This window comes from Staphylococcus caeli, assembly GCF_051413795.1.
GTDB classification, from domain to species: domain Bacteria; phylum Bacillota; class Bacilli; order Staphylococcales; family Staphylococcaceae; genus Staphylococcus; species Staphylococcus caeli_A.
On the sequence record NZ_JBOIRQ010000007.1, the window covers coordinates 1 to 108,429 of the forward strand.

At 33.4% G+C, this 108,429-nt stretch carries 109 protein-coding genes and 1 rRNA gene; 39 read left to right on the plus strand and 71 right to left on the minus strand.

The genetic code is table 11. The annotated features are described in order from the left end of the window. Positions 1-129: 129 nt before the first annotated feature. The 3 genes from ACSULM_RS05195 to mutY form a co-directional block, all read right to left on the minus strand. Positions 130-1,866: an ABC transporter ATP-binding protein gene (locus tag ACSULM_RS05195; RefSeq protein ID WP_436855663.1), complete on the minus strand. Its 1,737-nt coding sequence runs from the start codon at positions 1,864-1,866 to the stop codon at positions 130-132. Between the two features lie 193 nt (positions 1,867-2,059). Next, positions 2,060-2,602, minus strand: coding sequence for a nucleoside tri-diphosphate phosphatase (gene ntdP, locus ACSULM_RS05200; protein WP_436861096.1), 543 nt, complete (start codon positions 2,600-2,602; stop codon positions 2,060-2,062). A 67-nt stretch (positions 2,603-2,669) separates the two neighbouring features. After that, on the minus strand, positions 2,670-3,716 hold the full coding sequence (gene mutY / locus ACSULM_RS05205; RefSeq protein WP_436861099.1) for an A/G-specific adenine glycosylase: 1,047 nt from the start codon (positions 3,714-3,716) through the stop codon (positions 2,670-2,672). A gap of 121 nt (positions 3,717-3,837) precedes the next feature. Here mutY and ACSULM_RS05210 point away from each other — a divergent pair, with 121 nt between their 5' ends. Beyond that, positions 3,838-4,815 (plus strand): metal-dependent hydrolase, encoded by a 978-nt coding sequence (locus ACSULM_RS05210; RefSeq protein ID WP_436861101.1) that lies wholly within the window; start codon positions 3,838-3,840, stop codon positions 4,813-4,815. 47 nt (positions 4,816-4,862) lie between these two features. Here ACSULM_RS05210 and ACSULM_RS05215 read toward each other — a convergent pair whose 3' ends face one another. The 7 genes from ACSULM_RS05215 to ACSULM_RS05245 form a co-directional block, all read right to left on the minus strand. Further along, positions 4,863-5,696, minus strand: a complete 834-nt coding sequence (locus ACSULM_RS05215; RefSeq protein WP_436861102.1) for a sugar ABC transporter permease — start codon at positions 5,694-5,696, stop codon at positions 4,863-4,865. 8 nt (positions 5,697-5,704) lie between these two features. Then, a complete protein-coding gene (locus ACSULM_RS05220) occupies positions 5,705-7,237 on the minus strand; it encodes an ATP-binding cassette domain-containing protein (RefSeq protein ID WP_436861105.1) in 1,533 nt (510 codons plus the stop codon). Positions 7,238-7,252: 15 nt separating this feature from the next. Continuing rightward, a complete protein-coding gene (locus tag ACSULM_RS05225; RefSeq protein ID WP_436855670.1) occupies positions 7,253-7,567 on the minus strand; it encodes a YfhH family protein in 315 nt (104 codons plus the stop codon). Beyond that, on the minus strand, positions 7,545-8,363 hold the full coding sequence (recX, locus tag ACSULM_RS05230) for a recombination regulator RecX (RefSeq protein WP_436861107.1): 819 nt from the start codon (positions 8,361-8,363) through the stop codon (positions 7,545-7,547). Before recX ends, ACSULM_RS05225 begins: the two co-directional genes overlap by 23 nt. A gap of 182 nt (positions 8,364-8,545) precedes the next feature. Further along, complete coding sequence (sgtB, locus tag ACSULM_RS05235) at positions 8,546-9,358, minus strand: monofunctional peptidoglycan glycosyltransferase SgtB (RefSeq protein WP_436861110.1); 813 nt, start codon at positions 9,356-9,358, stop codon at positions 8,546-8,548. Positions 9,359-9,681: 323 nt separating this feature from the next. Next, a complete protein-coding gene (locus tag ACSULM_RS05240; protein WP_436861112.1) occupies positions 9,682-10,200 on the minus strand; it encodes a type 1 glutamine amidotransferase domain-containing protein in 519 nt (172 codons plus the stop codon). Between the two features lie 92 nt (positions 10,201-10,292). Then, positions 10,293-10,466 (minus strand): SE1561 family protein, encoded by a 174-nt coding sequence (locus ACSULM_RS05245; protein WP_142351588.1) that lies wholly within the window; start codon positions 10,464-10,466, stop codon positions 10,293-10,295. Positions 10,467-10,717: 251 nt separating this feature from the next. Here ACSULM_RS05245 and yfkAB point away from each other — a divergent pair, with 251 nt between their 5' ends. Further along, on the plus strand, positions 10,718-11,872 hold the full coding sequence (gene yfkAB / locus ACSULM_RS05250) for a radical SAM/CxCxxxxC motif protein YfkAB (protein ID WP_436861114.1): 1,155 nt from the start codon (positions 10,718-10,720) through the stop codon (positions 11,870-11,872). A 66-nt stretch (positions 11,873-11,938) separates the two neighbouring features. Here the strand turns inward: yfkAB and ACSULM_RS05255 are convergent, their stop codons facing one another. The 3 genes from ACSULM_RS05255 to ACSULM_RS05265 form a co-directional block, all read right to left on the minus strand. Continuing rightward, positions 11,939-12,460 carry an acyl-CoA thioesterase gene (locus ACSULM_RS05255; RefSeq protein WP_436855676.1) on the minus strand — a complete coding sequence of 174 codons (522 nt, stop codon included), beginning with the start codon at positions 12,458-12,460 and terminating at the stop codon, positions 11,939-11,941. 90 nt (positions 12,461-12,550) lie between these two features. Next, a complete protein-coding gene (locus tag ACSULM_RS05260) occupies positions 12,551-13,789 on the minus strand; it encodes an aminopeptidase (RefSeq protein WP_436861115.1) in 1,239 nt (412 codons plus the stop codon). A gap of 15 nt (positions 13,790-13,804) precedes the next feature. Next, positions 13,805-14,008, minus strand: coding sequence for a DUF1128 family protein (locus ACSULM_RS05265; RefSeq protein WP_069996120.1), 204 nt, complete (start codon positions 14,006-14,008; stop codon positions 13,805-13,807). 134 nt (positions 14,009-14,142) lie between these two features. Here ACSULM_RS05265 and ACSULM_RS05270 point away from each other — a divergent pair, with 134 nt between their 5' ends. From ACSULM_RS05270 to ACSULM_RS05280, 3 genes are all read left to right on the plus strand, one after another. Continuing rightward, positions 14,143-14,607, plus strand: a complete 465-nt coding sequence (locus tag ACSULM_RS05270; RefSeq protein WP_436861116.1) for a low molecular weight protein-tyrosine-phosphatase — start codon at positions 14,143-14,145, stop codon at positions 14,605-14,607. 6 nt (positions 14,608-14,613) lie between these two features. After that, a complete protein-coding gene (locus ACSULM_RS05275) occupies positions 14,614-14,898 on the plus strand; it encodes a YtxH domain-containing protein (protein WP_436855680.1) in 285 nt (94 codons plus the stop codon). A 253-nt stretch (positions 14,899-15,151) separates the two neighbouring features. Further along, a complete protein-coding gene (locus tag ACSULM_RS05280; RefSeq protein WP_436861118.1) occupies positions 15,152-16,300 on the plus strand; it encodes a YihY/virulence factor BrkB family protein in 1,149 nt (382 codons plus the stop codon). Between the two features lie 73 nt (positions 16,301-16,373). Here ACSULM_RS05280 and vraR read toward each other — a convergent pair whose 3' ends face one another. The 5 genes from vraR to map form a co-directional block, all read right to left on the minus strand. Next, positions 16,374-17,003, minus strand: a complete 630-nt coding sequence (vraR, locus tag ACSULM_RS05285) for a response regulator transcription factor VraR (RefSeq protein WP_069996116.1) — start codon at positions 17,001-17,003, stop codon at positions 16,374-16,376. Beyond that, entirely contained in the window at positions 16,993-18,036 is a 1,044-nt protein-coding gene (gene vraS, locus ACSULM_RS05290) for a sensor histidine kinase VraS (RefSeq protein ID WP_436855684.1), read from the minus strand. The genes vraR and vraS overlap by 11 nt, the downstream gene beginning before the upstream one ends. Continuing rightward, the gene (gene vraT / locus ACSULM_RS05295) at positions 18,033-18,734 is read right to left on the minus strand and encodes a cell wall-active antibiotics response protein VraT (RefSeq protein WP_436855685.1); all 702 of its coding nucleotides are present in this window, start codon (positions 18,732-18,734) and stop codon (positions 18,033-18,035) included. Before vraT ends, vraS begins: the two co-directional genes overlap by 4 nt. A 16-nt stretch (positions 18,735-18,750) precedes the next feature. Continuing rightward, entirely contained in the window at positions 18,751-19,137 is a 387-nt protein-coding gene (locus ACSULM_RS05300) for a hypothetical protein (RefSeq protein ID WP_069996113.1), read from the minus strand. A 104-nt stretch (positions 19,138-19,241) separates the two neighbouring features. Next, on the minus strand, positions 19,242-19,994 hold the full coding sequence (gene map, locus ACSULM_RS05305; RefSeq protein ID WP_436855688.1) for a type I methionyl aminopeptidase: 753 nt from the start codon (positions 19,992-19,994) through the stop codon (positions 19,242-19,244). A gap of 173 nt (positions 19,995-20,167) precedes the next feature. Here map and ACSULM_RS05310 point away from each other — a divergent pair, with 173 nt between their 5' ends. After that, a complete protein-coding gene (locus ACSULM_RS05310) occupies positions 20,168-21,154 on the plus strand; it encodes an FUSC family protein (protein WP_436861120.1) in 987 nt (328 codons plus the stop codon). An 80-nt stretch (positions 21,155-21,234) separates the two neighbouring features. Here the strand turns inward: ACSULM_RS05310 and ACSULM_RS05315 are convergent, their stop codons facing one another. Both ACSULM_RS05315 and ACSULM_RS05320 read right to left on the minus strand, forming a co-directional pair. After that, positions 21,235-21,960 (minus strand): type 1 glutamine amidotransferase, encoded by a 726-nt coding sequence (locus tag ACSULM_RS05315; RefSeq protein ID WP_436861122.1) that lies wholly within the window; start codon positions 21,958-21,960, stop codon positions 21,235-21,237. Continuing rightward, the gene (locus ACSULM_RS05320; protein ID WP_436855691.1) at positions 21,957-23,276 is read right to left on the minus strand and encodes a MurT ligase domain-containing protein; all 1,320 of its coding nucleotides are present in this window, start codon (positions 23,274-23,276) and stop codon (positions 21,957-21,959) included. Before ACSULM_RS05320 ends, ACSULM_RS05315 begins: the two co-directional genes overlap by 4 nt. A 168-nt stretch (positions 23,277-23,444) precedes the next feature. On the opposite strand from ACSULM_RS05320, the gene ACSULM_RS05325 reads away from it, so the two are divergent. Together ACSULM_RS05325 and ACSULM_RS05330 are read left to right on the plus strand one after the other, a co-directional pair. Beyond that, the gene (locus ACSULM_RS05325) at positions 23,445-23,948 is read left to right on the plus strand and encodes a ferritin (protein WP_069996108.1); all 504 of its coding nucleotides are present in this window, start codon (positions 23,445-23,447) and stop codon (positions 23,946-23,948) included. A gap of 203 nt (positions 23,949-24,151) precedes the next feature. Then, a complete protein-coding gene (locus ACSULM_RS05330; protein WP_436861124.1) occupies positions 24,152-24,706 on the plus strand; it encodes a 3'-5' exonuclease in 555 nt (184 codons plus the stop codon). Between the two features lie 35 nt (positions 24,707-24,741). On the opposite strand, the gene dinB is transcribed toward ACSULM_RS05330, so the two are convergent. The 7 genes from dinB to gatC form a co-directional block, all read right to left on the minus strand. Next, a complete protein-coding gene (gene dinB, locus ACSULM_RS05335) occupies positions 24,742-25,812 on the minus strand; it encodes a DNA polymerase IV (RefSeq protein ID WP_436861126.1) in 1,071 nt (356 codons plus the stop codon). Positions 25,813-26,016: 204 nt separating this feature from the next. Next, positions 26,017-26,568: a DUF3267 domain-containing protein gene (locus tag ACSULM_RS05340; protein WP_436861128.1), complete on the minus strand. Its 552-nt coding sequence runs from the start codon at positions 26,566-26,568 to the stop codon at positions 26,017-26,019. Between the two features lie 223 nt (positions 26,569-26,791). Continuing rightward, positions 26,792-28,153, minus strand: coding sequence for a 23S rRNA (uracil(1939)-C(5))-methyltransferase RlmD (gene rlmD / locus ACSULM_RS05345; protein WP_436861129.1), 1,362 nt, complete (start codon positions 28,151-28,153; stop codon positions 26,792-26,794). A gap of 68 nt (positions 28,154-28,221) precedes the next feature. Next, positions 28,222-29,139 carry a diacylglycerol kinase gene (locus ACSULM_RS05350; RefSeq protein ID WP_069996103.1) on the minus strand — a complete coding sequence of 306 codons (918 nt, stop codon included), beginning with the start codon at positions 29,137-29,139 and terminating at the stop codon, positions 28,222-28,224. Between the two features lie 235 nt (positions 29,140-29,374). Further along, positions 29,375-30,802: an Asp-tRNA(Asn)/Glu-tRNA(Gln) amidotransferase subunit GatB gene (gatB, locus tag ACSULM_RS05355; protein WP_436861131.1), complete on the minus strand. Its 1,428-nt coding sequence runs from the start codon at positions 30,800-30,802 to the stop codon at positions 29,375-29,377. A gap of 12 nt (positions 30,803-30,814) precedes the next feature. Then, positions 30,815-32,272: an Asp-tRNA(Asn)/Glu-tRNA(Gln) amidotransferase subunit GatA gene (gatA, locus tag ACSULM_RS05360; RefSeq protein WP_436861133.1), complete on the minus strand. Its 1,458-nt coding sequence runs from the start codon at positions 32,270-32,272 to the stop codon at positions 30,815-30,817. Position 32,273: 1 nt separating this feature from the next. After that, positions 32,274-32,576, minus strand: a complete 303-nt coding sequence (gene gatC / locus ACSULM_RS05365) for an Asp-tRNA(Asn)/Glu-tRNA(Gln) amidotransferase subunit GatC (RefSeq protein WP_436855698.1) — start codon at positions 32,574-32,576, stop codon at positions 32,274-32,276. Between the two features lie 367 nt (positions 32,577-32,943). Between gatC and putP the strand changes: the two genes are divergently transcribed. Continuing rightward, on the plus strand, positions 32,944-34,479 hold the full coding sequence (putP, locus tag ACSULM_RS05370; protein ID WP_436861135.1) for a sodium/proline symporter PutP: 1,536 nt from the start codon (positions 32,944-32,946) through the stop codon (positions 34,477-34,479). 131 nt (positions 34,480-34,610) lie between these two features. Here the strand turns inward: putP and ACSULM_RS05375 are convergent, their stop codons facing one another. The 6 genes from ACSULM_RS05375 to ACSULM_RS05400 all read right to left on the minus strand — a co-directional run bounded on the left by ACSULM_RS05375 (position 34,611) and on the right by ACSULM_RS05400 (position 42,023). Beyond that, positions 34,611-35,819 carry a CamS family sex pheromone protein gene (locus tag ACSULM_RS05375; RefSeq protein ID WP_436861136.1) on the minus strand — a complete coding sequence of 403 codons (1,209 nt, stop codon included), beginning with the start codon at positions 35,817-35,819 and terminating at the stop codon, positions 34,611-34,613. 12 nt (positions 35,820-35,831) lie between these two features. Continuing rightward, entirely contained in the window at positions 35,832-37,835 is a 2,004-nt protein-coding gene (ligA, locus tag ACSULM_RS05380; protein ID WP_436861138.1) for an NAD-dependent DNA ligase LigA, read from the minus strand. A gap of 3 nt (positions 37,836-37,838) precedes the next feature. Continuing rightward, positions 37,839-40,046, minus strand: coding sequence for a DNA helicase PcrA (gene pcrA, locus ACSULM_RS05385; protein WP_436861140.1), 2,208 nt, complete (start codon positions 40,044-40,046; stop codon positions 37,839-37,841). Beyond that, positions 40,043-40,735 carry a heptaprenylglyceryl phosphate synthase gene (locus ACSULM_RS05390; RefSeq protein WP_436861142.1) on the minus strand — a complete coding sequence of 231 codons (693 nt, stop codon included), beginning with the start codon at positions 40,733-40,735 and terminating at the stop codon, positions 40,043-40,045. The genes pcrA and ACSULM_RS05390 overlap by 4 nt, the downstream gene beginning before the upstream one ends. A gap of 118 nt (positions 40,736-40,853) precedes the next feature. Beyond that, positions 40,854-41,528 carry a M15 family metallopeptidase gene (locus tag ACSULM_RS05395; protein WP_436861143.1) on the minus strand — a complete coding sequence of 225 codons (675 nt, stop codon included), beginning with the start codon at positions 41,526-41,528 and terminating at the stop codon, positions 40,854-40,856. An 84-nt stretch (positions 41,529-41,612) separates the two neighbouring features. Beyond that, entirely contained in the window at positions 41,613-42,023 is a 411-nt protein-coding gene (locus tag ACSULM_RS05400; RefSeq protein WP_436861145.1) for an Lrp/AsnC family transcriptional regulator, read from the minus strand. 109 nt (positions 42,024-42,132) lie between these two features. Here ACSULM_RS05400 and ACSULM_RS05405 point away from each other — a divergent pair, with 109 nt between their 5' ends. Together ACSULM_RS05405 and ACSULM_RS05410 are read left to right on the plus strand one after the other, a co-directional pair. Then, entirely contained in the window at positions 42,133-42,540 is a 408-nt protein-coding gene (locus ACSULM_RS05405; protein WP_436861146.1) for a carboxymuconolactone decarboxylase family protein, read from the plus strand. A gap of 10 nt (positions 42,541-42,550) precedes the next feature. Beyond that, the gene (locus tag ACSULM_RS05410) at positions 42,551-43,096 is read left to right on the plus strand and encodes an isochorismatase family protein (RefSeq protein WP_436861259.1); all 546 of its coding nucleotides are present in this window, start codon (positions 42,551-42,553) and stop codon (positions 43,094-43,096) included. 217 nt (positions 43,097-43,313) lie between these two features. Here the strand turns inward: ACSULM_RS05410 and ACSULM_RS05415 are convergent, their stop codons facing one another. From ACSULM_RS05415 to ACSULM_RS05440, 6 genes are all read right to left on the minus strand, one after another. Further along, on the minus strand, positions 43,314-43,619 hold the full coding sequence (locus ACSULM_RS05415; RefSeq protein WP_069996093.1) for a YerC/YecD family TrpR-related protein: 306 nt from the start codon (positions 43,617-43,619) through the stop codon (positions 43,314-43,316). An 86-nt stretch (positions 43,620-43,705) separates the two neighbouring features. Continuing rightward, on the minus strand, positions 43,706-45,001 hold the full coding sequence (purB, locus tag ACSULM_RS05420) for an adenylosuccinate lyase (RefSeq protein ID WP_436861147.1): 1,296 nt from the start codon (positions 44,999-45,001) through the stop codon (positions 43,706-43,708). A gap of 336 nt (positions 45,002-45,337) precedes the next feature. Further along, positions 45,338-45,526, minus strand: a complete 189-nt coding sequence (locus tag ACSULM_RS05425; RefSeq protein WP_436861150.1) for an NETI motif-containing protein — start codon at positions 45,524-45,526, stop codon at positions 45,338-45,340. Further along, positions 45,523-46,101, minus strand: coding sequence for a DUF2179 domain-containing protein (locus ACSULM_RS05430; protein WP_436861152.1), 579 nt, complete (start codon positions 46,099-46,101; stop codon positions 45,523-45,525). The genes ACSULM_RS05425 and ACSULM_RS05430 overlap by 4 nt, the downstream gene beginning before the upstream one ends. Before the next feature lie 84 nt (positions 46,102-46,185). Then, entirely contained in the window at positions 46,186-47,007 is an 822-nt protein-coding gene (nadE, locus tag ACSULM_RS05435) for an ammonia-dependent NAD(+) synthetase (RefSeq protein WP_436861154.1), read from the minus strand. Beyond that, the gene (locus tag ACSULM_RS05440; protein ID WP_436861263.1) at positions 47,000-48,469 is read right to left on the minus strand and encodes a nicotinate phosphoribosyltransferase; all 1,470 of its coding nucleotides are present in this window, start codon (positions 48,467-48,469) and stop codon (positions 47,000-47,002) included. The genes nadE and ACSULM_RS05440 overlap by 8 nt, the downstream gene beginning before the upstream one ends. A gap of 225 nt (positions 48,470-48,694) precedes the next feature. On the opposite strand from ACSULM_RS05440, the gene ACSULM_RS05445 reads away from it, so the two are divergent. The 3 genes from ACSULM_RS05445 to ACSULM_RS05455 all read left to right on the plus strand — a co-directional run bounded on the left by ACSULM_RS05445 (position 48,695) and on the right by ACSULM_RS05455 (position 51,860). Beyond that, on the plus strand, positions 48,695-49,759 hold the full coding sequence (locus tag ACSULM_RS05445) for a nitric oxide synthase oxygenase (RefSeq protein ID WP_436861155.1): 1,065 nt from the start codon (positions 48,695-48,697) through the stop codon (positions 49,757-49,759). Between the two features lie 36 nt (positions 49,760-49,795). Further along, the gene (locus ACSULM_RS05450; RefSeq protein WP_436861157.1) at positions 49,796-50,599 is read left to right on the plus strand and encodes a prephenate dehydratase; all 804 of its coding nucleotides are present in this window, start codon (positions 49,796-49,798) and stop codon (positions 50,597-50,599) included. 119 nt (positions 50,600-50,718) lie between these two features. Next, a protein-coding gene (locus tag ACSULM_RS05455; protein ID WP_436861158.1) for an IS3 family transposase occupies positions 50,719-51,860 on the plus strand; the annotation gives its coding sequence in 2 pieces (ribosomal slippage) (positions 50,719-50,989 and positions 50,989-51,860; 1,143 coding nt in all). 79 nt (positions 51,861-51,939) lie between these two features. On the opposite strand, the gene ACSULM_RS05460 is transcribed toward ACSULM_RS05455, so the two are convergent. Both ACSULM_RS05460 and ACSULM_RS05465 read right to left on the minus strand, forming a co-directional pair. Next, positions 51,940-53,499 (minus strand): SLC13 family permease, encoded by a 1,560-nt coding sequence (locus tag ACSULM_RS05460; protein ID WP_436861160.1) that lies wholly within the window; start codon positions 53,497-53,499, stop codon positions 51,940-51,942. 129 nt (positions 53,500-53,628) lie between these two features. Beyond that, complete coding sequence (locus ACSULM_RS05465) at positions 53,629-54,714, minus strand: glycosyl hydrolase family 28-related protein (protein ID WP_436861162.1); 1,086 nt, start codon at positions 54,712-54,714, stop codon at positions 53,629-53,631. A gap of 136 nt (positions 54,715-54,850) precedes the next feature. On the opposite strand from ACSULM_RS05465, the gene ACSULM_RS05470 reads away from it, so the two are divergent. The 3 genes from ACSULM_RS05470 (at position 54,851) to ACSULM_RS05480 (ending at position 58,046) form a co-directional block, all read left to right on the plus strand. Next, on the plus strand, positions 54,851-55,402 hold the full coding sequence (locus ACSULM_RS05470) for a cysteine hydrolase family protein (RefSeq protein ID WP_436855715.1): 552 nt from the start codon (positions 54,851-54,853) through the stop codon (positions 55,400-55,402). 61 nt (positions 55,403-55,463) lie between these two features. Then, on the plus strand, positions 55,464-56,393 hold the full coding sequence (locus ACSULM_RS05475; RefSeq protein ID WP_436861164.1) for a manganese-dependent inorganic pyrophosphatase: 930 nt from the start codon (positions 55,464-55,466) through the stop codon (positions 56,391-56,393). A gap of 273 nt (positions 56,394-56,666) precedes the next feature. Then, the gene (locus ACSULM_RS05480) at positions 56,667-58,046 is read left to right on the plus strand and encodes an aldehyde dehydrogenase (RefSeq protein ID WP_436861166.1); all 1,380 of its coding nucleotides are present in this window, start codon (positions 56,667-56,669) and stop codon (positions 58,044-58,046) included. Between the two features lie 185 nt (positions 58,047-58,231). On the opposite strand, the gene pglS is transcribed toward ACSULM_RS05480, so the two are convergent. After that, complete coding sequence (pglS, locus tag ACSULM_RS05485) at positions 58,232-59,269, minus strand: 6-phosphogluconolactonase (protein WP_436861168.1); 1,038 nt, start codon at positions 59,267-59,269, stop codon at positions 58,232-58,234. Between the two features lie 130 nt (positions 59,270-59,399). Here pglS and ACSULM_RS05490 point away from each other — a divergent pair, with 130 nt between their 5' ends. Beyond that, entirely contained in the window at positions 59,400-59,810 is a 411-nt protein-coding gene (locus tag ACSULM_RS05490) for a YolD-like family protein (RefSeq protein WP_436861170.1), read from the plus strand. A gap of 125 nt (positions 59,811-59,935) precedes the next feature. Here the strand turns inward: ACSULM_RS05490 and ACSULM_RS05495 are convergent, their stop codons facing one another. After that, the gene (locus ACSULM_RS05495) at positions 59,936-60,106 is read right to left on the minus strand and encodes a hypothetical protein (RefSeq protein WP_002482806.1); all 171 of its coding nucleotides are present in this window, start codon (positions 60,104-60,106) and stop codon (positions 59,936-59,938) included. A gap of 409 nt (positions 60,107-60,515) precedes the next feature. On the opposite strand from ACSULM_RS05495, the gene ACSULM_RS05500 reads away from it, so the two are divergent. Continuing rightward, on the plus strand, positions 60,516-61,556 hold the full coding sequence (locus ACSULM_RS05500) for a C45 family autoproteolytic acyltransferase/hydolase (protein WP_436861172.1): 1,041 nt from the start codon (positions 60,516-60,518) through the stop codon (positions 61,554-61,556). Between the two features lie 49 nt (positions 61,557-61,605). Here ACSULM_RS05500 and ACSULM_RS05505 read toward each other — a convergent pair whose 3' ends face one another. The 3 genes from ACSULM_RS05505 to ACSULM_RS05515 all read right to left on the minus strand — a co-directional run bounded on the left by ACSULM_RS05505 (position 61,606) and on the right by ACSULM_RS05515 (position 63,616). Continuing rightward, complete coding sequence (locus tag ACSULM_RS05505; protein WP_436861174.1) at positions 61,606-62,457, minus strand: DUF4097 family beta strand repeat-containing protein; 852 nt, start codon at positions 62,455-62,457, stop codon at positions 61,606-61,608. Continuing rightward, complete coding sequence (locus ACSULM_RS05510; protein WP_436861177.1) at positions 62,454-63,014, minus strand: HAAS signaling domain-containing protein; 561 nt, start codon at positions 63,012-63,014, stop codon at positions 62,454-62,456. Before ACSULM_RS05510 ends, ACSULM_RS05505 begins: the two co-directional genes overlap by 4 nt. A gap of 101 nt (positions 63,015-63,115) precedes the next feature. After that, positions 63,116-63,616 (minus strand): hypothetical protein, encoded by a 501-nt coding sequence (locus ACSULM_RS05515; protein WP_436861179.1) that lies wholly within the window; start codon positions 63,614-63,616, stop codon positions 63,116-63,118. A 153-nt stretch (positions 63,617-63,769) separates the two neighbouring features. Here ACSULM_RS05515 and ACSULM_RS05520 point away from each other — a divergent pair, with 153 nt between their 5' ends. Then, complete coding sequence (locus ACSULM_RS05520) at positions 63,770-64,330, plus strand: thioredoxin family protein (RefSeq protein WP_436861181.1); 561 nt, start codon at positions 63,770-63,772, stop codon at positions 64,328-64,330. Positions 64,331-64,421: 91 nt separating this feature from the next. On the opposite strand, the gene pmtD is transcribed toward ACSULM_RS05520, so the two are convergent. The 8 genes from pmtD to ACSULM_RS05560 all read right to left on the minus strand — a co-directional run bounded on the left by pmtD (position 64,422) and on the right by ACSULM_RS05560 (position 70,066). Then, complete coding sequence (gene pmtD / locus ACSULM_RS05525) at positions 64,422-65,150, minus strand: phenol-soluble modulin export ABC transporter permease subunit PmtD (protein ID WP_436861183.1); 729 nt, start codon at positions 65,148-65,150, stop codon at positions 64,422-64,424. Continuing rightward, positions 65,150-66,022 carry a phenol-soluble modulin export ABC transporter ATP-binding protein PmtC gene (pmtC, locus tag ACSULM_RS05530; RefSeq protein WP_436861185.1) on the minus strand — a complete coding sequence of 291 codons (873 nt, stop codon included), beginning with the start codon at positions 66,020-66,022 and terminating at the stop codon, positions 65,150-65,152. The genes pmtD and pmtC overlap by 1 nt, the downstream gene beginning before the upstream one ends. 13 nt (positions 66,023-66,035) lie before the next feature. Beyond that, positions 66,036-66,704, minus strand: coding sequence for a phenol-soluble modulin export ABC transporter permease subunit PmtB (pmtB, locus tag ACSULM_RS05535; protein ID WP_436861187.1), 669 nt, complete (start codon positions 66,702-66,704; stop codon positions 66,036-66,038). Then, on the minus strand, positions 66,701-67,594 hold the full coding sequence (pmtA, locus tag ACSULM_RS05540) for a phenol-soluble modulin export ABC transporter ATP-binding protein PmtA (protein WP_436861189.1): 894 nt from the start codon (positions 67,592-67,594) through the stop codon (positions 66,701-66,703). The genes pmtB and pmtA overlap by 4 nt, the downstream gene beginning before the upstream one ends. Further along, positions 67,591-67,971: a PSM export ABC transporter transcriptional regulator PmtR gene (gene pmtR, locus ACSULM_RS05545; RefSeq protein WP_436861191.1), complete on the minus strand. Its 381-nt coding sequence runs from the start codon at positions 67,969-67,971 to the stop codon at positions 67,591-67,593. Before pmtR ends, pmtA begins: the two co-directional genes overlap by 4 nt. 366 nt (positions 67,972-68,337) lie before the next feature. Then, complete coding sequence (locus tag ACSULM_RS05550; RefSeq protein ID WP_436861194.1) at positions 68,338-69,165, minus strand: alpha/beta fold hydrolase; 828 nt, start codon at positions 69,163-69,165, stop codon at positions 68,338-68,340. Between the two features lie 303 nt (positions 69,166-69,468). Then, positions 69,469-69,654, minus strand: coding sequence for an SE1626 family protein (locus tag ACSULM_RS05555; RefSeq protein WP_069996604.1), 186 nt, complete (start codon positions 69,652-69,654; stop codon positions 69,469-69,471). A gap of 316 nt (positions 69,655-69,970) precedes the next feature. Further along, positions 69,971-70,066 carry a Trp-rich small protein gene (locus ACSULM_RS05560; protein WP_436861266.1) on the minus strand — a complete coding sequence of 32 codons (96 nt, stop codon included), beginning with the start codon at positions 70,064-70,066 and terminating at the stop codon, positions 69,971-69,973. Between the two features lie 203 nt (positions 70,067-70,269). Between ACSULM_RS05560 and ACSULM_RS05565 the strand changes: the two genes are divergently transcribed. Beyond that, positions 70,270-71,559 (plus strand): aminotransferase class I/II-fold pyridoxal phosphate-dependent enzyme, encoded by a 1,290-nt coding sequence (locus ACSULM_RS05565; RefSeq protein WP_436861196.1) that lies wholly within the window; start codon positions 70,270-70,272, stop codon positions 71,557-71,559. Between the two features lie 58 nt (positions 71,560-71,617). Here ACSULM_RS05565 and ACSULM_RS05570 read toward each other — a convergent pair whose 3' ends face one another. From ACSULM_RS05570 to groES, 4 genes are all read right to left on the minus strand, one after another. Continuing rightward, complete coding sequence (locus ACSULM_RS05570; protein WP_436861198.1) at positions 71,618-72,085, minus strand: DinB family protein; 468 nt, start codon at positions 72,083-72,085, stop codon at positions 71,618-71,620. Positions 72,086-72,245: 160 nt separating this feature from the next. Further along, complete coding sequence (locus tag ACSULM_RS05575; RefSeq protein WP_436861200.1) at positions 72,246-73,184, minus strand: cation diffusion facilitator family transporter; 939 nt, start codon at positions 73,182-73,184, stop codon at positions 72,246-72,248. Between the two features lie 239 nt (positions 73,185-73,423). Beyond that, positions 73,424-75,046: a chaperonin GroEL gene (groL, locus tag ACSULM_RS05580; RefSeq protein ID WP_436855733.1), complete on the minus strand. Its 1,623-nt coding sequence runs from the start codon at positions 75,044-75,046 to the stop codon at positions 73,424-73,426. A 72-nt stretch (positions 75,047-75,118) separates the two neighbouring features. Next, entirely contained in the window at positions 75,119-75,406 is a 288-nt protein-coding gene (groES, locus tag ACSULM_RS05585) for a co-chaperone GroES (RefSeq protein ID WP_436855734.1), read from the minus strand. Positions 75,407-75,586: 180 nt separating this feature from the next. Here groES and mroQ point away from each other — a divergent pair, with 180 nt between their 5' ends. Beyond that, positions 75,587-76,330, plus strand: a complete 744-nt coding sequence (gene mroQ, locus ACSULM_RS05590) for an intramembrane glutamic endopeptidase MroQ (protein ID WP_436861202.1) — start codon at positions 75,587-75,589, stop codon at positions 76,328-76,330. A 59-nt stretch (positions 76,331-76,389) separates the two neighbouring features. On the opposite strand, the gene ACSULM_RS05595 is transcribed toward mroQ, so the two are convergent. Continuing rightward, positions 76,390-77,979, minus strand: coding sequence for an SdrH family protein (locus ACSULM_RS05595; protein ID WP_436861203.1), 1,590 nt, complete (start codon positions 77,977-77,979; stop codon positions 76,390-76,392). A gap of 191 nt (positions 77,980-78,170) precedes the next feature. On the opposite strand from ACSULM_RS05595, the gene ACSULM_RS05600 reads away from it, so the two are divergent. The 6 genes from ACSULM_RS05600 to agrA all read left to right on the plus strand — a co-directional run bounded on the left by ACSULM_RS05600 (position 78,171) and on the right by agrA (position 83,229). After that, positions 78,171-78,800, plus strand: a complete 630-nt coding sequence (locus ACSULM_RS05600; RefSeq protein WP_436861205.1) for a nitroreductase family protein — start codon at positions 78,171-78,173, stop codon at positions 78,798-78,800. 127 nt (positions 78,801-78,927) lie between these two features. Further along, complete coding sequence (locus ACSULM_RS05605; RefSeq protein WP_436861208.1) at positions 78,928-79,713, plus strand: carbon-nitrogen family hydrolase; 786 nt, start codon at positions 78,928-78,930, stop codon at positions 79,711-79,713. Between the two features lie 755 nt (positions 79,714-80,468). Further along, positions 80,469-81,038 carry an accessory gene regulator AgrB gene (locus ACSULM_RS05610; RefSeq protein ID WP_436861211.1) on the plus strand — a complete coding sequence of 190 codons (570 nt, stop codon included), beginning with the start codon at positions 80,469-80,471 and terminating at the stop codon, positions 81,036-81,038. Between the two features lie 2 nt (positions 81,039-81,040). Next, a complete protein-coding gene (gene agrD / locus ACSULM_RS05615; protein ID WP_436861213.1) occupies positions 81,041-81,178 on the plus strand; it encodes a cyclic lactone autoinducer peptide AgrD in 138 nt (45 codons plus the stop codon). Between the two features lie 26 nt (positions 81,179-81,204). Continuing rightward, the gene (gene agrC, locus ACSULM_RS05620) at positions 81,205-82,500 is read left to right on the plus strand and encodes a quorum-sensing sensor histidine kinase AgrC (protein WP_436861215.1); all 1,296 of its coding nucleotides are present in this window, start codon (positions 81,205-81,207) and stop codon (positions 82,498-82,500) included. Positions 82,501-82,512: 12 nt separating this feature from the next. After that, positions 82,513-83,229, plus strand: a complete 717-nt coding sequence (agrA, locus tag ACSULM_RS05625) for a quorum-sensing response regulator AgrA (RefSeq protein WP_436855743.1) — start codon at positions 82,513-82,515, stop codon at positions 83,227-83,229. 71 nt (positions 83,230-83,300) lie between these two features. On the opposite strand, the gene ACSULM_RS05630 is transcribed toward agrA, so the two are convergent. The 6 genes from ACSULM_RS05630 to ACSULM_RS05655 all read right to left on the minus strand — a co-directional run bounded on the left by ACSULM_RS05630 (position 83,301) and on the right by ACSULM_RS05655 (position 89,090). Then, complete coding sequence (locus tag ACSULM_RS05630; RefSeq protein WP_436861216.1) at positions 83,301-84,266, minus strand: carbohydrate kinase family protein; 966 nt, start codon at positions 84,264-84,266, stop codon at positions 83,301-83,303. Then, on the minus strand, positions 84,263-85,747 hold the full coding sequence (locus ACSULM_RS05635) for a sucrose-6-phosphate hydrolase (protein ID WP_436861220.1): 1,485 nt from the start codon (positions 85,745-85,747) through the stop codon (positions 84,263-84,265). The genes ACSULM_RS05630 and ACSULM_RS05635 overlap by 4 nt, the downstream gene beginning before the upstream one ends. Positions 85,748-85,845: 98 nt before the next feature. Further along, positions 85,846-86,799 (minus strand): LacI family DNA-binding transcriptional regulator, encoded by a 954-nt coding sequence (locus ACSULM_RS05640; protein ID WP_436861223.1) that lies wholly within the window; start codon positions 86,797-86,799, stop codon positions 85,846-85,848. Positions 86,800-86,946: 147 nt separating this feature from the next. After that, entirely contained in the window at positions 86,947-87,171 is a 225-nt protein-coding gene (locus tag ACSULM_RS05645; RefSeq protein ID WP_436861225.1) for a sulfurtransferase TusA family protein, read from the minus strand. Positions 87,172-87,192: 21 nt separating this feature from the next. Then, positions 87,193-88,278: a YeeE/YedE family protein gene (locus ACSULM_RS05650; RefSeq protein WP_436861227.1), complete on the minus strand. Its 1,086-nt coding sequence runs from the start codon at positions 88,276-88,278 to the stop codon at positions 87,193-87,195. Between the two features lie 170 nt (positions 88,279-88,448). After that, positions 88,449-89,090 (minus strand): redox-sensing transcriptional repressor Rex, encoded by a 642-nt coding sequence (locus tag ACSULM_RS05655; protein ID WP_436855749.1) that lies wholly within the window; start codon positions 89,088-89,090, stop codon positions 88,449-88,451. A gap of 150 nt (positions 89,091-89,240) precedes the next feature. Here ACSULM_RS05655 and ACSULM_RS05660 point away from each other — a divergent pair, with 150 nt between their 5' ends. Together ACSULM_RS05660 and ACSULM_RS05665 are read left to right on the plus strand one after the other, a co-directional pair. Next, positions 89,241-91,169, plus strand: a complete 1,929-nt coding sequence (locus ACSULM_RS05660; protein WP_436861229.1) for an ABC-F family ATP-binding cassette domain-containing protein — start codon at positions 89,241-89,243, stop codon at positions 91,167-91,169. A gap of 368 nt (positions 91,170-91,537) precedes the next feature. Continuing rightward, the gene (locus ACSULM_RS05665; RefSeq protein WP_436861231.1) at positions 91,538-93,139 is read left to right on the plus strand and encodes a MutS-related protein; all 1,602 of its coding nucleotides are present in this window, start codon (positions 91,538-91,540) and stop codon (positions 93,137-93,139) included. A gap of 128 nt (positions 93,140-93,267) precedes the next feature. On the opposite strand, the gene ACSULM_RS05670 is transcribed toward ACSULM_RS05665, so the two are convergent. From ACSULM_RS05670 to tsaE, 5 genes are all read right to left on the minus strand, one after another. Further along, positions 93,268-93,690, minus strand: a complete 423-nt coding sequence (locus ACSULM_RS05670; protein WP_069996537.1) for a VOC family protein — start codon at positions 93,688-93,690, stop codon at positions 93,268-93,270. 174 nt (positions 93,691-93,864) lie between these two features. Continuing rightward, positions 93,865-94,893, minus strand: a complete 1,029-nt coding sequence (gene tsaD, locus ACSULM_RS05675; protein WP_436861233.1) for a tRNA (adenosine(37)-N6)-threonylcarbamoyltransferase complex transferase subunit TsaD — start codon at positions 94,891-94,893, stop codon at positions 93,865-93,867. Beyond that, positions 94,886-95,350 carry a ribosomal protein S18-alanine N-acetyltransferase gene (rimI, locus tag ACSULM_RS05680; protein ID WP_436861234.1) on the minus strand — a complete coding sequence of 155 codons (465 nt, stop codon included), beginning with the start codon at positions 95,348-95,350 and terminating at the stop codon, positions 94,886-94,888. The genes tsaD and rimI overlap by 8 nt, the downstream gene beginning before the upstream one ends. Beyond that, positions 95,323-95,985, minus strand: a complete 663-nt coding sequence (gene tsaB, locus ACSULM_RS05685; protein ID WP_436861236.1) for a tRNA (adenosine(37)-N6)-threonylcarbamoyltransferase complex dimerization subunit type 1 TsaB — start codon at positions 95,983-95,985, stop codon at positions 95,323-95,325. The genes rimI and tsaB overlap by 28 nt, the downstream gene beginning before the upstream one ends. Continuing rightward, positions 95,957-96,427, minus strand: a complete 471-nt coding sequence (gene tsaE, locus ACSULM_RS05690) for a tRNA (adenosine(37)-N6)-threonylcarbamoyltransferase complex ATPase subunit type 1 TsaE (protein ID WP_436861238.1) — start codon at positions 96,425-96,427, stop codon at positions 95,957-95,959. The genes tsaB and tsaE overlap by 29 nt, the downstream gene beginning before the upstream one ends. A gap of 599 nt (positions 96,428-97,026) precedes the next feature. Here tsaE and ilvD point away from each other — a divergent pair. The 9 genes from ilvD (at position 97,027) to ilvA (ending at position 107,980) form a co-directional block, all read left to right on the plus strand. After that, positions 97,027-98,715 (plus strand): dihydroxy-acid dehydratase, encoded by a 1,689-nt coding sequence (gene ilvD / locus ACSULM_RS05695; RefSeq protein ID WP_436861239.1) that lies wholly within the window; start codon positions 97,027-97,029, stop codon positions 98,713-98,715. Between the two features lie 12 nt (positions 98,716-98,727). After that, positions 98,728-100,518: a biosynthetic-type acetolactate synthase large subunit gene (ilvB, locus tag ACSULM_RS05700; RefSeq protein WP_436861242.1), complete on the plus strand. Its 1,791-nt coding sequence runs from the start codon at positions 98,728-98,730 to the stop codon at positions 100,516-100,518. Next, positions 100,515-100,988 (plus strand): acetolactate synthase small subunit, encoded by a 474-nt coding sequence (gene ilvN / locus ACSULM_RS05705; protein WP_436861244.1) that lies wholly within the window; start codon positions 100,515-100,517, stop codon positions 100,986-100,988. Before ilvB ends, ilvN begins: the two co-directional genes overlap by 4 nt. Positions 100,989-101,030: 42 nt before the next feature. Beyond that, complete coding sequence (gene ilvC, locus ACSULM_RS05710; protein WP_436861247.1) at positions 101,031-102,035, plus strand: ketol-acid reductoisomerase; 1,005 nt, start codon at positions 101,031-101,033, stop codon at positions 102,033-102,035. A 110-nt stretch (positions 102,036-102,145) separates the two neighbouring features. Further along, entirely contained in the window at positions 102,146-103,681 is a 1,536-nt protein-coding gene (locus tag ACSULM_RS05715; protein WP_436861248.1) for a 2-isopropylmalate synthase, read from the plus strand. After that, entirely contained in the window at positions 103,678-104,718 is a 1,041-nt protein-coding gene (gene leuB, locus ACSULM_RS05720) for a 3-isopropylmalate dehydrogenase (protein WP_436861251.1), read from the plus strand. The genes ACSULM_RS05715 and leuB overlap by 4 nt, the downstream gene beginning before the upstream one ends. A 17-nt stretch (positions 104,719-104,735) precedes the next feature. After that, positions 104,736-106,106 carry a 3-isopropylmalate dehydratase large subunit gene (gene leuC / locus ACSULM_RS05725; RefSeq protein WP_436861253.1) on the plus strand — a complete coding sequence of 457 codons (1,371 nt, stop codon included), beginning with the start codon at positions 104,736-104,738 and terminating at the stop codon, positions 106,104-106,106. 1 nt (position 106,107) lies between these two features. After that, positions 106,108-106,683 (plus strand): 3-isopropylmalate dehydratase small subunit, encoded by a 576-nt coding sequence (gene leuD / locus ACSULM_RS05730; protein WP_436861255.1) that lies wholly within the window; start codon positions 106,108-106,110, stop codon positions 106,681-106,683. A gap of 28 nt (positions 106,684-106,711) precedes the next feature. Beyond that, a complete protein-coding gene (ilvA, locus tag ACSULM_RS05735; protein ID WP_436861256.1) occupies positions 106,712-107,980 on the plus strand; it encodes a threonine ammonia-lyase IlvA in 1,269 nt (422 codons plus the stop codon). Positions 107,981-108,339: 359 nt separating this feature from the next. On the opposite strand, the gene rrf is transcribed toward ilvA, so the two are convergent. Continuing rightward, positions 108,340-108,429: ribosomal RNA gene (rrf, locus tag ACSULM_RS05740) — 5S ribosomal RNA — on the minus strand; the annotation flags it as partial.

The window sequence follows — 108,429 nt, forward strand, 5'->3', positions numbered from 1 at the left end:
GTCTCTCAACATAAAAAATACATCAAGCAACAAAAACGAGTTGCTTGATGTATCGAAATATATTTATTTTTTATAGACCAACCGTTATTGAAAAAGAGCCAAAAATATCTATGTTTCGTAGCAAACGTATTATAAGTTCTGAATACTATATAGATGTTCATAAGCACCTTTTTTGGCTAACAATGCTTTGTGTGAACCAACTTCTACGATTTCTCCGTTTTCTACAACAACAATCTTGTCAGCATGAGTAATCGTTGATAATCTATGTGCGACTATGAGTGTTGTACGATTTTCACTTAATACATTAAGTGCTTCTTGGATAATTGATTCACTTTCCAAGTCTAATGCACTTGTTGCTTCATCTAAAATAATAATTGGTGGATTATTTAAGAAAATACGTGCAATTGAGACACGCTGTTTTTGACCTCCTGAAAGTTTAACACCTCTTTCGCCTACTTCAGTGTCATAACCATCAGTCAATTCCATGATAAAGTCGTGTGCATTTGCCATTTTTGCAGCATTGATCACTTCTTCATCTGTTGCATCAGGACGTCCAAGTAAAATATTCTCTTTAATTGTATCTGAGAATAAAATATTATCTTGTTGCACGAGACCAATTTGATTACGTAAACTTCCGGTTAAATAAGATTTGATATTCGTACCATCAATTCTAATTTCACCATCTGTGACATCATAAAATCTCGGAATTAAGTTGATAAGTGTTGATTTACCGCCGCCACTCATACCGACAAATGCAACTGTTTCACCTTGCTTGATTTCTAAATTAATATTTTTCAAAATTGTAGCTTCATCGGAGTTATATTTAAAACTCACATCATTTAATTCAATGTGACCTTCTTTAATTTCAATTGGTAAGGCACCTTTTTTATTTTTAATATCATAGCCTTCATCCATCAGTTGGAATACACGATCCATCGATGCGAAACTTTGCGTTAAGGTTGTAAATGACGATACAAGTCTACGTAAAGGACCAAATAATTGTTCAAGATACCCAACGAATGCCGCTAATGTACCAACAGTAATCGAGCCATTGATTGCTAGAAATGCACCTGAACCGATAACAATAAGTGGGCCGATATCAGTTACCGTATTAATAGCTGAAAATGAATAGGCATTCCATCTTGTGTGATTAAATGCTCGTTGTAAGAAGTTCTGATTATGTCTATCGAAATTCTTCGCTTCATTATCTTCTATTGCAAAACTTTTAATTACTGACATACCTTGGACACGTTCGTGTAAAAATCCTTGTACTTCTGCTAATGCCTGAGATCTTTTTCTCGTTAAGTTTCTCAAACGTCCAAAGAAAAAATAAACCGTTAGTATATATACTGGGAAAATTATTAACGCTGCTAAAGTTAACTGCACATTCAAATAAAACATGATAGAAAGTGCAATAATAATAGTGATACAGTCAAGCCAAATATTCATTAAACCTGTTAAAATAAAATCTTTTGTTTGTTCAACATCGTTAATTACCCTTGATATTACTTGCCCCGCTTGATTATTTGCATAGAACCGCGCACTAAGCGCTTGTAAATGATCATAAAGTCTTTTTCGTATATCGTATAGAATTTTATTACTTGTCCATTGTGCTAAATACTGTCTTAAAAATTCAATTGGCGGTCTTACAATGACGAAAATAAAGATGGCTATTCCTAAGGCAATCGCTAATCTCGTGAATTTTTCTTCAGTTGAAATTGCACCATTGTTTATTATATCGTCAATGACGTATTTTATTAATAATGGGATAAGCATTGGAATACCAAATTTCAATATACCTACCAAAATGGTTGCAATAATACGCCATTTATAGGGTTTTACAAAATGTAAATATCTCCGAATCATAAAAATTATCCTCCCCACACACTTATTAGCAAATGAAACAGCCTACGTTGACGTATCAACGAGGCTGTTATTCGTACATACTTTGCTTATTTATCCTACATCTGTCTATACGATTGATTTGTTTCGATCATTTTTTATTTTTTCACACGCATAACACTATAAACGAATTCATAGTTAAAAACATTAAATGTGCTTAGTAATTTCTGATTTTTTTATATCGTTCACGCCAGACCTTTATAAAATCTGGTGCAAATGGCCCTTTTTTCTGCTCAATCCATTGTTGTAAGATATCTACATTTCTTCTTAAAATCACATCAATATCAGAAGAATAATTCATTTGACGCATATGTTGTTCATATTCATCTTCATCTAATAAGTGATACTTGCCATTGGGATATACTTTAATATCTAAATCATAATCAATATATTTCAATGCTTCTTCATCACAAACAAATGGAGAGGATAAGTTACAATAATAGTAAACCCCATCTTCTCTAAACATACAAATCACATTAAACCAGTATTCAGAGTGAAAATAGACAATTGCTGGTTCTCTTGTTATCCATGTACGACTGTCACTCTCTGTCACTAGTGTATGATCATTTCCTCCAATAACAACATCTTCCGTACCTTTTAATATAGTAGTTTCAGACCAAACACGGTGAATATTACCATCATGTTTATAACTTTGAATCTTAATAGTCTGACCTTCTTTAGGTATGGATTCTTTGATCATGCTCCACACCACCTTTTATTAATTTCACATTTAGAATTATAACATAAGACGCACTCATACAACGACCCTAAGTGTGCTGAGCTATAAATTTATAAATTTTAGTCATACTTACCGGAAAATTATATGCCTCTTTATCTTCTAAATGCATCCAAGTCATTTGTTCAGGCAGTTTAATGTTTGATGCATCTATAATTTCAGTTGCTAAATATACCTCTATATCCCATGTAATATGCGTAAATTGATGTTTCAAACTATAAACAGGTGACGTTGAAAATTTGATATTGGTATCTAATGTTCTGTTAATATCTTGATTGGACTCCGCTTCATACATCGGAAATTCCCACATATTGTTCAGAAGTTTTTGCATACGTTTTTCTATTAGAACTTCATTCTTATTATTTTTAATAACATATACATGTTGTTTGATATGTTTCTTTTTAACTTTGGTTGATTTTACAGGCAATGCCTCTACGGTACCATTATAAAATGCTTCACAATGTTCTTGTACTGGACAAAACATGCATAAAGCATTCTTCGGCGTACATACCAATGCTCCTAATTCCATCATCGCCTGATTGAATGTTCCAGCATCACTTTGTACATATGGTTGTAATTCACTTTCATATGCTTTTCTAGTCGTTTGTAATTTGGTATCACGTGTATCGTTATTTAATCTTGACCAAACTCTAAATACATTGCCATCAACCGTCGCAAGTGGTAAATCAAAGGCAATACTCATGACAGCTGCTTGTGTATAAGGCCCTACACCTTTAAGTGCTCCAAAGGTTTCTGGTACATTTGGTACTTGGTCATTATAGTTTTGATGAACATCTTTGATTGCAGTGTGAAAATTTCTTGCTCTACTATAATAACCTAATCCTTCCCAATATTTTAACACTTCATCTTCGTGCGCATCACTTAACTCAGAAACTGTCGGAAATCTCTGAATAAATCTGTGATAATAATCTATTACTGTTTTGACTTGAGTTTGCTGCAACATTACCTCACTAAGCCAAATGTAATAAGGATTTGTCGTTTCTCGCCAAGGCATTTCGCGTTGATTCTTATCGAACCATGACACTAAATCTTTTTTAAATGTTGGTTGGTTAAACATTTTGTGCATCACTTTCCTTTTTTGTCTAAAATTTTTATATGAAATAGCAGTATGTTATTTTTAATAATTAGCAGTTTAGATTATAATAAGTATATTATTGATTAGAAATGAGTGAATACTTATGGATACTGGAACACATATAGTCATGGGTATCGGACTCACGGCATTGGCTACCCAAGACCCAGCCATGGCAGGTTCCTTTGCTGCCACTGCAACAACGTTAGTAGTCGGGTCACTAATTCCTGATAGTGACACTGTACTTAAATTGAAAGATAACGCTACTTATATATCCAATCATAGAGGGATTACACATTCAATCCCTTTCACGATTTTATGGCCGTTATTAATTACACTATTAATATTCACTTTTTTTAAAAATGTGGATCCAACGCATGTTTGGTTATGGGCACAACTTGCCGTCTTCTTACATGTATTTGTAGATATTTTTAATTCTTATGGAACACAAGCATTAAGACCGATAACTAATAAATGGATTCAATTAAGTGTAATCAATACTTTTGATCCTATTATCTTTACATTATGGTGTATCGGTATACTTTTATGGATGGTAGGTATTCATCCATATCTTGTATTCTTTCCAATCGTAGGTATCCTTGTAGTATATTATATGATACGTTTTAGAATGCAAGCGATTATTAAACAACAGGCATTGAAACAAATTAAACAAGAACATAATCCGGTGAAAGTATTTGTGGCACCAACAATGCGATTTATGCAATGGCGTGTCGCAGTTCAAACAGAAGAACATGATTATGTCGGTAGAAGTTATGGTAGAAATGTCGTGTTTAGTGACAAATCTAAACGTCACCCGTTTCCTAGTGATGACTTAATGGATTATGTTAAATATGATAAAAACATTAAAACTTTTCTTAATTTCTCATCTATATATCGTTGGCAATCACGAAAATTGGATGACGACACCACTGAAATCAGACTCATTGATTTACGTTATTTAAAAAATGGTCATTATTCTTTTGTAGCAATTGCACATCTAGATGAAAATAAGGTAATTGATCATTCATATATTGGTTGGGTTTTCAGTGAAGAAAAATTACAAAATAAATTATTTGCTAAATAATGAACCAAAAGGAGGCAAACGTTATATTCTAACGTTTACCTCCTTTTTTAATTTTCTTTTGTTGTAGTCTCATCTTGAACCGAATGATTTGATTTACCTTCAACATTTTTAGACGCAGTAGTATGCACGTATTTTTTATGTGCAACAATGCGATACAGCGCATAAATCCATACACATAATAATGCTAAAAATAATAAATAATACAGATGGTAAGGTATATTATTTAAACTTAGCACACCTAGTACTACTGACTGTGCAAAACCTTCAATTAAGTAATATAAAGGATTTAACATAAGCACGTGTGACAATAGCGTTGTGTTACTATTTGGTATAAAAAGTATTGGTACAATTAAAAACATTATGCATGAAATCACATAGTAAATTATATCCACTTTTCGACTTAAAATAGAACACAATCCCAAAAGCGTAGATACTACTACTACAAAAAGCATCGACATAATCCCAAAAAATAAAGTTGAATATATTGAGCTTTCTATATTTACTGGTGTAGCAATAATGATACATATAAGTGAAATCAACATTGTTAAACACAAGACAATCGCTATTACCATGTTTTGTACGATTGGATTTAAATTAAATAACTTACCTGTAAAATATTCACTCTTAAATGTTCTATAACTACGATATATCGCAATCCAAATATAGAAAAAGCTAGTGCCAGCTGTGAGTTTAAAATAACCCTGTGCTTGTTTAATTTCCTCTGTTCCATTTATTTTAAATATCAGCATTGTTATAAATAATGCTATTAAACTTACGATAAATGGTGCTGCTAACCATATCCATTGAGACTTTTGGCGATGATAAGCATGTCGCATAAGATATGGTATTTTTGTGAAATAGTTAATTATACTATCAATCATTTTTACACCTACAATTCAATATAAATCCATTGTTTATTTTTTAAATCTGCCATGAAGTAGCCCTCACCTGATTTAGTAATCCAAAAATCGCCATCAATATCATATTTATCTTTCAGTGCTTTCTTATCTTTAATTGGTATTGTAAACCCTATTAATTTATTTTGATCATTGAATAACATTGAAATGGGTTGTTGGACAATTGGTACAACGAAACGATCATCTTTGCCATCTTCAGGAACTAGTGAATCTGTTACTTTACTATGCTTTTTATGTAGATGACTATTGAAAAATTCATTATAATTACTATAATTTTTATGCATATAAGGTGCTAATGCACTTGCACTATGTTCTTCAAATAAACTTGCTGGGTCAAAATAGCGCAGCTTATTTTTGGCAACTTTATAATTTTTATTATCAACAGTTACTTGATAATTTTTAGTGTTTTCACCTGTAATCGTCATAAATGCATAACGATCTGCACTTATATTTTTATCATTTGACATACTTTCTAATTTAATGGATTTATCAAGTACGATACCATATGCTAATTTTTCAACATAGGGGTCTTTATGTTGATTTTGTATAGAAGCTTGATCCTCATTCTTACCGAATTCAATTTTCCCGATGTTATTAAACATGAACAAAGCCATTAATAATAAACCAACAATAAATGTAATACAAAAAGTCCAAAAGCGTACAAGCGCAACAGGAGGTTTGGCGTGATTATATCGTTCAGTTCTTTTAAAATTGTAGGTTAACTCCGGAATACGCGTTCTACTCTTTTTCCAATCGACATCAAAATTAGCTCTTTCTTCATCACTAGATAAGGATAGACGATCTTTTTCATGTTCATTATAGACAGGTAATACTTGTCTTAACGAACCTTCCATTCTTATTTGACCATGAGAAACCCAGGCAACATAATTACTTGCATGCGAAATACGTTCAACATCATCATCAATCATGACAACAGTTAAATTATCATTGATGTATTCATGTGTAAATTTAATTAATTTTTCAAAATAGTCATGATCTAAATGACTTAAAATCTGATTCATTATAATAATACTAGAACGTGAGGTCCTTGCCAGTGTAAAGAGCAATCGCGCATATGCTTCATCTGATAATTCGCTAATACGCTTGTCTACATCATCTTGTAGGTGGGCAAATTTTATAATCTGTTCAACTTTGTGTGCTTCTGTTTTATATGGAAATAATGTTATCGCATCTTTCACGTAGTCACTTACTGTACGTGATTGCAATGATTTATCTTCTATATCAGCAAAAAAGATGTCTTTCTTTCTAACAACTTTCCCTTTATCAGGTTTTATTTCTCCACTTAATAAGCGGCCAATTAATGACTTTGAGGAATCAACTTCACCAATAATACCTAAGGCTTCACCTTGATAGATATGTAGGTTTATATTATTCAATTCAATATCTTCAGCATCATAACCAAACGGTTGATACCATTTTTTGGATTTTCTATTTCTATAATAATGCGTTACATTAAGTAACTTTAATATAATTGAACTACCCATCCTATCTTCATCCTTCTACAATTTTAATAATGCAACCGGTAAACCTTCTTCGGGTTCTGTACTTTTAATTCTAAAGCCCCACGCAAAAACTCCTTTTAATCGCTCAACTTTAAAATAATTTCCAGTACCGTCATTCAATTTATATATTTTGCCTAATTCAATTTTCGATCTATCTACAAGGTAACTTTCTGCAATAATGACTTTACTTTGATAAACATCAAATTCATTATAAATGCCATTCATCTCAGCTTTTCTCATTTTCTCTTTATAGACCTGTATTTCATGACGTAATTCAACTTCACTCATTTCACTCAATTTCTTCTGTTCCATCGGCAATACCACTTTCTTCTAATTTACCTTTAATATTATCATATTTATAGCCTTTTCTCATAAGACCTTCAATCGTTTTATTAATTAATTTTCTACCCGAATATTTTCGAGAATATTTATTATATATTTTTTCTAATTCTTGTTGTAATAAAATATCCAATTCTTCTGCTGGTTGTTCAAAATCCATTTCACCCATAGCTTCTTTTATAGTTTCAAAAGAATACCCTTTTTGTAAGAGTGATTGTGTTAACTTTTCTTTTCTTTTAACAGTTGGACCTTTTTTTTGTTTTAATATTTTATTTGCAACTTTAATAATATCTTCTAACGGTTGTTCAGATTCATATTTATCTGCATATGTATCAATGATGTGCTGTTCTACACCTGCATCACGCATTTTCTGTCTAAAGATTCCAGGACCTTTATCAGTAGTCAAAATCATGGTGTTTTTCAAACTATTTGCGTAGTCTTCGTGATCAATTAAACGTTGTTCGTGACAATAATCAATAACTTTCGCTATAACAGATTCAGAAATTTCTTTTTTTTGTAAATGTTGTATCACTTCATGGTCGGTTCTTTTTCTATAAGACAGATATTGAATAGCAGCATTGATTGCTTGTCTATATTGATCATAATTTTGAATTTTTTCCATTTCTTGTGCGTCTACAATTTGATCTTTTTTTAAATTAAAATGCACGTAAGTATCTATATCGATACCCATCTCGAATGCACCATCAAGATATAAATTGAAACGTTCTTTGTTCTTTTTTTGAACTTCTATTTTAGTTATTTTAGGCATGTTCTTCACTCCACTTCTTAGGATAACTCATATTGTTAATGAATGGAATTATAGTGTCTAGTTTAATAAACTTTACTATTATTTTCTATAAAATTAGATATACATTCCAATAAATTAAGGCGTAGTACAGAAACCATAATTCTAGTTTCGCACTACGCCTTGTTATAAAGATTTTATTTATACTATACACCGAGTTCTTGAATAGCATTTTCATATTGAGCATTTGAAATGTAACCTTGTTGTTTCATTTTTTCTAAATCTGTTTTTACTCGATTAATAAAATTATCGGACATGTCGTTAATGTCATAGACACTTGGTGCATTGATTTTACTTGCAAGAATAGCACTTTGTAGTACAGTTATTTGCGGTAAATTTGTGTTGTTTTTATTTGTAGTTGTACCAAAATAATGATTTGCTGCAGATTCAACAGTATATTGATTGCTGCCAAAATATATATTGTTCATATAAAAACTCAATATTTCATTCTTGTCATAATTCTTCTCTACTCTATGTGCGACAAATAATTCTTTTACTTTTCTTGTAAATGACTGTTCATTATCATAGAAATAATTTTTAACTACTTGTTGCGTAATTGTACTTCCACCCTGTACGGATTTATCACTTAATGTCGAAAATAATGCACGTGATGTGCCTTTAACATCAAAACCATGGTGCTTATAAAAACGCTCATCTTCCATAGCTATGAATGCACCTTTTGTATATTCTGGCATTGCCGAAGCTGAAACATAAGAATCTTTATTTTCTATGCTCTTTAAATCATCGACATCTGCTCTCAGTGATAATGTATACATTACTCCTATAAAAATAGCCAAAATAATGATAATAGGTATGAGTAATTTAAAAAACAGCCCACTACCTTTTTTCTTTTTTGGTGGTTTATTCACGGGTTTAAAATACGTATTGTGCTGAAATTTATTGTCTTCTTTTATATTGTTATGTTTGGGACTTTGATTATAACGATCGCTTCTTTTCATGCAGTAGCTCCTTTATGTTGCTCTCATATCATTATAAGTGAGTGTATCAATACTTTAAACGTTTAGCTATAGCTAATTGTAAAAATCAGTCCAAGGGTGTATGAAATGCTCAGTGTGTGGTATTACAATATTTATTTATGCTTAGTATTCTAATATAATATTTTGAATTTTAGCACCAACAACAACAAAAAACTGGAAGAACAACGGTTTCAATACACTGCCTAGTAACTTACTTACTTACTTACAGTATATAACCAATTGTTCTTCCAGTCATTACTCTATTTTAAAATTATAGCCATTTGGCATGATTTCAATATTCGTTATTAGTCCGCTAATTGATTTACAATTTCTCTATTAAAGTCATCTAAATCGTCTGGTGTACGGCTAGTGACAATATTCTTATCTACTACTACAGATTCATCAACGACTTGCGCGCCTGCATTCGTTAAATCTTTACGAACATTTAATACTGCAGTTAACGTACGGCCATTTAAATCATCTGTATCGATAAGAATTTGTGGACCATGACAAATTGCAAATGCAGGTACATCATTTTTAGTGAAGTATTTAGCAAAAGTACCGTATCTTCCTTCTGCATCTCCACGTAAATGGTCTGGTGAGAATCCGCCTGGAATTAATAAACCATCGTAATCTTCAGGTTTTGCGTCAGCGATGCTTACATCTACTGTTACTTTTTCCCCGTGTTTACCAACGATTTCACTATTTGCTTGGTCACCAATAACGACTGTTTCATGTCCTGCTGCTTCAATTGCTTCTTTCGGACTTGTTAATTCACTATCTTCAAACTCATTTGTTGCTATGATTGCTACTTTTTTAGTCATTATGAATCACCTTTCTCTATTTAAGTTCTACACTATCTATAGACTAAAGTTCAAAAAATTAAACATCATAATTCACTATTAAGTAATATTTTTTACGCTTCGGATGAATTAGAAACTGTCTTAACTTTTTCTTCAAGTTGGTCAAGTAAACCAATCCATTCATCTATATCCTCTACTCTTACTTCATCTGGATTTACGTGATCAATATCTTCGATAAATTTTTCTAATCTCGCTCTAATTTGCTCAATGGTTTGATTTTCATTCATTTAAAAATGACTCCTTTTTATATGATATTATTATCCTAACACGGATTTGACAAATTTTGGTATAGTCTTAATAATATTATAGGGAAATATTTGTACAAAGCCTATATTTAAAAAGTTTTCAATGAGTATTAGTGATTTAGATAGTGTATTTTTCTAAAGGAACACAGAATTGCATACCTGCATTATTCAAAAAACTAACTATTAATAAATACCCACAAAGAAAAAAGTTAATTAGAAGGAAGTTTAAATTTATGTTGAATTTGCATACGTCGAATGTCAAAAAGCCAATTTCACTTACGAACGACCCGTGGGAAGCGTATAATGATATGCGCGAACACAATCGTTTAACATTAAGTAACATAGAATTTACTACGACAAATTTATGTAATATGCGTTGTAGTCATTGCGCAGTTGGTTATACTTTACAAACTGCTGACCCGGATCCTCTGCCTATGGATCTAATTTATCGTCGCCTGGATGAGGTCCCTGATTTAAAAACAATGTCAATCACAGGCGGAGAGCCAATGTTTTCAAAAAAATCAATAAGAAATGTGGTTAAACCCCTCTTAAAATATGCATATGACCGTGGTATTTACGTTCAAATGAATTCAAACCTTACATTGCCATTAGATAGATATTTAGAAATCGCTGAATATATTGATGTCATGCATATCTCACATAACTGGGGCACAATTAATGAATTCACTGATGTTGGTTTTGGTGCAATGGAGAAACAACCTCCACTCAAAGCCAAATTAAAATTATATGATCAAATGTTATTAAATTCGAGCACTTTATCAGATCAGGGCATGTTTATATCTGCAGAAACAATGTTAAATCAAAGTACCGTTCCCCATCTGGAAAAGATACATAACGAAATTGTTTATGATATGAAATGTAAACGTCATGAAATACATCCAATGTATCCCGCTGATTTTGCGAGTCAACTAGAAGTACTTTCTTTAAAAGACATGAAAACGGCAATTCATCATTTGTTAGATATTCGTGACCCAGATTTATGGATGCTCTTTGGTACATTACCTATATACCCATGCATTAATGATGCACAGGACCAAGCATTACTGAAACGTTTGAGAGAGACTCCAAATGTAACTATGCGTAATGACCCTGATGGTAGAAACAGATTAAATGTTAATGTATTTACAGGAAATGTCATTGTCACAGACTTTGGTGATGAGAATGGTACAATCTCTAATATTAAGAATGATAAACTACCTGATGTATTTAACCAATGGTTGGCCTCACCTCTTGCACAATCATTGAATTGTCATTGTTCCGCATTTAGTTGTTTAGGGCCAAATGTCCTTGTGAAAAATATGTATTATCCTCAAACTGATTTCAAAGAACAAGAACGAAAAATGCATCAAATTTATACAATGTCATAATAAAAATAAGAAACGCCATAGACAACAATGATCTATGGCGTTTCTTATATTCATTTATATAATATTTTATTCTATCTTTTGAGCATTTGATAAGAATTCAATCGTCTGTTTACTTTCTTGTCTGCGCTCTTTTCTTCGTTTAACGCGCGCAGGTGCAGTATCGTGGAACCACATCTCTGTTTGTGTTTCAGGATAAACTTCAGGAACATCTTGTGGTTTTCCATCTTCATCTAATGCCACAAATGTCAAAAAACTCAACGCTGCTAAATGACGTTCACTTTTTACAACATCTTCAATGATAATCTGTACGCAAACTTCCATAGATGATTTACCTGCATAAGTTACCATTGCTTCATACGATACAATATCTCCTGTTTTAATTGGTTTTAAAAAGTCTACTGAATCCGTTGATGCTGTAACTACTTGCGAATTACTGTGCTTAGTCGCTGTTATAGCAGAAATTTCATCAACGTTTGCCATCAACATTCCACCAAACATTGTATGTAAATGGTTGGTATCTTGCGGGAAGACTTGTCTTTCTTTGATACTTCTTGAATCAGACATTGATTTACGTTTTACATTCCCCATAATATAATCATTTCCTTTTCTCTTTAGCCAAATATAATCATGACACAATTTATCAAATGTACAATAATTTATAATTAACTTTAGGCTATTCTATTTTGACCAATTTCCTTTTTCAAACACGAGTTCTTCTGTATCATCTTGTGTAATACCATAAATAGTTAAATCCGGGCTACCTATCATAAAGTCAACATGCACAAGTGAATCGTTTAAGCCATGTGCTAATTTTTCTTCAGTAGTCATTTCTGTACCACCTTCAACATTAAACCCATATGCTGAACCTAAAGCGATGTGGCAAGATGCATTTTCATCAAATAGCGTATTATAAAAGATAGTATTACGATTTGAAATCGGAGAATCATCTGGCACAAGTGCTACTTCACCTAGTCTGCGTGCACCTTCATCTGTATTAAGTAGATCGCGTAACACTGCTTCACCTTGTTCGGCTTTAAAATCTACAACTTCGCCATCTTTAAATGTTAGAGTAAAGCCATCAATAATATTTCCGTTATGACTCAAAGGTAATTTATTTGTGACATATCCATTTACATTTAAACGATGTGGTGCTGTAAACACCTCTTCAGTTGGAATATTAGCAACAAATGCCTGCCCTTTACTCGTATAGCTCGTCGCATCTTCCCAAATATGTCCTTCTGGTAAACCAATGACTAAATCGGTACCTTCTGATACATAATGTAAAGCTTTATAATTTTTATTCTGTAATCGTTCTGCATGTTTACTTAAATTTTGCACATGATTTTTCCAATTTTCCACTGGATCATTGCCATCAACACGTACAATATCCAATACTTCATCGATAAATTTACTATATGCTTCATCAATAGAAAGTTCAGGATAAACACGCTTCGCCCATGCTTTAGAAGGATAAGCTGCGACACACCATGGGAACTGATTCTTCTGGCTAGCTTCCATGTAATCTTTATATGCAGTTGAGTATTGTCTTTGATATGTTGAAAGTTTGTCACTATCTATCCCATTTAATAGGTCAGGATCTTGAGTAATGAGCGCCAAATTAGCTGCCCCTCTATGTACATAATCCATACGTTTCTCAGCATCATATGATTTCACTTCATTATTTTGAAAATGTTCTTGTGATTCATATTCAAATTTCAAACGTGTCAAGCGGTCATCACTATAATCTACTTTCACATCGGATGCCCCACGTTGATACGCTGCTTCTACGATATAGTGTGTTAATTCTAAAGCATCTACACTTGAACGAATGAATACTGGCTGTCCCTTTTGAACATTCATTCCTACACCGACCAAAAGTTCTGCATACTGTTGAAGTTTATCTTGTAATTGTGTCATAATTCTTGCTCCCCTTTATTTACGAATTTGACCAAGTGCATCGGCAATCGCTGACGCTTCACTTGGTGTGAAAGACGCTTTCGATGTCACATATTCATGAATTTCACGAATTTCTTGCTCATCGGCAGATTTATATTTATCTGGATCGATTAAACTTTGATTAACAAGATTTAAACGATCACGAATTTCTTCTATCATTTGCTCTATTGTTTTTGCCACACTAATCACCTCTTTTTCAATTTATTCTATCAAATTTGCGTATCTTGTAAAACTTTTACCACCATTTCCCTTTTGAAATGATTAAAAAAGCATTAAAATGGGAATGAAGACTATATAAACTTGGAGGTACACAAATGATTACAGTAGCATTCGTATGTTTAGGTAATATTTGTCGTTCACCAATGGCAGAAGCTATTATGCGACAAAAATTACTAGATAGAAATATAGAAGATATTAAGGTGACCTCTAGAGGTACTGGTCAATGGAACTTAGGCGAACCACCTCATGAGGGTACTCAAGCGATTCTAACAGAACATGATATACCTTTTGATGGCATGATTAGTGAATTATTTGAGTCAGATGATGACTTTGACTATATCATCGCGATGGATCAAAGTAATGTTGATAACATTAAACAAATTAATCCAAATCTTAAAGGTCAATTGTACAAACTGTTAGAATTTAGCGATATGAGTGAAACAGATGTACCAGATCCTTATTATACAAATAATTTCGAAGGCGTATATAAAATGGTACAATCATCTTGTGATAATTTAATCAATTTTATAATTAAAGATGCAAATTTAAGAGAGGGGTAACACATCATGCAAAACAAATTAATTCCAGGAATTTTATTAGGTGCAGTAATCGGAGGCGCAGCAACACTTGCTGACAAATCAACGCGTCAATCATTAAAACAATCAATCAAAGATAGAAAAGAAGGTACACGCTCACAAAAACCTTCAGCAATTAATAACATTAAAGATGAAGTATTTTATTGGAAAGATGTTGTTGAAGAAATCAGACGCAATAATCCAGAATTAGAGCGTTCTTTAAAAGATGCTAAAAATACGTTTGTTGAACGTAAAAATAATCGTTTAAATGGTTAATACTGAACTTAAGGGTTTGAATTAGATACCTTATACTGTTTCATATTAGATTTATAGGTATCTAGCTTACATGTGGGGGCAGGAAATCGAAATCAAAGTAATCAAGTTGATTTCAGTCCTGTCCCCTTTTATGTACTACTATTTTTCATTTTCAAAAAAATAATCATGCAACACATATTTACCTTACCTACAATTTAAAGTATATTTATATTTAAAGGTATATTAAAAAATTTAATACATAAGGAGATTTGATATGTCTAAAAAAGATAAAACAACTTCTAACTTTCTCAATGAAGCAAAAAATGACGAAGTAGAAGATAAGCAATCAAATGAACAAAACGGTTCGCAAATCGAGCGTGACCGTACATACATTACGCCTGATGAGTTTAAATCAAAAACACCAAAGAAAGACAATCAAGCGTTCTTTGTATCACGAATTAACAAACCAGCAAAATACACGAAAGATTCGAATTTCTTTTCTTATCTTGTGTACAGAATCGGTAAAGATGACGCATCTGGCCTATCTGCACAGTTATCATATTATTTCATGTTATCTTTATTCCCGATGTTACTATTCCTATTATCAATCGTACCAGTTGTTGGAGTCAAACAGTCGACAATTAGAGACTTAATAAAAGAGCATGTTCCACATGACTATGCTCCTCAAGTTTCTAACATTATTGGTGACATTATGGACAATGCAAGTGGCGGTTTACTATCTGTCGGTTTAATTATGGCACTTTGGTCAGCATCAAACGGAATGACTGCGTTAATGAATGCCTTTAACGTTGCTTATGATGTCGAAGATAGCCGCAACTTTGTCGTAGCTAAGTTATACAGTGTGTTATTTACTTTAGCTATGATCGTAGTTATGCCAGTTGCACTTGTCTTACCAACATTTGGACAACAAATTGGTGATTTATTATTTGGTCCAATTGGATTAGGTGATCAAGTAAAATGGGTCTTTGATATAATACGTTTCGTATTACCAGTTATCGTCGTTTTAATCGCTTTCATCGTATTATATACCTTGGCGCCAAACGTTAAGATTAAACTTATGTCTGTTATACCTGGTGCCATTTTCGCGACAATCGTATTCTTAGGTGGTTCATTCTTATTTTCTATTTATATTTCAAATTTTGCCAACTACTCTAAAACTTACGGTAGTATCGCAGGTATCATCATCTTGATGTTATGGTTGTACATTACTGGTTTTATCATTATTATTGGTGCTGAAATCAATGCAATCTTCCATCAACGTAAAGTTGTAACTGGTAAAACGCCAGAAGAACAAACTTTAGATGATATTGAACATAACCGCAATACATCAATCGCTAACAATGAAACTGAAAGCGACAATGATGATAAACAGGATAACGATACATCTATCAATAAGGGTTAAGCCTTAGATTTATAATTACAAAAACCCACGGAACATTTTAGTGTTCTGTGGGCATTTTTTTGCTTATAAAGTTTTACTGGATTAAATTATGCTGAAATGCATAAATAACAGCTTGTGTTCTATCTTGAACTTCCAATTTACTTAATATGTTACTGACATGCGTTTTTACTGTCTTAATCGTAATGTGAGATGCACTCGCAATTTCTTGGTTAGAATAGCCTTTAGCAATCAATAATAGAATTTCCATTTCACGCTCAGTTAACATTTCATATAACTCCGCACGTTGTTTCATTCTATTTCTCATTTTCACTAATACTTCTGCTTCAAATACAGACTCATTATTATATGTTTTACGGATTGCTTCAGCAATATCACTTGCACTTGTTGTTTTTAAAATATAACTATCTACACCAGAATCTAATGCACGATATACTTCTTGATCTTCAATATAACTTGTCAACATAACTACTTTTATATGTGGTAAATCTTTTTTAACTTGTTCTGTCGCTTCAACACCATCCATATCATCCATAAGTAGGTCCATTAAGATTAAATCCGGATTCAGTTGATGTGCTTTTTCGATTGCATCTTTACCTGACTTACCTTCCCCTACTACATCAATATCTGATTGTGTAGATAAATAACTAGAAATTCCTATTCGAACCATTTCGTGATCATCAACAAATAATACTTTAATCGTCATTTGAATCCTCCTTATTTAATGGTGCTTTAACCTCAATTCTTGTGCCTGCATCTGGTAAAGAAACAATATGGAACGTTGCACCTATTTCTAACGCACGTTCGCGCATATTTTTCAGTCCATAACTTTGTTCTACCTTATCATCAACATTAAACCCTTTACCATTATCTTGTATACGTAACAGTAAGTATTCTTCTCTATTAAACAATTCAATCGTCACTTTTGTACCTTTAGAGTGTCGTAACGTATTAGATATTGCTTCTTGAGTAATACGGAATAAATGATCTTCTATACCTTTAGGCACTTTAAACTCTTCTATATCGTGTACTACTTTCATAGGTACTTTTTTCTGTAAATCTACTACTAAGTCTTTAATACCTTCTCCTAAAGATTTATCTTTTAGTCCAATTGGTCTTAAGTGTAATAGTAATGCACGCATCTCTAATTGCGAATCCTGTATCATTTTTTCTAATACAGGGATTTGCTGATCAAGCGGCGCTTTTAACTCAGTTTCTTTTATAGCTGACAACATCATACTTGCCGCAAATAGTTGTTGGCTCACTGAGTCATGCAATTCACGTGCTAAGCGTTGACGTTCGTCTTCAATGATTTTTTTCACTTTAACATCATTAATATTATAAGATTCATTAGTTAGATTTTGTGTCTTCATACGTAATCTATGTACTTCTTGATTTAAAGGAACCAATGTTTGATATAAATCAATCGTTTCATTATATAATTCAATATTCTGATCATTGATACCTACCGTCTGTCCTTCGATAGAACGTTCGATTTGATCTTTTAGCCAATGATTCTGTTGGTTGATTTTATACGCTAATACAGATCCTACTATAATACAAAGCAGAATTACCATTAAATTTATAAATAGTAATACTGGTATCCCAAAAATTTGGGTATAAAACATGCCCTGAAAATACATGACATTTACAAACACTTTATCTATAAAGAAAATTGCAAAGAATGTACTATACACCAATATGAGCATTGAACCTATAGCTCTGAAGTAGTGATTCATTTATAAATCACCTCAACATCACCTAAAAATGATGAAACGTAAATATTGACTGCATAGTTTTCTGCTTTTGTCTCTTCAACCACTTTAATATTATTATTTTCAACTTTATATGATGTTTCATTTACATATGCATTGCCATATAATGTTGTGAAATGCAAATTAATATTGTAATTTAAAGGAACTATGATTTGAACTTTCCCAATAATATGGCGTATCACTAGGGTATTGTTCTCTTTGATATTCGCTGCTTTAGACATGTCAATGTGAATGTCACCAATACCATGTTGTATTTGTAAATCTTCCCATTTATATACATATACTGGCGTACGTTGTTCACCGAACCATTTTTGTTTGATAAATTCTGGTGATTCTACTTCTTCTTCTGTAGCTGTAACTTTTAATGGTTTAAATCTATAAATAATATATCTAACGATAAGTACAAGTAAAAATACAAATAATATAATAATTGTGTATTTATTAGAAAGTAAGGTAAACGCAATGAGCAATGCACCTATCCAAAATGCAAGTAACCCACGCACCTTATGAAAGTATATATAACCCACATAAACTAAAATACATCCTAATAATAACACAAGTAAAAAGCCAATTTTTTCAAAGAAAATATAGTAAAAATTGGCAATAATCATTAATGCTGTAAACACAATAAGCATTTCTGTGGATATATACTTATGAGTCATGTTTCGCCACCTTTCTTCAAGCGACTAAACTGATCCGTTCAATTAAATCACATTCAGTTTCAACATTGGCACGTTCAACTGCTCTTTGTGATAAATCCGTTTCAATTCGCGCATAATCTGCTTCCATTTCATTTAATTGTTGTTTTATACTTTCAATTTCTGAGTGTTCAATCTTTTGTGCACAATAAATGTATGTTTCATCTATCATGTCAATATATTTATTCTCTAATGATAGTGTTAAGCTGTCAATTAAATTGCCAACATAAACTTTTCTTTCAATTAAATAATTAATATACATTTCTATACTTCTTAATTTTTTATCTAAATATTGTCTATATTCTACTAAACTTGTATATACAGAGTTTTTAGTTACTTTTTCTAAATAAGACGTAATATAATTCATAGAATCACCTCATGCTGGATTAGATTCTATTATAAAAAATATCCGGAACCTTTGGTATAGGCTCCGGAACCATCTTATATTAGGACTTTAGACCGAAACACTATCTAATCTATTTTAGTAGTTAATACTGGTCCATCTTTCGTCACAATGACTGTGTGCTCAATTTGTGCGACAAAGCTTTTATCGCTTGTTTCAAATGCCCATTCATTTTTACCTTCTGTGACGAATGTTGCTTTTGTAGAGATAAATGGTTCTACCGCAATGACAGTACCTTCTTTTAATAATGTCTTGTCTTTAGGTTCATAATAATTCATCACGTGGTTAGGTGCTTCATGTAATGATTGACCTACGCCATGACCAGTCAAATTCTTAATAACTGTCAGGTTATTTTTGCGTGCAGTTGCATGCACTGCTTTACCAATTTGGCTTAATTTCGCACCTGGTTTAACACGAGTCATCGCTGCTTCAAATGCTTCTAGTGCAACGTCACAGACTTTTTGTTTCAAAGGATTATCCGCTTCACCTACGACGAATGAAATACCCGTATCTGCGTAATAGCCATCTTTCAGTGCAGATACATCTATATTTACTAAATCTCCTTCACGAATGATTCGCTTACCTGGGATACCGTGAGCGACTTCTTCATTGACGCTGATACATGTTTGGCCAGGAAAGTTTTCATCATGGATGGGTGCAGAAATTGCACCATGTTTCTCAAACAAATCTTTTGCAATATCATCCAATTCTTTAGTTGTTACACCTGGTTTAGTGGCAGCTTGCATTGTATCTCTGATAAGTGCACATATGTAGCCAATCTCTTTTAATGCTGTTAATTCTGCTTCTGTTTTTACAATCATATTATCCCGTTCCTTTTTGAAATTTATATTCTTCCTTATTATAGCAGACTTTTTTTGATATAATAAATTAGAAAATTTTAACACGTATAGTTTAACATGTTGTTAAATGAATAGCATCACTCTACAGCAATTCGTGTGTTAAGCATGCTGATACGTATAACAGGAGTTTTAATATGAAAGACATATGGTACAAACGAATTATTGGTGCGCGTACGATAAAGACCGGTTTAGCGACATTTTTGACGGCATTATTTTGTTTAGCGCTTGATTTAAATCCGATTTTTGCAATTTTAACTGCCATCGTAACGATTGAACCAACTGCCAAAGCTTCTCTAAAGAAAGGCTATAAACGTTTACCCGCTACGATTATTGGTGCGCTATTTTCAGTCGTTTTCACTTTTATATTTGGAGATCAGTCTCCTTTTGCTTACGCATTTAGTGCAACCTTTACGATTATCTTATGTACGAAATTGAATTTACAAGTCGGTACAACTGTTGCCACTTTAACAGCCATGGCAATGATACCCGGAATTCATGAGGCCTACTTTTTCAATTTCTTCTCAAGACTATTAACTACCATCATCGGTCTCGTCACTGCAGGGTTGGTCAACTTTATTATCTTGCCACCCAAATACTATGACCAAGTAGAATCTACTATTAACTTGACCGAATCAAAAATGTATTCCCTATTCGAACTACGTATGCGCCAATTATTACTAGGTAAGTTCACAAAGGGTGCACCATTTCAGCAACTCAATCAATTAAACGATTTAAATCAAAAAGTTGAAACATTACTTTCCTACCAAAAGGATGAACTTAGCTATCATAAACATCATGATTCTGAATGGTATCGTCTTAAATCGCTGACAACACGTGCACATACCAATCGCTTATTTATCACACATTTATCAAACTTAGTGTATTTGCCAAAAGATACTAATATTACCTTCACAAATGAAGAGAAAATGGCAATATTAAGCATTGCCCAAAGTATCAGTTTGATTTATACGACAGGTCATTTCGAACGCAAACAACAGCATGCTTCTCTGCTTAAAATGTCTGTAAAAGGTCTAGATGAATTTGATGATAATCAACTTAAAAGTCATATAATTTATGAAATTTTATTAATTTATCGTATATTGGATCATCGTTTTGCGTAACAATTTTTCTTAAATATAACAAAACGCGTTCTTGTTAGTTTGTGCTATTATGCACTTTAACAAGAACGCGTTTTTTGTAATTATTTTTGTTTTTTAGCAACGCGATCAACAATTACTTGTTTTGCCGCTTCCTCTTCTGTATTGTCGACTTGTTTAGGTTCAAAAACTAAGCCTTTGCGTTCACATGCTTTTTCTAATAAATAATCTGTAATTTCATGGTTTTTAGGTAAAATAGGACCATGCAAGTATGTACCTAACAGATTTTTGTAATGAATACCTTCTTTAGCATCATCATCATTATTACCAAAGCCATGCGTTACTTGACCTAACGTACCAAATGAATGGTACGTACGACCACCATGATTTTCAAAGCCAACGATTGTACCAAACGTTTCACTTTCGATAACAATGTCACCTGTAAGTCGGTCTTTTTGTGATTCTGTGTAGAAATCTAAGATATTTAAACCAGCCAATTCTGTGCCATCAGGTGTAACATATTTACTGCCTAAGAATTGATAGCCACCACAAATAGTCAAACCAGGCATCCCATCTTCAATTGCATCTTTTAAGATGCCCTTAATCTTACTTAGTTCTTTCGTCGCTAATGTTTGTTCTCTATCGCTACCGCCACCAATAAAGAAGATGTCACAATCATCAAGTGTTACACCCTCTGTTTCATTCACATCAACGACTTTCAATTCAATATTACGTAACTTAGCACGTTGTCTTAAAGCAATAATATTGCCAATATCGCTATACAGATTTAATTTATCGGGCATAAAATGATATACAGTTAGTTCATTCATTTTGATTTGACCTCCTCAAATGAGTGGTTAAGTTGTTCTAGCATAGGTGCCAGTGATGTGTAATTGGGAATTGCTACTGTAAAACTTTGTTTATAATCCATTGTTTTAGCAGTCGCTTTATAAATATCTTTTTCTAAAATAACTGGTACCGTCACACCCGCTAATTTTAAACGCAATTGTAATTCTTCTGCTCTTGTACCCGTTACAATGATTGCTTCAATCGTTTGTCTTGTTAATTTTTCAAAATCTGCATCGTATATCCAAGATGTGTCACGGCCATCTGCAGCATTGTCATTCAGACTCATGACATAGACTTTACTTCCCTCTAATTGCTCCCCAACTGATAAACTTGCATTCATGCCGGCTGGATTCTTAGCAAGGTTAATCATTGCCTCTTTATTGTCTTTTTTAAAATACTGCATACGTCCATTATCAGAAGTATACGTTTCAAAACCATGACGAATTGCTTCATCATTCAGCCCTAGTTCTCTTAAAACAGTATATGCTGCAATCGCATTGTAGGTGTTAAAATCACCTGCGATTTTCATATTAAATATCGTTGAACCAACATTTAAATTAATGAATGGTGTTAAGGTAAAGGACGATACTTCATATTTTGTATCTTCACGTTTAAAACCACACTCACAATGATAATGGCCTATTTGATTATAGTGAATATAGTCATAATGTAATAAACGCCCACAGTTTGGACAATAACGGCTTTCATTCATCGTACTTTGTTCAAATTCATGTGCATGTGCTTTCATTCCATAATATGCAACACTATCGCTGGCAATTTTTAATCGACTAACAAATGGATCATCGGCATTTAATAACAATTTAATCCCTTTATTACTAATAGCATTGGCAATATTATTAACCATAATATCTATCTCCCCAAAGCGATCCATCTGATCACGGAAGAAGTTTGTAAATACCATCATTGTAGGTGTCACTTCATTAAGCACTCGTGGTATAGAACCCTCATCTATTTCAATGACTGCAATTTTAGTATTTTTCTCATTTTGTAAAATGAATGCAGATGTTATACCTGCAGCCATATTGGCACCTTCATTATTATGTATGATGTTTATATCATTGGCCTTTAATGTATGACCGATTAAATTAGAAGTTGTTGTCTTCCCATTCGTACCACTTATAAATACAATCTCATCTACTTGAGATGCTAATTTTCTTAATATATTTTTATCCACTCTTCTAGCAACTTGACCTGGCAAGTCTGTGCCTTTTTTACCGGCAACTTTACTCGCTTGTCTTGCCAACTTTGCTAAGCGTGTCGCAGTCCAATGTCTCATTTAGTTCCTCCTCTACTGTATCACTCAAATATTATAACATGATTGTGTTGTATTCCAAACAATTCTCAATTCAAATTATGACTGCCATTTTCAATGAAAAGCCCACATGATTTACTACTGCATATCGTTTTGCTATACTATAAAAAAAATATAGGAGGCTCATTACTTATGTTAAATGAAGAATTATTAAATGCTTTAAATGAACAAATGAATCATGAATTTTTTGCTGCACATGCATATATGGCAATGGCTGCATATTGCGATGACAATTCATACGAAGGCTTTGCGAATTTTTATATCCAACAAGCAAAAGAAGAAAGATTTCACGGTAAAAAAATCTACGATTACATCAATGATCGTGGTGGACATGCATTATTTGCATCAATCCCAGCACCTAAAACAGAATTCAATAGCATTTTAGAAACATTTGAAGATGGTTTAGCACAAGAACAAGACGTAACACGTAGATTCTATAACCTTTCTGATTTAGCAAATCAAGCAAAAGATTACGCAACAATTTCATTTTTAAACTGGTTCTTAGATGAACAAGTTGAAGAAGAAGCAATGTTCGAAACGCACATTGATTATTTAAATCGCATTGGTGATGACAGCAATACACTTTATCTTTATGAAAAAGAATTAGCTGCCCGCTCATTTGACGAAGAAGCATAATTTTCATTTAAATGAATTTATAACTTAAGTTTTGTCTCAAAAAGACGCATACCTAATAATAGATATGCGTCTTATTTTTATACTATTTTATTATATTTGTGCATCGATGTTTTTATTTATTGCATTCAGTTCACGTACTTGACGGGTAGAAATTATTTCTATAAAGTCATAACATATTCATTTTTAGAAAGGACAAAACCCTCATGCACTCAGATACATTTATTGCTTTAGATTTTGAAACTGCAAATGGCCAACGTACAAGTATTTGTTCTGTCGGAATGGTCAAGGTAGTCAACCATCAAATTACAGAATCTTTTTACACATTGGTAAACCCTAAAGACTACTTTTCACAACAAAATATCGCGGTGCATGGTATTCAACCAGAAGATGTAACGGATGCCCCCACTTTCGACAAAGTCTTTCCTTATATGATGCAATTTATAGATGATTTGCCCGTAGTAGCACATAATGCTGCATTTGATATGAATGTGCTTCATGCAAGTATTCAAGCGTCTGGTTTTAATACACCTGATATGACTTATTTTTGTTCACTTCAACTTGCGAGAAGAACTATAAATCATCATCGTTATGGATTGAATTATATGATGCAATATTATAATTTAGATTTTCACGGACATCACGATGCGCTCAATGATGCTAAAGCTTGTGCTATGATTACATATCGCTTACTAAAACACTATGACGACCTAGAAAGTATGCTTCGTGTATATGGTAAGACATTGAAAGATAAAGATTAAAACATTTTATAATCTTATTAATCAGTGTCAACTATCTAGATATAATCGTAAATCGTCATATTTTCATATTTTGCTTTTTCAAGATTACCGACTGTAACACCAACTAGTCGAATTGGTATTTCTGGATCTTTTAATTCTGTATACAAATCATAGGCAATATTATATATATCTGTTTCAGACCTCACAGGATCACGTAAACTCCGCTGCTTCGACAAAGATTCGAATTTAAAGGTCTTAATTTTAACAGTTACTGTTTTTCCAGACTTTTGTATTTTTGCGAGTCTCTCTGCCGTTTTATGGCTCAACTCCCACACCTTTTGTAAAATCGCCTCATCATCATTCATATCCGTCGCAAAAGTACGCTCTGTACCAACTGATTTCCTAATTCTCGTTGATTTAACTGGATTATGATCAATGCCTCTTGCTTTATTATAGAGTCCATGTCCTCTTTTACCAAATAGCCTTATTAAATCTCGTTCGCTTTGATTATATAAGTCTTGTCCTGTATAAATGTCCTGTTCATGCATTTTTTGTTTAGATGCTTTACCTACTCCCGGAAAATCTCCAATATCTAACCCCATTAATATTTCATGAACATTATGATAATCAATAACGGTTATACCATTAGGTTTATTCATACCACTCGCCAACTTAGCTAGAAATTTATTATAAGAAACACCGGCAGATGAAGTAAGCTGCGTCGCTTCATAGATATCTCTGCGTATATATTGTGCAATGCTTGATGCTGATAAGTCCGATCTCACAAGGTGCGTAATGTCTAAATATGCTTCATCGAAAGACAATGGTTCTACAATTTCCGTATAGCTCTTAAATATTTTCATTATTTTATCAGAGGCTGTTCTATATGCTTCAAATCTTGGCGTTACATAATAACCATTAGGACAAAGTTTATGTGCTTGTGCAGTCGGCATGGCAGAGTGTACACCATATTTTCTTGCTTCGTATGATGCTGTAGATACAACCCCTCTACCACTTGCCTTACCACCTACAATGACCGGTTTCCCTTTCAACTTTGGATTATCACGCATTTCTACCTGTGCGAAAAAGTAGTCCATATCAATGTGAATAATTCTTCTTTCTGACATTACGTTCACCTCCTTACAACTTTATTGAATCACTTAATCTTCTATTCTTTAATATCTTACATGGTACTCATTACAATATCTTAAATTTTGCTCAAAAAAAGAGCTAGCACTTAACATGCTTAAAATATTGTTTGAAACGCGCAATCAATCAATATTTTAACATTAAGCAACTAACTCTGATGATGATGTGTCATTTAATTAATCTTATTCTATTTCCGTTCGAAAACCAGGGACAGGCGCTTGAGTATAGTACACAATACCTTCATCCGTATCTTCTATTAACTGTACTTTTTTATTTAATACGCCTGTAAGGAAATACATATCCATCACACAATAGCCAATGTGGAAGCATGCGATAAAGATGATAGATGAATATGCATGATATGAAAATAGTAATAACAAAGCACTTGTAATAATGACTAACGGAGCTAACATAATCGTAATATATTGCCATTTTTTAAAATACACATTGGGCATATGTGTCGTAATCATACCTAGTCTAAATCTATAGATAGGTTTATTACCTTTAGAAAATAATCTAAACATTACGTTATGAATAAATTCATGCAAGAAATATACAAGTGTAAATCCAATAACACCGTAAACAATATTTAATACGATATTTTGCTCGATAACATGCGTCATCGTATACGCCATTTTATAAAATAATAATATACTAATCATCACAACTGCAAATTGAAATAAAATAAATCCCTCAAGTGCTTTCTTACTTGAAAACAAATCAATTTTAAACATTAATCAGCCCTCCACATCATTCAATTCTTACCTAGAGTATACAACGATTTCCACCGCTGTGAAAGAGCTTTTCTGGAAAGTATGTCGCTTGTAATCGAACTTTAACAAACTTTCTCGATTTGCAATATATTGAAATAATTACCCAACAAATTATTAATTAATTTTACAAAAACTATATATTTAACATTTGTTTATCACAACTAAATTATTCTCAATTCATCAACTATAGTCGTTCAAATTGAGCTACTGTTTCTACATGCGTTGTATGCGGAAACATATCTACAGGTGTAATTTGTGTAAGTTTGTATTGTTGAGCTAATATTTGTGCATCACGCTGCTGCGTAGATGGATTGCAAGAGATATAGACGATCTTTTTAGGGTTTAAAGTTAATAGTGTTTCTAAAAATGTTTCGTCACAGCCTTTTCTAGGTGGATCAACCATTACAACATCCGGTTTGATTCCTTCTGCTTTCCATTTTAAGATAACTTCTTCTGCCTTACCACAGACAAAAGTAGTATTTTCAAATTGGTTTATGGTCGCATTTTGTTGTGCATCTGCAATCGCCTCTGGAACTACTTCCACTCCATATACATGTTTCGCTTGAGGTGCCATATATAACCCAATTGTACCAATGCCACAATACGTATCTAGTACTGTTTCTTCGCCCTGTAACTCTGCATAGTCTATCGCACGTTGATATAATTTTTCCGTTTGCACGGAATTAATTTGATAAAATGATTGGTCATTTATTTTAAATGTAACGTCTGATAAAGTATCAATAATTTCATCTTTACCATATAGTGTATATGAATGTTGACCCATAATGACATTGGAATGCGTATCATTCACATTATGTTTAATACTTACAATATCTGGAAAATGTTGTTTCAAACGTTCTGTTAAGATATCACTTTGCTTGAATTTTTTGCCATTAGTTACAAAGATAACCATAAGTTCTCTGGAATGATGACCCGTTCTAATCACAACATGACGCATTAATCCCTGTTTCTTATATTCATTATATACGCTCACATTTAATTCATTAAACCATGCTTTCAAGTTATTAATCACTTCTTGATGCATTTGATCCTGAATCAAACATTCGTCCATATCAATAATATCGTGACTACGTTGACGATAAAATCCTGTAATAACTTTATTTTCACTATTTTTCCCAACTGGAATTTGAGATTTATTTCTATAGTACCAAGGATTATCCATTCCTATCGTGTCATGAATAATCGTATCTTTAAATCCTGCCTTACGTTGAAATAAATTAACTACTTGTGCTTTTTTCATCTCTAGTTGTGCTTGGTAAGTCATGTGTTGTAACTGACAGCCACCACATTTGTCATAATAGACGCATGGCGGTTCAATTCGGTCTTCACTTTTTTCTTTTATATCTATAAGTTTGCCAATTGCAAAGTTCTTCTTTACTTTAATTACTTTAAAATCAATCTTCTCATTAATTAAGGCATTTGGTACAAAAATCGGATAACGATCAAATTTAACTACACCATGACCTTCATGCGTTAAATCTATAACTTTTCCTTCAAGGATTTCATTTTTTTGAATTGCATGCATACTTTCACCCCACATTAAAAGAGGTTAGGATGTTGATGGCTGCCTAACCTCGTCGTTTAATCTATATTTTATTGTTCTACTATTTCGTCATTTTTAACATCGTTCGGTGTGAATACTTCAATGTGCTGTTTTAAATTCAAGAAGTTTCCTGGTAATTTACCACCATACTCACCATCAACATTCAACTGCATATCAGTAAATGATGAAATGCTAATTGCCTTAGCTTTTTTATAATGTACTTTAGGATGTTTCGTATGTTCACCTCTTGATGCCAATGTCATGATATGACCTAATTCTGCAAGATTAGCTTTTTCTACGATAATCAATGTAAAGTAACCATCATCTAATTTCGCGTCAGGAACTAATTTTTCAAATCCTGCCATAGAATTCGTCAATCCTAATAAAAAGAGCATCGCTTCACCTTGAAAGACATTATCATCATATTCAATTCGAATATCGACAGCTTTCATTTGGGGTAACATTTCAAACCCTTTAATGTAATACGCGAATGGCCCAACGATTGACTTTAATTTACTTGGTGTTTCGTAAGAGACCTGTGTTAATTGACCCCCTGCTGCTAAATTTATGAAATAGCGGCTATTCATCTTGCCAATATCTACACGTGTAATATGCCCTTCTATAATCACGTCTATTGCGCTCATAATGTCACTCGGCAAATGTAATGCACGGCCAAAATCATTCACTGTTCCCATAGGAATGATACCTATGCTAGGTCTGTTTGGTTTCTCGGCAATACCATTGATAACTTCGTTTAATGTACCGTCACCACCTGCTGCAATCAATACATCATAATTTTGGTCTAAGCTTCTCACTGCTTCTGTTGTCGCATCGCCAACTTTTTCTGTTGCATATGCACTTGTCTCAAAACCTGCTTTTTCTAATTTTATTAAAACATCTGGTAATGTACGTTTGAATAGTTCTTTTCCTGATGTTGGATTATAAATGATTCTAGCTCTTTTTCTCATAATTTATCCCTCGACTTCATATACTCAATATCTATCTTATATGATTTACAAGGAGGATAAAAGTATTTTAGGCTAGATTCCAAAGAAAATATTAAACAGATATGCAATTAAAAGGTAGCGGAACAGAAATCAAATTTTCTAATAAAGATTTCGTAGTGCCACCCTGGCAAGGGTGACTAATTAGAAAAGAACCTGAGACATCTCTATATGTCCCAAGCTCTACATGGCTTTCTAATTATCTTTTATCTAATTCTTGTTTCAATAATTTGTTAACGAGTTGTGGGTTAGCTTGACCTTTAGATGCTTTCATAATTTGTCCAACTAAGAAGCCCATTGCTTTACCTTTACCGTTTTTATAGTCTTCAATAGATTGTTCATTATTGTCTAAAGCTTCATTCACAAATTTAAGAAGTGTAGCTTCATCAGAAATCTGAACTAAACCTTTTTCTTCCATGATTTGTTTCGCATCCCCACCATTTTCAGCTAATTCTGGGAATACTTTCTTAGCAATTTTACTGCTCATCGTACCGTCTTCAATTAATTTAATCATGCCAGCTAAGTTCTCTGGCGTTAATTTAGTATCTAAAAGTTCAACTTGATTCTTGTTTAGATATTCATTTACGCCACCCATCAACCAGTTAGATGTTAATTTAACATCTGCACCTTCAGCGATGGCACCTTCGAAGAAATCTGACATTTCTTTTGTAAGTGTTAGTACATGCGCATCGTATGCTGGTAGTCCAAATTGATTAACATATTTTTCTTTTCTTTCATCAGGTAATTCTGGAATAGTTTGACGCACACGTTCTTTCCAAGCTTCATCGACATAAAGTGGTACGATATCTGGCTCTGGGAAGTAACGATAATCATCAGATCCTTCTTTAACACGCATAAGCAATGTTTTACCTGTTGATTCGTCAAAGCGACGTGTTTCTTGTAAGATTTCTCCGCCATTTAATAGTTCTTCTTCTTGACGTTTTTCTTCATATTCAAGACCTTTACGTACGAAGCTAAATGAGTTTAAGTTCTTAAGCTCTGCTTTTGTACCAAATTCTTCTTGACCGTATGGACGTAATGAAATATTGGCGTCACAACGTAGTGAACCTTCTTCCATCTTACAATCAGATACACCCGTATATTGGATGATTGAACGTAATTTTTCTAAATAAGCATACGCTTCTTGTGGTGAACGAATATCTGGTTCAGATACAATTTCAATCAAAGGTGTACCTTGTCTGTTTAAATCTACTAAAGAATATCCATCTTTATGTGTAGATTTCCCAGCATCTTCTTCCATGTGTAAACGTGTAATACCAATACGTTTTGTTTCTCCATCAACTTCAATATCAATATAACCATTTTCACCAATAGGTTGATCGAATTGTGAAATTTGATACGCTTTTGGATTATCTGGGTAGAAATAGTTTTTACGGTCAAATTTTGATTCTGTAGCGATATCCATATTCAATGCCATTGAAGCTCTCATTGCCCAATCAACTGCACGTCTATTAACAACTGGTAATACACCAGGATATGCAAGGTCAATTACGTTTGTATTTGAGTTTGCTTTTGCCCCAAAATGCGCTGGCGCTGGAGAGAACATTTTAGAGTCTGTTTTTAGCTCAACATGGACCTCTAGTCCAATAACTGTTTCAAAATGCATGATTTCCACTCCTTATAAGTTTTTATATTCATTATGAAAATTAAATTTTGTTTCATATTGGTATGCGACACGATATAACATTTTTTCATCAAATGGTTTTCCGATAAATTGTAGACCAATTGGACGGCCATTAGCTAGACCACATGGTACTGAAATACCTGGTAATCCTGCTAAGTTAACTGGCGTTGTTAATAAGTCATTCGCATACATAGTAAGTGGATCATCAATTTCTTCACCTATGTTAAATGCAGTTGTAGGTGTAGTTGGACCAACGACAACATCGTAGTTTTCAAAAATACGATCAAAGTCATTTTTAATTAATGTTTTAACTTTTTGAGATTTTTTATAAAATGCGTCATAATAACCTGAACTTAATGCAAATGTACCTAAGAAAATACGACGTTTTACTTCTTCGCCAAAACCTTCACTTCTAGACATTTTGTATAATTCTTCCAATGAATTCGCTTCTGGAGAATGATAACCATATCTAATGCCGTCGAAACGAGATAAGTTTGATGAAGCCTCTGAAGATGCAATAACATAATAAGAAGGAATACCATATTTCGTATTTGGTAATGATACTTCTTCTACAGTTGCACCTAAGCCTCTAAGTGTTTCTACTGCTTCTTTTACAGATGCTTTCACTTCGTCAGATACACCTTCGCCTAAGTATTCAGAAGGCAACGCAATTTTCAATCCTTTGATATCTTTTCCAATATCTGAAGTGTAATCCGCATCTTCAACAGGTGCACTTGTTGAATCATTTTCATCAAGACCTGTAATTGCTTCTAATACTAAAGCATTATCTTTAACGCTACGTGTCATTGGACCGATTTGATCTAATGAAGATGCAAAGGCAACTAAACCAAAACGTGATACACGACCATATGTTGGTTTCATACCTACAATACCGCAATATGCTGCTGGCTGACGAATTGAGCCACCTGTATCTGAACCTAAACTAAATGGCACTAAACCAGCCGCAACTGCAGCTGCTGAACCACCTGATGAGCCACCAGGAACAGCTTTATGGTCAAATGGGTTAACTGTTTTTTTGAAATAAGATGTTTCCGTAGAACCACCCATTGCAAATTCATCCATGTTTAATTTACCAATGAGTACCGCTTGTTCATTATGTAATTTATTCATTACAGTTGATTCATAAATTGGTACAAAACCTTCTAACATCTTACTTGCACACGTTGTTTCAACGCCTTCTGTAATAATGTTATCTTTGATTCCCATTGGAATACCAAATAATTTTCCATCCATTTGGTCTTTCTCTTGTAATGCATCTAATTCTTGTGCTTTTTTAAGCGCATTGTCTTTATCTAATGCAAGAAACGATTTGATTGTTGGATCCGTTTCTTCAATTGCATCATATATATCACTAACTACTTGTGATGGCTTAATTTCTTTTTGTTTGATTAAATTAATCAAGTTTTCTACAGACTCATAACGGATCGTCATCTTAAGCGTCCTCCTCATTCATGATAGCTGGTACTTTAAACTGTCCATCTTCAGTTTCTTTAGCATTTTTTAATGCAAGTTCTTGAGGAATACCCTCGATTGCTTTATCTTCGCGTAATACATTTTGTAAATCTAAAACATGATAAGTTGGTTCAATTTCACTTGTTTCTGCTGTATCTATTTGATTGGCAAAATTTAAAATACTTTCCAATGTATTTTGCATTTCAGTCGTTTCATCTTCAGTAATTTGAAGTCTAGCTAAATTTGCTATATGTTCAACTTCTTCTCGTGTAACTTTAGCCATTAAATAAAAGCCTCCTTTTTACTCATTCATTACAAAATTGTACCAAAATTCTACCGAAAAATCTAAGTTTTTCAATAATATCAACAAATTAGACTGATATTTTAGATGAAAATACTTATTAAATCGATTGTTGTAAATATATCGCTAGCAATTAACCTCTTTGACAAATCACTTTTACTGCATAATAAATCATTTATTTTTATATTTTGTGTAACAATTCACTTAATCATTGTAAGCGCTTAACAATCTGTTGTTAAAAACATTTTAGTTAGTTTTTTAAAAATAATGCTATTCTATTTATAAATTACATTGTATAATCATTCATGTAGTATCTTTTAATTTTTCAAAACAAAGGGAGATGATGAACATGCTGACTTTAGGCACGTCATTAGCCAATCAGGTTCAAGCAAGTTGGCAAACTTATATTATGATTGTTGTGTATTTCATAATTTTACTGATTATCGGTTATTATGGTTACAAACAATCTACAGGTAATTTAAGTGAATTTATGCTTGGTGGTAGAAGCATTGGACCATATGTTACGGCACTTTCAGCAGGTGCATCCGACATGAGTGGTTGGATGATTATGGGGTTACCAGGTTCGGTATATAGTACTGGTTTATCTGCGATGTGGATTACGATAGGTCTATCACTTGGTGCATATGTAAACTATTTCGTTGTAGCACCACGACTTCGTGTGTATACAGAAATTGCTGGTGATGCAATAACGTTACCTGACTTTTTCAAGAATCGTTTAGACGATCGCAATAATTACATAAAAATTATTTCTGGATTAATTATTGTAGTCTTTTTTACACTTTATACGCATTCAGGATTTGTTTCAGGTGGTAAATTATTCGAAAGTGCATTTGGGCTAAATTACCATTGGGGACTTATCATTGTTGCAGCTATTGTTATATTCTATACATTCTTCGGAGGATATTTAGCTGTTTCTATTACCGATTTCTTCCAAGGGGTCATCATGCTTATCGCAATGGTTATGGTACCTATCGTGGCTCTTATTGAGCTAAGTGGCCTAGATACGTTTAGACAAGTCGCTGAGATGAAACCTACAAACATGAATTTATTTAAGGGGACAACTGTTTTAGGTATTATTTCATTATTTGCATGGGGACTTGGTTATTTTGGACAACCTCACATTATTGTAAGATTTATGTCGATAAAAACACACAAGCTATTACCTAAAGCAAGAAGATTAGGAATCAGTTGGATGGTTATTGGTTTACTCGGAGCTGTAGCTGTCGGTCTCACAGGTATTGCATTCGTTTCTGAACGTCAAATCAAGTTAGAAGACCCTGAAACACTGTTTATCGTTATGAGTCAAATTTTATTCCATCCACTAGTTGGCGGATTCTTATTAGCAGCAATTTTGGCAGCAATTATGAGCACCATTTCTTCGCAATTACTTGTAACTTCAAGTTCTTTAACGGAAGATTTTTATAAATTGATTCGTGGCGAAGACAAAGCACGCGAACACGAAAAAGAATTTGTAATGGTTGGACGCTTATCTGTATTATTAGTTGCAATTGTGGCTATATGGATTGCTTGGTCACCTAATGATACAATATTAAATCTTGTAGGTAATGCTTGGGCAGGATTCGGTGCAGCATTCAGTCCATTAGTGATATTCTCGCTTTATTGGAAAGGACTGTCTCGTGCAGGTGCCTTATCTGGTATGATTACCGGGGCTTTTGTCGTGATTATTTGGATTGCTTGGATTAAACCACTTGCATCAATAAATGAAATATTTGGCATGTATGAAATCATTCCTGGCTTTATTGCAAGTGTAATTGTCACGTATGTCGTTAGTAAATTAACGAAAAAACCTGGTGATTTTGTCGAACATGATTTAGAAAAAGTGAAACAAATTATCAAAGAATAATTAGTAAATATACGCTAAAAAACGCTGTATAGCCTGTCCACAAACTTGTGAACACTATACAGCGTTATTTATTTTGATGATTGCTTTGAATTTATAATGCTTACACCTATTATAATAAGTTATACATATTTTTAATTATTGTTTTTATAAATATGAACTTTCGGCTCTTTATCATCTTTGGTCTTACTTATTAATGCTTTCGGATTATTGCCATCTTTAATATGAATTTCATAGGCATCAATACCATCGAAATATTTCTCGGCTTGTTCCGTAACATATTGAGTGATTCCAATTGTTTCTGCCTTACCATAATAATCTATTGGTACATCTACGGATAATTGTTTCGCTTTTTTATTATCGAATTTGACTGTACCTACTGCTTGTGTGAAATTATTGAAGTATGACTGTAAATTATCATTGAATTGTTTGAAATCTGAATTTAGATTTTCATCTAAGTCTCCCGCTTCTTCAGACGGTAACAAGGCTGTTTTTTGCTTAATGTCTTTCCAATCATTTATACGCGTTTTACCATCTTCAACTGTTGTACCGGCTATAAACTCTCCCGGTATGATGGAATTTTCTCCAGATTGTTTATAAATAGCAAAGTGGATTGGTATATCCTTTAAGCCTTTATTCTCACGAAATCTAGATAATAATTCGCTCGCCATTTGTTTACCTTGTTTTTTTATTTCTTTATCATCTAAATCTTTACTATAAGTTTCACCGTTTTTCTCTTTTTGATAATAATACGTACTATTCATCGCCAAACCAATTGTCATACCTTTGATTTTTTTACCTTTGGTATCACCGCTACCATAGAAATCTTGTTCTAAAATATTCGACAAATATGCAGGTGAATTTTCAGCAATTTTTTCTGGATCTGTCTCACCTTTGTGTGACGGGTTCAATCCTAAATTTTCATTAGCTTTTTTCTCTTTGCGTTCACTTTCATCCATATCGTCAATTTCAGATTTAGTATATTTCGGACTTAAAAATGCATTAATCATATCTTTATCTAAATATTGTCCATCCTGATATAGATATTCGTCTGTTGGAAATACATTTTTACTTAAGTCTAAAAGATCATTTTCAAAATCCTCTCCATTATAACTATTTGCCATGTTATCTTGTAGCAAACCACGAGCTTGACTTTCTTTAAATGGTAAAATCGTTCTATAATTATCACCTTGAACATTTTTGTCAGTAGCAATTTCTTTTACAGAACCAGATTCATTTTGTTGTGCCTTGTCGTTTGATGTTGATTTAGATTTTTCATCATTATGACCACATGCCGATAACACAAAAATTGCTGAAATGAAAAGTATAATCGTTCGTTTCATGTATTATCTCCTTTACCCTTCTATTTCTTTTTGTTTTTGCACAAAATCTTCTTCAGTCCAAACCTCCGTACCAAACGTCTCTGCTTTCGCTAACTTAGAACCCGCATCTTCACCTGCGATCACTAAGTCTGTACGTTTAGTAACACTACTTGTAACCTTAGCCCCTTGTAGTGTTAACCAATCCGATGCTTCATTTCGAGTCATTTGATATAACTTACCAGTAAGTACAATCGTCTTATCTTTAAAATCAGGGTGACCTTCTAAGTTACTTGTCTTAACCCCTTTATAAGTCATATTAACATGTTTCGCTTGTAATTTTTCAATCAGTGCGCGGATGTCCTGATTTTCTAAGTAAGTGACTACAGATTGTGCCAATTTATGACCAATATCATGTATTGCAATCAGTTCATCTTCAGTTACTGCAAATAAAGCTTCCATTGTTTCGTATTTTTCAGCAAGAACTCTACTAGCTTTAACGCCTAAATGTCTAATGCCTAATCCAAATAGCAACTGCTCAAGTGAATTTGACTTTGCTTTATCTATAGCATTTAATAAATTATCAACTTTCTTCTCGCCCATGCGTTCTAATGGAAGTAAATCTTCTTTCGTTAAATAGAATATATCCGCAACATCTTTTATTTTTTCATATTCATAAAGTTGTTGAATGATCTTAGTTCCTAATCCGTCTATATTCATTGCCTCTCTAGATACAAAATGAATGAGACCTTCGACTAACTGTGCCTGACATTTTGGATTTATACAACGTAACGCAACTTCGCCTTCTATCCTAACAAGTTCATGTTCACAACTTGGACAATGCGTTGGCATATGGTACACAATCGCATCCTCTGGACGTCTATCTACGATACTTTTTATGACTTCAGGAATAATATCGCCTGCTTTTTTAATCACGACGCTATCACCAATTCGAATGTCTTTGTCATGTATTAAATCTTCATTATGTAATGACGCTCTTGAGACTGTTGTACCTGCTACTTTAACTGGTTCCAAAATTGCAGTCGGTGTTACAACTCCGGTTCTGCCAATGCTAAGTTCAATATCTAATAATTCTGTAATAACCTCTTCAGCTGGAAATTTGTATGCAATTGCCCAACGTGGCGATTTCTGCGTGAATCCTAGCGCTTCTTGTTGTTCTAAAGCATTCACTTTTATAACAATACCATCTATATCATACGGTAAGTCTTCACGCTTTTCAGTCCACTTATCTATATATGCCAACACTTCATCTATCGTCGCCACTCTTTGTCGCTCTTGGTTAGTTTTAAAACCTAATTCATCTAATTCGTCTAATGCTTCACTTTGCGTATCTGCATTAAACTGAGTAAAATCATTCACGCTATATAGAAATACACTTAACTTTCGCTTAGCAGCAAGTTTCGAGTCAAGTTGACGTAGTGAACCAGCTGCTGCATTCCTCGGATTTGCAAATGGTTGTTCTTCTTTTTCGGCTTTTGCTTTATTTAAATTTAAGAATGATTGCCTTGGCATATAAGCTTCACCGCGAACTTCAAACGTTCTTGACTCATTAATTTTCAATGGAATGGCATGTATCGTTTTAAGATTTTCAGTAATATCTTCTCCCGTCGTTCCATCTCCACGAGTTAGCCCTTGAACAAAACGCCCATTTTCATACTTCAATGATACAGCTAAGCCATCAATTTTTAATTCACACATATACTCAACATCACCGATATTATCACGTATACGTTGATCAAACTTCCGCAAGTCTTCTTCATTAAATGCATTCCCTAAACTAAGCATCGGTGTATCATGATTAATTTTTTCAAATGTAGATTGTGCAGTCCCACCTACTCTAACTGTGGGAGAATCTGCAGTTCGATATTCTGGATGTTTTGCTTCAATTTCGATGAGCTCATTAAGCAATTTATCATATTCACTATCCGGAACCGATGGATTATCTAGTACATAGTATTCATATCCATAACGATTCAACAATTCATGTAATTCATTTACACGTACTTGTAAATCTGCCACAAACTATTCCCCCTTTTTCTTAATTGGTGCAAATTGTGCGAGTAAACGTTTTGGCCCTTCTGATTTGAAAATAATATCTAGTTCCACAGAGCCATTTTTTTCTTTCACATTACTCACCATACCTTCCCCCCAAGATTTATGGATTACTTTATCCCCAATATTCCAATCCGTTGCCACTTGTTGTTTAGACGACGTTGCACGTTGACTATGTGGGCGTTTCGTTGGTTGTTTCGTAGCAGATTGGAAACGTTGACCTTGTGTTTGAGATTTCGCTTTACTTTTAGATTCATTTTCTAATAAATCTTCAGGAATTTCTCTTAAAAATCTTGAAGGCATATTGGATTGTGGACGACCAAATAACATTCTAGATGTTGCATGTGTCAGATAAAGTATTTCTTCTGCACGTGTAATCGCTACGTAGCAAATACGTCTCTCTTCCTGCATTTCATGTTCTTCATCGCTCTTAATGGCTCTAATATGTGGGAATAACGATTCTTCCATACCCATTATAAATACGATTGGAAACTCTAAACCTTTTGCCGAGTGCATAGTCATCAGCGTGATACCATCTTCTATTTGCGCTTCATCTATATCTGCAACCAAAGATAAATCTGTTAGGAAATTAATAAGTGATTGTTCTTCCAATGGTGTGTTCTCTTCATAATCTTTAGGTACTGACATAAACTCATCAATATTTTCTAAGCGACTTCTGGATTCAAGCGTTTGTTCACGATCCAACATTTCACGATATCCTGTTTGTTTTAACACTTCTTCAACTATTTCAGTAACTTCTAAAAATTCTTGTTGTTTAATTAAATTTTGCATTACATCATAAAAAGTGATGCATTCTTGTGTGACTTTCTTAGATAAACCTATGAAATCTACTTCCGCCAAGGCATCAAACATGCTTAAGTCATTTTGAGCAGCATATGCTTGTATTTTATCCACTGATGATGGCCCAATACCTCGTTTTGGAATATTGATAACACGTCTTAAACTGATATCATCATTACTATTGGCAATGATTCGTAAATAACTTAGTAAATCTTTAATTTCTTTTCTGTCATAGAATTTTTGTCCACCAACCATTGTGTATGGCAGGTTAGACTTCATAAATGTTTCTTCAAGTACACGAGATTGTGCGTTTGTACGATATAAAATCGCCATATCTTGATATTTTTTACCATTTCTTTGGTGCTTCATAATTTCACGAACAACATATTCCGCTTCATCTCGTTCAGTCGTTGCTTCATAATAGTGAATTTTATCGCCGCTTGTATTACCAGTCCATAACCCTTTAGGTTTACGTTCAGAATTATTTTTAATAACTTCATTAGCTGCATTTAATATGTTTTTAGTAGAACGATAATTTTGTTCTAGGAAAATTGTTTTTGCTTCTGGATAATCTTCTTCAAATGATAAAATATTTTGAATATCAGCACCACGCCAGCCATATATAGATTGGTCTGAATCACCTACTACACATAAGTTTTTAAATTTAGCAGCAAGTAATTTAACCAATGTATATTGTGCTTTGTTGGTATCTTGATACTCATCAACGTGAATGTATTGGAATTTATTTTGATAATATTCAAGTACGTCTGGCACTCTTTCAAATAAACGAATCGTCACCATGATTAAATCATCAAAATCAAGTGCCTCATTTCTAGATAATTGTCTTTGATATCCTTTATATACCGTTGCAACCATTTGTTCATGATAATCATTTGCTTCTTTTTGTGCATCTTCTGGTGTTTTTAATTCATTTTTCAAAGTACTAATTGCACCAATAAACATTCTAGGTTCAAATTTTTTACTATCTATATTTTCATTTTTCAAAACATCTTTAATTACAGATGTTTGGTCTGTTGGATCAATAATTGTAAAGTTGCGTTCTATACCAATACGATCAGCATCTCTTCTTAGAATACGTACACACATGGAGTGGAATGTAGACATCCATAGTACTTGCGCTTGTTCCCCTACTAACGTTTCTACACGTGCTTTCATTTCTTTGGCTGCTTTATTCGTAAAAGTAATCGCTAACACGTTATAGGGAGACACGTCTTTTTCATCAAGTAAGTATGCAATACGATGTGTTAGTACACGTGTTTTTCCTGAGCCAGCACCCGCCATTATTAGTAATGGACCCTCTGTCGTACGTACTGCTTGGCTCTGTTCATCATTCATTTTATTAACTAATGCATTCATTTGTGTGTCTCCTTTATCTCAACTGTTTTTAAAGCTTTATCAATATCTTCATATATAATATTTCCAACAATTATCGTATCGGCAATAGTCGACATAGCGTGTGCTTCATCATAGGTGCTAATGCCTCCACCATAAAATAATTGTGTTTCTGTTAACATATCTGCTGCTGCTTTAACCATATCTGGTTCACCATACGTGCCACTATACTCGATATACATCACAGGCAATCGATACATATCATTAACCATCTGGGCATACGCTTCAACATCCTCATCAGTTAAATCCGTATTTGCACGCGTTACTTTTGCCACTTTACAATCTGGGTTTAGTACAACGTAACCTTCAAACACAACTTCACTAAAATCAATTAGCTGTCCATACGTTTTTAATGCCTCTAAAAGCATTCCATTATGATATTTTACATCGCTACTATTTAAAACTGTAGGTACAAAATACAAATCGAAACCAGGAACAACACTCTCAGCATTAGAAATTTCTAAAACAAGTGGTAATGAATAGTCATTCACCCTATGCATTAATTGTGAAATATTATTCTCAGTGATATTATCTGTACCACCGATCATAATTGCATCTGTACCAGACATACATGTTTTCTTTAAATCACCGTCATTGATTGATTTAGCAGGATCTAATTTGAAAATATGTTTCCATGTTTTTATATCATGCATGATATGTTTCTCCTTCTTTTAGCATACATTTGATTATATCATTTTTAAGCAATGAGTTCTAAAATCCTGTAGAAAAAAACACCTCGAATTTACGAGATGTTTTTGGTAATGATTACCCTTATTTTATAAGATGGTAATAACGTTCTAAATTTGTATTTTTTCCATCAATTGTTTTGGCTAATTGTGCACCAACATATCTTAAATGCCACGGTTCATAATTATAGCCCGTTTCACTTTCTTGACCTTTAGGATAACGAATAATAAATCCATAATCGGATGCGTGTTTTGCTAACCATTTCGCTTCTTTTGTATGTTCAAAATCCTCATGAAAATCTTCCATAGGTTTTTGAGTTCCAACATCAAATGCAAGACCTGTTTGATGTTCAGAATGCCCAGGCTTAGCAGCAAATTGTTCTGTTTTCTTCTTACCGTCTTTTTTCACAAATGATTTCACAACTTTTTCTTGATCTTGATAACTTCTATACCCACTTGTAATCATCAAATCCAAGTGCTTTTTATGGCTTTGTTTTATTAATTTTTTTAATTGTTTTTTAGCAACTTTATCTTCGCCAGGTTTATAGCTAGGTGGTAACGCAAAGTGTCTATTTACAAAAACATGACCATTCACATATGTGACGCCTTGTGTTTTATTGTGAAAAGGGAGTGCATTCTGCGGTTTAATGATGTCTTTATTTGTCGGCTTATAATCATTATTGAACAATATCAGTGAAACAATAGTAATTATACAAATTATTAAACATGCGCTTATAATAACCATTACTTTTTTGAACACACTTAGCCCCCTTTGAAATAAAAAATACCTTCTTACTTATTCAACCATAATTTTCAATAAGTTACAAAATTATTTAAATTGTACTTAAACTATTTTTGAAAATACAAAATGTGTTTTTGTGTGACCATATGTTTGTAATTCATCAATAAATTGCTCAACAACCTGCATATTTTTAAAATGCGCTTTGAATATAAAGCAACTTTCTCCTGAAATTCTATAACAAAATTCAACATTTTTTTGTTTTTTAATAAATGTTTTAAAATCCGAATAAAGGTTGTTTTTTATAATAATATCTATAACAACATCAATTTCATAACCAAGCGCATAATAATTAATATCGATTGTATAATTTCCTATAATACCTATATCTATCATTTTATTAATTCTATCTCTCACAGAAGGTGTAGATAAATTAACTATATTACTAATGTTATTCAATGACATTTTACTATTTTCATTTAAAAGCTCTAAAATTTTTCCATCTGTAAAGTCCATATTATCAATCTCCTTATATTTAATGGTAAATGTGTAAATTTAACTTAAATATATCATTCATTTCATAAAATGAATAACTTAAACTTAGTATGCAGAAGGGAGGTTTAATATGGCCATCATATCTTTATCACCAAATGGCAATACACCATTTCAACAACTTTTAGGACATAATAACGAAATTATGACTCAATGGGTAAAATTAAGTGAAATCTTAGAAAATGACAATTGTTTATCACAATCACTAAAAGAGGAAATACGAAAGATGTTAGCACAAAAAAGCGGTTGTCAATATTGTAAAACTAAAGGAAAGCCAACTAAAGCAATGTTTAATCAAAAAGACTCAATTTGTATTGGTTTTGTCGAAATATATTTGAAGTTAGGACCACAAGTACCTACTCATACTATTCAAATATTAAAGTCAACTTTGACAAGTGCTGAAATTAGTGAATTACTAGCATTTATTTCATTTACAATATGCCAGCAAAATTTTGGGGCAATGATTGATTTACAAAATTAAAAATTGGAAGGTGATTCAATTGAGTGAGGGACTTATTTTAATTGATATTCAACATGCTTTTCACGATAAGCATTGGGGAAATAGAAATAACTTTAACGCCGAAAATAATATTGAAAAATTATTGACTGCTTTTAGAAATAAAAATAAGCATGTTATCCATATCAAGCATGTATCTATGAACACGTCTTCCCTCTTCCATAAAAGTAAATTACAATCGTTTATATTTAAGCCTAAAGAAAATGAAGTGATTATTGAAAAGCTTGTTAATAGTGCTTTTATAGGTACAAATTTGCATAGTATATTACAATCTTATGGCATCAAGCACTTTACAATTGTCGGTATATCTTTACCTCACTGCGTTTCAACAACAACACGAATGGCTCAAAACTTAGGGTATATGGTTGATCTTATAGAAGATGCAACTATATCATTTGATCTTAAGAACCATCATGGTAAATTACTAAAAGCGCAAGATATTCATGATTATAATTTGGCATCTTTAAACAATGAATTTGCAAATATATATTCAACTAAAGCTTATTTAAATGAAATGTAACTTCGTCTCCGATATTTAAATCACGACTTATGGAAAAATTGTTCCAAGTAATTTGCATTAGTACATGCAAGACTATTTCGAGTAAATAATTAATTAGTATGCCAGTTTACTCATAATAAGTGCATAAAAAAATGCCAACAAAGTTCGGCACTTTGTCAGCATTATTGAAACGACTTCGATGTTTAAATCGAGTCGTTCTTTCGGTTAAACTTGTAAATTATTTATCAATGGTTTCGATGTTCATACGATCGAGTATCATCGTATACGCATCATTTCCCCATTGCAACGATCTTTTCACACGAGAAATTGTTGCTGTAGATGCACCTGATTCTTGTTCGATTGTCGCGTATGTGTAGCCCTGTTTTATCATTTTAGCAACCTGTAAGCGTTGTGATAACGATTGAATTTCATTAACAGTACACAAATCATCAAAAAATTCATAACACTCTTCTCTATTTTCTAGTGTTAGAATTGCATCAAATAGCTCGTCTAATGCTTTTCCTCTTAGTTTTTCTATTTGCATTTAAAACAACCCCTGTATTTTTCAATTTAATCTTAGTTTAACGTACTAATACATTAAAATATAATGATTTAACTTGAAAAATTAAATTATTCTAAACCAGCTCTTTGGAAAATCGTATCTACTTGGTTTAAATGGTGTTTTGGATCAAAACATGCATCCAATTCTTCTTCCGATAATAAATCAGTGATTGTATCATCTTGTTCAATAAACGTTCTAAACGGTGTCTTCGTTTCCCAAGATTCCATGGCCTTTGGTTGTACTTTATCATATGCAGCTTCACGTGCCAATCCTTTATCGATTAATGTTAAAAGAACACGTTGAGAGAAAATAAGACCAAACGTTTTATCTATATTAGCTAACATATTATCTTCAAATACTGTTAATCTATCTACAATATTTGTAAAACGGTTTAAGCCATAATCTAAGGCAATCGTCACGTCTGGTAACATAATACGCTCTGCTGAAGAATGAGAAATATCTCTCTCATGCCATAATGGTACATTCTCATATGCTGTCGTTACATAACCACGAATTACACGTGCAATACCTGTTATATTTTCAGAACCAATTGGATTACGTTTATGAGGCATAGCTGACGAACCTTTTTGACCTTTTGCGAATGCTTCTTCAACTTCGCGCGTTTCCGTTTTTTGAAGGTTACGAATTTCAACGGCAAATTTTTCCAATGATGTACTGATTAATGCAAGCGTCGCAATATAATAAGCATGACGGTCACGTTGTAATGTTTGAGTTGATACTGGGGCTGCATCTAAACCTAAATGTTCACATACATACGCTTCAATTTCAGGTGGGATATTCGCAAATGTACCAACAGCACCACTCATCTTACCAACTTCGATTTCTTCTCTAACTCGCTTAAAGCGTTCTAAATTACGTTTCATTTCTGTATACCAAAGTGCCATTTTCACACCAAATGTTGTAGGTTCAGCATGTACACCATGTGTACGTCCCATCATCAACGTATATTTATAATCCTTAGCTTTTCTAGCTAATACTTCTATAAAGCGCTCTAAATCTTTTTCGATAATGTCATTTGCTTGTTTAATAACATAGCTTAACGCTGTATCCACGACATCAGTTGATGTTAGTCCGTAATGTACCCATTTACGTTCTTCTCCTAAAGTTTCAGAAACCTGTCTCGTAAATGCGACAACATCATGACGCGTTTCTTGCTCAATTTCTTGCGCACGTTCTACATCTACTTTAGCATTTTCGCGTATTTTCTTTACATCTTCTGCAGGAATGTCACCTAATTTACTCCATGCTTCACAAGCAAGAATTTCTACCTCTAACCATGCTTCATAACGATTTTGATCCGTCCATATATTAGACATCTCTTCTCTAGAATAACGTTCTATCATTGTAATAAGCTCCTATCACACATAATTTTTTGTTCATTTCACTCAAAACATGTACATTTCCTCTAATTAAAACACAAAAGTTCGTGTTTAACTTTTCATCTATAGTTTAACAGAATTACATTAAAAAGTATAAACCTTTTAAAGCTCAAGATAAATTTTTTTCGTATAAATCAAAAAAGAGTGAGATGGAAATCTATTTTTTAAGATTTCGTTCCTCACCCTGAAAAGTCCAACTAGAATTATAAGTCTACATAGGTTATGCCATTGATTTCTGGCATCCATTGCCTGTATATTGATAAAGGCTAAGACTTTATTTATGTCCTAGCCTCCACTGATTTATTGTTCTATTAATTTACCAACAAACTCAATGTCTTGTTTCAAAACCTCAAGACTACCGTCTTCATTTTCTTTAAAGACTGGTTTCTCATATCTCTTTATAGGGCTATAACCCGCTTCACGCATACGTTGTAAACAATCTTGCACGCTTTCATTCTCTGCGACTTTAAACTTTTGCTGTTGCTTCATATACTTTCAACTTCATCCGTGTCATATTGTTTAAGTTTTTTACTTCTGACACCTTTTGCCCAAAAACCACCATGAATTGTACGTGGTTCATATGCAACGATAAATGCTTTTTCATCTATTTGTTTAATTGTATCGATAAGTTTAAACTCGAATCGTCTCGGCGTAAGTATTTGTAGAATCAGTCTCTTACCGTCTCTTCCGTATGCAGTGTTATGCGTGACGCCATATCCCAAATCTCTCAATTGTCTTGGTAAATCTAATTCATATTCTGATGATGTTACATTGACTACTGTATAACCAAGCGCTAATTTCTCTTCAATCTTCATACCCACTATAATTCCTATTGAAAATCCAAACGCGTAGGCAAAGACATTTTGAATCTGATCTAAACTAGACATTACCATGCCTAGTCCAACAACGTAGACAAGCACTTCTAAAAAACTCACAATTGCTGCGACATAACGGTAACCTTTTAACGTTAAAATTGTGCGCATCGTAAGGCACGTCACATATGCAACGTTAATAACAAATATAGCTAACACCATTAACCATGGATTAGAAGTTATCACTGACATGACCATTATCCTTTCTCTTACATTAAATTCAAGTAATTTTATCAATTACAATTTCTTTTGTCACTAAAAATTTATCGAATTAATTTAATTTTTTGGCCACGTGTATCTTGTATATGCTAGCTCACGCTTGTGTGCATTTTTTATATAGTGATTTTCTATAATTGCTTTCGCTTCGCTTGATACAGATTTCCCTTCCAAATAATCATCAATGTGTTCATATGTCACACCTAATGCTTCTTCATCTGGTAATTGTGGTTTGTCATCTTCCAAATCTGCAGTTGGTACTTTTTCATATAGATGTTTAGGTGCTTCTAAATAAATGAGCAATTGCTTCCCTTGTCTCTTATTTAAGCCAAATAATGGTGCAATATCAGCTGCACCATCACCATGTTTAGTGAAAAAACCTGTAATGTTTTCCGCTGAGTGATCCGTGCCGACAACAATACCATGTTTGTTTGATGCGATAGAATATTGTACTTTCATACGTTCGCGTGCTTTTTCATTTCCTTTTTGAAAATCAGTAAGTGAAATGCCAGCATCATTTAGTGACTGAATACTTTGATCAACTGCTGGTTTGATATTCACCGTTACGATTTCATCTGGCTGAATAAATGCTATTGCGTCATCTACTTCTGTAGCATCTTTTTGTTGACCATAAGGTAATTTTACCGCAATAAATTTACAGTCATTACCTTCATTTTTTAGTTCATCTACTGCCATCTGACACAATTTACCTGCTAAAGTAGAATCTTGGCCACCAGAAATACCTAGCGTTAATGATGTTATAAATGAATGAGATTGAACATAATGTTTAATAAATTGAATAATTTGACGTACTTCATCTTTACTTTCAATCGTTGGTTTCACTTGCATTTCTTTGACCACAATATCTTGTAAATTACTCATGTTCTTCCTCCATCTCTTTAACATGTTCTGCGACTTCAAAGATGCGTTTGTGTTTATTTTCCCAGCATAACGTACTTAAATCAACCGGATACTCTTGCGGATTTAAATGACGTTTGTTCTCATCCCACAAATATGAAAGGCTTTCTTTTAAATATTGTTGTGCTTCAGTTTCACTAGGTAGATCGTAAACCAATTGTCCATTTTTGAAAATGTCATGATGTAAATCTTTAGCAATAAACGATTTAATGAATTTCATTTTATACGTATGGACTGGATGGAATAATTTTAAAGGTGACTCTTGATATGGATCTTCATGTTCTAACGTAATATAGTCCCCTTCTGCTTTATTCGTTTTTTTATTGATAATACGATATACATTTTTCTTACCTGGGGTTGTTACCTTTTCTGCATTGTTAGATAGCTTGATTCGATCAACATATGCTCCACTTTGATCTTCAACGGCTACCAATTTATAAACAGCACCAAGGGCCGGTTGATCATAACCAGTTATTAAATTTGTACCTACGCCCCAAGCGTCTACACGTGCACCTTGAGATTTCAAACTTGTAATTGTCTGCTCATCTAAGTCATTTGAGGCAATAATCTTAGCATTTGGAAAACCAGCCTCATCTAACATGCGACGTGCCTCTTTAGATAGATAAGCAATATCACCTGAATCTAAACGAATACCTACAAAGTTGATGGCATCTCCTAGCTCTTTTGCAACCTTAATCGCAGTTGGCACACCAGATTTCAAAGTGTGAAATGTATCTACTAAAAACACACAATCTTTATGTCTTTCCGCATATTTTTTAAACGCAATGTATTCATCACCATATGTTTGTACCATTGCGTGGGCATGTGTACCTGAAACTGGCACACCAAATAATTTTCCAGCACGTACATTACTTGTGGAATTAAATCCGCCTATATAAGCAGCTCTTGCTCCCCATAAAGCTGCATCCGCTTCCTGCGCACGTCTCGTTCCAAATTCCATTAACATATCATCATGTGCCACTTGTCTAATTCTACTTGCTTTGGTAGTTATCAACGTATGGAAATTCACTATATTTAACAACATCGTTTCGATTAATTGTGCTTGAATGAGTGGCGCTTCTACTCTTAACAGCGGCTCATTGCCAAAACAAAGTTCACCTTCTTGCATTGAGCGAATATTACCCGTGAATTTCAAGTTCTTTAAATATCCTAAGAAATCATCTTGATAACCAATAGATTTTAAATATGAAATATCTGATTCTGAAAAATGAAAACTATCGATATATTCAATCACGCGTTTCAAACCATTAAACACTGCATAACCACTGTTAAATGGCATATTTCTAAAATATAAATCAAATACAGCCATACGTTCATGAATGCCATCATTCCAATAGCTTTCAGCCATATTTATTTGATATAAATCATTATGCAATACTAATGTATCGTCTTCATATTGGTACACAACCATCTCTCCAATCAGCTTTTCCATTAGTTTAGCACAAAAGAAAGAAGATTAGCACATTAAACAGTGTTAAATCCATTTCAAAATGGCATTGATTTTCATATTTAAATACACACTACAATTTTGATTAAAATGTGTCACTTTATACGACAAACTAATGACATTTGCACACTTTAACGTTATTAATTTATTAAAATGATTTATACTATTTATTGAGGTGTTTATATGTTAAAAGAAGCTAAATCTTTTATAAAAACGATGTATAATGAATTAAATTATGATAAAGAGCGCTTAGCTCACAGGCTTAATGAAATTGAATCTGCGATACAAGCTACAGGTACATATGAACATACAACTGAAGAATTGAGCTATGGCGCTAAAATGGCCTGGCGTAATTCAAATCGTTGTATTGGACGGTTTTTTTGGGAATCTTTGACCGTAGCAGATGCAAGACACATACAAACCGAAAATGAATTCATTCATGCTATAGAACAACATATTCAAATTGCAACGAATAATGGGAGAATCAAACCTTATATTACAATTTTTTCAAAAGATAATCCTCCACATATTTATAACAATCAATTAATTCGATATGCAGGTTATGATGATTGTGGCGATCCGTCAGAAATAAAAGTCACACAACTCGCTCAACATTTGGGTTGGCAAGGTGCACATACCCATTTTGATGTTCTACCTTTAATCTATAAAATGCCAAATGGCACAATGAAATACCATGAATATCCATCATCTATAATTAAAGAAGTAACAATTAGCCATCAGCGTTTTCCTAAATTAAAAGCATTAGGTTTAAAGTGGTATGCAGTCCCAATTATTTCAAGTATGGATTTAAAAATTGGTGGCATCACTTACCCTACTGCACCATTTAATGGTTGGTATATGGTCAATGAAATAGCTGTTAGAAACTTTACCGATACATATCGTTATAATTTATTAGAAAGTGTTGCAGAAGCTTTTGAATTTGATACACTTAGAAATAATTCTTTCAATAAAGATCGTGCACTCGTTGAATTAAATGATGCCGTTTATCAGTCATTTAAAAATGAAGGTGTTTCCATTGTCGATCATATAACTGCATCAAAACAATTTGAAAGATTTGAATTGAATGAATCAAAACATGGTAGGAATGTCACTGGAAAATGGTCTTGGTTAGCGCCTTCGTTGTCTCCAACATTAGTTTCTAATTACCATCATGGGTATAATAATGAAATGAAAGAACCAAACTTCTTTTATAAAAAAACTGAAACTAAAGGTTGTCCATTCCACTAACTTTTTATTAACATTGCAAATTAAGGGGAACGTCAAATGAAACTTTATTATTTAGGGCCTAAAGGCACATTTTCATATTTAGCTGCAACACAATATAAATCAGAATCTGAAGTAGAATATATTCCTAAGTCTAACCTCTATGAAGTGGTTTCATCTGTTTCCAATGATAGTGATAGCATTGCAATCGTACCTATTGAAAATTCTATCGAAGGCACAATTAATATTGTTGCTGACTCACTTACACAACAAAATATTTATGCTCAAGGTGAACTCCATCTAGACATACAATTTGCGTTATATGGCAAGCCAGGTGCAACCATTAATGACATTTCCAAAGTTTACTCTATTGGACCGGCAATCAGTCAAACGAGTCAATATATACAAGCACATGGTTTTGCGATTGATTATGTTGATAGTACTGTCAAAAGTTTAGATAAAATTGCTGATGATATTGGTGCGATTGCTCCTTTAGGCAGCGGTGAAGCATATGGTTATGAACCGATTGCTCAAAACATTGAAGATTTCCCCCATAATGTTACGCGCTTTTTAGTCGTCAGCAATCAACCAAATCATGTATCACAAGCAAGTGATACAATGCTGTTGATTACACCTAAATTTGATAAACCTGGATTATTAGCTAGCATTCTAAATACATTTGTATTGTTTAATATCAATCTATCTTGGATTGAATCTCGACCATTAAAAACACAACTTGGTATGTACCACTTTTTTGTACAAGCAGACACTTCAATCTCAGATGATCTTGCTAAAGTTATAAAAATATTGAATACTTTAGATTTTCAAGTAACCATTATCGGATCTTTTAATAAACTAAATTAATTTAATTTCAAATAAAAACCAGCCGTTTCCCCAAAGTACTGACCCCAAATAATGGGAATAATATAAAAACACTTTCGTTGAATTCATTTAAAATGAATCATACGGAGGTGTTTTTTTCTATGAAAAGAGTGTCTTATTCATTAGAAACAAAGAATAAAACTATTGAGATGAAAAAAGCTGGTTATACTATAAAAGAAATTATGGAAACATTAAATATTAGAAATAGTACACAAGTGAAAACATGGTGGAGATGGTATCAAAATGGGGAAACTTATAGATTTTCTCAACAAGTCGGAAAGCAATATGCTTATGGTAAAGGAGCAGAAGAGCTCTCAGAAGTTGAAGAATTAAAATTAGAGAATAATAGAAAAGATATTGAAATAGATATTTTAAAAAAGTACAAAGAATTGGAAAGGAAGTGGTACCAACGGTAATCGTAGAATTAGTTGATCAATTAAAGCATAAGTATTCAGTCAAAATGATACTTAATGTTTTAGACATACCTAAATCGACATATTATAGATGGAAACACAAGAACTATAAAAATGATGACTTGACGCAAAAAGTCATTCAATTGTGTGAAGACAATCAATACACCTACGGTTATCGAAAAATTACAGCCTTGATTAATCAAATGTCTTCAGTAGCAGTTAATCATAAAAGAATTCAGAGAATCATGCAGAAGAATAATTTAAGTTGTCGAGTTAGACCTAAAAAGTCTAAAAGTATTGGTAAACCTTATTATAAAACAGATAATTTACTACAAAGACAATTTAAAGCAAGTCAACCAATGGAAGTATTAACAACAGATATTACTTATTTACCTTTCGGTAACTCCATGTTGTATTTATCTTCAATTATGGATATTTATAACGGAGAAATTGTTGCGTATAAAATAGATAATAAACAGGATCAAAGCTTAGTAAATGATACATTGAATCAAATTGATATACCTGAGAATTGCATACTACATAGTGATCAAGGCAGTGTTTACACATCCTATTCTTACTATCAATTATGCGAAGAAAAAGGCATTATCAGAAGTATGTCCCGAAAGGGAACACCAGCTGATAACGCCCCAATAGAAAGTTTCCATTCCTCGCTAAAGTGTGAAACTTTCTACATCAACAATGAGCTCAATAGCTCTAACCAAATTGTAATAGATATTGTCGAAAATTACATTAAAAACTATAATAATAATCGAATTCAACAAAAACTAGGCTACTTAGCCCCTGTAAAATACAGGGAATTAGCAGCCTAGAACATAGTGTTTTTATTAAGTTCCCACTTTAGGGGTTCAGTGCCCCAAAGGTACGACTGGTTTTATTTTATCTTGAGGCTTATTTTAATGGCAGTGGTTGTGTCACATCAATGCCTAATACGGGCGGTACTAAGAAATAAACAATCAATACGATAACAATAATACTTAACATATTGACCCAGAATCCTACAGATGCCATTTTTTTAATACTGATTTTACCGGTGCCAAATACAATGGCGTTAGGCGGTGTTCCAACAGGCAGCATATATGCACAATTGGCCGCCATAGCTGCAGGTATCATCAACAGTAAAGGATGCACATTTACCGCTACTGAAAGCGTCGCTAATATTGGCAAAATCATCGTAGCCGTTGCAGTATTAGATGTAATTTCCGTTAGGAATAACACAAAAATTGTGATTACAATAACGATTATTAACGGACTAACACCTTCTATCAGTCTTAATTGTTCTCCTAACCAATGTGCTAATCCACTTTCAGAAATACCTTTCGCTAAAGCTAATCCGCCACCAAATAAGATTAAGACTCCCCATGGCAAATCTTTTGCAACTTCCCAATCAATAATACGTTTGTGTTGTGTTTTATTTTTAGATGGAATTAAAAATAATAAGACAGATATGAACATTGCAATTGTGCCGTCTGCAACTTCAGAAGTAAAAGTCCAGTGTTTCAACAAGAATTCCCTACTAATCCATAAAAAACTCGCCAATAAAAATACAATTAACACGACTTTTTCTTCATATTTCATTTTTCCTAACTCATTCAGTTTCTGCTTAATTAATTGTTGCCCACCTGGTAAAGCTTTCATATCATGTTTAAATGCTACATAACGAATATAAGCCCAAACTAAGAATAATAAGACTATAACGGTTGGCACACCAATAATCATCCATTTTGCAAAACTAATTTCTTCTCCAAATGCAGATTGATATTGTCCTTTAAGTATAATTAGTGGTGGCGTACCTATAAGTGTGCCTAAACCACCTATCGTACCTGCATAACCTATTGCTAGAACTAATGATTGCTCAAATTTTGAAATACTTTCCGATTTCACATGATGGTCTTTTAGCTCGTTTGCTTCTTTAATAATAGCTAATCCAATTGGTATCATAATCATTACGGCTGCTGTATTAGAAACAAACATGGATAAAAAACCAGTAGCAATCATAAATCCTAATAATATTTTTCCAGTACTTGTACCTAATGTGTTAATGATTGTCAAAGCCACACGTGTATGTAGTTCCCATCTTTCCATAGCAATAGCTAAGATAAAACCGCCTAAAAATAAGAAAATAATATCATTACCATATTGCGCTGATACTTCTTCTGGATTTAACACGTGACCTACTGGCAATAGGACTAAAGGTAATAAACTTGTGGCAGCAATAGGTATTGCTTCTGTAATCCACCAAGTCGCAATCCATAATGTAATTGCTAATACAAAAACACCTTTACCTGATAAATTATCCGGATGCACGAACAATAACGTTAACGCAAACAATAATGGACCTAATAATAGTCCTACAAATTGGCCGACATTGTATGATTTCCCCTCTTTTTTATTCGAGAAAAACATCAAATAATTTGAACGTTGGCCATCCCCTTTGTTTGGATATTTCATATGCTTCCCCCTTCAATTATTATCTGAATATTCATAATAATTTATTAGAGTATAACATAATTAAATTCAAAATGAAGTTCAATATTAAAGCGTTTACATTTAACTTTGCTTTAATACGTTTTTAATATATTAAATTTCTACATTGATAGATTTGATATCAATATGTTCAACATCTGCCAAAGTTAAGTTTTTGATATCTTCTAAATGCAAACTTTGCGTCTTATCAGAAAAATGATTACTCGCAATAAGTATGTTCTGGTGTTGAATTTGATTATAACTTCGTATATGAATAGCGTCATTGTGCATTGTTCCTATAAATGTATTTTCAAATATATTCAAATTCCTACCTGCTTGCGTTGTTCTCTCTACACCTTTTAAATCTTTGGCATTTTTTCCATCTTTAACCGCTAAAAATCGAATACCTCCTACACAATTTTTAAAAGTATTATGATAGATATATGTGTCTATTGATTTAAGTGGCGTTAATGCATATTGTTTCATTCCGTCAAATGCATTATATCGAATATGAATATTTTGATAGTATTGATCAAAGCGGCTTGCATGCGAACCAATAGCTCGATTCCACGGCTGCATCGTTGGCGTATCTGAATTTCCAAAATAACAATGCTCAATAATCACATTTTTAGTAATTGTCCCATCCGTTGCACCAAATTTAGGAAAGGCGCCCGGTACTTGTATATCTATTTGTACTGCTTCCGAGAATGATCTTGTCCCATCAGGATCACGAAAACCGAGAAACTTACAGTTTTTAATATATAGTCCATTTATACCGCATGCATCAAGACAATGGCCTCCAACGACATCTTTAAACGTTACATCAATAATTTGAATATCTTCTGCATGTCCCATACACATCGCTGTATTATTATATGGATATTCATATCCATTCATATCAAATGTGCCACCAACAATGTGAATATGACTATTGCCATTATAACCGTAATAAGACTTGTAACGGTGCCCATTTTTCAAAATTGTGTCTTTACCTAAGCGCTTTAATATGGCATTTTCGTCTAATTGTATCGTTGTGTCATTATATATTACGAGAGGTTTACAAATGTGATATTCCCCTGCTGGTATATAAATCGTTGTGCCTTCATGTTTTTTTGCGTAATTAAGCGCCTTTTGCATTGCACGTGTATCTTTATATTTGCTGTTGCCTTTCAGTCCAAACTGTTTTGCATTAATAATCATAAACCCAACCCTTTCTTATCCATTACTTTATAATATACATTTATAATAATGTTTAAACGCAATTTCTATATCTTTATTGATTGGCTTACTTAGGCTATAATTACTATTATATTTAATATTGGGAGTGTTTCTACTTATGAAAAACAGTGCGTTAATCGTCGTAGATTATTCAAATGATTTTGTTGCAGAAAATGGAAAATTAACCTGTGGATTACCTGGACAACAAATTGAGAACTATATTGTTGAGAGAATTGAAGCATACAATTCAAAGCAATCTGACATTTTCTTTATGATGGATTTACATTATGAAGAAAACAAGCACCACCCAGAAAGTAAATTATTCCCACCACATAATATCATCGGTACACCTGGTAGAGAACTCTATGGTAAAGTCAATGACCTCTACCAAAATATACTATTTAATGATCATGTCCACTTTTTGGACAAAACACGTTACGATTCATTTTGTGGAACATCACTTGACCTTATGTTACGCGAACGCAATATCAATCATTTAGAAATTGTCGGCGTGTGTACTGATATTTGTGTCTTACACACTGCAATTAGCGCATACAATTTAGGTTATGCTATGACCATTTCACATAGAGGGGTTGCTTCATTTAATCCTTCCGGTCACGATTGGGCATTGGAACATTTTAGAAATTCACTAGGTGCTGAAGTAGAATAACAGGACTACATCGTGCTAAAATAATAATAACAATAACTATATAAATAAGGAGAATTTAGAAATGGCAAAAACTTATATTTTTGGACATAAAAACCCAGATACTGACGCAATTTCATCTGCAATTATCATGGCAGATTTTGAACAACAAACAGGAAATCATGAAGCTAAAGCATACCGTTTAGGCGAAGTAGGTCCTGAAACACAATATGCTTTGGATTATTTTAATATATCTGCACCAGAGTTACTTAATGATGATTTATCAGATCAAAATGTTATTCTCGTTGACCATAATGAATTCCAACAAAGTGCGGATTCAATTGCAGATGCAACTGTTCAACACGTTATTGATCATCACAGAATTGCAAATTTTGAAACAGCAGCACCTTTATTTTATCGTGCAGAACCAGTTGGTTGTACTGCGACAATTTTATACAAAATGTACAAGGAACGTGGATTTGAAATTAAACCAGAAATTGCCGGATTAATGATTTCAGCTATTATTTCTGACAGTTTATTATTTAAATCACCAACTTGTACAGAACAAGATGTACAAGCAGCTGAAGTATTAAAAACAATTGCTGATGTTGATTTAGAAGCTTATGGCTTAGACATGTTAAAAGCTGGTGCTTCTACTAAAGATAAATCAGCAGCGGACATTTTAACAATGGATGCAAAATCATTTAATATGGGCGACTATACAACTCGTATTGCACAAGTAAACACTGTTGATATTGATGAAGTGTTTGCACGTCAAGAAGAACTTGAAAAAGCTATGCTTGAAACGAGTGCTGATGAAAAGTATGACCTCTTCGTACTTGTTGTAACAGATATTATCAATAGCGACTCAAAAATCTTAGTCGTTGGTGCTGAAAAAGATAAAGTGGGTACAGCTTTCAATGTTACACTTGAAAATAATGCTGCGTTCTTACCAGGTGTGGTTTCTCGTAAAAAACAAGTTGTTCCGCAAATCACAGAAACTTTAACTAAGTAATTGTTTCTAAACATTTAATCAAATATATTTAATTAAAAATTTTATGTTATGATGAGAATGAAATCGATATACTTTGCTTTAATGCAACTTTTCAATATTTCATCTCTTCTAGGTAAACTGCTGACAGAACTGAAAAACTTTATATAAAGTCTATTTTTAATTCAGTCAGCTACTGCCAATTTAACAATTGAGGCTGCGACATACATGGATGTCCTAGCCTCTTTTTATCAATCCATGTATATTTGATATCCAATCGCACTAGGAGGAATCTATTTGAATTCAATAGAACAAACTTTCCACAATAGTAAGCAGTATTTTAATACACATATAACTAAAGATTTAAAATTTAGAAAAAAGCAACTAAAGCTACTAAGTAAAAGTATTAAAAATCATGAAGAAGCATTGTTAAATGCATTCGAAGTAGATTTAGGTAAAAATAAAGTAGAAGCATATGCTACCGAGATTGGTTTCACTTTAAAAAATATTAAAAACGCACGTAAAGAACTAAAAAATTGGGCAAAACGCAAACAAGTCAATACACCCATTTATATGTTTCCAACTAAAAGTTATATCATGAAAGAACCTTATGGCACCGTATTAATTATCGGACCTTTTAATTACCCATTCCAATTATTAATCGAACCTCTAATTGGGGCCATTGCAGCTGGTAACACGGTAATCTTGAAACCTTCAGAACATACACCAAACGTTTCAGATGTCGTAAAGAATATTATTGAAGATGTATTTGATCCTGAATATATTAGTGTTTGTCAAGGTGATGTAGAAACGACACAATCACTGATACATTTACCTTTTGATTATATCTTTTTCACAGGTAGTGAACATGTAGGCCGTATTGTTTATCAAGCCGCAAGTACAAATTTAACGCCAGTTACATTAGAACTTGGTGGCAAATCACCTGTGATTGTCGATGAAACAGCAAACATTAAAGTTGCTAGTGAACGTATTAGCTTTGGCAAATTTACGAATGCCGGACAAACCTGCGTCGCACCCGATTACATTCTGGTTAATCGCAAGGTGAAAGATGAACTTATTACGGCTCTAAAAAAAACAGTGACCGAGTTCTATGGCAAATCAATCCAAGACAGTCCAGATTTTGGACGTATTGTTAATTCAAAACACTTTGATCGTTTAAACCACTTATTGGGTATTCATCAAACTGAAATTGTTTTTGGTGGTCAAGCTGATGCAGAAGATAGATATATTGCGCCTACATTATTAGATGGTATTACTTTCGATGCTAAAATTATGGAAGATGAAATTTTTGGTCCTATTCTACCAATTATTACATATGATGATTTTGACGAAGCTATAGACTTAATTCACTCTAAACCTAAACCACTAAGTTTATATTTATTTAGTGAAGATGAAAATATAACTGAACGCGTGCTCAATGAGATTTCATTTGGTGGTGGTGCGATTAATGACACACTAATGCAACTTGCCAATACAAACTTACCTTTTGGTGGCATTGGCGCTTCTGGTATTGGACAATATCATGGTAAATATAGTTTTGATACATTTAGCCATGACAAATCCTACATATTCAAATCAACACGACTTGAATCAAGTTTGTTATTCCCTCCCTATAAAGGTAAATTCAAATATATTAAAACGTTTTTCAATAAATAATAAACTATATGTTTTTTTGTGATTCTGGGGCATGCTAATGTCCCAGTTTTTTATTTTGATAACTGTACGTATGTTTTATTAATTTATCAAAAATAGCCCGATAATTACGCTAAGTAACTATCGGACTCTATGTTTATCATATTAATACTTGTTCTATTCATTGTATTATACGCTGATGTAAAATTTTATTTTAGAAACTGAACACATACGCCTTCTGGTGCCGTATGACTGCGATCTACTTCCTCTAATTTACCTGTCACTTTATCACGTTTAAATACCGTTAACACGTAATCACCTTCTTGGTGTGCACATACTAAATAATCATCTGATTCTGTAATATTAAAGTCACGTGGGAATTCTCCACCACTGGCTACTATATCCACAAGAGAAATCGTTGCTCCTTCATCACTCACTTTGAAAATTGCGATACTATCATGGCCACGATTACTTATATATAAGAAATTCTGATCTTGTGACATTCTTACTGCTGATAGTTTTGTGTCACCTTCAAAATTCTCCGGTATTGTTGAATGACGTGCGATTTCAGTAAACTTACCATCTTCGTATGTTAACGTACTTACAATATTAGATAATTCATGCACAACGTATGCATATTTGCCATTTTCATGGAATACAATGTGTCTTGGGCCATCTCCTGGTTCAAAATCAATCACAGCATATTCAGTAAACCCATCATCTCCAAATTCATACGTTACAATTTTATCTGTTCCTAAATCCATTGCCACAACATAGTTTTCATCCGGCGTTGTATTCATGTAATGTACGTGTGGATTATCTTGTCTTTCTGATGGACCAGTTGGGTAGTCGTGTGCCAGTTCTTGGATAAGACGCACAACCTCACCTGTTTCTGGATTAGCCTCATATATACGTGCTAAGCCTGCACCGTAAATGGCTTCGAAAATATATTTTCCGTCTGGTGACGCTGAAACATAGCAACCATTACCAGCTGTTGAAGCCAAACATTTATTAATAAGCGTTAGCGTGCCATCCGCTTCTATTTTCAAGCTAGCAACACCACAATTATTGACTTCTTTTGTAACAGCATATAAAAATGATTGATGCTGGTTTACATATGTTGATGCTTCAAGTTCATAACCCGTTTCAACTTCTGTGACTTTTCCAGTATGTTCATCTAGTTGAAAACGGTAAATACCTTTACCTTCTTTTTTCGTATACGTACCAATATAACCTGTTGTTGTCATGTAAACCCCTCCATAGTATGATAGTTTCATTTTAATAGAGATTTGTGACAAAAGACAATATAAAGAATTATTCACTTGCGAAATAGAACATATGTTCTTATAATAAACATAACGATTGGAGTGATGATATATGACTAATTTAAAATCAAACGAAACAGATTACAGAAAGATACCTCGAGACCAACTCAATCCAAATATTCCACAGGGACGAGGCATGGTAAAATGGGCACCTTTCGCTACTTTACCGGAACAATTTGAAGCAATACAGCAATATCTTATTGACCAAAATAAAATTGATCGCCCTATTTTATCTGACGATCAATTAAATGAATTAAATATTCAGCTACATCAAGCGTTGCATACAAACACGTTTGTACATATCGAATACTATAATGCAGGTTGGTTAGAACAAATTACATTAAAAATTAAAAACATAGATATGCTTCAAATGTATTTGGAAGGTTATCCAAAGCAAAATGATAATATAGTTAAACTTTCACTGTTAGACATTACTAAAATTTCACAGGAATATGAAAGATAGTTCAAAATAAATCATTCGAAACTACACCTAATTCCTTCACACATCTTAAAAAATTCCATAAAAAAACTGCCACAAAGTCAAAAGACTTTGATGACAGTTATCATCAAACACCAATGTGTTTACAATTAATTATTGGATTCGATATCTGAAATAATTTCTTTTGTTTTGCTTTCGATATCTTCAAAATCTTTTTTGAAAATGTAAGCAAATACTACTGCACCAATACCAGCTGCTAATGATACAGTTAAAATTGTACCGAATACAAATTTAAATAAGCCTTTAATAAAATTCCACATTCTGTTTCACCTCAATAATTTATTAACATATCTACTACTTATGATAGCATATTTAACTACATCATTAAATATATACCCATTTTTCAATGTTTTAATTAACATATTAATAATATCATTAAGTTTTACATTTAAAAAATAAAATGGCTAACATCCGAAGATATTAGCCACTTAATGTCTCATTTGCCAAGAGTTTTAGTTACCCCACCAATAATCCCAAGCATTTTTCACTTTTCTGTAAGCACCATACATAATTTTCACCTCATTTGAATTTCAAATTTTCGTCGTATGCACAATATATTTTCTTTGTTATCCTTATAATAATACCTAATACGATATAATGCAATTAAATACAAATTACAATAAAGTTACACTTTTGTAAGGTTACTATAAACAATAGGAGTTTTTTATTATGCAAACTGTAAAATCTGATATTCTCACTCATCGTGGCTCACACTTTGATCTCGGCATTCAAACAGCAAAATGGATGCAACAAACACCGTTATTAAAAAATAGAGAAAAAGAATGGAAAAAACGTATGCCTCGTTTTGATATACATATCAAAGAGACTTATGATATTTTCCAAACATATGCGCCTCAAATATGGGAAGAACTCCAAGGCATGCAAGAAGTACTTAATTTACCGACACGTCAAATGATACTTAACTTTGCACATTATCGTTTTACACCACTTAAAAATAGTGGCTGCACCGTGTATTTAGGCCAAGATTATATGGTACGTAATTATGATTATCACCCCGCAACATATGATAGTCGTTATTTATTATTCCAACCAAATGACGGCGGTTTAGCACAGATTGGCCCTACATCACGTGTAACAGGACGCATGGATGGCATGAATGAAGCTGGCTTAGCAATGGGGTATAATTTTATGCATCGTAAACATCCAGGAGATGGTTTCGTTTGCTATATGATTGGTAGACTTATATTACAATATTGTAAAGATGTTTCCGAAGCCATTAAATTATTGAAAGAAATACCACATAGAAGTTCATTTAGTTATATTGTCATGGATAAGCATTTAAATCATGCAATTATTGAAGTTACTCCACGTTCAATTGACGTACGTTATGATCACACTTGCACGAACCATTTCAAATTATTAACTCATGAAAACAGAAATTACACGAAAGAATCCATACAACGCATGGAACGACTAGCAAATCAAACTACTTCCCCACTCGATAAAAAAGATGCCTTTACGTTATTCAATGATCCAAAATATGAAATTTATAGTAAATTATTTAAAAGTTGGTCAGGTACGATACACACAAGTATGTATGAACCACAATCCCTAGTAACACATATTACACTTGGAGAAAATAAAACACCTACAAAAATAGATTTTCAAAAATGGCTCGACGGTGAACCATTAAATATCAAAACACTTAGTGGACAAATAGATACCGATTTAACATTTGCCACATATTAATAGATAAATCAAAAACTGTCTGAGCAAAAATCTCAGACAGTTTTCAAAATCATTTAATATTTATATCTCCATGTAATGTATATAACTCTAAGATATGATTTCCAGAACCAACCTTATCGTTTTCGAAACTATCATTTCTTACATTTGCTCGACCATCTTCAGGATTAAGCTTCAGTAATACATCCTGAGGTTCGTTATTATAGGACATATTAATATCTCCATTTTTACTTGATGCCTTAAAAGCAGAATCAATATCCATGGAACTTAAATTAATACTTCCTTTTCTCACAGACAGCACCCCATCTTTAATCAACGAATTGTTACTTTTGATTTCAGCATGCTTTGTTTTAATCAAAGCATCTTTTACTGAACTATTTTTTATTCGAATAGGTGCTTCTAGAGAGTTGTATTTCAATTCATCAATTTTATTGCTATCAATATAAGAAGGAAAAATGGTGTCACTAGCTGTGTCAATATCAACATTTCCAATTTCTAATCCTTTTAGTTGTAATCCAAATCTGTTATTAGAAATTTTCAATTGCTTTAATTTTTTATCAGGAACAGTAATTTCCATTTGAGGACGAACCTTTCTAAATGGATTGAAATTTAATCCATACTGATCCACTCTTTTCTTAGTTTCTTCAATCACAAGTTCATTATTTTGCTTTTTAATAGCAAGTTCATTTATGCCATTATAGTGAACTTCGAAATGATCACCTTTAGTAACTTTTACCTTTGCTTTAGCATTTTTAATATTTAATGCATCAATTTTACTATCATTAAATGTTTTATTAACGCTATTAACTTTATTACTTTGTTTTTCAAAGCCAAACCATGTTATACAACCTAAAAGAAAACAGACAACAAATAAAGTTAAACCGACTATAAATATTTTCTTCATTTATCTGCCCTACCTTTAATTGTTCGAATATTCCAACGTAAATATTTTAATATTAAACGATAAACGAGTTCAGCTAGTTTAGCAATTGTCACAAATAATACCATACCTAGACCCGTAAAAGAAAAAGCGAATAAATAATTACTAATAGCCATACTAAACATGTGATTCATTAAACCATGAACTAGGAGTAATATTGGACTCAGAAAAAAAAGCAAGGCTGCAATTAATAAAATCAACATAAACCCACCGACAAAAATCATCGGTATTAAAATGATAATTAATGACAAAATACTCATACCTAATGATGCCGTTATAGCTCTCAAAATTGTTCTCACATTTGTAAGGTGCTCAGCAGTATCAATTGCATTTCGTGCAATGATTTCTTTACCAATTTGTTTAGGTGATTCTAGAGCCCCAATAATTTGATATTCATTTTTTCCATCACTTTCTTGTTCAAAAAAGTATTGTTCATATTCGTACATGACTTTGTCACGTTCGGATCTAGGTAAGCCACTTAGCTCTTGTTCTAATTCATTTAAAAACGTAATTTTATCCAAAAATATCTACCGCCATTCAAGTTCTAGAATCGATATCCTATCTTTTACAAAATTAAAGAATGACAAATTTCATTCTTTGTCATTCTTTAATTTTGATACTTTTATTTTTTATAAATTTCGATTTTCTTTATTTTATCATGTTTGTGTACAATAGATAACTTAATATCATTCTTTTTATCTTGATAAGTAATAAGTCGATAAGATTTTCTTAGATGTTTTTCATGGTAATGCTCACCTAGCTCTTGTATCACATCTTGAACATTACCTTCAATTTCCCCGTTGAAGTTAGTCTTGATATCTTGATTTTTTGTCAATGTCATAGCTTTTAACTTGTTATTTGATTTATTTACTTTAAATACTAAATTAGGCTGATTCTTTTTCGAATACAAACCATATTTTTTTAAAAACACATCATCATTCGCTATATATTTACTTTTATCAATTTTCGAATCTAACCTCATATCATCAATCGATAAATATGATAAATCCGTAGAGTGTTCACTTTTAGTATAATTTACAAATAATAAGGTACCTACACCCATAATAAGAAAAATTGCGCACACTATTACTTTACTTAGATTTCGTATGATCACTTTTATCATCATCTCCATTACTTAATCAATATAGCATAGACAAATTTGACTTTCATCTCAAAACTCAGTTGAAAAGCGCATAACTTTTCAAAGTATTTAAAATTTTCTTTAATATAAAAAAATTGATATAATAATATCTAATAAAATAAAGGGGGAAATATGATGACAAGTTTAGAAACTTATTTCAAAAACAGTCAACCGCTTGATCAATATATCGAAGCAATGACTCAAAACAAAGAGAATATAGAAACAATATACAACTCATTCTCTTTACCACAAGATGATAATAGAATCGAAACACTTAAATCATCAAGTTATTCAAAGGTTATAGTAATAACAGAAGATTGGTGTGGGGATGCCATGATGAATGTACCAGTATTGAAACATATCAGTGAAGCTCTAAACTTAGAGGTTCGTGCATTTCACCGTGATGAAGACACAAAACTCATAGATCAATATTTAACAAACGGTACTTCTCGTTCAATCCCAATTTTTGTATTTTTAAATGATGATTATGAGCAACAAACAGTTTGGGGTCCTCGTGCAAGACAAGTTCAACATTTTGTTGATGAAACGCGTGCCAATGTGCCAGATAAAAATGACCCAACTTTTGAAGATAAATCTGCTGAAGCTCATAAAATAATGACCAATCGCTATAAAACAGATTCACAATTATGGAAATATGTTTATGATTCTATCATCGAAAAACTAATTACAAAATAACACATAAAATAAGATGTATGAATCATGCTGTAGTAACCGCACATTCATACATCTTTATTTTTTATTATATTATCGGTTAACTATTATTATGTTAAATATCTTTCTTAGCTGAATAGAATAAGTTTACGACAAACAATACAACGATAGACGCTGAAGTAATAAACCATTGCCAATTAGTAAATGTATAACTTCCTGAAGTTGTTTTAGAAGTTAAGTAACTAAATGGAATATATTTTAATGAATCTTGGATATTATCACCAATTTTAGGAATCATAGGTAAAAATGGTTCTGCGAATGGCACAATTAATACTAGGAAGATACCTAATGTAAATATAAGCGCCGTCTTCGGAACGATTAATGAGAATAAATATAATAGTAAACCAAAGAATAAATGGAACATCATAAAGAACCAAAGTAACTCAAATATTTTTTTCGTCTTAATGTTTTCTCCATCTACAAAACCTTGGATGATAAGTACAATTGCAACAAGTAAGACAGTCATCAATATTGCAATTAAAATAATCGAAATTAATTTAGTTACTACGTAACCCACACGGCTAGATGTTTTATTCATGTAAAGCTGAATAGTTCCTTGAGAAATATCTCTCGTAATCGTTTTAATAACGAAGAGTAACCCCATTAGTGAGAAGAACCAGCTGCCGATTGATAACAACGTATTACCGTTCATTTCATCAGATTGTTGTACAAATAAGATTGTGAAACCAACCATTGGAATTAATGTTAAAAGTATTGCTAAGTATGTTAATGGACTCTTAAAAATGCTATACATATCATATTTTACGAGTTGTAAACTATTCATTATTGGCCACCTTTCTGATTAATATTGAAGTAAGTATCACGTAGTGAACTTTTACGTGTTTCAATAAATTCAGGGAATATATCTTTACTTGCCAAGCCTTTTAGCACATCTTGGTAACTCTTTTGAGCTTTAATAATGACTTCACCGCTTGCTTGCTGTGTTTGAATCACATCAAAGTGTTCATTTAAAAATGCTACGCCCGCTTCGAAATCTTTATTACCAAGTATTAATACTGTTGAATCTGAAGGCGCTCCTTCTTTCATATCAACGTCTTGTACAAATTTACCATCTCTTAAGAACACTGCTCTATCACAGATTAATTCAATATCTTCAAGTTTGTGACTAGAGATTAAGATTTTCATTTCCAATTGCTTAACTAATGATTGGATTGTTGTAAGTACATCAATTGATCCGTCTGGGTCCATGCCATTTGTAGGCTCATCTAGAATCAGGTATTTAGGTTTATTCATTAGAGAAACCGCAATAGCTAACTTCTGTTTCATACCCATTGAATATTTTTTCACTTTTTTCTTAACATACGGTCTCATACCAAATGCATCAATAATTTGATCTGCATATTTTTTATCAAAACCATCACCTAATACATTCGCGAAAAGTTTTAAATTATATAATCCAGATTTATTATCATACAATTTAGGATGTTCAATTAAGTAACCAATATTTTCTTTACTACCTAATTTAACATCACCTTTATAGTTGATAATATTTCCATTCATGACTTTCATAAGTGTTGTCTTTCCGACACCATTTTTACCAATCAAGCCAACGATTTGGCTATGACCAAAATCAAATTCAATATTATCTAATACGGTGTTATCGCCATACGTTTTTGTAATATTTTTTAATTGCATAAATGCGCCTCCTTTATTTTTTTAATAATCTTTTAAATTGAATCCAGTAATTCATGGCAAGGAAAATAATACTCAAAGCCAAGAATCCATAATTAAAAGCAGGTTCAACATAATCTAGAATTGTAAGCTGAACTTTGAAGATACTTACCACTGCTAATGCCATTAGTACTGCGACTATCGGAATTAAAATTAGCATTGCCAATAAATACATTAAATAAGAAATGTACTCGGTTTTTTGTTCGGAATACCGTTTAAATGCTATCGGAATGGCAAAGAAATTAATTGCAATATAGGAATAAGGTAACGTCAGATTAAAGTTGATTTCACTGGCTGCCACATTAGAATTTGGAATATTAAATAATGATAAAATAGCTGCTCCAACCAGCGTAAATATAATCATTGTTACATAATTTGCATTAAGCATATCTCTCTTAGAAACGGGCAAACTCCCAAAAAAGTCATATGCCATTGGATGACCTAGCTTTGCATTCAATCGAAATACATGACCTGAGTCAAGCACCGAAACAAAAAGTAATAGCATTGCAACCGTTGAATAAATTACTTTTGTATAAATCGAATTATTTTCAATAATTAACTGAAGTGGAGAAATCAATAACAAAAAAATATAAATAATAATTGTCCATTTACGTAACTTGATATTTCTAATCAGTAAATGCTTCACGTACTGACCTCCCCATCGCCATACGCCCCCATATACTGATGACCTTTTTCAAGATAGACCATCAATTCTTCTATTGTTGGTTTTGTTATTGCAACATCATTACCAAACAATTCTTTAAACACATTCGCATGTGTAGTAAGGGCAGTATAACCAGTCTTGTTCATCTCAACATATTGCGATAATGCTTTTAGTTCTTCATCTAACTGACTGACGTCACCTTGAACTATTTGATATTGATTCAAAATATCATCTAAGAACTGGTTCAATATAATATTTCCATCTTTAATGTATACGAGATAGTCAGCAATTTTTTCTAAATCTGAAATAATATGTGTAGAAATAAATACCGATTTACCTTCATCAATTAATTCTGCTTGAATAATGTCTAATACTTCATTCCTAACAATGGGATCCAATCCCGAAGTTGGTTCATCTAATATAAATAGTTCTGCATGATGGCTAAAGGCAATTGCGATTGATAATTTCATCTTCATCCCAGTCGAAAAAGTTTTAATTTTTTTATTAAAAGCTAAATCGAATTTATCCAAGTAAAAGAGAAAACGCTCATGATCCCATCGACTATAAAAGGGAGCTATGTAAGACTCAATTTTCTTCACTGTCCACTTTTCATTTAGATATAATTCCGAATAAACAAATCCAATCCTATCTTTAATCTCAACAGCATGTTCATTCATAGATTTATTAAATAAATGAATCTCACCTTTATCTGGTTCAATTAAATCCATAATCAATCTGATGATTGTTGTCTTACCTACACCATTAGCGCCAATAAATCCTGTCACAAATCCTTGAGGTACTTGAAAAGAAACATCGCTTAATTTGAATTCTTTATGCTGATAACTCACAGCATTTAATTCTATTGCGTTCATTCTTCACCCTCCTCAAAAATCAGCTCTATGATTTCTTGTAATTCAGGTAAAGACATTCCAATCGTCTTTGCTTCTTTACTGATTGATTGTGCCAATGATTCAATCACAATAAACTGTTTCTCTTTTAAAATTGAACTATCTTGCTGTTTTACAAAAGTGCCTTTGCCCCTAATTGTAAATACAAAACCATCTTTTTCTAAATCTTCATAAGCACGTTTCGTAGTAATCACGCTCACACTTAAATCGTGTGCCAATTCTCTCATTGACGGTAAATGTTCACCCGGTGCAACATATCCCTTTAAGATGTTCTCTTTAATTTGTTGCTTAATTTGTTCATAAATGAGTCGTTCACTACTATTTTTCAAAAGTATTTTCATGGACGTCCTCCCCTACAACTGTATATACACAATATATACAATATATACACACTTGTAAAGAGAAAATTATAATTAATTGCATACTTTTTAATATTTAAATATTTACGTTGTGTTTTGCATCAATTTAAAGACACAAAAAAGCATCTTTCAAAATACCCTCTATTTAGAGTGTTTACTTTAAAAGATGCCCAAAAGTCTCTTACTTCTAATAAAACGTTTTAAATAGTTTTAAATAATTCAACTTCAATTTTAATAAATGACTTTGATTATTATTTTTATAATTCGTTACTAAAATAAATTTTAAAACTATCAAACAGATCGCATCATACATGAATTAAGTACAAATAGAAAATGATATAATTACTATTATCTTTTATAGTTAGAATTATCGGACAAGAATTCAGATACCAATTGCAAAAAGTATTCTGGAGATTCTAAGTTAGCTAAATGTGCAGCATCAAATATTACATGCTTTTTTACATTTGGTATTTCTTTATACATTAACTCAGCTATATCATGAAAATCTTCCACATCATAATTTCCATTAATTATTAATACAGGTATTTGGATATTTTTAATCTGTGAAATGTTATCTTTTGTTTCGATTTCTTTGCATACGTATTCAGGTTCAGCTTTAGTTAACGAATTCATTTGCATATCAAGAATTAAATGCTTCACATATGGTTCTATAAGTTCTGGAGCCCTATTTCTTAATATCCATGTTTTATAATTAAACTGACTTGTTTCTTCTATTTTACCTTCTTGTAATAATTTTTCTTCTTCTGCTTCATATTGTTGTAGAAAATTGGAATCTTTCCATCCGCTCAGAGCCGGAGACATTAATGCTAAACTCAAGCATTTTTCTGAGTACTCCAAATAAAAATCAATGGCAATTTTACCACCAAATGAAGCAGCTACAATATGAATATGATTGACACCTAGATCTACGAGTATTTCATTAATAATATTACTATAAGAGTATTCCCCACCTATGAAATCACTTAAACCAAAACCAGGAAGGTCGAGACGAATAACATGGTACTTTTCCGATAATAAATGAAACTCATTATCCCACATACGTGAATCTGCAATTCCAGCATGTAAAAATAATATACTTTCACCCTCACCTTTAGTCTCAAAATAAATGTTTGCTCCTGTAGCTTTAAAAATGCCATTAACTTCATTTGTCTGCATAGTAAAAATCCCCCACTTTATAAGTATAATTAACGATTAATACATTAAACATAAATACGATGAGACTATCTCAATTAATTAATTTCTGTACACGACCTATTCAATTTTTTCACTTCAGTTACCAAGTTACTTAATAAGATTTGCTTCATCCTATTTTTAATACAATGATTTCATTTTATTAATAGAAAAATACTGTTTGTTAGATAAAAAAATCGGCCCTTGACTTAATTTCAGACTAAACTTCTTTATATTGAAGTTGTCTAGTTAAGTGTAACCGATTAAACGTACCTAATTCATTTTTTATTATTGGTTTTTGTTATTACGTTTACGTTTGTTATTATTCCGATTAATAAAGGCACAAATCATAAACATGATAGCAGCAATCAATAATTTAATTCCGGAATCTTCTTGACCAGTTGCTTGTAAGTAATAACCTACGATAAATAAAACAATCGCAATAATTACAAATATTTTTGTTAAATGTTTCATATTTTCACCTCAAACAATTACATTGTATCAAATTATAAGAATTATGCTAAGCATGCCCTATTGAAATTAAAAGATTTTGTAAATATTTACATTAGTATGACTATATGAAATTCAAATTATATTACAATAAAATGCATGATACTTTATTATACGACGCTGTATATATTAAATTAGACAGTGATATTTATAATGCACAATTCAATTTATTGTTTGCAGAATTATAACGATGATGATAAAATTGTAAATGTATCCACGAATTATATTACACAACCCCAAGTCTGGGCCAACAGACTTGGGGTTTTTTGTGTAAGGCCACCTATTTGTCTTTCCATTTGCTTTCTAACCAAACACGGAACACAATAAGTAAGCTACCTGTTAATAAAGTTGTAATCATTTCTTGCCACCACGAAATCATATTACACCTCCCACAGAAAAAGTACCATGCAGGATTTCGATGGCCTGTCTACATTTTAACATAAAAGAGAACGTATGTTCTATAAAATGTGCAGATTTTTTAAATTTTAACTTTAATGTAGTTACGATACTTTAATTTTAAGCTGTTTCAAGATAATATATAAGTATCACTGAAAAAGTAAAGAGAGGTTGACCAACAATATGAATCCTTTAGCCTTAGATTTAAATGAACAACTATCGAAATCAAATCCTGAAATTGCAGATATGCTTTCAGATTTAGGAAAACTAATGTACTATCCAAAAGGCATTTTATCTCAATCTGCAGAAGCTAAATCTACGAAATATAACGCTACGATCGGTATGGCTACAGACAAAAATGGCAAAATGTATGCTAATACACTGAATGATGTATTTACTAAACTTGAGCCAGATGAAATCTTTCCTTACGCTCCACCACAAGGTATTGAGTCTTTACGTGACTTATGGCAACAAAAAATGTTGAAAGAAAATCCTGATTTAACAGCTACAGATATGACACGACCTATTTTAACCAATGCTTTAACGCATGGTTTATCATTAGTCGCAGATATGTTCGTAGATAGTGGAGATACGATATTATTACCTACACATAACTGGGGTAATTACAAACTTGTCTATAGTACAAGACATAGTGCTGAAATTGAAACGTATGATATTTTTGATGAATCTGGTCATTTTACAATAGATCATTTAATTTCGACACTTGAAAATTATAAAAAAGACAAAGTCATGCTCATTTTAAACTATCCAAACAATCCTACTGGTTACACACCTACTAAAGATGAAGTGAAAATTATTGTTGAAGCTATTAAATCTTTAGCTGAGCGTGGTACAAATGTCATTGCACTCGTAGATGATGCTTATTACGGTTTATTCTATGAAGATGTTTATACACAGTCCTTATTTACTGCATTGACAAATCTGCACATGGACAATGTACTACCTATCCGATTAGATGGTGCTACTAAAGAATTTTTTGCTTGGGGACTCCGCGTAGGATTCATCAGTTTTGGTGTATCTGATGAAACGACGAAGCAAGTATTAGAGGCTAAAGTTAAAGGATTAATCAGAAGTAATATTTCTAGCGGACCGATGCCTTCTCAAAGTGCTGTCAAATATGTATTAGAAAATGCAGATACTTTTGACAAGGAAATCCAACAGAATATTGATACATTACAAGCAAGATATGAAGTCACTAAAGCAGTCGTTTATGACCAACAATATGCGTCATATTGGCAAGCTTATGACTTTAACTCTGGTTATTTCATGGCATTAAAAGTAAATGATGTAGATCCAGAACAATTACGTCTACATCTTATCAATGAATATTCAATTGGCATCATTGCATTAAATAGTACAGATATTCGTATCGCGTTTAGTTGTATAGAAAAAGAAGATATACCACACGTGTTCGATTCTATTGCTAAAGCAATTGCTGATTTACAAAAATAAATAAATTGACATAAAATAACGGAGATTGTCTAAAATGGACAATCTCCGTTTTATATTATTATTGTTGTTGTTTTAGGATGCGTGACATTTCTTCGATTTTACCTGCATGTAATGGGATATGAATCGCATTAAGTACAAGTAATTCATTTAACGTATTACACCCTGCTATCGTTTCTGTAAGTTCTAATTCCAATTGTTCGTCTGTTAATTTTCTAGCTCGGTCAGGTAACGTTTTTAAATATTTAAATATTTCATCTATAGTAGGTACATCTTCATGATTCCAATTTTGCGGGGAAGTACCGTATCCGAAAAGACTCGTGTATCGTGCGATATCCACTTCATTTTGTTCACAAAGTGATAATGCACTTTCAAAAATTGTTAGTACATGTCCATATTGCCAGTGGATTGTGTTGGGAAATGCGTCAATCTTGTCGTCTAGTATCTGTTCGTTATTCCAATTATCGTAAGCTGAAATTAAGTAATGGACGCCCGTGTCAATAACCTCGTAAACTGTTGCTTTTGTCATAATTTAGCTCCCTTTCATATTAAAAATGAAAAACATATTAAATCATGTATAAGAACCGTTACTAATTATACTTTTCTATATTACCCTAAATTACATAAAGCATTCATATTATATAAAGTATTTATAATTTTCTATAGCAATAGTTACTTAAACTCACAAATTACTTATATTGTTTAAAATATGCTTCATTGAGATGATTTAAATCAATATTTTCAATTTGTAATGTTACATGTTCCAAACCATACTTATTTTTCAATAACTCCGATACTGTATTAATCGTTGCGTAAGGAGATTGGATGTACTTATCACTCAGTACGACATGAGCACTTAATGAACTATGGTTTGTTGTAATACTCCATAAATGAAATTCGTGCACATCAATGACACCTTCAACTGATTTCATATCTTCTATAATGGCATCTGTTTGAAATTCATCTGGTACACATTCCATAAGGACTTTCCATGCATTTTTCGTGATTTTAAAACCACCATTTAAAATAATTAAAGAGATAATGATACTAATTATCGGGTCGATAATATACCAACCAGTAAAATGAATTAAAATAACAGCTACAATGACGCCCACTGAATTTAATAAATCTCCCATAAAATGCCACAGTGCACTTTGAATATTGACATTATTTTCTTTTTTCAAAGATCTAACTAAAATCAATGTTAATATGACATTTACGACAAGTCCGATACTGGCAATAAATACCATTAAGCCACTTTCTACCTGTTGTGGATGAATGATTCTCATGATACCTTCATACATAATCCATACAGATATAACCATTAACGCTAATCCATTAAGAAAAGCTGCTATAATTTCTAATCTTAAAAATCCAAAAGTATATTTTTGAGTAGGCGCTTTGCTAGCAAAATATATAGCAACCATTGATAAACCAAGTGCTAATACATCACTTAACATGTGAAAAGAATCCGAAAGTAGTGCTAATGAATTAGCAACAATGCCTCCAACAAACTCAATTACAGTAAAAATGATTGTAATTATTAAAGAAGCCCAAAGTGTATATTTAGAGCTATTTTGAAATTTTCTATGATCTACATGGTGAAAATAATTTGTTTTTTCATCCATTGATTCACTCCTTAAAATGATAATTTAATCATAGCAAAATTCGTCATTTTTAAATAAAAAAAACAAAATTGTCCGAAACTTTACATATTTATTAGATGTTAGTAATACCACTAATTTTATAATCAAATAATCAATAATTTCAAAGCATAAAAAAACGCTATCCAAAAGTTCTATAAACTAGTGGATAGCGTAATAAATTTAAACTTTTTATCAAAAATGTAATAATCTTAAATGACTGATTACATCATACCTGGCATTCCGCCCATACCTGCTTGAGCGTCATTATTATTTTCTTCAGGAATATTTGCCACAACTGCTTCTGTAGTAAGGAACATTGCCGCTACACTTGCAGCGTGTTGTAGTGATGAACGAGTTACTTTCGTAGGGTCAACGATACCCGCTTCTAACATATTCACCCATTCATTTGTAGCTGCATTGAATCCAACACCTACATCAGCATTTTTAAGTCTTTCTACGATAATTGATCCTTCTAAACCAGCATTTTCAGCAATTTGACGTACTGGTGCTTCTAAAGCTTTTAATACAATATTAATACCAGTTGCAACATCGCCTTCTGCTTCAATTTTAGCAACTTTATCATATACGTTCATTAATGCAGTACCACCACCAGCAACGATGCCTTCTTCAACAGCTGCTCTAGTAGAGTTTAATGCATCTTCAATACGTAATTTGCGTTCTTTAAGTTCTGTTTCACTAGCAGCACCAACTTTGATAACAGCAACGCCACCAGCTAATTTTGCTAAACGTTCTTGTAATTTCTCTTTATCAAAATCAGAATCTGTCTCATCAATTTGCGCTTTAATTTGACTCACACGTGCATCGATACTATTTTGATCGCCATCACCATCAACTACAGTTGTATTGTCTTTTGTGATTTCGGCTTTATTCGATGTACCTAACATATCTAATGTTGCATCTTTTAATTCTAAACCTAAATCATCTGTGATTACTTGTGCACCTGTTAAAATAGCTAAGTCTTCTAACATCGCTTTACGACGGTCACCGAAACCTGGTGCTTTTACAGCTACAGCCGTAAATGTACCACGCATACGGTTAAGTACGATGTTTGTTAAAGCATCACCTTCAACATCATCAGCAACAATTAAGATTGGACGATTAGATTGAACAACCTGCTCTAATAACGGTAAGATATCTTGGAATGAAGAAATCTTTTTATCTGTGATTAAGATATATGGTCTTTCAAGTTCTGCAACCATTTTATCTGAGTCAGTAACCATGTATGGTGATTGGTAACCACGATCAAATTGCATACCTTCTACGACTTCTAATTCTGTGTTAAAGCCACTAGATTCTTCTATCGTAATAACACCATCATTACCAACTTTTTCCATTGCTTCAGAAATGTATTTACCAATTTCTTCATCTGCAGCTGAAATTGATCCTACTTGTGCAATTTCATTTTTATTATCTACATTTTGTGAAATTTCATGTAATGCTTCGATGGCTACTTCAACGGCTTTGTCGATACCTTGTCGTAAACCTACTGGATTTGCACCACTAGTTACATTTTTTAAGCCTTCTTGAATCATAGCTTGTGCTAATACTGTTGCAGTTGTCGTACCGTCACCAGCAATTTCGTTTGTCTTATTAGCAACTTCTTGAACTAATTTTGCACCCATATTTTCATATGGATCTTCTAATTCGATTTCTTTTGCGATTGTAACACCATCATTTGTAATCAATGGTGAAGTATACTCTTTATCTAATACGACATTACGCCCTTTTGGTCCAATTGTAACCTTAACGGCATTCGCCAATTTATCTACGCCTCTCAACATTGCTTGGCGTGCATCTTCAGAGAATTTTAAATCTTTTGCCATAACTTTTTAACCTCCATGATGTGTTTCTTATTTAATGATTTATCGTTATATTTATATTAATCTAAAATTTATTTATGCTTCTATAATTGCTAAAATATCATCTTCGTTAACGATTAAGTATGTTTCGTCACCACGTTTAACTTCTGTTCCAGCATATTGTTGGAACACCACATTGTCACCTTCATTAACTTCAGGAGCAACACGAGAACCATCTTCTAAAATACGTCCTGCACCTACTGCAATTATCGTACCTTCGTTGGATTTCTCTTTCGCGCTATCTGTTAATACAATACCGCTTTTTGTTGTTTGCTCTTGTTCTGTTTTTTGAATAATTACTCGGTTACCTAATGGCTTTAACATTTTTAGTTCCTCCTTCAAAGTATAAAATGTTTAGCACTTTAAGATAGTGAGTGCTAATCTAATTTCTATAATAATCAAAGTTGGTCAATATTTCAAGTTAAAACCATCGTCCCTTAATTTTGTCTTAATCCTGTTTTTACGATAAAATAAAGTATCATATAAATTTTTTGGAGGTTCATTATGTCTCGTTTATGGGTATCCATATTGACATTAGTTATTTACGGTTTGGCACAATTTGGTGTCATTTTATTACATATGTTTGGCTTGTTTGACAATTTAAGCAATAAAGAACTACTTTTCGCAAATATTTATACACAAGTCGGGTTATTTATTGTTGCAGCAATTTTAATATCTCTACTAAATCTGTTTATTGCTAATCCGACACGATTAGAACAAGAACCCAAAACAAAGAAACGATTTATCGCGTTTTGGGTAATAGGTGGATATTTTGCAGTCATGATTTATCAAATTATTGCTGGCATAATTAACATGTATGTATTAGGTGGACCACAAACAAGTCCCAACACTGAACGACTTATGAAAGTGGCACAAGAAATTCCACTATTTATTATTTTAATATCCGTTGTTGGTCCAATCTTAGAAGAATTTGTTTTTAGAAAAGTAATATTTGGTGAACTGTATAATATCATTCACGCTAATAAAAAAATTAAGTTCTTGATAGCTGCAATTGTTAGCTCTGTGATTTTCAGTGCTGCACATGCAGACCCATCATTTTTTGTCATCTACTTTGGTATGGGATTTATTTTTGCTGGATTGTATACCCTAACCAAACGAATTTGGGTGCCTATTTTGGTTCACATGATGCAGAATGGTTTCGTTGTCATTATTCAAGTATTAATTGGTCCTGAAAAAATAAAACAAATGCAAGAATCCACATCATTTATATTTCATTTCATAATTTAAACATAAAAGGAAGAACGTGCGCGTAGTCGCATACGTTCTTCCTTTTTTCTAATTCTAATTTACTTTTTTCTTTTTTTACGATTTACAATATAGCCTATTACAACACCTATGAAAATAATTAGCATAGCTGCAATTAAAGCAAATAGCGCACGTTCAAATTTAACATCCATAGCATTAGATGATGATTTATCTTTAGTTTGTGTCATCTCTTCATCACTACTTGAATGATATTCATATTTTCCCGATGATTCCTTACTTACTGGTTTTTTCAAATCTGGCATTGATCCAATATCACCAGTAATTAATGCTAGTACTTGCCTATCTAAATTTTTGTAATAATCTCTATTTTTCAATGGATTGAAATACTGAAACTTAAAATAGTTTGTACCTTTTTGTAATTCATCTAAAAATCTATTATCGGAAAAATTTTGTTTTCTAAGAACATTGGATATTTCTCTATCAGATACATTTTCACTATTAGCACTTAATTGTTTGATTTGATTTAAAATAAACGGATTATATTTAAAAGATCCTGCCGACATTTGATCAAATCGATTTAACCATTGACGTTCATTGGACGGATGCTCCTGATTGTTTGGTCTTTCATTATTTGAGTGAGTATATCCTTGGCTATTTGTGCCGTTACCATTGTCGCTATTATCATTTGCTTGTTGACTTGAAGGTTGTTGACCTGAATGATGTTGATTATTTGTACCTGATTGGTTTGAGTCTGATGGATTTGGGGTTGAACTTGTACCATTATGACTCCCTGATGGTTTTGAGTTGCCTGTTCCACCGTTATTGGGTTGGTTCGGCTGACCTGTGCCACCACCTGGGGTTTCGCTTCCTCCACCAGTATCTGGTTTGTCCGGTTTGTCAGGCTTCTCTGGTTCTCCTGAACCACCGCCACTTCCACCATCTGGCGTTTCACTTCCTCCACCAGTATCTGGTTTATCCGGTTTGTCAGGCTTCCCTGGTTCTCCTGAACCACCGCCACTTCCACCATCTGGCGTTTCACTTCCTCCACCAGTGTCAGGTTTATCTGGCTCGTCGGGTTTGTCTGGATTCTCTGATCCTCCATCACTTCCACCATCTGGCGTTTCACTTCCGCCATCAGTGTCAGGTTTATCTGGCTTGTCTGGATTATCTGATCCTCCGTCACTTCCATCACCTGGTGTTTCGCTTCCTCCACCAGTGTCTGGATTATCTGATCCTCCGTCACTTCCACCAGTGTCAGGTTTGTCTGGCTCGTCTGGATTCTCTAATCCTCCGTCACTTCCATCACCTGGTGTTTCGCTTCCTCCACCAGTGTCTGGATTATCAATCCCACCTGTTGTACCATCACTATTTTCTCCAGTATTGTCAGTTGGCTTCTCTTCCGTTGTATTATCATTAATTGTTGTTGGAAACTCAGTTGAGGGCATCACAAAATGACTTAAACGATTGTCGCTATTGGAATTCTCTACAAACAACGACATATTATCAGCTACAGAGGTTTCATCATTTATTTGACCTGAATCTGAAGTTAGACTAGTTTTTGGCACAATTGTATTTTCTACTGATGCCTGTGTTGGCTTTGAAATAAATGCAGTACTTATTACAATAGCAAAACTAGACATCAAAAACTTATGTGTGTGATATCGTTTCATGAGTTCACCTCCGTATTAAAAATTCTTATATTCACATCTAGTATATAAGAAATACTATAACATTTCATTAAAAGTCGGTTTATTGAAAGGAAATATTAATATTTTTGAAATTAAGTAAAAAGCTATTTACAAAACCAAGTATAATTATTATACTTGATATATAAAATAAATTAACGATAAGGAGCTTTTCCATGGGATTATTTAGTAAAAACGCTTCAACACTTGAAAGTTTACAAAAAGCTATCGAAACAAGACGCACAATTTATAGTTTAGATAAAGAAATTTCAATTTCTGACAAAGAGGTAGAAAATATTATCGAACATGCGATTAAACATGTACCTTCTTCTTTTAATTCACAATCAACACGTATCGTATTATTATTAGAAGAAAAGCATGACAAATTCTGGGATATTACTAAACAAGCATTAAAAAATACAATGGGCTCAGATCGTGATTTCCAACCTACCTCTGATAAAATTGATAATTTCAAACATTCACATGGTACTATTTTATATTATGAAGATGAAACTGTTGTTGAAGGTTTACAAAACCAAATGCCTAATTATGCTGAAAACTTTGCAATTTGGTCTAACCAAACGAATGCTATGCACCAATTTGCAATATGGACTGCATTAAGTACCGAATGCATTGGCGCTTCTTTACAACATTACAACCCACTTGTAGATGTAGCTGTTGCAGAAGCATTTGATATTCCAACTACTTGGAAGCTTGTAGCACAAATGCCATTTGGTAATATTCGTGAAGATGCTGGAGAAAAAGCATTTCATGATGTAAGCGAACGCTTCTTAGTTAGAAAATAATTATTGATAAGAAGTAGCATTAAAAAGCGATGAGTAATCATTGCTTTTTTTATTTTAAAGTACGTATTTTGAATTATCTGATTATATCTAGTATATTTAATTTAATAATACAATGAGGGTGATGGAAATGAATATCGAAATTTTCCAATTTAAAGTAGAGCCAGCAAATGTTGCCTTAAATGAAGAGACCATCGAAAAATGGTTTGCTAGTTATGTAACGTCTGAAACAGAGGTCGTGGTATTACCAGAAATGTGGAATAATGGCTATGCCCTACCGCAATTAAAGGAATTATCTGATTCTCAACTATCAAGAAGTTATGAATTTATTTCTAAACTTGCCATTCAATATCAAGTTGATATCATCGCAGGTTCAGTTTCAAATGCCATGAAAGATAAAGTTTATAATACTGCTTTTGCAGTTTCAAAGCAGGGTCACTTAATCAGTAGTTATGACAAAATACATTTAGTGCCAATGTTAGATGAGCCGAACTTTCTAAATCCTGGAAATGCAGTGCCCGAACCTTTCCATTTATCTAATGGAATTAAAGTGACTCAAATTATTTGTTATGACTTACGTTTCCCAGAATTATTGCGTTATCCAGCACGAAAAGATGCAGAAATTGCATTCTATGTAGCACAGTGGCCACAAGTGAGATTAAATCATTGGTTAGCTTTGTTAAAAGCACGTGCGATTGAAAATGATATGTATGTTATAGGCTGTAACGGTTGCGGTGAAGATGGACAAACAGAATATGCAGGTCATTCAGTTGTCATAAATCCCAATGGTGAAGTAGTTGCACAACTCGATAATAAACCTGACCATATTACCTGTGATATCGAAATATCTGAAGTAGCAAAACAGCGAGAGACCATTCCTGTATTTAAAAATTTACGTCCCCACTTATATAAATAAAAGAAAAAACCGTGAGCTTGGGAGGGACTCACGGTTTTTGTAACTTATTATTAAGGGAATGTTTTTTACAGTTATTTCTCTATCTATTTTTGGGGATGTTATTAATTATGAAAAAATTTAGTGAATTTACCGATTAAAATGATAAATTGAATGATGTTACGATAGCTTACATGTTTTAAACTTTAAATTGTCTCTGTTATAGACAATGTTAAAATGGTATTTGAATATGAGACTGGGAAGGTTCTGCAAATTCAAATAAGGGATTGCTTAATTACATTAAGCGCGTTGTGTACCTGAAAGTATTATTTTACGAAATCACTAATTCTTGCTGAGAAATGGTTTGTCACTACATCAGCCTCCTCTTGTTTGTAATCAATTAATTGAAAAACGAGAACTAAATTTGTAACTATTACAACTATACGAAGAAAGTACAGTTACATAATTAGTGTGTTAATTAGACCCCTGCTCAAAAGTCTAACCAACGTCATCATTCAATCAGAATTCAAACAAATTTGATTAAATGATTTGTAAAATGTAATCACTTCTTTGTGATACAAGTACATTTAACCATGATTTATTAAGTTTTCGTAAAAAATTCCCCAACTCGTCATATTTCCTTCCTAACTGTTTTCAAAAATATGATAAAATTAGTCAGATAAGTAATTTATACAGTTAGGAATTCAAAATATACAGTTAAGCAATAAGACGCATAAAACTTAATTTAAATTGTATAATGCGGTCAAGGAGAGATTGCCATGGGTAAGATAATAGATAATAAAATAGATCGTATCGCACGTAAGCTTCAACAAAAAAATAATCTCGAACATATTGATTATTTAAAAATACGTGTAGGCTTACAAATATTTATCAATAATCTTTCTAAAACAATTATAATTTATGGCGTATCACTCCTTTGCCATATGTTTCTTTACACACTTACTGTACACTTATCATTTTTACTCATACGCATTTTTGCACATGGTGCACATGCTAAAAGTTCGTTAGTTTGTTACGCACAAAGCTTGGTACTATTTGTTTTATTACCCGCCATAGTTGGGTATTATCATGTGTCATCTCTTTATTTATACCCATTAGCAATCATCGGCTTTATCATTTTGGCTATACTTGCGCCAAGAGGTACAAAAAAACAACCTATACCTGAGCGACTTAAAAAGAATAAGAAAGTAAAGACAATAGTAGTTAGTAGTTTATTGTTAATAATTTCCATGTTCTTCAGTACACCGTACCAACAATTTATTTTACTTGGTATTATTATTGTATCAACATTCCAATTACCAACATTATTTTTTAAGGAGGATGTTTAATTATGCATTTACTAGATTCTGTTTTTAAAATCGTCGCAAAATTCTTTTCAGTATTGGGGGCTGCATCAGGTGGTCATTTATGCGTAGCCTTTGCTGATGAAGTTGAAATACCAGAAGAAATCACAGATTTATACAAATAATTGTTAATATAGAAAGTGTGTAAAACATGGCAATATTCACTATTTATTTTATACCGCTAATCCAGTTATTTTTAATTATTTTTGCAATTAAGTTTTTCAATAAAGTGAAATTTGCAGTTAAGGATGTAATCATATTACTTATGGTTGCAATCCTGACTGCTATTTTATTTCAAACATGGGGAACTCAAGCTCTATTATTGTTATTAATCACTTTTGCTATCTTTGCATATAAAAAAAATAAAATTATTGGCATCATTTCAGTACTAGGTAGTTTCTTTATAATGTACATAGCAAACTTTTTTGCAGTTTGGTTAATCGCAACTTTTTTAGACTTTGATGCTTCCCCGTTAAAATATCAATTATTTTATGCTGTAACTTTTGTATTTATTTATATCATATTTATGTATATCATACGTTTCTTTTTAACTAGACTTGATAAATCCGTACTATCATTTAACAAATTGTATCTAGTAATGGTTTCATTATTCTTAATCACAGCATTATTGTTACTTAATATTTACTTACCTAAAGAAGCAATTTCTTTTAAAGATATAAAGTTTTTATCAATAATATATGCTGTTTTCATAATATCTATTGCTATTGTAATTATTACTATTTCCTTTAGTATTATCCGTCAAATTCAATACAAACGAAATATGCAGGAAATTGAAAACTACTATAAATATACGTTGCAAATTGAAAAGATTAATAATGAAATGCGCAAGTTTAGACATGATTATGTTAATATTTTATCAACTTTATCGGATTTTATTAGAGAAGAAGATATGGAAGGTCTGAGAAAGTATTTTCGATCTGAAATTTTACCTATGCAGGACAGCATGCAAATGAATGCCATCAAAATAAATGGTATTGAAAATTTGCATGTGCGTGAAGTCAAAGGACTGTTAACGACAAAAATACTACAAGCTCAAGAGAAAAACATACGTATTAGCATAGAAGTACCAGAGCCTATCGACAAAATTGATATGCCGATTATTAATTTAAGTAGAGTTATTGGCATCTTATTGGATAATGCGATTGAAGCTTCAGAAAAAATTGAAGACGATCCTTTAATTCGTATCGCATTTATTAAAAATGAGGATGCCGGCGTCATGTTAATCGTTATGAATAAATGTGAACCTGATATGCCTAAAGTCCATACCCTGTTCCAAGAGAATTTCTCAACTAAAGGCAAGAATCGTGGTCTAGGTCTTTCAACTTTAAAAGAGTTGACGGATTCAACTACGAATGTTTTATTAGATACAACGATAGATAACAACTATTTTATTCAAAAAGTAGAAATATTAAATACAGATTCATAAGGATGTGTAACTATGAAAATATTCATTTGTGAAGATGATGAAAGACAACGCGAGCATATGGTTTCTATTATTAATAACTACATCATGATAGAAGAAAAACCGATGGAAATCGAAGTTGCTACAGCTGATCCTTATGACATCTTAGAACGTTCAAAAAACCTTAATGATATTGGTTGTTACTTTCTAGATATTCAACTTGAAGCGGATATCAATGGTATCAAGCTTGCAAGTGAAATTCGGAAACACGATCCAGTTGGTAATATTATTTTTGTTACTAGTCATAGTGAATTGACTTACTTAACGTTTGTTTATAAGGTCGCAGCGATGGATTTCATTTTTAAAGATGATCCGGACGAATTAAAATCTAGAATTATAGATTGTTTAGAGACATCAGAATCAAGACTTAAATTATTGTCTAAAGAGAGTAGTGTTGAAACAATCGAATTGAAACGTGGCAGTAATTCAATTTACGTTCAATATGATGACGTCATGTTCTTTGAATCTTCTACTAAATCGCATCGTTTGATTGCGCATCTGGATAATCGTCAAATTGAGTTTTATGGCAACCTTAAAGAATTAGATCAATTAGATGACCGCTTTTTCAGATGTCATAATAGCTTTGTGGTAAATAGGCATAATATAGAATCCATTGATTCAAAATCACGCGTTGTTTATTTTAAAAATAAAGAGCATTGCTATGCTTCTGTAAGAAATATCAAAAAAATATAATACATAAAAAGCAAACCTATCAGCCATTATAGCTTGAGGTTTGCTTTTTTGTTTGTGCTTATATGCTTGTACTAGGCTTCTAATGCTTCATTGACCTCTTTCAAAGTTGGGATACTCTCAATAGCACCATATTTCGTTGTAACCATTGCTGCTACATAGTTACTAAATGCTAAAATCGCTTCACCCTCTTGTTTCAGAAGTTGGAGTGGACTCATATCTTCATTTCTTAATAATTTACTGATTAAGGCACCAATAAATGCATCACCAGCTCCTGTTGTATCCACTGGTTTTACTTTAAATCCACTGTGACTATTTACTGTTCCATCTTTCAAATAAATGACCGCACCAGCAGCCCCTTTTGTATAAATAACCGCTTCAACATCTCCTTGGAATAACCATTGGATGGCTTGTGTTTCATCCTCATATCCAGTTACAAACGAGAGTTCTTCATCTGAAATTTTAATGATATTTGCTAAAGGTAAAAATGATTGAATCGTCTTTTTACAATCTTCGGCATCTTCCCATAACGGTAAACGTACATTCGGATCAAAAACAATCGTTCCTTCAGCTTGCTTCACTTTGTCTATCAGAGCTAGATGTGCTTGTTTCATTGGACTCTCAACCAAATCTACTGAACAGAAGTGTAAGAGATCTTGCTCTGTCACTTGAATATTTTCCACATTTAGAGGTTGAAAAAGCATATCGGCAGATGGTTTACGATAAAAAGAAAAGTCGCGCTCTCCGTCTTTCGTAAGACTCACAAAAGCTAATGCAGTATTGGCTTCTTGTGTACGTTTAATGTACTGAGTACCTACACCTATGTCTTCGATTGTCTCAATAATGAGATCGCCAAATGCATCTTGTCCCAATTGTGTTATCATTTCTGCTTGCCCACCAAGTTTCGACGTTGTGCAAGCTACATTACAAGGCGCGCCACCAACTTGACGTGAAAAGCCTTCGACGTCTTTTAATTTGGCGTCTGTTGTATTAGGTATAAAATCAATTAATGCCTCACCTATCGCAAGTAATCGTCTCATTCTGAATCACCTTTCAAATCATATTTGGTAAATCGTAAGTAGACTTGTCCTGATTCTGTTGAAGTTTTAATACCTGTAGCTGATGCGTCCGTAAATATTCTAGAAGTCATCACACGTTCACCATTATTACAGAAAATTTCAATACTAGATGTATCTATAAACATCTGTAGTTGTGATAATGGCGTATCTAAATAAGTAGTTCTTGTCGTTCCTTCAACTGGACTTGGTAGTTGACTATTTTCACTACGATCAAATGTAACTTTTTGTTCTTTCGTATTATATGTGATTAAAGTAGTCTCCGTTTTACTTGTACGTACTTCAAAATATAATTCTGTGGCTTCATTATCTAAAATATCTATAATGAGTTCATATTGTTTACCTTCATATGGATGTAATTGTTTCGTAAATTTATTGGCATAACCCAAAGCAGTTTCTTTATTTGTGCGTAATTGTTCCAGCGCTTTGATTGGACGTTGTTTCAAATTACCTTCCTCAATTGTTAACACACGAGGAATTGTTAAGCAGTGTGCCCAACCATCAACATCAGATGGATAATCAACTTCTGGTAGCCCCATCCATCCGATTAAAATACGTTGCCCATGTTCATCTAAAAACGTTTGCGGTGCGTAAAAATCAAAACCATAATCTAATTCATGAAAGTCAGCATGGTTCATCGTCAGTTGGTTGATATCATACTGACCCATGACATAACCGGATTGATAAATATTTTTAAAGCGTTCTTCTTCAGCCTCAATACCTTGCGGACAGAATAATAAAACATCATAACCATTTAAGTTAAAATAGTCTGGGCACTCCCACATAAAACCAAAATCATCTAAATTTGTTTTAACTTCACCTTGAAATTCCCAATTTACAATATCTGTTGAGCGGTATTGTAAGATTCTGCCTTGTTTATTGATATTTTGGGCAGCGATAAAGGCATAATATACATCATCTTTTACGTATACTTTCGGATCTCTAAAATGTTGTGTGTAACCAAATGGCGGTTCTCCAATTACTGGTTTAGGGAATTTCGTAATCTCGCCGTCTTTGGAAACTTTAGCTATATGTTGGGTCGATATTCTGTTCCAATCTTCATCTCTATGATTAGCTGTATACATATAATAAAGGTTACCATTGTATTCAAATGCGCTACCACTGTATACCCCATGACTGTCATCTTTAGTATCTGGCTTGAGCGTTGGTCCAACCGCATCAAAATGTACGAGATCTTTACTTGTATATGTATACCAATATTTCAATCCGTGGACAGGTCCAAGTGGGAACCATTGATGTGAAATATAGTATGTTCCATTAAAATATATAAGTCCATTAGGATCATTTAGCAAACCTGTTGTCGGTTGTATATGGAATGTTTGTCGATATTCAGATTGATTTACTTTTTCAGTTAATGCATCGAGTGTTGATTGATCTACATCTTCATATTTTTGATAGCGTGCTTCATTTGTCCACTGTGCCATGTCATGTTTCCTCCTATTTATAATTCAGTTAAATCAGTTTAAAAATATATTTTTGGTACCGGTTCCATTATTTACTAATACATAATATCATGTTTGATTTATTTTTTAAATGATTGGTCTATGCCAATAACGATTTCTTTTTCTATTGGGTGCTGTTGAATCATTTTATCCAACATATCCATTGCCACCTCTCCAGCATGTTCAAAGGCATAATGAACTGTTTGGATAGCTGGCGAAACAATTTCTGTCACTGGATCTCCCCCAAAACCAACAATATGCTTGGTAATCCCATGTTTGGAATGATATTTATGTACTGCTAGTGCAATTGAGTCCGTCGCACCAACGATTGCATCATAATGTGTATGTGCTTGTAATACTTTCTCTACATCTAATAACGCTTCACTATAGTTAAAAGAGGTGATTGAAATATTAGGCTCTATACCGTGAGCATTTAAACCTGCAATCAGACCGTTTTTCCTATTTATACCCACCGCACTGTCTGTTTCGGTAACACCAAAGAATTTAATCTGTTGATAACCTTGACGCCCTAACGCATCACCAACCAAATAACCAGCTTGATAATCGTCATAAATAATGCAGTGCAAATCTTTATGTGATTGTCCGACGATAATTACTGGAACACGCACTTTATTGATGACTTCTAAATGTTCCGGAGTAATATCTGTTGCCATAAAAATAATACCGTCCATTTTACTTCTATAGAAGGTCTCCAATGCATCAATTTCTAATTCTGGATTTAAGTTTGTGTAGTTTAATAATAATCTATAATTTAAATCATCACATATTGTCTTAATCCCTTTAACCGTCTCATCTACGGCATGTGAATTCATTCTGGGAATAATTGCGCCAATCATATTTGTACGATGCGCACGTAAGCTTTGCGCAAATTGATTAGGTTGATAATCATATGTTTGAATAATTTCATCTAATTTTTGTTTCGTCTGACTACTGACCGAGCCATTATTTAAATATCTAGATACTGTACTTTTAGAGACTCCAGCTAATTTCGCGATATCGGCAATATTTTTCATAGTTTCTCACTCTCATTACTTCGCTATTGTAAACAATATTTATTCTATCATAATGCCCTTGCTTTAAATACTATTTAAAAAATAAAAACCAACCGACCTAATTAAGTTATAATGCCTTAAATTAGATAAGTTGGTTTATTCTCACTTTTATGCTTTTTGAATTGTAATTGTCCATGAAGCATCATCTAACTGCTCATAGTTCGTTACTGGATAGCCTTGTTCTGCTGCCCAATTTGGTAATGCTTCTGTCGCTTGTGTACAGTCAAAATCAATTTTCAACTCATCACCTTGATCTAGTGTATTCATTTTCTTTTGTGCTTCTATTAATGGAAATGGACAAACCATGCCCACTGTACCTAATTCGTGTACCATATTTACGTCCTCCTTCTCAATTTATGTTGTTTGTGCTGTCTTTGATGTATTTGTATCGGAAACTTGTTGTGCTTTTTTCATCGGTCTAATAAAGACGAAATAACTCATTGTCCAAGCACCAAGAATCATGGATGCAAGTGCAATCCAACCTTTCCATGACATCGTCGCAGTTTCAACTAATCCATTCCCTATCGAACAACCGCCTGCAACTGATGCACCAAATCCCATAAATACACCGCCAATAATACTATTACGAATTGTTTTCTTATCTGGTAAACGCCATTTGAACTCTCTCGCACCCTTAGCAGCAATATATGAACCAAAGAATATACCAAGTACTAGGAATACGCCCCAATCGAGTAGTTTCACATCACCTGTTAAGAAAAATTGAACTAAATTCGCAGATGGCGTCGTGATGCCTAAACCATACATTCTTCCTGTTGTTTCACTGACAGGCCATGCAAGTAGTGCGATCAAACCAATAGCTATGGCTGCAACAAAGGGATGGTATTTTTTCTCAAATAAATAATGACGTACACCGGTAAATTTTTGTTTTAATTTAGGAACTGCAAATTTAGGTTTCGGCTTGCGTAGCGTTTTCCCTACAAAAAAGACTGTAATAATCGTAAGTAATGCAACCCAAATCCAAGTTGGAATCCCCGTTGTTTGTGACATACTCGTATTGACATTCGTTGGCTTATTCAAACCATTCATCAACGGTAATAATAAACCAAACTTCGTGACTGCAGCTGTAAATGCATATGCGATTAACGCCATCCAACTACCAATTAAACCTTCTCCAGCCCTGTACCAAGTGCCAGTAGCACATCCACCAGCAAGGATAATACCTAATCCAAAAATAAATGAACCAATAACTGTCCCAATAATAGGATAAGTCGATGCTGGAATTTGCACGAGTCCTGTTGACGTTAAAATCAACAATCCAATACTCTGTACCGTAATTGCTATAAGTAATGCATAAAACATTTTATTGCTCTTTTGAATATACATATCTCTAAATCCACCAGCTAAGCAAAACCGCGTTCTTTGCATAACAAAGCCTAGTAAGGCACCTACAATCAGTCCACTAATAATTAACCATGTCATCTTATGCCCTCTTTTCCGATAAAATCAATAAGATTAATAATATTAGATTCTATACAAAATTTCAACCTTCTGATTCATAAAATATTTTAGAAACAAAAAACTAGCATCCTATAAGCACACTTGGAATCAACCAAAATGTTGCACTTATAAAATGCTAGTTTGAAATGATATTATTTATTACTATAATTTTTCATAAAGAACAATAATGACTGTAACTCTATCCCTAAATCAATATGATGGACTTGAACGTCTGAAGGCGTTAATACTCTGCTTGGCGTAAAGTTTAAGATGCCTTTAACACCTGCTTCGACCAACGTGTCAGCAACTTTTTGCGCCGCTTCTTCAGGCGTCGTTAATATGACAACATCTATTTGTTCTTGTGCCAATATATCCTTAATCGTATCAAATGGGCTGATTGTCACTTTACCTATTTGTGTCCCGATAATTTCTTCTCTGATATCAAATGCTTCAGTAATTGTCATCTCATCATGTATCGAGAAGTTATATGTGAGTAATGCTTTCCCTAAGTTCCCTACACCTACAATTGCAATCTTAATTTCATCGTTTTCGCTTATTTCATTTTTAAAGAAATGTAATAAACTATCTATATTATAGCCGTATCCTTTTTTACCCAATTCTCCAAAATAAGAAAAATCTCTACGTATCGTTGCAGAGTCAATATTTAGTCCTTCGCTGATTGCTTTGGAATTCACTCTGTCTATACCTTTAGATTTTAACGTATTGACGAATCTATAATATAACGGTAAACGTTTCAATGTGGCACGAGGAATCTTTTCGCTTTGATTAGCCAAGATCGTGTCCCCCTATTTCAATGTTTGTTACGCAATAATCTTATAATCACTACAACATTATACATTAATGCTTCATAAAAATAAACACTGATAGTTTTAACCATGCCATGAATACTGTAGAATAGGAATGAATAGAGAGGTGCAAATAGAATGATATTATTACAACTTAATGATTTAACCAAATCTTTCGACGGCGAAGACATTTTTAGCAATGTCGATTTCGAAGTGAAATCAGGAGAGCGTATAGGTATCGTTGGCCGCAATGGTGCCGGTAAATCTACACTTATGAAAATTATAGCTGGCGTCGAAGATTATGATGATGGACATGTATCTAAAAGTAAAAACCTAAAACTTGGTTATTTAACACAACAAATGACATTAGATACAGATCAAACTGTATTCGATGAAATGTCGCAACCTTTTGAAGCGATAAAGCAATTAGAAATCGAAATGAATAAAGAGACCGATTGGCTTGCACAACACGCTGATGCATTTGATACTGATGATTATAAGTCACATTTAAATCGCTATGAATCACTTTCCAATCAATTCGAACAACAAGATGGTTATCAATATGAAAGCAAGATAAAGACCGTGTTGCATGGTTTGAATTTTAGTGAAGCGGACTTTGATAGACCCATCAATGATTTTAGTGGTGGTCAAAAGACAAGACTGTCACTAGCTCAAATGCTATTAAGTGAGCCGGACTTGTTGCTACTCGACGAACCTACAAACCATTTAGATATGGAAACAACACAATGGCTAGAAAATTATTTAAATTACTTTAAAGGTGCCATTGTTATCATCAGTCATGATCGGTATTTTCTAGATAAAATTGTTACGCAGATTTATGATGTGGCCCTTGGCGATGTGCAACATTATGTTGGAAATTTTGCGCAATTCATAGAACAACGAGATAAATATTATGAAAAACGCATGCAAGAATACGAAAGACAGCAAGCTGAAATCAAACGGCTAGAAACATTTGTCGAGAAAAATATTGCACGTGCATCCACGACTGGCATGGCAAAAAGTCGTCGCAAAACATTAGAAAAGATTGAACGTATCAATAAACCTATGATTGATGCTAAAAGTGCAAATATCCAATTTGATTTTGATAGAAATACAGGAAATGACGTATTTCATATTAAACATTTAGCAATTGGGTACGATACCCCTATCACTCAAGGTATTCATATAGAAGTTACAAAAGGAGATCATATAGCTATTATCGGCCCTAATGGTATTGGTAAATCGACTCTAATTAAAACCATTGCAGGTATTCAAGATCAACTCGGCGGCGATATAACAACCGGCGCTAATTTAAAAATAGGCTATTATGATCAAAAACAAGCTGAATTCAAATCGAACAAAACCATTTTAGATTATTTGTGGAATCAATACCCTACTATGAATGAAAAAGATATTCGAGCTGTATTAGGTCGTTTCTTATTTGTTCAAGACGATGTTAAAAAAATCATCAACGATTTATCTGGTGGCGAAAAAGCACGATTACAATTGGCATTACTCATGTTAGAACGTAATAACGTCCTTATATTAGATGAGCCAACAAACCACTTGGATATCGATTCTAAAGAAATGCTAGAACAAGCACTTGCAAACTTTGAGGGTACAATTATCTTTGTCTCTCACGATCGTTATTTTATTAATCAACTTGCAAACAAAGTATATGATTTAGATCATGACGGTGGCACAATATATCTCGGAAATTATCAGTATTATCTCGAAAAAATTGAAGAAAAAGCAGCCTTACAAGCTAAAAAGGATTTGGAAAACCCTGTAACTTCAAAAACAGCAGAGCAACCCACAGACTCCTACGTGGATCAAAAAGCACAAAAAAGAGAACAACGTCAAATCGAACGCAAAATCGAACAATGTGAAACGCATATTGATCAGTACGAACAAGAAATTAATGAGATTGACGAACAGTTGACCCAGCCGGAAGTCTATTCAAATCCAGAGAAAGCCAATGAATTAGCACTTGCTAAATCAGAAGCCGAACAAAAATTAGAACAAGTCATGTCAGAATGGGCAGAATTACAAGAAAAGTTAATATAGGTGCCAAACAGCTAAAGTAAAAAATTCTACTTTAGCTGTTTTTTTTAATTTTTTTATCATTAAAACTATACACATTGAAATACCTGTGATAATAGCTATCCACAGAGTTATCCTAGTTATCCACAAGTAAAAAGTAACTTTTCACCGTGTATAAAATTCAGAAATCGGCTTATATCCACATCATTTACACTAGGTTATCCACAACTTGTGCACCGTTTGTTGATAAGTACGCACGTTCCCTATTGACATTACTCAGTATAACTATATGTTCAATGTTCACTTCAGCATGGTTTGTTCATTAATTCGTACAATGTCATAATATAATTAATAGATTAAGAAACACAATTATAGAAAGGAAACGTTTCACCATGCCCCCAATTTTATGGTTCTTTATTGCTTTTATCATAGCTGCTTCAGCTCTAACTATTGTGACGCCCATCGTTGCAAATAAAAAGCTAGCTCGTGATATTTCAACACTATGGTCATCACAACGAACACTCGAAAAGTTTATCAGACCAAATCATACATATAGTTATCAATTTGATACATATAAACATCACTATAATCAACACCAACTGTTAGATGATAAAACTTGGTCCAATTTAAATTTAGATAGCGTATTTCATAATATGAATTTCAATTTTACAGCTATCGGAGAAATGAGACTATTTGCAACCTTGCGTAATATGTTCAAAGTACAAGATGAATCACTCATGGCTCATTTCAGAACAAACCAAACATTTAGAAGTGAAATTTCGTTACACTTAGCTCAAATTGGCAAAGCGATTTATCCTATATTTCCAGATCAAATTGCACCCATTAAGCGAAATCTATTGTTCATGATATGTACATACTTTCCATTGATTTTCGCAATTAGTGCATTTTTTGCACCAACAATAGGTATCCCTTTAACTATCATTTCTGCAATTTTTAATATGATTTTAAGTGGTATGCTTAAACGTAGCTATGATCAAGATTTAAATTCTATGTTCTACACTTCCAATGTGATTAAAAAAGCTTATGTTATACAAGCGAATCCATTAATGCCAAATTTAGACGTAAATTTTAATCATTTTACCACTGCGCGTCGTTTTAGTGGATTACTTGGCCGCGTAAATTCAAGCGATGAAACGTCAATTTTCTCTATGTTATTCAAATTGATGTTCATGTTAGATTATCATCTATTTCATTTGATACAGCACAGTTTCAAGAAATATGAAGATGAAGTGATGGCTTGCTACGACTATATTGCCCATATCGATAATCATTATGCAGTAGCTTTATGGAGAGAAACATTGGATAACTATACACTTCCAGAAAAGACAGACGACGATTGCATTGATTTCGTGGATTTAACACATCCATTGATTCATCAAGCAATACCTAATAGCTTAACAATCGATAATCATATCTTATTGACCGGATCGAATGCTTCAGGTAAATCCACATTTATGAAAGCTGTGGCACTTAATATTGTGTTATCTGAGAATATACACACTGCTTCTGCTTCCAAGTTTGTTTATAAACCTGGCTTAGTTTACACATCTATGGTCAATCAGGATGATATATTATCAGGAGACAGTTACTTTATGTCCGAGGTAAAATCGATTAAACGACTGTTTGATATTAAGACTAATGATAAAGTTTATGTCTTTATCGATGAAATATTCAAAGGTACCAATACAACTGAACGTATCGCTGCCTCAGAATCCGTATTAAATTATTTAAATGCTTTACAAACTTATACAGTTATCGCAGCAACACATGATATTGAGCTTTCCAATTTATTAGAACGAAATTATATTAATTATCATTTCAATGAATCTATTTCTCACAATGAAATCTCATTTGATTTTAAAATTAAACCAGGCAAAGCAGATACAAGAAATGCTATTGAATTATTACGTATCATGGATTTTCCAAATCAAATATATGATCGTGCCAAAAAAATGGCAAATAACGATAATTAAACATATTAAAAAACGGGACAACAACCAATTAAGTATCATGGTTACTGTCCCGTTTTATAATTTGACTATCGTATGCGATTTCTCAACTTTTTAATATTAGAGTAGTCTTCGCACATAAGAGTAACTTACTATTCAGCGTTTACCATCCAAGTAACACCAAATGGGTCGTTAAACATACCATAGAATTCAGACCATTCTGTCGCACCTAATGGCATTGTCACTTCACAACCACCTTCAACTGCTTTATCAAAGAATGCCTTGGCAGCTGCTTTATCTGCTTCATTTGAATTATCAAATGTAAAGGTAACGACTGCCCCACTATTGTCAATTTTTTTATTTTTCCAAGTATCGCTGCAATAGAAACTTTCTCCTAGGATTTTAAATGATGCATTCATTGTAAAATCAGGGTCAACTTGAAATTCCTCCGGCATATCTTTAAACATTTCATCTCCACCAGTAATGCGTTTAATATCAGTTGCACCTAAATGTTTTTCATAAAAATTCAATGCTGCTTTACTATTTTGAAAATTAAAATATTGTACTGCTTTCATTATATATTGCCTCCTTGTATTAAGCTTTTCAGTAAAATCTCGTCTATAAATTTTGTAATTATCAAAACTCTAAATTTAATATACCCACTTTCAGCTAAAAACAACCGCAAAAAAACTGAGACCTAAACACAGCCTCAGTTATCATTATTGATAAATTTCTACATGCACCTTTGATTAGTTATTGATTGTACTTTGCTCAATATCCATACTGTTATAACCATTTAATGTCATATCTGCACTTACACCTGCATGGTATAGATAATGGCCGGCTGCACCAATCATTGCCGCATTATCTGTACACAATTTAGGACTTGGAATTGCCAAGTTAATTTGATGTTCTTCAGATGCCTCTGCTAATTTCGTTCTCAAACCTTTATTACTTGCGACACCACCTGCTACTACCAATTGTTTCACATTATAATTGGCACAGGCTGAAATCGTCTTACCTACTAACACTTCTACGACGCTACTTTGAAAACTTGCAGCCACATCCGCTTCATTGATTTCTTCACCTTTTTGACGTAAATTATGCAGTTTGTTAATCACTGCACTTTTCAAACCGCTAAAACTAAAGTCATAGCTATCTTTGTCGAGCCATACTCTTGGAAAATGATAACTATCTGTTCCCTCAGCTGCCAATTTATCAACTTTTGGACCACCTGGATAACCTAAACCAATTGTTCTAGCTACTTTATCATAGGCCTCACCTACAGCATCATCACGTGTTTCGCCAATAACCTCAAAGCTTAAATGATCTTTCATATAAATTAATTCTGTATGTCCACCTGAGACAATTAAAGCCATCAGTGGGAATTGAAGTGGACTTTCTAAATGGTTAGCATAGATATGACCTGCAATATGATGCACAGGAATTAATGGTTTATCATATGCGAAGGCTAACGCTTTAGCAGCATTGATACCAACTAGCAATGCACCAATTAAACCAGGCCCTTGTGTAACAGCTACTGCATCTATCTCTTTCATTGTCACTTGTGCGGTTTCTAACGCCTCATCTATAGTAGTTGTTATACCTTCAACATGGTGTCTACTGGCAACTTCAGGGACCACGCCACCAAATCGTTTATGACTTTCAATTTGACTAAGTACCACATTACTTAAAATTTGAGTACCATTTTTAATGATACTCACACTCGTTTCGTCACAACTAGACTCAACTGCTAATATTAATGTTGTTTCATTCATTTAAATTCACCCACATCACTAACGCATCCTCACCTTCACCGTAATAATTTTTCCGTTTTCCACCATATTGAAAACCTAAATTGGTATACACACGTTGTGCGATTTCATTATCTACACGTACTTCTAAACTCATCATGTCACACTTTGTTTGAACATAATTCATAACATACTTCAGTAATAATTGGCCCAAGCCATGTCCTCTATATGCTTCATCTATTGCTACAGTCGTAATTTGTGCTTGATCGATAACAATCCATAATCCGATATATCCAATTATTTTATCATTAAATTCAATTATAAAATAATGTGCAAATTCATTCTGTTCAACTTCATGATAAAATGCATCAATTGACCAACTACTATCATTAAAACTATTTCGCTCGATATCAAATACTTGTGGCACATCTTGTAAACCCATCAAACGAATATTTAATTCTTGCTCTGTTGGTTTAACCAATTTCGTTCCGCCTCTGATAATTTAATATAATTTGGTTTGAATTGATGAATGTCTTCAGGTTTATCGATTAAAGGTTGCATATCTTTTGCTTGAGGTATATTAGGCACACAATGACTATCTAATAAATCGCCAAGTTTTTCAGTATCTGTTCCAACAAATTGATATGGTTCGTTTTGCTCATGAAGTAAAGTTAATAATTCACTAATAGGTAAATATTGATCTTCTACTATTTGTATGAGTTTACCATCGACATTTTTATAAACACCAGTATATACTGCTTCTCGTCTTGCATCGAATATTGGGACAATTAAGCTGCCTTCTTCTTTAATTGAAGCTGCCAATGCTTTTAATGAAGATACACCGTATAGTTGTGAATCTAAAGCGTAAGCTAGTGTTTTCGCAACAGTCACGCCGATTCTAAGTCCAGTATATGAACCCGGCCCCTGTGCAACGACAATCGCATCAATATCTTCTTTAGCTATATCACTTTCATTTAAAACTTTTGAAATCGCCGGCATGAGTTGTACAGAATGATTTGTTTTTTCATTAGAATTTATTTCAGCTACTACGGTATTATCTTTCATAAGTGCAACTGACATTGGTTGGTTAGATGTATCCATCAATAGATAATTCACGTTCAATGGCCTCCTTTATGCGCATGTAATGTTCACCATGTGAGTTGAGTTCTATTATTCTTTCAGACGGCCCTTCTGATTTAATATTGACTGTTAAATAATTCGGCGGCAAATACTCAGCAATAAATTGACTCCACTCGATTAAAATGACCGCATGATCTTCAAAGTATTCTTCAAAACCTAAATCTTCTTCAGAATCTTCTAATCTATAACAATCCATATGATGCAATTTTAAATTTGTTCCTTGATATGATTTTATAATATTAAATGTCGGAGAATTAATATTACGTTTAACACCCAACGCTTTACCGATAAATTGACTTAGTGTCGTCTTTCCAGCACCGAGGTCACCATTCAGTAAAATGAGGTCTCCGGCTGATAACTGTTGTGCTAGTAATTCACCAAATCTCTTCATACCTTCTAAATCCCTGACTTTTATCATTGCCCTCTCCTTTTTAAAGCAACTTCACAATTTATTGTGAGTAGTTGCTTTTATGCATGAGCTTTATTAGAGTATCTAACGCAGTGTATTTACTCTTATGCATTTGCTTTAGAAAATGTATTCCTCTATATCTAACGCAGTGTAGATACGCTTATGCATTTGCTCTAGCAAATGTATTCCTCTAACTATTTTCTTCTTAAAATTAACTATTATAGTTTAACAAATTTTAACTCGGATTACTTCAAACAGAAACAAGTTCTTCTAATTTTAAATTATCTGAATTGATAGAAAATTTAAAATAATCATTGACACCGCCCGATAGATGTAGTAAATTTAATTTATCAAATTTTTAGACATTTCAAACTAATCAAAAAATAAACCATTCTAACGAGAGGAGTATAATAAAATGACCAATCTTACAACACAACCACAACCAACAACATCAAATATTTTAGTCATTTTATTATGCTCATAGGACTGGAACTTTAGTAAAGTATCTACTAAAAGTTTAAGTCCTTATTCTAGTTGAATGGGACTTAAAAGCGTCCCAATAATTTATTGGGACGCTTTTTTATTTTCAATTTTATGGGGGAATTAATATGAGAAGCGACATGATCAAAAAAGGAGATCAACAAGCACCAGCAAGAAGTCTTTTACACGCTACGGGCGCATTAGAAAAACCAACAGATATGAACAAACCATTTGTGGCAATTTGTAATTCATATATAGATATTGTCCCTGGACATGTACATCTAAGAGAACTCGCAGATATTGCCAAAGAAGCAATTCGTGAAGCTGGCGCTATCCCCTTTGAGTTCGACACAATTGGCGTAGATGATGGTATTGCGATGGGACATATCGGAATGCGATACTCACTTCCATCACGTGAAATCATTGCAGATGCTGCCGAAACAGTTATAAATGCACATTGGTTTGACGGTGTATTCTACATACCAAATTGCGATAAAATTACACCTGGTATGCTACTAGCTGCAGTTAGAACAAATGTACCTGCAATCTTCTGTTCAGGTGGTCCAATGAAAGCTGGCTTATCATCCGAAGGTAAAGCACTCACACTATCATCCATGTTCGAAGCGGTTGGCGCATTTAAAGATGGTTCAATTTCTAAAGAACAATTCTTAGATATGGAACAAAATGCTTGCCCAACTTGCGGTTCATGTTCAGGTATGTTCACAGCAAATTCAATGAATTGTTTAATGGAAGTGTTAGGCTTAGCATTACCATATAATGGTACAGCTTTAGCAGTAAGTGATCAACGTAGAGAAATGATTCGTGAAGCAGCATTCAAATTGGTAGATAATATTAAAAATGACTTAAAACCTAAAGATATCGTCACTCAAGAAGCAATTGATGATGCATTCGCACTAGACATGGCTATGGGTGGTTCAACAAATACAGTACTCCATACGCTTGCAATTGCTAATGAAGCCGGTGTTGAATACGACTTAACTAGAATTAACGAAATCGCTAAAAAAACACCTTATCTTTCAAAGATTGCACCTAGTTCTTCATACTCAATGCATGATGTACATGAAGCTGGTGGTGTTCCTGCAATCATCAATGAACTATTTAAAAAAGAAGGTACACTACATCCAGATAGAATCACAGCAACAGGCAAAACATTACGTGAGAATAATGAAGGCAAAGAGATTTTAAATACTGATGTGATTAGACATCTCGACAATCCATATGACAAACAAGGTGGTCTTTCCATCTTATACGGTAATTTAGCTCCAAAAGGTGCTGTCATTAAAGTTGGTGGTGTTGATCCTTCAATTAAAGTATTTAAAGGTAAAGCAATCTGTTTTGATTCACATGATGAAGCGGTGGAAGCCATTGATAATCACGACGTTCGTGAAGGTCATGTCGTAGTCATTAGATACGAAGGTCCTAAAGGTGGGCCAGGAATGCCTGAAATGTTAGCCCCTACATCATCTATCGTCGGACGAGGATTAGGTAAAGATGTAGCATTAATCACAGATGGTCGCTTCTCAGGTGCTACAAGAGGTATTGCTGTGGGACATATTTCTCCAGAAGCTGCTGCAGGTGGGCCAATTGGTCTCATAAATGATGGTGACGAAATTACAATTGATTTAACAAACCGTACATTAAATGTCGACGTATCTGCTGAAACATTAGATGCTAGAAAACAAAACCTAAAACCATTTAAAGCAAAAGTAAAAACAGGTTATCTTGCACGTTACACTGCATTAGTAACAAGCGCTAACACTGGTGGTATTATGCAAGTACCTGAAAATCTCATTTAAGGAGTGAGGATTATGACTAAACAAACAGACATACTCGAGCAAGAATTGTCAGAAAATTTTGATACTTTAGAAGCCGCTGAAGCACTTGAACCTGAAATAGAACTAGATCAAGAAACACTCAATGAAATGCGTTCTGGTTCAGAACTTTTAGTTGAATCACTAGCCAATGAAAACGTAGATTTTATCTTTGGTTATCCAGGTGGCGCAGTACTTCCCCTTTATGACACGTTTTACGAAGGCAAGATCAAGCATATCTTAGCTCGACACGAACAAGGTGCGACACACGCAGCTGAAGGTTATGCTCGTGTATCTGGTAACACAGGTGTTGTTGTTGTAACAAGTGGTCCAGGCGCTACGAATGCGATCACTGGTATTGCTGATGCATATAGTGACTCACTTCCTTTAGTTGTCATCACAGGTCAGGTTGCTACACCAGGTATTGGTAAAGATGCATTCCAAGAAGCTGATTTATTATCAATGACTACGCCAATTACCAAGCATAATTATCAAGTTAAAAATGTAAACGACATTCCGAAAATTATTCATGAAGCGTTTCATATCGCCAATACTGGTAGAAAAGGACCGGTTGTCATAGACTTTCCAAAAGATATGGGTATCCTGTCAACAAATACACAAGTTACAGATGAATTAGAGTTACCTGGTTATAACGTTCCAAATCAACCTAAGCACAACGATATCCAAAAATTGCGTGACTTTTTAAAGAGCGCTAAAAAACCATTAGTGCTATCTGGTGCAGGCATAAACCACGCGAAAGCAAATGCTGTATTTACTGAATTTGTAGATCGACATCAATTACCTGTAGTTAGCACTTTACTTGGACTCGGTGCAATTCCATATGAGCATCCCCTATTCCTAGGTATGGGTGGTATGCACGGATCATATGCTAGTAACATGGCACTGACAGAATGCGACTTGCTCATAAACTTTGGAAGCCGCTTCGATGACAGGTTAGCCAGCAATCCAGATGAATTCGCACCAAATGCCAAAATTGTACACGTCGATATCGATCCATCTGAAATTAATAAAATTATAAAAGTTGATTTAGGCATCGTGGCAGATTGTAAAGCAACTTTAGAGTCATTGTTAAATTTTGAAAGTTATTCTATTAGACATGATGAATGGCTAGAAACATGCAAAGACAATAAAGTGAAACAACCTTTTGCTTACCAAGAAGACGAAGAAGGTATTTTCTCTAAACCACAACGAACAATTGAATATATCGGTGAAATTACTAAAGGAGATGCCATTGTAACAACTGATGTTGGTCAACACCAAATGTGGGTTGCACAGTACTACCCATTTAAAAACCATGGTCAGCTTGTAACGAGCGGTGGTTTAGGTACGATGGGCTTTGGTATTCCTGCAGCAATCGGAGCAAAATTAGCTGAACCAGATAAGACAGTCGTTGCTTTCGTAGGTGATGGCGGTTTCCAAATGACCAACCAAGAAATGGCAATTTTAGAAGAATATAATCTTGATATCAAAATTGTCATCGTTAATAACGGCACACTTGGTATGGTTAAACAGTGGCAAGATAAATTCTTCAATCAACGTTTTTCTCATTCAGTATTTAATGACCAACCAGATTTCTTAAAACTATCTGAAGCCTATAATGTGAAAGGCTATCTCGTTGATGATCCATCGCAATTAGAACAACAAATTGATGCAGCATTTCAACACGATGGCCCTGCTTTGATCGATGTTCGTATTTCACCAGTTGAACCCGTAACACCTATGGTTCCAAGCGGTAAAGCTAATCACGAGATGGAGGGGTTATTATGAGAAGGACATTTAGAACAAAAGTAAGAGATAAGGCTGGTACATTAAATCGACTAACAAGTATCTTTGTCCGTCGACAATTTAATATTGTTACCATATCTGCTACTCCGACATTAGAAGATGGTATCACCGATATTATTTTCGTAGCAGAAATACCTGACAGAGATGTATTGCGTAATTTATTACAACAACTCGAAAAGCAAATCAATATTATAGATGTTGAAGACATTACAGAAACAAACACATACAACAGAGAGTTAGTACTCATTAAATTACGAACACCTGATAACGAACAAGACTTACAGAATGTGATTAAACCTTATGATGCGCTAGTCTCTATTTTAAAAAAAGAAGCACCGTATACATTCTTACAAGCTTCCGGTCCTCAATATACAATGGACAACTTATTAGATGATCTATCATCATATCAAATCGAGCAAGTTTCTAGAACAGGCTCAGCAGCATTAGTTTAAATAAAAATTAATTAACTTTACTAAAAAATGGAGGATTTTATTATGACAACAGTATATTACGATCAATCAGTTACAAAAGATGCATTACAAGGTAAAAAAGTAGCAATCTTAGGTTATGGTTCTCAAGGTCATGCACACGCTCAGAACCTTAAAGATAACGGTTATAATGTCATTATCGGACTAAGACCTGGACGTTCTTTTGATAAAGCGAAAGATGATGGCTTCGAAGTATATCCAGTTAATGAAGCAGCACAACAAGCTGATGTCATCATGGTATTGTTACCAGATGAAATTCAAGGTCAAGTATATAAAGAAGAAATCGAACCTAATTTAGAAGCAAATAATGCCTTAGTATTCGCACATGGCTTTAACATCCACTTTGGTGTTATTCAACCACCAGAAAACGTTGATGTGTTCTTAGTTGCACCTAAAGGACCAGGTCACTTAGTTCGACGTACGTTCGCTGAAGGTAGCGCAGTCCCTGCCCTATTCGCAGTTGAACAAGATGCTAGTGGAGAAGCAACAGACTTAGCTTTAAGTTATGCCAAAGGTATCGGTGCAACACGCGCTGGTGTATTAGAAACATCATTTAAAGAAGAAACAGAAACTGATTTATTTGGTGAACAAGCCGTGCTTTGTGGTGGTACTACAAAATTAATCCAATCAGGTTTTGAAACATTAGTAGAAGCTGGTTATCAACCAGAAATCGCATATTTTGAAGTATTACATGAAATGAAACTTATCGTAGACCTTATGTATGAAGGCGGTATGGAAAATATGCGTTATTCAATTTCAAACACAGCAGAATTTGGCGATTATGTATCTGGTCCACGTGTCATCACACCAGATGTTAAAGACAATATGAAAGCCGTTTTAACAGATATTCAAAATGGTAACTTTAGTAATCGCTTTATTAAGGATAATGAAAATAATTTCGAAGAATTCCACAAATTACGTGAAACACAACATGGACATCAGATCGAAGCGGTTGGTAGAGACCTACGTGATATGATGCCATTCATTAAATCTAAAAGCATTGAAAAATAATTAGACAAGTGATGTATTTAATCGAAGCGGTTAAGCATTATATATAGATGCTTGTTAAACTTCGGTTACTTACATCAGTCTAAAATTTTATTAATTAGGAGATGTTGAAAATGAATAGCCATATTCAAATTTTTGATACAACGCTTAGAGACGGCGAACAAACACCAGGTGTTAATTTTTCATTCGATGAAAGACTGAAAATTGCAAAGCAATTAGAAAAATGGGGCGTAGACATTATTGAAGCTGGGTTCCCTGCTTCAAGCACAGGTAGTTTCAAATCTGTTGAAGCAATTTCACAAGCACTAACTACTACGGCAGTATGTGGATTAGCGCGCTGTGTAAAAAAGGATATTGATGCTGTTTATGAAGCTACAAAATTAGCTGCAAAACCAAGAATTCATGTTTTTATAGCAACGAGTCCGATACATCGAGATTCCAAGTTGTTGATGTCTAAAGAACAAGTCATCGCATCTATAAAAGAACATGTTTTATATGCTAAAAATTATTTTGACGTTGTTCAATTTTCACCTGAAGATGCAACAAGAACTGAGCTCCCATTTTTAATCGAATGTGTACAAACAGCTGTTGATGCCGGTGCAAGTGTCATTAATATTCCCGATACTGTAGGTTTCAGTTATCCAAAAGAATATGGTGAAATTTTCAAAACACTACAAGATTCTATAAAAACTGATCATGACGTCATCTATAGTGCGCATTGCCATGATGACTTAGGTCTAGCCGTTGCAAATAGTATGGCAGCCATTGAAAATGGTGCTAAACGAATAGAAGGTACATTGAATGGTATTGGAGAACGTGCAGGTAATACTGCGCTTGAAGAAGTGGCACTTGGCCTTTACGTTCGACAAGATCATTATGGCAACCAAACCAAGATTAATTTGGCAGAAACGAAGCAAACATCTGATTTAATCGCACGCTTTGCTGGATTGCGCGTTCCTAGAAATAAAGCGATTGTCGGACAAAATGCATTTAGTCACGAATCGGGCATTCACCAAGATGGTGTCCTTAAAAATCCAGAAACATATGAAATCATGACACCACAGCTTGTTGGTGTGAAGACCACTGAATTACCACTTGGTAAACTTTCTGGGAAACATGCATTTTCTGAAAAATTGATTGCTTTAGGATACGATGTTAATTCAGAAGAACAAAAAGCACTATTTAAACAATTTAAAACGATTGCTGATAAGAAAAAAGCAGTCACTGATCGTGATATTCATGCATTAATTCAAGGTACAGAACATGAGCAAAATGCAATTTACAAAGTAGAAACACTCCAACTGCAATTTGTATCGAATGGATTACAAAGCGCCGTCGTCGTCATTAAAGATCAAGATGGTAACACATCACAAGACTCTAGTATCGGTACTGGATCAATCGTTGCGATATATAATGCTGTTGATCGTATTTTCAATCGTGAAACAGAACTCATAGACTACCGTATCGATTCTGTCACTGAAGGTACGGATGCACAAGCTGAAGTTCATGTTCAAATAAAAATTGATGATCAAATTGTCACTGGTGTAGGCATCGATCATGATATCTTGCTAGCTTCATGTAAATCTTATGTTGAAGCACATGCTAAATATGTTGCACATTCAACTACGGAAGAAGGGATGCATTCATGAGCCACAAAATAATCGCCCTACCAGGTGATGGCATAGGCCCTGAAATTATGTCAGGAGCATTAGAAATACTCGAACAACTCAGTAATGACTATAACTTCGAATATGATTTAGAAACACATGATTTTGGTGGTATTGCAATCGATCATCATGGTACCCCACTTCCAAATACAACATTAAATGCATGTAAAAATGCAGATGCAATACTTTTAGGTGCTGTTGGCGGTCCTAAATGGACAGATCCTAATAATAGACCTGAACAAGGTTTACTTGGAATTCGTAAAGCTCTAGGGCTCTTTGCTAATATTCGCCCTACTGTCGTGACGAACGGCACAAGTCACTTATCACCTATTAAAGAATCTCGCGTTGCTGGTACAGATTTTATTATCGTTAGAGAACTGACTGGTGGCATTTACTTTGGTGAACCAAAATCTCTAAGCTCGGAAAATGCATTAGACTCACTAACGTATACACGAGCTGAAATTGAGCGAATTGCTAGAGTAGGCTTTGAATTAGCACAAAAACGTCGTAAAAAATTAACTTCTGTAGATAAAGAAAACGTGCTCTCTTCTAGTAAATTGTGGAGAAACGTCATCAACGAACTTTCTGAATCTTACCCAGAAGTAGAAGTGAATCACTTGTTAGTCGATGCTTGTGCGATGCATTTAATCACAAATCCTTCTCAATTTGATGTTATCGTGACTGAAAATTTATTTGGAGATATTTTAAGTGATGAAGCATCCGTTATCCCAGGTTCACTAGGTCTCTCACCATCTGCAAGTTTTAGTGAACAAGGTCCAAGATTATATGAACCTATACATGGATCAGCACCTGATATTGCGAATCAAGATATTGCTAATCCATTTGGCATGTTGTTATCCGTTGTAATGTGTCTTAGAGAAAGTTTGGAAGCATATGAAGCTGCTGATAAACTTGAAACAGTAATTTATCAACTCATTAAAGATGGTAAGACGACTCGTGACTTGAATGGAACATACCATACATCTGAAATTATACAATTTGTAAAAAATAATCTTTAAAAAGGAGGAGATGTCATATGGGGAAAACACTATTTGACAAAGTTTGGAACAAACATGTCTTAACTGGTAAAGAAGGTGACCCACAGTTATTATATATAGATTTACACCTTATACATGAAGTCACATCTCCTCAAGCTTTTGAAGGGTTAAGACTACAAAATAGAAAGTTACGTAGACCAGATTTAACATATGCTACACTTGATCATAATGTACCGACTGTAGATATTTTTAATATCAAAGATGAAATTGCAAATAAACAGATTACAACGCTACAAGATAATGCCAAAGCTTTTGGCGTGCATATATTTGATATGGGATCCGATGAACAAGGCATTGTCCATATGGTTGGACCTGAAACAGGTTTGACTCAACCAGGTAAAACAATTGTTTGCGGTGACTCACATACTGCTACTCACGGTGCATTTGGTGCAATTGCATTTGGCATCGGTACCAGTGAAGTAGAACATGTTTTTGCTACACAAACGCTTTGGCAAACCAAACCGAAGAATCTTAAAATTGAGGTCACTGGGGAATTGCCTACAGGTGTATATGCCAAAGATATTATCTTATATCTTATTAATCAATACGGTGTAGATTTTGGAACTGGATATGCTCTAGAATTTTCAGGCGAAACAATTCGTAACCTTTCTATGGAAGCACGAATGACAATTTGCAATATGGCTATTGAAGCAGGCGCAAAATACGGCATGATGGCACCTGATGAAACTACTTATGCATATGTTAAAGGACGTCCATATGCCACACAATTCGACCAAGCTGTCGAAACATGGCGTGAGCTTTACACAGATGCTGATGCAGAGTTTGACCGTACTATCGAATTAGATGTTACGAATCTAGAACCACAAGTAACTTGGGGTACAAATCCTGAAATGGGTGTTAGTTTCAGTACACCCTTCCCTGAAATAAAGAATGTTAATGATGAACGTGCTTATAACTACATGGGTCTTGAACCTGGTCAAAAAGCTGAAGACATCGATTTAGGATATGTATTCCTAGGTTCTTGTACAAATGCCCGTCTTTCTGACTTGGTTGAAGCAAGTGAAATTGTAAAAGGTAACAAAGTACATCCAAACATAACAGCAATCGTTGTTCCGGGATCTCGTACTGTTAAGATTGAAGCTGAAAAATTAGGCCTCGATAAAGTATTTAAAGAAGCTGGATTTGATTGGCGTGAGCCTGGTTGCTCTATGTGCTTAGGAATGAACCCTGACCAAGTACCAAGTGGTGTACATTGTGCTTCTACGAGCAACCGTAACTTTGAAGGAAGACAAGGTAAAGGAGCTAGAACACATCTAGTATCCCCTGCAATGGCAGCTGCTGCAGCAATCAATGGTAGATTCGTTGATGTTAGAAAGGTGGTTGTATAGTATGGAAATCAAACCAATTACGACATATACAGGTAAAGTTGTACCTCTATTCAATGACAATATTGATACCGATCAAATTATTCCAAAAGTACACTTAAAGCGTATTTCAAAATCTGGCTTCGGTCCATTTGCTTTCGATGAATGGCGTTATTTAGATGATGGTTCTGATAATCCCGACTTTAATCTTAATAAACCAGAATATCAAGACGCTACGATTCTTATTACTGGAGAAAATTTTGGATGTGGATCTAGCCGTGAACATGCCGCTTGGGCTATTAAAGATTATGGTTTTGATATTATTATTGCAGGTAGTTTTAGTGATATTTTCTATATGAATTGTACTAAAAATGCCATGCTTCCAATAGTATTGGATAAGCAAACACGTGATTATCTTGCACAAGCTGGTGAAATAACTATAGATTTACCAAATCAAATTGTTTTAGCTAATGGCAAAGTGTTTAATTTTAATATAGATGAGACATGGAAAAAGAAACTTGTTAATGGCCTTGATGATATTGATTTAACGTTGCAATATGAAAACGCTATTCAATCATACGAGTCATCATCATTATACTAATACTACAAAATACAAAGGTGTGAAATTTATGACTGTTAAAACTACTGTTTCTTCAAAAGATATCGATGAAGCTTTCTTACAAATTAAAGATATTGTTAAAGAAACGCCATTACAAAAGGATCACTATTTATCACAAAAATATGATTGTAATGTATATTTAAAGCGTGAAGATTTACAATGGGTAAGATCATTTAAACTTAGAGGGGCATATAACGCAATTGTGGCATTAGACGAAAAAGACCAACACAACGGTATTACCTGTGCCAGTGCTGGTAATCATGCACAAGGTGTTGCATATACTGCAAGTAAATTAAACTTGAATGCAGTTATATTTATGCCAGTGACTACCCCACTTCAAAAAATCAATCAAGTTAAGTTCTTCGGTGGTGCCAATGCAGAAGTTATTTTAACTGGAGACACTTTTGATGAATGTCTAAAAGAAGCATTGATTTATACAGAAGATAATAAAATGAACTTTATTGACCCATTTAACAATGTTTATACTATTGCTGGTCAAGGTACCTTGGCTAAAGAAATCATTGAACAATCTAAAGAAGATAATGTACATTTCGATTACTTATTTGCAGCGATTGGTGGTGGCGGGTTAATTTCTGGTGTAGGCACTTATTTCAAAGCACACTCGCCACAAACATCTATTGTGGGAGTAGAGCCCGCAGGTGCAAGTAGTATGTATACTTCAGTAGTTTTAGAAAATAAAATTGTAACTTTACCTGATATTGATAAATTTGTTGATGGTGCATCTGTTGCACGCGTTGGACAAATCACTTACGATATTTCAAAGAATGTCGTTGATGATTATGTTCAGGTCCACGAAGGTGCAGTTTGTTCAACTATTTTAGATATGTATTCTAAACAAGCTATCATTGCTGAACCAGCTGGTGCATTAAGCGTAGCTGCACTAGATCAATATAGAGATGAAATTAAAGGGAAATCTGTTGTTTGTGTTGTCAGTGGCGGTAATAATGATATTAATCGTATGAAAGAAATTGAAGAACGTTCATTACTATTCGAAGAAATGAAGCACTACTTCATTCTCAACTTCCCACAACGTCCTGGTGCACTAAGAGAATTTGTAAATGATGTACTTGGTCCAAAAGATGATATTACAAAATTCGAATACCTGAAGAAATCATCTCAAAATACAGGTACAGTTATCATAGGTATTCAATTAAATAACCATAATGATTTATCTAACTTAAAAGCAAATGTCGATGCATTTGATAAATCAAACATCTACATTAATGAAAATAAAATGCTTTATTCATTACTAATTTAATGAATAGAGATCAAGAGACCTGAATAGGTCTCTTTTTTTGTTCTTCTTTCCCTACTCTTGCGTAACGTAAGTCTGCTACCTTCAGCGCTAAGGAGCTTTTTCTGTAAAGTACTACTCACAATTCTTTGTGTTTCGTAGTACTTATGCATGAGCAAATGCTCATGCGTTCCTTTTTTTTCGCTCGCATCTTTTCTCTCTTTCACACTCTCCTTGCTCACTTACCACTTGTAAGCTCGCTTCGTCTATCGCTCAGTTCGGCAGCTTCAAACGCTTTCTCATAACAGGTTATTTTTTCAGTTCTTCGAACTGGGAGTTAAGCTTTTGGGCATAAAAAAAGAGACCCTTTTGGGTCTCTCATTGCCTGGCAACGTCCTACTCTTGCGGAACGTAAGTCCGACTACCATCGGCGCTAAGGAGCTTAACTTCTGTGTTCGGCATGGGAACAGGTG

Bases quoted from the DNA above. Each gene is read 5' to 3' on its own strand.
- ACSULM_RS05195 (WP_436855663.1), bottom strand. From the start codon at position 1,866: ATGATTCGGAGATATTTACATTTTGTAAAACCCTATAAATGGCGTATT.
- ntdP (WP_436861096.1), bottom strand. From the start codon at position 2,602: ATGATCAAAGAATCCATACCTAAAGAAGGTCAGACTATTAAGATTCAA.
- mutY (WP_436861099.1), bottom strand. From the start codon at position 3,716: ATGTTTAACCAACCAACATTTAAAAAAGATTTAGTGTCATGGTTCGAT.
- ACSULM_RS05210 (WP_436861101.1), top strand. From the start codon at position 3,838: ATGGATACTGGAACACATATAGTCATGGGTATCGGACTCACGGCATTG.
- ACSULM_RS05215 (WP_436861102.1), bottom strand. From the start codon at position 5,696: ATGATTGATAGTATAATTAACTATTTCACAAAAATACCATATCTTATG.
- ACSULM_RS05220 (WP_436861105.1), bottom strand. From the start codon at position 7,237: ATGGGTAGTTCAATTATATTAAAGTTACTTAATGTAACGCATTATTAT.
- ACSULM_RS05225 (WP_436855670.1), bottom strand. From the start codon at position 7,567: ATGGAACAGAAGAAATTGAGTGAAATGAGTGAAGTTGAATTACGTCAT.
- recX (WP_436861107.1), bottom strand. From the start codon at position 8,363: ATGCCTAAAATAACTAAAATAGAAGTTCAAAAAAAGAACAAAGAACGT.
- sgtB (WP_436861110.1), bottom strand. From the start codon at position 9,358: ATGAAAAGAAGCGATCGTTATAATCAAAGTCCCAAACATAACAATATA.
- ACSULM_RS05240 (WP_436861112.1), bottom strand. From the start codon at position 10,200: ATGACTAAAAAAGTAGCAATCATAGCAACAAATGAGTTTGAAGATAGT.
- ACSULM_RS05245 (WP_142351588.1), bottom strand. From the start codon at position 10,466: ATGAATGAAAATCAAACCATTGAGCAAATTAGAGCGAGATTAGAAAAA.
- yfkAB (WP_436861114.1), top strand. From the start codon at position 10,718: ATGTTGAATTTGCATACGTCGAATGTCAAAAAGCCAATTTCACTTACG.
- ACSULM_RS05255 (WP_436855676.1), bottom strand. From the start codon at position 12,460: ATGGGGAATGTAAAACGTAAATCAATGTCTGATTCAAGAAGTATCAAA.
- ACSULM_RS05260 (WP_436861115.1), bottom strand. From the start codon at position 13,789: ATGACACAATTACAAGATAAACTTCAACAGTATGCAGAACTTTTGGTC.
- ACSULM_RS05270 (WP_436861116.1), top strand. From the start codon at position 14,143: ATGATTACAGTAGCATTCGTATGTTTAGGTAATATTTGTCGTTCACCA.
- ACSULM_RS05275 (WP_436855680.1), top strand. From the start codon at position 14,614: ATGCAAAACAAATTAATTCCAGGAATTTTATTAGGTGCAGTAATCGGA.
- ACSULM_RS05280 (WP_436861118.1), top strand. From the start codon at position 15,152: ATGTCTAAAAAAGATAAAACAACTTCTAACTTTCTCAATGAAGCAAAA.
- vraR (WP_069996116.1), bottom strand. From the start codon at position 17,003: ATGACGATTAAAGTATTATTTGTTGATGATCACGAAATGGTTCGAATA.
- vraS (WP_436855684.1), bottom strand. From the start codon at position 18,036: ATGAATCACTACTTCAGAGCTATAGGTTCAATGCTCATATTGGTGTAT.
- vraT (WP_436855685.1), bottom strand. From the start codon at position 18,734: ATGACTCATAAGTATATATCCACAGAAATGCTTATTGTGTTTACAGCA.
- ACSULM_RS05300 (WP_069996113.1), bottom strand. From the start codon at position 19,137: ATGAATTATATTACGTCTTATTTAGAAAAAGTAACTAAAAACTCTGTA.
- map (WP_436855688.1), bottom strand. From the start codon at position 19,994: ATGATTGTAAAAACAGAAGCAGAATTAACAGCATTAAAAGAGATTGGC.
- ACSULM_RS05310 (WP_436861120.1), top strand. From the start codon at position 20,168: ATGAAAGACATATGGTACAAACGAATTATTGGTGCGCGTACGATAAAG.
- ACSULM_RS05315 (WP_436861122.1), bottom strand. From the start codon at position 21,960: ATGAATGAACTAACTGTATATCATTTTATGCCCGATAAATTAAATCTG.
- ACSULM_RS05320 (WP_436855691.1), bottom strand. From the start codon at position 23,276: ATGAGACATTGGACTGCGACACGCTTAGCAAAGTTGGCAAGACAAGCG.
- ACSULM_RS05325 (WP_069996108.1), top strand. From the start codon at position 23,445: ATGTTAAATGAAGAATTATTAAATGCTTTAAATGAACAAATGAATCAT.
- ACSULM_RS05330 (WP_436861124.1), top strand. From the start codon at position 24,152: ATGCACTCAGATACATTTATTGCTTTAGATTTTGAAACTGCAAATGGC.
- dinB (WP_436861126.1), bottom strand. From the start codon at position 25,812: ATGTCAGAAAGAAGAATTATTCACATTGATATGGACTACTTTTTCGCA.
- ACSULM_RS05340 (WP_436861128.1), bottom strand. From the start codon at position 26,568: ATGTTTAAAATTGATTTGTTTTCAAGTAAGAAAGCACTTGAGGGATTT.
- rlmD (WP_436861129.1), bottom strand. From the start codon at position 28,153: ATGCATGCAATTCAAAAAAATGAAATCCTTGAAGGAAAAGTTATAGAT.
- ACSULM_RS05350 (WP_069996103.1), bottom strand. From the start codon at position 29,139: ATGAGAAAAAGAGCTAGAATCATTTATAATCCAACATCAGGAAAAGAA.
- gatB (WP_436861131.1), bottom strand. From the start codon at position 30,802: ATGCATTTTGAAACAGTTATTGGACTAGAGGTCCATGTTGAGCTAAAA.
- gatA (WP_436861133.1), bottom strand. From the start codon at position 32,272: ATGACGATCCGTTATGAGTCTGTAGAAAACTTGATTAATTTAATCAAA.
- gatC (WP_436855698.1), bottom strand. From the start codon at position 32,576: ATGGCTAAAGTTACACGAGAAGAAGTTGAACATATAGCAAATTTAGCT.
- putP (WP_436861135.1), top strand. From the start codon at position 32,944: ATGCTGACTTTAGGCACGTCATTAGCCAATCAGGTTCAAGCAAGTTGG.
- ACSULM_RS05375 (WP_436861136.1), bottom strand. From the start codon at position 35,819: ATGAAACGAACGATTATACTTTTCATTTCAGCAATTTTTGTGTTATCG.
- pcrA (WP_436861140.1), bottom strand. From the start codon at position 40,046: ATGAATGCATTAGTTAATAAAATGAATGATGAACAGAGCCAAGCAGTA.
- ACSULM_RS05390 (WP_436861142.1), bottom strand. From the start codon at position 40,735: ATGCATGATATAAAAACATGGAAACATATTTTCAAATTAGATCCTGCT.
- ACSULM_RS05400 (WP_436861145.1), bottom strand. From the start codon at position 42,023: ATGGACTTTACAGATGGAAAAATTTTAGAGCTTTTAAATGAAAATAGT.
- ACSULM_RS05405 (WP_436861146.1), top strand. From the start codon at position 42,133: ATGGCCATCATATCTTTATCACCAAATGGCAATACACCATTTCAACAA.
- ACSULM_RS05415 (WP_069996093.1), bottom strand. From the start codon at position 43,619: ATGCAAATAGAAAAACTAAGAGGAAAAGCATTAGACGAGCTATTTGAT.
- purB (WP_436861147.1), bottom strand. From the start codon at position 45,001: ATGATAGAACGTTATTCTAGAGAAGAGATGTCTAATATATGGACGGAT.
- ACSULM_RS05425 (WP_436861150.1), bottom strand. From the start codon at position 45,526: ATGAAGCAACAGCAAAAGTTTAAAGTCGCAGAGAATGAAAGCGTGCAA.
- ACSULM_RS05430 (WP_436861152.1), bottom strand. From the start codon at position 46,101: ATGTCAGTGATAACTTCTAATCCATGGTTAATGGTGTTAGCTATATTT.
- nadE (WP_436861154.1), bottom strand. From the start codon at position 47,007: ATGAGTAATTTACAAGATATTGTGGTCAAAGAAATGCAAGTGAAACCA.
- ACSULM_RS05445 (WP_436861155.1), top strand. From the start codon at position 48,695: ATGTTAAAAGAAGCTAAATCTTTTATAAAAACGATGTATAATGAATTA.
- ACSULM_RS05450 (WP_436861157.1), top strand. From the start codon at position 49,796: ATGAAACTTTATTATTTAGGGCCTAAAGGCACATTTTCATATTTAGCT.
- ACSULM_RS05460 (WP_436861160.1), bottom strand. From the start codon at position 53,499: ATGAAATATCCAAACAAAGGGGATGGCCAACGTTCAAATTATTTGATG.
- ACSULM_RS05465 (WP_436861162.1), bottom strand. From the start codon at position 54,714: ATGATTATTAATGCAAAACAGTTTGGACTGAAAGGCAACAGCAAATAT.
- ACSULM_RS05470 (WP_436855715.1), top strand. From the start codon at position 54,851: ATGAAAAACAGTGCGTTAATCGTCGTAGATTATTCAAATGATTTTGTT.
- ACSULM_RS05475 (WP_436861164.1), top strand. From the start codon at position 55,464: ATGGCAAAAACTTATATTTTTGGACATAAAAACCCAGATACTGACGCA.
- pglS (WP_436861168.1), bottom strand. From the start codon at position 59,269: ATGACAACAACAGGTTATATTGGTACGTATACGAAAAAAGAAGGTAAA.
- ACSULM_RS05490 (WP_436861170.1), top strand. From the start codon at position 59,400: ATGACTAATTTAAAATCAAACGAAACAGATTACAGAAAGATACCTCGA.
- ACSULM_RS05495 (WP_002482806.1), bottom strand. From the start codon at position 60,106: ATGTGGAATTTTATTAAAGGCTTATTTAAATTTGTATTCGGTACAATT.
- ACSULM_RS05500 (WP_436861172.1), top strand. From the start codon at position 60,516: ATGCAAACTGTAAAATCTGATATTCTCACTCATCGTGGCTCACACTTT.
- ACSULM_RS05505 (WP_436861174.1), bottom strand. From the start codon at position 62,457: ATGAAGAAAATATTTATAGTCGGTTTAACTTTATTTGTTGTCTGTTTT.
- ACSULM_RS05515 (WP_436861179.1), bottom strand. From the start codon at position 63,616: ATGATAAAAGTGATCATACGAAATCTAAGTAAAGTAATAGTGTGCGCA.
- ACSULM_RS05520 (WP_436861181.1), top strand. From the start codon at position 63,770: ATGACAAGTTTAGAAACTTATTTCAAAAACAGTCAACCGCTTGATCAA.
- pmtD (WP_436861183.1), bottom strand. From the start codon at position 65,150: ATGAATAGTTTACAACTCGTAAAATATGATATGTATAGCATTTTTAAG.
- pmtC (WP_436861185.1), bottom strand. From the start codon at position 66,022: ATGCAATTAAAAAATATTACAAAAACGTATGGCGATAACACCGTATTA.
- pmtA (WP_436861189.1), bottom strand. From the start codon at position 67,594: ATGAACGCAATAGAATTAAATGCTGTGAGTTATCAGCATAAAGAATTC.
- pmtR (WP_436861191.1), bottom strand. From the start codon at position 67,971: ATGAAAATACTTTTGAAAAATAGTAGTGAACGACTCATTTATGAACAA.
- ACSULM_RS05550 (WP_436861194.1), bottom strand. From the start codon at position 69,165: ATGCAGACAAATGAAGTTAATGGCATTTTTAAAGCTACAGGAGCAAAC.
- ACSULM_RS05555 (WP_069996604.1), bottom strand. From the start codon at position 69,654: ATGAAACATTTAACAAAAATATTTGTAATTATTGCGATTGTTTTATTT.
- ACSULM_RS05565 (WP_436861196.1), top strand. From the start codon at position 70,270: ATGAATCCTTTAGCCTTAGATTTAAATGAACAACTATCGAAATCAAAT.
- ACSULM_RS05570 (WP_436861198.1), bottom strand. From the start codon at position 72,085: ATGACAAAAGCAACAGTTTACGAGGTTATTGACACGGGCGTCCATTAC.
- ACSULM_RS05575 (WP_436861200.1), bottom strand. From the start codon at position 73,184: ATGGATGAAAAAACAAATTATTTTCACCATGTAGATCATAGAAAATTT.
- groL (WP_436855733.1), bottom strand. From the start codon at position 75,046: ATGGCAAAAGATTTAAAATTCTCTGAAGATGCACGCCAAGCAATGTTG.
- groES (WP_436855734.1), bottom strand. From the start codon at position 75,406: ATGTTAAAGCCATTAGGTAACCGAGTAATTATTCAAAAAACAGAACAA.
- mroQ (WP_436861202.1), top strand. From the start codon at position 75,587: ATGTCTCGTTTATGGGTATCCATATTGACATTAGTTATTTACGGTTTG.
- ACSULM_RS05595 (WP_436861203.1), bottom strand. From the start codon at position 77,979: ATGAAACGATATCACACACATAAGTTTTTGATGTCTAGTTTTGCTATT.
- ACSULM_RS05600 (WP_436861205.1), top strand. From the start codon at position 78,171: ATGGGATTATTTAGTAAAAACGCTTCAACACTTGAAAGTTTACAAAAA.
- ACSULM_RS05605 (WP_436861208.1), top strand. From the start codon at position 78,928: ATGAATATCGAAATTTTCCAATTTAAAGTAGAGCCAGCAAATGTTGCC.
- ACSULM_RS05610 (WP_436861211.1), top strand. From the start codon at position 80,469: ATGGGTAAGATAATAGATAATAAAATAGATCGTATCGCACGTAAGCTT.
- agrD (WP_436861213.1), top strand. From the start codon at position 81,041: ATGCATTTACTAGATTCTGTTTTTAAAATCGTCGCAAAATTCTTTTCA.
- agrC (WP_436861215.1), top strand. From the start codon at position 81,205: ATGGCAATATTCACTATTTATTTTATACCGCTAATCCAGTTATTTTTA.
- agrA (WP_436855743.1), top strand. From the start codon at position 82,513: ATGAAAATATTCATTTGTGAAGATGATGAAAGACAACGCGAGCATATG.
- ACSULM_RS05630 (WP_436861216.1), bottom strand. From the start codon at position 84,266: ATGAGACGATTACTTGCGATAGGTGAGGCATTAATTGATTTTATACCT.
- ACSULM_RS05635 (WP_436861220.1), bottom strand. From the start codon at position 85,747: ATGGCACAGTGGACAAATGAAGCACGCTATCAAAAATATGAAGATGTA.
- ACSULM_RS05640 (WP_436861223.1), bottom strand. From the start codon at position 86,799: ATGAAAAATATTGCCGATATCGCGAAATTAGCTGGAGTCTCTAAAAGT.
- ACSULM_RS05645 (WP_436861225.1), bottom strand. From the start codon at position 87,171: ATGGTACACGAATTAGGTACAGTGGGCATGGTTTGTCCATTTCCATTA.
- ACSULM_RS05650 (WP_436861227.1), bottom strand. From the start codon at position 88,278: ATGACATGGTTAATTATTAGTGGACTGATTGTAGGTGCCTTACTAGGC.
- ACSULM_RS05660 (WP_436861229.1), top strand. From the start codon at position 89,241: ATGATATTATTACAACTTAATGATTTAACCAAATCTTTCGACGGCGAA.
- ACSULM_RS05665 (WP_436861231.1), top strand. From the start codon at position 91,538: ATGCCCCCAATTTTATGGTTCTTTATTGCTTTTATCATAGCTGCTTCA.
- ACSULM_RS05670 (WP_069996537.1), bottom strand. From the start codon at position 93,690: ATGAAAGCAGTACAATATTTTAATTTTCAAAATAGTAAAGCAGCATTG.
- tsaD (WP_436861233.1), bottom strand. From the start codon at position 94,893: ATGAATGAAACAACATTAATATTAGCAGTTGAGTCTAGTTGTGACGAA.
- tsaE (WP_436861238.1), bottom strand. From the start codon at position 96,427: ATGATAAAAGTCAGGGATTTAGAAGGTATGAAGAGATTTGGTGAATTA.
- ilvD (WP_436861239.1), top strand. From the start codon at position 97,027: ATGAGAAGCGACATGATCAAAAAAGGAGATCAACAAGCACCAGCAAGA.
- ilvB (WP_436861242.1), top strand. From the start codon at position 98,728: ATGACTAAACAAACAGACATACTCGAGCAAGAATTGTCAGAAAATTTT.
- ilvN (WP_436861244.1), top strand. From the start codon at position 100,515: ATGAGAAGGACATTTAGAACAAAAGTAAGAGATAAGGCTGGTACATTA.
- ilvC (WP_436861247.1), top strand. From the start codon at position 101,031: ATGACAACAGTATATTACGATCAATCAGTTACAAAAGATGCATTACAA.
- ACSULM_RS05715 (WP_436861248.1), top strand. From the start codon at position 102,146: ATGAATAGCCATATTCAAATTTTTGATACAACGCTTAGAGACGGCGAA.
- leuB (WP_436861251.1), top strand. From the start codon at position 103,678: ATGAGCCACAAAATAATCGCCCTACCAGGTGATGGCATAGGCCCTGAA.
- leuC (WP_436861253.1), top strand. From the start codon at position 104,736: ATGGGGAAAACACTATTTGACAAAGTTTGGAACAAACATGTCTTAACT.
- leuD (WP_436861255.1), top strand. From the start codon at position 106,108: ATGGAAATCAAACCAATTACGACATATACAGGTAAAGTTGTACCTCTA.
- ilvA (WP_436861256.1), top strand. From the start codon at position 106,712: ATGACTGTTAAAACTACTGTTTCTTCAAAAGATATCGATGAAGCTTTC.